This is a genomic window from Escherichia sp. MOD1-EC5495 (assembly GCF_002965965.1).
In the GTDB taxonomy this organism is placed as follows: Bacteria; Pseudomonadota; Gammaproteobacteria; order Enterobacterales; family Enterobacteriaceae; genus Escherichia; species Escherichia ruysiae.
Genome location: NZ_PTRI01000022.1, coordinates 1 through 86,283, shown reverse-complemented (window position 1 = coordinate 86,283; position 86,283 = coordinate 1). Strand labels below are relative to the sequence as shown.

General features: G+C 52.0%; 80 protein-coding genes, 6 tRNA genes, 1 rRNA gene and 1 pseudogene. 63 read left to right on the top strand and 25 right to left on the bottom strand.

Annotated elements, in window-relative coordinates; genetic code table 11:
• The 3 genes from rrf to BEG40_RS17480 form a co-directional block, all read left to right on the top strand.
• A 5S ribosomal RNA gene (gene rrf, locus BEG40_RS17490) occupies positions 1-106 on the top strand; the annotation flags it as partial.
• A 54-nt stretch (positions 107-160) separates the two neighbouring features.
• Positions 161-237 (top strand) — tRNA-Asp (locus BEG40_RS17485).
• Between the two features lie 8 nt (positions 238-245).
• A tRNA-Trp gene (locus BEG40_RS17480) sits at positions 246-321 on the top strand.
• A 95-nt stretch (positions 322-416) separates the two neighbouring features.
• On the opposite strand, the gene hdfR is transcribed toward BEG40_RS17480, so the two are convergent.
• Entirely contained in the window at positions 417-1,256 is an 840-nt protein-coding gene (hdfR, locus tag BEG40_RS17475; protein WP_000379262.1) for an HTH-type transcriptional regulator HdfR, read from the bottom strand.
• Between the two features lie 118 nt (positions 1,257-1,374).
• Here hdfR and maoP point away from each other — a divergent pair, with 118 nt between their 5' ends.
• Positions 1,375-1,713 (top strand): macrodomain Ori organization protein MaoP, encoded by a 339-nt coding sequence (gene maoP / locus BEG40_RS17470; protein ID WP_000841001.1) that lies wholly within the window; start codon positions 1,375-1,377, stop codon positions 1,711-1,713.
• A gap of 24 nt (positions 1,714-1,737) precedes the next feature.
• On the opposite strand, the gene BEG40_RS17465 is transcribed toward maoP, so the two are convergent.
• A complete protein-coding gene (locus BEG40_RS17465) occupies positions 1,738-3,258 on the bottom strand; it encodes a YifB family Mg chelatase-like AAA ATPase (protein WP_105285836.1) in 1,521 nt (506 codons plus the stop codon).
• Positions 3,259-3,608: 350 nt separating this feature from the next.
• Here BEG40_RS17465 and ilvL point away from each other — a divergent pair, with 350 nt between their 5' ends.
• The 7 genes from ilvL (at position 3,609) to ilvA (ending at position 10,164) form a co-directional block, all read left to right on the top strand.
• The gene (gene ilvL / locus BEG40_RS17460) at positions 3,609-3,707 is read left to right on the top strand and encodes an ilv operon leader peptide (RefSeq protein WP_001311244.1); all 99 of its coding nucleotides are present in this window, start codon (positions 3,609-3,611) and stop codon (positions 3,705-3,707) included.
• Between the two features lie 86 nt (positions 3,708-3,793).
• Entirely contained in the window at positions 3,794-3,844 is a 51-nt protein-coding gene (ilvX, locus tag BEG40_RS17455) for a peptide IlvX (protein WP_001387183.1), read from the top strand.
• Positions 3,845-3,846: 2 nt separating this feature from the next.
• On the top strand, positions 3,847-5,493 hold the full coding sequence (gene ilvG / locus BEG40_RS17450; protein WP_105285835.1) for an acetolactate synthase 2 catalytic subunit: 1,647 nt from the start codon (positions 3,847-3,849) through the stop codon (positions 5,491-5,493).
• The gene (ilvM, locus tag BEG40_RS17445; RefSeq protein WP_000983255.1) at positions 5,490-5,753 is read left to right on the top strand and encodes an acetolactate synthase 2 small subunit; all 264 of its coding nucleotides are present in this window, start codon (positions 5,490-5,492) and stop codon (positions 5,751-5,753) included. Before ilvG ends, ilvM begins: the two co-directional genes overlap by 4 nt.
• A gap of 19 nt (positions 5,754-5,772) precedes the next feature.
• Positions 5,773-6,702 (top strand): branched-chain-amino-acid transaminase, encoded by a 930-nt coding sequence (ilvE, locus tag BEG40_RS17440; protein WP_000208524.1) that lies wholly within the window; start codon positions 5,773-5,775, stop codon positions 6,700-6,702.
• Positions 6,703-6,766: 64 nt separating this feature from the next.
• Positions 6,767-8,617, top strand: coding sequence for a dihydroxy-acid dehydratase (ilvD, locus tag BEG40_RS17435; RefSeq protein ID WP_001127416.1), 1,851 nt, complete (start codon positions 6,767-6,769; stop codon positions 8,615-8,617).
• Between the two features lie 2 nt (positions 8,618-8,619).
• Positions 8,620-10,164 carry a threonine ammonia-lyase, biosynthetic gene (gene ilvA / locus BEG40_RS17430; protein ID WP_105285834.1) on the top strand — a complete coding sequence of 515 codons (1,545 nt, stop codon included), beginning with the start codon at positions 8,620-8,622 and terminating at the stop codon, positions 10,162-10,164.
• On the opposite strand, the gene ilvY is transcribed toward ilvA, so the two are convergent.
• Entirely contained in the window at positions 10,161-11,051 is an 891-nt protein-coding gene (ilvY, locus tag BEG40_RS17425; RefSeq protein WP_016158849.1) for an HTH-type transcriptional activator IlvY, read from the bottom strand. The genes ilvA and ilvY overlap by 4 nt on opposite strands.
• A 151-nt stretch (positions 11,052-11,202) precedes the next feature.
• Between ilvY and ilvC the strand changes: the two genes are divergently transcribed.
• Positions 11,203-12,678 carry a ketol-acid reductoisomerase gene (ilvC, locus tag BEG40_RS17420; protein WP_000024944.1) on the top strand — a complete coding sequence of 492 codons (1,476 nt, stop codon included), beginning with the start codon at positions 11,203-11,205 and terminating at the stop codon, positions 12,676-12,678.
• A gap of 74 nt (positions 12,679-12,752) precedes the next feature.
• Here the strand turns inward: ilvC and ppiC are convergent, their stop codons facing one another.
• A complete protein-coding gene (ppiC, locus tag BEG40_RS17415; RefSeq protein ID WP_001140258.1) occupies positions 12,753-13,034 on the bottom strand; it encodes a peptidylprolyl isomerase PpiC in 282 nt (93 codons plus the stop codon).
• 156 nt (positions 13,035-13,190) lie between these two features.
• Positions 13,191-13,640, bottom strand: a complete 450-nt coding sequence (locus tag BEG40_RS17410; RefSeq protein ID WP_000996704.1) for a type II toxin-antitoxin system PemK/MazF family toxin — start codon at positions 13,638-13,640, stop codon at positions 13,191-13,193.
• Positions 13,641-13,855: 215 nt separating this feature from the next.
• On the opposite strand from BEG40_RS17410, the gene rep reads away from it, so the two are divergent.
• The gene (rep, locus tag BEG40_RS17405; protein ID WP_001238878.1) at positions 13,856-15,877 is read left to right on the top strand and encodes a DNA helicase Rep; all 2,022 of its coding nucleotides are present in this window, start codon (positions 13,856-13,858) and stop codon (positions 15,875-15,877) included.
• Between the two features lie 104 nt (positions 15,878-15,981).
• On the opposite strand, the gene gppA is transcribed toward rep, so the two are convergent.
• A complete protein-coding gene (gene gppA, locus BEG40_RS17400) occupies positions 15,982-17,466 on the bottom strand; it encodes a guanosine-5'-triphosphate,3'-diphosphate diphosphatase (RefSeq protein ID WP_000535974.1) in 1,485 nt (494 codons plus the stop codon).
• 135 nt (positions 17,467-17,601) lie between these two features.
• On the bottom strand, positions 17,602-18,867 hold the full coding sequence (rhlB, locus tag BEG40_RS17390; protein WP_000047511.1) for an ATP-dependent RNA helicase RhlB: 1,266 nt from the start codon (positions 18,865-18,867) through the stop codon (positions 17,602-17,604).
• Between the two features lie 130 nt (positions 18,868-18,997).
• Between rhlB and trxA the strand changes: the two genes are divergently transcribed.
• The 19 genes from trxA (at position 18,998) to BEG40_RS17295 (ending at position 35,518) form a co-directional block, all read left to right on the top strand.
• Entirely contained in the window at positions 18,998-19,327 is a 330-nt protein-coding gene (gene trxA, locus BEG40_RS17385; RefSeq protein WP_001280776.1) for a thioredoxin TrxA, read from the top strand.
• A gap of 139 nt (positions 19,328-19,466) precedes the next feature.
• On the top strand, positions 19,467-19,568 hold the full coding sequence (rhoL, locus tag BEG40_RS17380) for a rho operon leader peptide RhoL (RefSeq protein ID WP_010345119.1): 102 nt from the start codon (positions 19,467-19,469) through the stop codon (positions 19,566-19,568).
• Between the two features lie 84 nt (positions 19,569-19,652).
• Positions 19,653-20,912 (top strand): transcription termination factor Rho, encoded by a 1,260-nt coding sequence (rho, locus tag BEG40_RS17375; protein WP_001054527.1) that lies wholly within the window; start codon positions 19,653-19,655, stop codon positions 20,910-20,912.
• 239 nt (positions 20,913-21,151) lie between these two features.
• Positions 21,152-22,255 carry a UDP-N-acetylglucosamine--undecaprenyl-phosphate N-acetylglucosaminephosphotransferase gene (gene wecA, locus BEG40_RS17370; protein WP_001050953.1) on the top strand — a complete coding sequence of 368 codons (1,104 nt, stop codon included), beginning with the start codon at positions 21,152-21,154 and terminating at the stop codon, positions 22,253-22,255.
• Positions 22,256-22,266: 11 nt separating this feature from the next.
• Positions 22,267-23,313, top strand: a complete 1,047-nt coding sequence (gene wzzE, locus BEG40_RS17365; RefSeq protein ID WP_000193459.1) for an ECA polysaccharide chain length modulation protein — start codon at positions 22,267-22,269, stop codon at positions 23,311-23,313.
• A gap of 55 nt (positions 23,314-23,368) precedes the next feature.
• Complete coding sequence (wecB, locus tag BEG40_RS17360; protein ID WP_010349832.1) at positions 23,369-24,499, top strand: non-hydrolyzing UDP-N-acetylglucosamine 2-epimerase; 1,131 nt, start codon at positions 23,369-23,371, stop codon at positions 24,497-24,499.
• Complete coding sequence (wecC, locus tag BEG40_RS17355; RefSeq protein ID WP_105285833.1) at positions 24,496-25,758, top strand: UDP-N-acetyl-D-mannosamine dehydrogenase; 1,263 nt, start codon at positions 24,496-24,498, stop codon at positions 25,756-25,758. Before wecB ends, wecC begins: the two co-directional genes overlap by 4 nt.
• 34 nt (positions 25,759-25,792) lie before the next feature.
• A complete protein-coding gene (gene rffC, locus BEG40_RS17350) occupies positions 25,793-26,467 on the top strand; it encodes a dTDP-4-amino-4,6-dideoxy-D-galactose acyltransferase (protein ID WP_105285832.1) in 675 nt (224 codons plus the stop codon).
• A gap of 4 nt (positions 26,468-26,471) precedes the next feature.
• A complete protein-coding gene (gene rffA / locus BEG40_RS17345) occupies positions 26,472-27,602 on the top strand; it encodes a dTDP-4-amino-4,6-dideoxygalactose transaminase (RefSeq protein ID WP_000612064.1) in 1,131 nt (376 codons plus the stop codon).
• Between the two features lies 1 nt (position 27,603).
• Positions 27,604-28,854 carry a lipid III flippase WzxE gene (gene wzxE, locus BEG40_RS17340; RefSeq protein ID WP_039020281.1) on the top strand — a complete coding sequence of 417 codons (1,251 nt, stop codon included), beginning with the start codon at positions 27,604-27,606 and terminating at the stop codon, positions 28,852-28,854.
• The gene (rffT, locus tag BEG40_RS17335) at positions 28,851-29,930 is read left to right on the top strand and encodes a TDP-N-acetylfucosamine:lipid II N-acetylfucosaminyltransferase (protein WP_105285831.1); all 1,080 of its coding nucleotides are present in this window, start codon (positions 28,851-28,853) and stop codon (positions 29,928-29,930) included. Before wzxE ends, rffT begins: the two co-directional genes overlap by 4 nt.
• Positions 29,927-31,279: an ECA oligosaccharide polymerase gene (gene wzyE / locus BEG40_RS17330; protein ID WP_105285830.1), complete on the top strand. Its 1,353-nt coding sequence runs from the start codon at positions 29,927-29,929 to the stop codon at positions 31,277-31,279. The genes rffT and wzyE overlap by 4 nt, the downstream gene beginning before the upstream one ends.
• A gap of 2 nt (positions 31,280-31,281) precedes the next feature.
• On the top strand, positions 31,282-32,022 hold the full coding sequence (gene wecG, locus BEG40_RS17325) for a lipopolysaccharide N-acetylmannosaminouronosyltransferase (RefSeq protein ID WP_105285829.1): 741 nt from the start codon (positions 31,282-31,284) through the stop codon (positions 32,020-32,022).
• Positions 32,023-32,211: 189 nt separating this feature from the next.
• Positions 32,212-33,597: a bifunctional threonine/serine APC transporter ThrP gene (gene thrP / locus BEG40_RS17320; protein WP_000774732.1), complete on the top strand. Its 1,386-nt coding sequence runs from the start codon at positions 32,212-32,214 to the stop codon at positions 33,595-33,597.
• A 102-nt stretch (positions 33,598-33,699) separates the two neighbouring features.
• Positions 33,700-33,776: transfer RNA gene (locus BEG40_RS17315), tRNA-Arg, on the top strand.
• A 58-nt stretch (positions 33,777-33,834) separates the two neighbouring features.
• Positions 33,835-33,910 (top strand) — tRNA-His (locus tag BEG40_RS17310).
• Between the two features lie 20 nt (positions 33,911-33,930).
• Positions 33,931-34,017: transfer RNA gene (locus tag BEG40_RS17305), tRNA-Leu, on the top strand.
• Positions 34,018-34,059: 42 nt separating this feature from the next.
• Positions 34,060-34,136: transfer RNA gene (locus tag BEG40_RS17300), tRNA-Pro, on the top strand.
• Positions 34,137-34,282: 146 nt separating this feature from the next.
• Positions 34,283-35,518 carry an anaerobic sulfatase maturase gene (locus BEG40_RS17295; protein WP_105285828.1) on the top strand — a complete coding sequence of 412 codons (1,236 nt, stop codon included), beginning with the start codon at positions 34,283-34,285 and terminating at the stop codon, positions 35,516-35,518.
• Positions 35,519-35,645: 127 nt separating this feature from the next.
• Here the strand turns inward: BEG40_RS17295 and aslA are convergent, their stop codons facing one another.
• The 5 genes from aslA to hemC all read right to left on the bottom strand — a co-directional run bounded on the left by aslA (position 35,646) and on the right by hemC (position 42,056).
• The gene (aslA, locus tag BEG40_RS17290; RefSeq protein ID WP_105285827.1) at positions 35,646-37,301 is read right to left on the bottom strand and encodes an arylsulfatase AslA; all 1,656 of its coding nucleotides are present in this window, start codon (positions 37,299-37,301) and stop codon (positions 35,646-35,648) included.
• Between the two features lie 680 nt (positions 37,302-37,981).
• A complete protein-coding gene (gene hemY / locus BEG40_RS17285) occupies positions 37,982-39,178 on the bottom strand; it encodes a protoheme IX biogenesis protein HemY (protein WP_105285826.1) in 1,197 nt (398 codons plus the stop codon).
• A 2-nt stretch (positions 39,179-39,180) separates the two neighbouring features.
• Positions 39,181-40,356, bottom strand: coding sequence for a uroporphyrinogen-III C-methyltransferase (gene hemX / locus BEG40_RS17280; protein ID WP_000139134.1), 1,176 nt, complete (start codon positions 40,354-40,356; stop codon positions 39,181-39,183).
• Positions 40,357-40,377: 21 nt separating this feature from the next.
• Positions 40,378-41,118: a uroporphyrinogen-III synthase gene (gene hemD, locus BEG40_RS17275; protein ID WP_105285825.1), complete on the bottom strand. Its 741-nt coding sequence runs from the start codon at positions 41,116-41,118 to the stop codon at positions 40,378-40,380.
• Positions 41,115-42,056 carry a hydroxymethylbilane synthase gene (gene hemC, locus BEG40_RS17270; RefSeq protein ID WP_105285824.1) on the bottom strand — a complete coding sequence of 314 codons (942 nt, stop codon included), beginning with the start codon at positions 42,054-42,056 and terminating at the stop codon, positions 41,115-41,117. The genes hemD and hemC overlap by 4 nt, the downstream gene beginning before the upstream one ends.
• Positions 42,057-42,441: 385 nt before the next feature.
• Between hemC and cyaA the strand changes: the two genes are divergently transcribed.
• Positions 42,442-44,988, top strand: a complete 2,547-nt coding sequence (gene cyaA / locus BEG40_RS17260; protein ID WP_000281706.1) for a class I adenylate cyclase — start codon at positions 42,442-42,444, stop codon at positions 44,986-44,988.
• A gap of 39 nt (positions 44,989-45,027) precedes the next feature.
• On the opposite strand, the gene cyaY is transcribed toward cyaA, so the two are convergent.
• Positions 45,028-45,348 (bottom strand): iron donor protein CyaY, encoded by a 321-nt coding sequence (gene cyaY, locus BEG40_RS17255; protein ID WP_000999935.1) that lies wholly within the window; start codon positions 45,346-45,348, stop codon positions 45,028-45,030.
• Positions 45,349-45,395: 47 nt separating this feature from the next.
• Positions 45,396-45,571, bottom strand: a pseudogene (locus tag BEG40_RS21935) (DKNYY family protein); the annotation flags it as partial.
• Positions 45,572-45,768: 197 nt separating this feature from the next.
• On the opposite strand from BEG40_RS21935, the gene lptM reads away from it, so the two are divergent.
• The 6 genes from lptM (at position 45,769) to uvrD (ending at position 51,392) form a co-directional block, all read left to right on the top strand.
• Entirely contained in the window at positions 45,769-45,972 is a 204-nt protein-coding gene (gene lptM / locus BEG40_RS17250) for an LPS translocon maturation chaperone LptM (protein ID WP_000799886.1), read from the top strand.
• Between the two features lie 36 nt (positions 45,973-46,008).
• Positions 46,009-46,833 (top strand): diaminopimelate epimerase, encoded by an 825-nt coding sequence (dapF, locus tag BEG40_RS17245; protein WP_001160645.1) that lies wholly within the window; start codon positions 46,009-46,011, stop codon positions 46,831-46,833.
• Complete coding sequence (locus BEG40_RS17240) at positions 46,830-47,537, top strand: DUF484 domain-containing protein (RefSeq protein ID WP_021549970.1); 708 nt, start codon at positions 46,830-46,832, stop codon at positions 47,535-47,537. The genes dapF and BEG40_RS17240 overlap by 4 nt, the downstream gene beginning before the upstream one ends.
• The gene (gene xerC / locus BEG40_RS17235; protein WP_105285823.1) at positions 47,534-48,430 is read left to right on the top strand and encodes a tyrosine recombinase XerC; all 897 of its coding nucleotides are present in this window, start codon (positions 47,534-47,536) and stop codon (positions 48,428-48,430) included. The genes BEG40_RS17240 and xerC overlap by 4 nt, the downstream gene beginning before the upstream one ends.
• On the top strand, positions 48,430-49,146 hold the full coding sequence (yigB, locus tag BEG40_RS17230; RefSeq protein ID WP_105285822.1) for a 5-amino-6-(5-phospho-D-ribitylamino)uracil phosphatase YigB: 717 nt from the start codon (positions 48,430-48,432) through the stop codon (positions 49,144-49,146). Before xerC ends, yigB begins: the two co-directional genes overlap by 1 nt.
• Positions 49,147-49,229: 83 nt before the next feature.
• Entirely contained in the window at positions 49,230-51,392 is a 2,163-nt protein-coding gene (uvrD, locus tag BEG40_RS17225) for a DNA helicase II (RefSeq protein WP_000383446.1), read from the top strand.
• 135 nt (positions 51,393-51,527) lie between these two features.
• Here uvrD and BEG40_RS17220 read toward each other — a convergent pair whose 3' ends face one another.
• The gene (locus tag BEG40_RS17220) at positions 51,528-52,292 is read right to left on the bottom strand and encodes a phosphodiester glycosidase family protein (RefSeq protein ID WP_021549971.1); all 765 of its coding nucleotides are present in this window, start codon (positions 52,290-52,292) and stop codon (positions 51,528-51,530) included.
• A 161-nt stretch (positions 52,293-52,453) separates the two neighbouring features.
• Here BEG40_RS17220 and ysgD point away from each other — a divergent pair, with 161 nt between their 5' ends.
• Both ysgD and corA read left to right on the top strand, forming a co-directional pair.
• Entirely contained in the window at positions 52,454-52,510 is a 57-nt protein-coding gene (gene ysgD, locus BEG40_RS22165; protein WP_212723238.1) for a YsgD/CorL family protein, read from the top strand.
• Positions 52,511-52,661: 151 nt separating this feature from the next.
• Positions 52,662-53,612: a magnesium/cobalt transporter CorA gene (gene corA / locus BEG40_RS17215; protein ID WP_000947145.1), complete on the top strand. Its 951-nt coding sequence runs from the start codon at positions 52,662-52,664 to the stop codon at positions 53,610-53,612.
• Between the two features lie 42 nt (positions 53,613-53,654).
• Here the strand turns inward: corA and BEG40_RS17210 are convergent, their stop codons facing one another.
• The 4 genes from BEG40_RS17210 to yigI all read right to left on the bottom strand — a co-directional run bounded on the left by BEG40_RS17210 (position 53,655) and on the right by yigI (position 56,080).
• Complete coding sequence (locus BEG40_RS17210) at positions 53,655-54,035, bottom strand: DUF2628 domain-containing protein (protein ID WP_105285821.1); 381 nt, start codon at positions 54,033-54,035, stop codon at positions 53,655-53,657.
• Positions 54,036-54,051: 16 nt separating this feature from the next.
• Entirely contained in the window at positions 54,052-54,429 is a 378-nt protein-coding gene (locus tag BEG40_RS17205) for a hypothetical protein (RefSeq protein WP_032159886.1), read from the bottom strand.
• Positions 54,430-54,523: 94 nt separating this feature from the next.
• Positions 54,524-55,414 (bottom strand): EamA family transporter RarD, encoded by an 891-nt coding sequence (gene rarD, locus BEG40_RS17200; RefSeq protein WP_000379997.1) that lies wholly within the window; start codon positions 55,412-55,414, stop codon positions 54,524-54,526.
• Between the two features lie 198 nt (positions 55,415-55,612).
• Entirely contained in the window at positions 55,613-56,080 is a 468-nt protein-coding gene (gene yigI, locus BEG40_RS17195; RefSeq protein ID WP_105285820.1) for an acyl-CoA thioesterase YigI, read from the bottom strand.
• A gap of 165 nt (positions 56,081-56,245) precedes the next feature.
• Between yigI and pldA the strand changes: the two genes are divergently transcribed.
• From pldA to rhtC, 3 genes are all read left to right on the top strand, one after another.
• Positions 56,246-57,115, top strand: coding sequence for a phospholipase A (pldA, locus tag BEG40_RS17190; protein ID WP_001259596.1), 870 nt, complete (start codon positions 56,246-56,248; stop codon positions 57,113-57,115).
• Between the two features lie 131 nt (positions 57,116-57,246).
• A complete protein-coding gene (recQ, locus tag BEG40_RS17185; protein WP_024192193.1) occupies positions 57,247-59,076 on the top strand; it encodes an ATP-dependent DNA helicase RecQ in 1,830 nt (609 codons plus the stop codon).
• A gap of 63 nt (positions 59,077-59,139) precedes the next feature.
• Complete coding sequence (gene rhtC / locus BEG40_RS17180) at positions 59,140-59,760, top strand: threonine export protein RhtC (protein ID WP_000928829.1); 621 nt, start codon at positions 59,140-59,142, stop codon at positions 59,758-59,760.
• A 61-nt stretch (positions 59,761-59,821) separates the two neighbouring features.
• Here rhtC and rhtB read toward each other — a convergent pair whose 3' ends face one another.
• A complete protein-coding gene (gene rhtB, locus BEG40_RS17175; RefSeq protein ID WP_000142513.1) occupies positions 59,822-60,442 on the bottom strand; it encodes a homoserine/homoserine lactone efflux protein in 621 nt (206 codons plus the stop codon).
• A 110-nt stretch (positions 60,443-60,552) separates the two neighbouring features.
• Between rhtB and pldB the strand changes: the two genes are divergently transcribed.
• From pldB to bioP, 3 genes are all read left to right on the top strand, one after another.
• On the top strand, positions 60,553-61,575 hold the full coding sequence (pldB, locus tag BEG40_RS17170) for a lysophospholipase L2 (protein WP_105285819.1): 1,023 nt from the start codon (positions 60,553-60,555) through the stop codon (positions 61,573-61,575).
• Between the two features lie 7 nt (positions 61,576-61,582).
• The gene (gene yigL, locus BEG40_RS17165; protein WP_105285818.1) at positions 61,583-62,383 is read left to right on the top strand and encodes a sugar/pyridoxal phosphate phosphatase YigL; all 801 of its coding nucleotides are present in this window, start codon (positions 61,583-61,585) and stop codon (positions 62,381-62,383) included.
• A 75-nt stretch (positions 62,384-62,458) separates the two neighbouring features.
• Positions 62,459-63,358: a biotin transporter gene (bioP, locus tag BEG40_RS17160; protein ID WP_105285817.1), complete on the top strand. Its 900-nt coding sequence runs from the start codon at positions 62,459-62,461 to the stop codon at positions 63,356-63,358.
• Here bioP and metR read toward each other — a convergent pair.
• Positions 63,246-64,199, bottom strand: a complete 954-nt coding sequence (metR, locus tag BEG40_RS17155) for an HTH-type transcriptional regulator MetR (RefSeq protein ID WP_016158868.1) — start codon at positions 64,197-64,199, stop codon at positions 63,246-63,248. The two genes, bioP and metR, sit on opposite strands and share 113 nt — an antisense overlap.
• A gap of 117 nt (positions 64,200-64,316) precedes the next feature.
• Between metR and metE the strand changes: the two genes are divergently transcribed.
• Positions 64,317-66,578, top strand: coding sequence for a 5-methyltetrahydropteroyltriglutamate--homocysteine S-methyltransferase (gene metE, locus BEG40_RS17150; RefSeq protein ID WP_105285816.1), 2,262 nt, complete (start codon positions 64,317-64,319; stop codon positions 66,576-66,578).
• 38 nt (positions 66,579-66,616) lie between these two features.
• On the opposite strand, the gene BEG40_RS17145 is transcribed toward metE, so the two are convergent.
• Positions 66,617-67,432, bottom strand: a complete 816-nt coding sequence (locus tag BEG40_RS17145) for a dienelactone hydrolase family protein (protein ID WP_105285815.1) — start codon at positions 67,430-67,432, stop codon at positions 66,617-66,619.
• A 261-nt stretch (positions 67,433-67,693) separates the two neighbouring features.
• On the opposite strand from BEG40_RS17145, the gene udp reads away from it, so the two are divergent.
• The 9 genes from udp to tatD all read left to right on the top strand — a co-directional run bounded on the left by udp (position 67,694) and on the right by tatD (position 75,596).
• Positions 67,694-68,455 (top strand): uridine phosphorylase, encoded by a 762-nt coding sequence (gene udp / locus BEG40_RS17140; RefSeq protein ID WP_000045177.1) that lies wholly within the window; start codon positions 67,694-67,696, stop codon positions 68,453-68,455.
• 140 nt (positions 68,456-68,595) lie between these two features.
• Complete coding sequence (rmuC, locus tag BEG40_RS17135; RefSeq protein ID WP_105285814.1) at positions 68,596-70,023, top strand: DNA recombination protein RmuC; 1,428 nt, start codon at positions 68,596-68,598, stop codon at positions 70,021-70,023.
• A gap of 94 nt (positions 70,024-70,117) precedes the next feature.
• Positions 70,118-70,873 (top strand): bifunctional demethylmenaquinone methyltransferase/2-methoxy-6-polyprenyl-1,4-benzoquinol methylase UbiE, encoded by a 756-nt coding sequence (gene ubiE / locus BEG40_RS17130; protein ID WP_000227958.1) that lies wholly within the window; start codon positions 70,118-70,120, stop codon positions 70,871-70,873.
• A gap of 13 nt (positions 70,874-70,886) precedes the next feature.
• On the top strand, positions 70,887-71,492 hold the full coding sequence (gene ubiJ, locus BEG40_RS17125) for a ubiquinone biosynthesis protein UbiJ (RefSeq protein WP_001116107.1): 606 nt from the start codon (positions 70,887-70,889) through the stop codon (positions 71,490-71,492).
• Positions 71,492-73,132, top strand: coding sequence for a ubiquinone biosynthesis regulatory protein kinase UbiB (ubiB, locus tag BEG40_RS17120; protein ID WP_105285813.1), 1,641 nt, complete (start codon positions 71,492-71,494; stop codon positions 73,130-73,132). Before ubiJ ends, ubiB begins: the two co-directional genes overlap by 1 nt.
• 78 nt (positions 73,133-73,210) lie before the next feature.
• Positions 73,211-73,480, top strand: coding sequence for a Sec-independent protein translocase subunit TatA (gene tatA / locus BEG40_RS17115; protein ID WP_001295260.1), 270 nt, complete (start codon positions 73,211-73,213; stop codon positions 73,478-73,480).
• A 3-nt stretch (positions 73,481-73,483) separates the two neighbouring features.
• Positions 73,484-73,999, top strand: coding sequence for a Sec-independent protein translocase protein TatB (gene tatB, locus BEG40_RS17110; protein WP_000459596.1), 516 nt, complete (start codon positions 73,484-73,486; stop codon positions 73,997-73,999).
• Between the two features lie 2 nt (positions 74,000-74,001).
• Complete coding sequence (tatC, locus tag BEG40_RS17105) at positions 74,002-74,772, top strand: Sec-independent protein translocase subunit TatC (RefSeq protein WP_000109945.1); 771 nt, start codon at positions 74,002-74,004, stop codon at positions 74,770-74,772.
• A 41-nt stretch (positions 74,773-74,813) separates the two neighbouring features.
• Entirely contained in the window at positions 74,814-75,596 is a 783-nt protein-coding gene (gene tatD / locus BEG40_RS17100) for a 3'-5' ssDNA/RNA exonuclease TatD (protein ID WP_016158871.1), read from the top strand.
• Here tatD and rfaH read toward each other — a convergent pair.
• A complete protein-coding gene (gene rfaH, locus BEG40_RS17095; RefSeq protein ID WP_001192392.1) occupies positions 75,593-76,081 on the bottom strand; it encodes a transcription/translation regulatory transformer protein RfaH in 489 nt (162 codons plus the stop codon). The two genes, tatD and rfaH, sit on opposite strands and share 4 nt — an antisense overlap.
• A 166-nt stretch (positions 76,082-76,247) precedes the next feature.
• Here rfaH and ubiD point away from each other — a divergent pair, with 166 nt between their 5' ends.
• Together ubiD and fre are read left to right on the top strand one after the other, a co-directional pair.
• Positions 76,248-77,741 carry a 4-hydroxy-3-polyprenylbenzoate decarboxylase gene (ubiD, locus tag BEG40_RS17090; RefSeq protein ID WP_105285812.1) on the top strand — a complete coding sequence of 498 codons (1,494 nt, stop codon included), beginning with the start codon at positions 76,248-76,250 and terminating at the stop codon, positions 77,739-77,741.
• Positions 77,742-77,786: 45 nt separating this feature from the next.
• Positions 77,787-78,488 carry an NAD(P)H-flavin reductase gene (fre, locus tag BEG40_RS17085; RefSeq protein ID WP_010352530.1) on the top strand — a complete coding sequence of 234 codons (702 nt, stop codon included), beginning with the start codon at positions 77,787-77,789 and terminating at the stop codon, positions 78,486-78,488.
• Between the two features lie 184 nt (positions 78,489-78,672).
• Here the strand turns inward: fre and fadA are convergent, their stop codons facing one another.
• Together fadA and fadB are read right to left on the bottom strand one after the other, a co-directional pair.
• Entirely contained in the window at positions 78,673-79,836 is a 1,164-nt protein-coding gene (gene fadA, locus BEG40_RS17080; protein WP_105285811.1) for an acetyl-CoA C-acyltransferase FadA, read from the bottom strand.
• A 9-nt stretch (positions 79,837-79,845) separates the two neighbouring features.
• On the bottom strand, positions 79,846-82,035 hold the full coding sequence (gene fadB / locus BEG40_RS17075; protein ID WP_105285810.1) for a fatty acid oxidation complex subunit alpha FadB: 2,190 nt from the start codon (positions 82,033-82,035) through the stop codon (positions 79,846-79,848).
• 189 nt (positions 82,036-82,224) lie between these two features.
• On the opposite strand from fadB, the gene pepQ reads away from it, so the two are divergent.
• Genes pepQ through hemG form a run of 4 tightly spaced genes read left to right on the top strand, consistent with a single transcriptional unit; the run spans position 82,225 to position 86,217 of the window.
• Positions 82,225-83,556, top strand: coding sequence for a Xaa-Pro dipeptidase (gene pepQ, locus BEG40_RS17070; protein WP_105285809.1), 1,332 nt, complete (start codon positions 82,225-82,227; stop codon positions 83,554-83,556).
• Positions 83,556-84,170, top strand: coding sequence for an IMPACT family protein (locus BEG40_RS17065; protein WP_001353706.1), 615 nt, complete (start codon positions 83,556-83,558; stop codon positions 84,168-84,170). Before pepQ ends, BEG40_RS17065 begins: the two co-directional genes overlap by 1 nt.
• Positions 84,171-84,208: 38 nt before the next feature.
• Positions 84,209-85,660, top strand: coding sequence for a Trk system potassium transporter TrkH (gene trkH, locus BEG40_RS17060; protein WP_000545681.1), 1,452 nt, complete (start codon positions 84,209-84,211; stop codon positions 85,658-85,660).
• Positions 85,661-85,671: 11 nt separating this feature from the next.
• Positions 85,672-86,217 carry a menaquinone-dependent protoporphyrinogen IX dehydrogenase gene (gene hemG, locus BEG40_RS17055; protein WP_000853955.1) on the top strand — a complete coding sequence of 182 codons (546 nt, stop codon included), beginning with the start codon at positions 85,672-85,674 and terminating at the stop codon, positions 86,215-86,217.
• The last annotated feature ends 66 nt before the right edge of the window (positions 86,218-86,283 follow it).

The following is an 86,283-nucleotide window of genomic DNA, read 5'->3' as shown; positions in this document are numbered from 1 at the left end:
GTAGCGCGGTGGTCCCACCTGACCCCATGCCGAACTCAGAAGTGAAACGCCGTAGCGCCGATGGTAGTGTGGGGTCTCCCCATGCGAGAGTAGGGAACTGCCAGGCATCAAATTAAGCAGTAAGCCGGTCATAAAACCGGTGGTTGTAAAAGAATTCGGTGGAGCGGTAGTTCAGTCGGTTAGAATACCTGCCTGTCACGCAGGGGGTCGCGGGTTCGAGTCCCGTCCGTTCCGCCACCCTAATTAGGGGCGTAGTTCAATTGGTAGAGCACCGGTCTCCAAAACCGGGTGTTGGGAGTTCGAGTCTCTCCGCCCCTGCCAGAAATCATCCTTAGCGAAAGCTAAGGATTTTTTTTGTCTGAAATAACCCTCTCCGAAGTAAATCCTTCCATCGGCATCCTTGCCGGCTATTTTGATTAATACACATCATCCAGTACGTTAATTTTCAATAGATCGCGAATCAACGCATTTTTATCGCTATTTTGCAGCCATATGGCATAGAGCGGTCGTGAAAGAGTTGTGCTGTCGACAACGGTATGCAGTCCGCCTTTCTTACGTGCCCAACTCACCGGTAGCCATGTGCAACCATTAAGCATCGCAATCTGTTGCTGTGCCAGTTCAGCAGAACTGGTTGTTAGCATTGGAACTTCATCAGCACCGATCAAACCAGCCTCATGTTGTTGAAAATCCGGCCCCCATTCCAGACGGAGATAGTTAAGCTCACCTTTTAGCTTAGAAGGGGCACTGGTATAGAGTGCTAAAGTAAAATGCCCCAGTAACTGACTACTAAATTCATCCATTTTGGGTGCTTCAGTAGTAATAAGAAGATCAAGCTGGCGTTCATGCAACTGTTTTACCAGAGACTGCCGTTGGGCAATTCGCGCTTCGAACTGTAAGCCTGTATGGGCATCCTGATTTTGATACAAGCGTCCCAGCCACTGATTAAGCATACATTCCCACAACGAGGCGCTGGCACCGATAGAAAACTCATTATGTCGTGAGGTATGCGCTACCTCCTTACGAGCGGTCTGCCAGGTGCTCATGAGTGTTTCTGCATAAGGCAAAAGCTTTTCACCGGCTGCGGTTAAACGGATATTGTTTCTGTGACGGGTGAAAAGATTCACACCCAGCTGATTTTCTAGTTGTCTGATCCGAAAGCTCACTGCTGACTGGGTCAGATAGAGCGATTCAGCCGCTCGGCCAAAGTGACGCGTTCGGCTAACTTCCAGGAAAGTTTTTAACAATTCCGTATCCACAGTGCTCTCCGCAAAATTATTTGTCGTTATGATTTAAATGTTTTGTTTTACACTCTGTCAAGCGTAACTAATACTCCGCGCCATAACTAGCTCGGTCAAAGAATTAGGAGCGTGCAGGATGGCGGAAAGCTTTACGACGACTAATCGATATTTCGACAATAAACATTATCCACGTGGATTCTCTCGTCATGGTGATTTCACCATCAAAGAGGCACAACTGCTTGAACGTCATGGTTATGCCTTCAATGAGCTGGATCTCGGCAAACGCGAGCCGGTTACCGAGGAAGAGAAACTCTTCGTAGCAGTATGCCGTGGCGAACGTGAGCCAGTGACAGAAGCAGAACGCGTGTGGTCCAAGTATATGACGCGTATCAAGCGTCCAAAACGTTTTCACACTCTTTCCGGCGGTAAACCGCAGGTCGAAGGTGCTGAAGACTACACCGATTCCGACGATTAATAAAAAGGGCGAAATGCCCTTTTTTTACGTCAGCAGCTTTTGCAAATGGATGAGCAAACGGTCGATAGCCCGATAACTTACAGCCTCTTGTAAATGCTGACGTGTGATGGTGTCAGACTGATCAATATCAGCTATGGTTCTTGATACTTTCAGTAATCGCTGCCAGGCACGAATCGATAACCCCAGATGGATTAGCGTTTCTTCCAGCCACTGTGCGTCCTCGCTCTCAAGCTTGCAAAATTGTCGTATTTCCGGACTATCCAGCCAGGCATTCAGTTTATTCTGCCGCTTAAATTGGCGCTCTCTGGCGGCCATTACGCGTTGTTTAACAGTGGCGCTGCTTTCCCCCTGAATGACCGCTTTGCTCAAAATACCGGGTGGCGGTAGCGGGATCTCCAGTGAGAGGTCAAAGCGGTCAAGAAAGGGACCGGAGAGTCGGTTGAGATAACGCAGCGTTTGTTCCGGCGTGCAGCGGTTATGGTTCCCTTGATAATGTCCTGTTGGGCTGGGATTCATCGCCGCAACAAGCTGGAAACGGGCTGGATAGGTTATTTTTGCTCGTGTGCGTGAAAGATGGATTTGCCCTGACTCTATGGGTTCCCGCAAGGCATCCAGTGTACGCCGTTCAAATTCAGGTAGTTCATCAAGAAAAAGTACGCCGTTATGCGCCAGCGAAATTTCACCAGGCCCGGGAATTGCACCACCGCCCACCATCGCAGTTAACGACGCACTGTGGTGCGGTGAACGGAACGGGCGCTGCCGCCATTGTTTTTGCACTGATTCGGCATTTACCAGACTTAATATTGCGGCACTCTCCAGTGCCTCTTCATTGCTTAAATCTGGCAACAGGCCATTAATACGGCTGGCGAGCATCGTTTTGCCTGTTCCCGGTGGCCCAATCAATAAAAGGTTATGTCCGCCAGCAGCAGTAATTTCCAGTCCTCGCTTTCCTTGTTCCTGACCGACAACATCACTGAGATCATGTTGTAGCACCCGGGATACTGCATCAGTTGGTTTCGGGCGTTCGAGAGTGTGCTTACCTTCCAGAAATGCACAGACAGCCTGCAGATGATCGGCTATCAGACACCCTTCACCGTTAATTAACCCCACTTCAGCTTCGTTGTCTTTCGCGACGATAATCTTTCTGCCTGACTTAATGGCTTCAGTTGCGCTGGATATTGCGCCTGGAACACCACGCAGAGCGCCCGTAAGTGCCAGTTCTCCGACTAATTCATATTCATCCAACTGATTCGCTGTAAGCTGTTCAGAGGCCGCCAGCAATGCAATGGCGATAGGTAAATCATATCGCCCTCCTTCTTTCGGTAGATCGGCAGGAGCAAGGTTAATGGTGATTTTTTTCGCCGGATATTCATATCCGCTATTGATAATGGCGCTGCGCACGCGATCGCGGGCTTCTTTTACCGTTGTTTCTGGTAAGCCCACCATTGTTAAGCCTGGTAGACCTTTACTGATATGTACCTCAACAGTGATTGGGGGAGCGTTTACTCCCAGGGCGGCACGAGTATGAACAATTGACAGTGACATAAGTCCTCCTTAAGCCACCATTATGAACATAAGAGATCCCTGCTGTAGTCTGCGAAATTGTGTTATTTAGCGGCTGATTCCCGTTTATTTATGCAAAGTAATTTGAGTTGTATTAGTGATGGAATCACTCTCGCAAAAATAAAAAGCACAAAAAATAGTCACTCAAAGAGCGCGAGAATTATACGGAAATTGAATTTTTTTCACTCACAAATTTTCATATAAAAAACAATGGTTTTTATAGAAATTATTATGAGAGTCATAAGAATCGGATAAAAAATATCTTGTGCTATTCGCAAAATCTATGGTAACTCTTTAGGCATTCCTTCGAACAAGATGCAAGAAAAGACAAAATGACAGCCCTTCTACGAGTGATTAGCCTGGTCGTGATTAGCGTGGTGGTGATTATTATCCCACCGTGCGGGGCTGCACTTGGACGAGGAAAGGCTTAGAGATCAAGCCTTAACGAACTAAGACCCCCGCACCGAAAGGTCCGGGGGTTTTTTTTGACCTTAAAAACATAATCGAGAAGCAGACAATGAATAACAGCACAAAATTCTGTTTCTCAAGATTCAGGACGGGGAACTAACTATGAATGGCGCACAGTGGGTGGTACATGCTTTGCGGGCACAGGGTGTGAACACCGTTTTCGGTTATCCGGGTGGCGCAATTATGCCTGTTTACGATGCATTGTATGACGGTGGCGTGGAACACTTGCTGTGCCGGCATGAACAGGGCGCGGTAATGGCGGCTATCGGTTATGCCCGTGCTACCGGCAGAACTGGTGTGTGCATCGCCACATCTGGCCCTGGCGCAACCAACCTGATCACTGGTCTGGCAGATGCGCTGTTAGATTCCATCCCTGTCGTTGCCATCACCGGTCAGGTGTCCGCACCGTTCATCGGCACCGACGCATTTCAGGAAGTGGATGTCCTGGGATTGTCGTTAGCCTGTACCAAACACAGCTTCCTGGTACAGTCGCTGGAAGAGTTGCCGCGCATCATGGCCGAAGCGTTTGATGTCGCCAGCTCAGGTCGTCCCGGTCCGGTTCTGGTCGATATCCCTAAAGATATCCAGTTAGCCAGCGGTGATCTGGAACCCTGGTTCACCACCGTTGAAAACGAAGTGACTTTCCCACATGCCGAAGTCGAGCAAGCGCGCCAGATGCTGGCAAAAGCGCAAAACCCGATGCTGTATGTTGGCGGCGGCGTGGGTATGGCGCAGGCGGTTCCTGCTCTGCATGAATTTCTCGCTGCCACAAAAATGCCTGCCACCTGCACGCTGAAAGGGCTGGGCGCAGTCGATGCGGATTATCCGTACTATCTGGGGATGCTGGGGATGCACGGCACCAAAGCGGCGAACTTCGCGGTGCAGGAATGTGACCTGCTGATCGCCGTGGGGGCACGTTTTGATGACCGGGTTACCGGCAAACTTAACACGTTCGCGCCACACGCCAGCGTGATCCATATGGATATCGACCCGGCAGAAATGAACAAGCTGCGTCAGGCGCATGTGGCATTACAAGGCGATTTAAACACACTGTTGCCTGCGTTACAGCAATCGTTAAATATCGATGAATGGCAGCAATACTGCGCACAAATGCGTAGTGAACATGCCTGGCGTTACGATCATCCTGGAGATGCTATCTACGCGCCGTTGTTGTTAAAACAACTGTCGGATCGTAAACCTGCGGATTGCGTCGTGACCACTGATGTGGGGCAGCATCAGATGTGGGCTGCGCAGCACATCGCCCACACTCGCCCGGAAAATTTCATCACTTCAAGCGGTTTAGGCACTATGGGCTTCGGTTTACCGGCGGCGGTTGGCGCACAAGTTGCGCGACCGAACGATACCGTCGTCTGTATCTCCGGTGACGGCTCTTTCATGATGAATGTGCAAGAGCTGGGCACCGTAAAACGCAAGCAGTTACCGTTGAAAATCGTCTTACTCGATAACCAACGGTTAGGGATGGTTCGACAATGGCAGCAACTGTTTTTCCAGGAACGATACAGCGAAACCACCCTTACCGATAACCCCGATTTCCTCATGTTAGCCAGCGCCTTCGGCATCCCTGGCCAACACATCACCCGTAAAGACCAGGTTGAAGCGGCACTCGACATCATGCTGAACAGTGATGGGCCATACCTGCTTCATGTCTCAATCGACGAACTTGAGAACGTCTGGCCGCTGGTGCCGCCCGGCGCCAGTAATTCAGAAATGTTGGAGAAATTATCATGATGCAACATCAGGTCAATGTATCGGCTCGCTTCAATCCGGAAACCTTAGAACGTGTTTTACGCGTGGTGCGTCATCGTGGTTTCCACGTTTGCTCAATGAATATGGCTGCCGCCAGCGATGCACAAAATATAAATATTGAATTGACCGTTGCCAGCCCGCGTTCGGTCGACTTACTGTTTAGTCAGTTAAATAAACTGGTAGACGTCGCACACGTTGCTATCTGCCAGAGCACAACCACATCACAACAAATCCGCGCCTGAGCGCAAAAGGAATATAAAAATGACCACGAAGAAAGCTGATTACATTTGGTTCAATGGGGAGATGGTTCGCTGGGAAGATGCGAAGGTGCATGTGATGTCGCACGCGCTGCACTATGGCACCTCGGTTTTTGAAGGCATCCGTTGCTACGATTCGCATAAGGGACCAGTTGTATTCCGTCATCGTGAGCATATGCAACGTCTGCATGACTCCGCCAAAATTTACCGCTTCCCGGTTTCGCAGAGCATTGATGAGCTGATGGAAGCTTGCCGCGAAGTGATTCGTAAAAACAATCTCACCAGCGCCTATATCCGTCCGCTGATCTTCGTAGGTGATGTTGGCATGGGCGTTAACCCACCAGCGGGATACACCACCGACGTAATTATTGCCGCTTTCCCGTGGGGAGCCTATCTGGGCGCGGAAGCCCTGGAGCAGGGGATCGACGCGATGGTTTCTTCCTGGAACCGCGCGGCACCAAACACCATTCCAACCGCTGCGAAAGCGGGGGGTAACTACCTCTCTTCCCTGCTGGTTGGCAGCGAAGCGCGCCGCCACGGTTATCAGGAAGGTATCGCGCTGGATGTGAATGGTTACATCTCTGAAGGTGCAGGCGAAAACCTGTTTGAAGTGAAAGACGGCGTGCTGTTCACCCCACCGTTCACCTCTTCCGCGCTTCCGGGTATTACCCGTGACGCCATCATCAAACTGGCGAAAGAGCTGGGAATTGAAGTGCGTGAGCAGGTGCTGTCGCGTGAATCACTGTATCTGGCGGATGAAGTGTTTATGTCCGGTACGGCGGCTGAAATCACGCCAGTGCGCAGCGTCGACGGTATTCAGGTGGGTGAAGGCCGTTGTGGTCCGGTCACCAAACGCATCCAGCAAGCCTTCTTCGGCCTCTTCACCGGCGAAACCGAAGATAAATGGGGCTGGTTGGATCAGGTTAATCAATAAATACAAAAAATGGGACGGCACGCACCGTCCCATTTACGAGACAGACACTGGGAGTAAATAAAGTATGCCTAAGTACCGTTCCGCCACCACCACTCATGGTCGTAATATGGCGGGTGCTCGTGCGCTGTGGCGCGCCACCGGAATGACCGACGCCGATTTCGGCAAGCCTATTATCGCTGTTGTGAACTCGTTCACTCAATTTGTACCGGGTCACGTCCATCTGCGCGATCTCGGTAAACTGGTCGCCGAACAAATTGAAGCGGCTGGCGGCGTTGCCAAAGAGTTCAACACCATTGCGGTGGATGATGGGATCGCCATGGGCCACGGGGGGATGCTTTATTCACTGCCATCTCGCGAACTGATCGCTGATTCCGTTGAGTATATGGTCAACGCTCACTGCGCCGATGCGATGGTTTGCATCTCTAACTGCGACAAAATCACCCCAGGGATGCTGATGGCCTCTCTGCGCCTGAATATTCCGGTGATCTTTGTTTCCGGCGGCCCGATGGAGGCCGGGAAAACCAAACTGTCCGATCAGTTAATCAAGCTTGATCTGGTTGATGCGATGATCCAGGGGGCAGATCCGAAAGTTTCTGACTCCCAGAGCGATCAGGTTGAACGTTCGGCCTGTCCAACCTGTGGTTCCTGCTCCGGGATGTTCACTGCTAACTCGATGAACTGCCTGACCGAAGCTCTGGGTCTGTCGCAGCCAGGCAACGGCTCGCTACTGGCAACTCACGCGGACCGTAAGCAGCTGTTCCTTAATGCCGGTAAACGCATTGTTGAATTAACCAAACGTTACTACGAGCAAAACGACGAAAGCGCACTGCCGCGTAATATCGCCAGTAAAGCGGCGTTTGAAAACGCCATGACGCTGGATATCGCGATGGGCGGCTCTACCAACACGGTTCTTCACCTGCTGGCGGCGGCACAAGAAGCGGAAATCGACTTCACCATGAGTGATATCGACAAACTTTCGCGTAAAGTCCCGCAGTTGTGCAAAGTTGCGCCGAGCACCCCAAAATACCATATGGAAGATGTTCACCGTGCTGGTGGAGTGATCGGTATTCTCGGCGAACTGGATCGCGCAGGGTTACTGAACCGTGATGTGAAAAACGTGCTCGGCCTGACCTTGTCGCAAACGCTGGAACAATACGATGTCATGCTGACTCAAGATGATGCGGTGAAAAATATGTTCCGCGCTGGCCCGGCGGGAATCCGCACTACACAGGCATTCTCGCAGGATTGCCGTTGGGATTCTCTCGATGACGATCGCGCTAACGGCTGCATCCGCTCGCTGGAGCACGCCTACAGCAAAGACGGCGGCCTGGCGGTGCTTTACGGCAACTTCGCGGAAAACGGCTGCATCGTTAAAACGGCGGGCGTCGATGACAGTATTCTCAAATTCACCGGTCCGGCGAAAGTGTACGAAAGCCAGGACGATGCGGTAGAAGCGATTCTTGGCGGTAAAGTTGTCGCTGGCGATGTGGTTGTTATTCGCTACGAAGGCCCGAAAGGCGGCCCTGGGATGCAGGAAATGCTCTACCCAACCAGCTTCCTGAAATCGATGGGTCTTGGCAAAGCCTGTGCACTGATCACCGACGGTCGTTTCTCCGGCGGTACGTCTGGCCTTTCCATCGGTCACGTATCACCGGAAGCGGCAAGCGGCGGTAGCATTGGCCTGATTGAAGATGGTGATCTGATCGCCATCGACATTCCGAACCGTGGCATTCAGTTGCAGGTAAGCGATGCCGAACTGGCGGCGCGTCGTGAAGCGCAGGAAGCCCGTGGCGACAAAGCCTGGACGCCGAAAAACCGTGAACGTCAGGTCTCCTTTGCTTTGCGCGCTTACGCCAGCCTGGCGACCAGCGCCGACAAAGGTGCGGTGCGCGATAAATCGAAACTGGGGGGTTAATAATGGCTGACTCGCAACCCCTGTCCGGTGCCCCTGAAGGTGCCGAATATTTAAGAGCGGTGCTACGTGCGCCGGTCTATGAAGCGGCACAGGTCACGCCGCTACAGAAAATGGAAAAACTGTCGTCGCGTCTTGATAACGTGATACTGGTGAAGCGCGAAGACCGCCAGCCAGTGCACAGCTTCAAGCTGCGCGGCGCATACGCCATGATGGCAGGTCTGACGGAAGAACAGAAAGCGCACGGTGTGATCACCGCCTCGGCGGGTAACCATGCGCAAGGTGTCGCGTTTTCCTCCGCTCGGTTAGGTGTGAAGGCGCTGATCGTCATGCCAACTGCTACCGCCGACATCAAAGTCGACGCGGTGCGCGGCTTCGGCGGTGAGGTGCTGCTTCACGGCGCGAACTTTGACGAAGCAAAAGCGAAAGCGATTGAATTGTCTCAGCAGCAGGGCTTCACCTGGGTGCCGCCGTTCGATCATCCGATGGTGATCGCCGGGCAGGGCACACTGGCGCTGGAACTGCTCCAGCAGGACGCTCATCTCGACCGCGTATTTGTGCCGGTTGGTGGCGGTGGCCTGGCGGCAGGCGTAGCGGTACTGATCAAACAACTGATGCCGCAAATCAAAGTTATCGCCGTAGAAGCAGAAGATTCCGCCTGTCTGAAAGCGGCGCTGGATGCCGGTCATCCCGTAGATCTGCCGCGCGTGGGGCTGTTTGCTGAAGGTGTTGCGGTAAAACGCATCGGCGATGAGACTTTCCGCCTGTGTCGGGAGTATCTCGACGACATCATCACTGTCGATAGCGATGCCATCTGCGCAGCGATGAAAGATCTGTTCGAAGATGTGCGCGCAGTGGCGGAACCCTCTGGCGCACTGGCTCTGGCGGGAATGAAAAAATATATCGCCCAGCACAACATTCGTGGTGAACGACTGGCGCATATTCTTTCTGGTGCCAACGTGAACTTCCACGGTTTGCGCTACGTCTCGGAACGTTGCGAACTGGGCGAACAGCGTGAAGCGTTGCTGGCAGTAACCATCCCAGAAGAAAAGGGTAGCTTCCTGAAGTTCTGCCAGTTGCTTGGCGGGCGTTCGGTCACCGAGTTCAACTACCGTTTTGCTGATGCGAAAAACGCCTGCATTTTTGTCGGCGTGCGCTTAAGTCGCGGCCTCGAAGAGCGCAAAGAAATTTTGCAGATGCTTAACGACGGCGGCTACAGCGTGGTTGATCTCTCCGACGACGAAATGGCGAAGCTGCATGTGCGTTATATGGTCGGCGGGCGTCCATCGCATCCGTTGCAGGAACGCCTGTACAGCTTCGAATTTCCGGAATCACCGGGTGCGCTGCTGCGCTTCCTCAACACGCTGGGTACGCACTGGAACATCTCGCTGTTCCACTATCGCAACCACGGTACTGACTACGGGCGCGTACTGGCGGCGTTCGAGCTTGGCGACCATGAACCGGATTTCGAAACCCGGCTGAATGAGCTGGGCTACGATTGCCACGACGAAACTAATAACCCGGCGTTCAGGTTCTTTTTGGCGGGTTAATGGTTCGGCAAAATCTTCCAGAACGCTTCAATCAGCGGCTCATGTAGCCGCTTTTTCTGCGCACAAACGCCCAGCTCAAACGGCGTTTTCTCATCACTGCGATCAAGAATCATCACGCGGTTACGTACTGGTTCAGGGCTATTATCCAGCACCACTTCTGGCAGCAGCGCCACACCACAGCCAAGCGCCACCATTGATACCATCGCTTCATGCCCACCAACCGTGGCGTAAATCACCGGGTTACTGATTTTGTTACGTCGAAACCACAACTCAATGCGGCGGCGTACCGGCCCTTGATCGGCCATGATAAACGGCACCGTTGACCAGTCGGGCTTTTCGACTGATACCTGATTACGCACCGGGCAGGGCAGCGCAGGCGCGATCAGCACCACCGCCAGATTCTCCAGCATCGAAAATGCCACCGCACCTGGCAGAGTCTCTGGCTTACCGGCTATCGCCAGATCCGCTTCTCCGGTAACCACTTTTTCCATTGCATCCGCCGCATCACCGGTAGTGAGTTTAATCTCCACCGATGGGTGTTCCGCGCGGAAGCGATCAAGAATCGGTGGAAGATGACTGTAAGCGGCGGTCACCGAGCAGAAGATATGTAATTCTCCAGAGAGCGACGGCCCTTGCTGGTCGATGGTGTGGCGCAATTGCTGATACTGCAACAGAGTTTGCTGGGCGAAAACGCGCAGCTCTTCGCCCGCTTCCGTCAGCGTTACCGTGCGGTTATCGCGTACAAAAAGCGGTTGGCCGATATCTTCTTCCAGCCGCTGAATCTGTCGTGAGAGCGTGGATGGGCTAACGTGCATCGCCCGTGCGCTACGGCCAAAATGGCGGCTTTCCGCCAGATGCAAAAACATTTTCAGGTCGCGTAAATCCACAGGCTTAACCCTTGGTTATGACGTTGCAGAAATTGCAATGTGACGTTGTGAATATATCAATTTCCGCAATAAATTTCCTGTTGTAATGTGGTGACATTCTCGCTCAACAGCGAACCGAACAATAAGAAGCACAACATCACGAGGAATCACCATGGCTAACTACTTCAATACACTGAATCTGCGCCAGCAGCTGGCACAGTTGGGTAAATGTCGCTTTATGGGGCGCGACGAATTCGCTGACGGCGCGAGCTACCTTCAGGGTAAAAAAGTGGTCATCGTCGGTTGTGGCGCGCAGGGTCTCAACCAGGGTCTGAACATGCGTGATTCTGGTCTGGATATCTCCTATGCCCTGCGAAAAGAAGCGATTGCCGAAAAGCGTGCGTCCTGGCGTAAAGCGACCGAAAACGGTTTTAAAGTAGGCACTTATGAAGAGCTGATCCCGCAGGCGGATCTTGTCGTTAACCTGACGCCAGACAAACAGCACTCCGACGTAGTGCGTTCTGTTCAGCCGCTGATGAAAGATGGCGCGGCGCTGGGTTACTCTCACGGTTTCAATATCGTAGAAGTGGGCGAGCAGATCCGTAAAGACATCACCGTAGTGATGGTTGCGCCGAAATGTCCTGGCACCGAAGTGCGTGAAGAGTACAAACGTGGATTCGGCGTACCGACGCTGATCGCCGTTCACCCGGAAAACGATCCGAAAGGTGAAGGCATGGCGATTGCTAAAGCCTGGGCGGCAGCAACCGGCGGTCATCGTGCCGGCGTTCTGGAATCCTCTTTCGTTGCGGAAGTTAAATCAGACCTGATGGGTGAACAAACTATCCTGTGCGGTATGTTGCAGGCTGGTTCTCTGCTGTGCTTCGACAAGCTGGTAGAAGAAGGCACTGATCCGGCATATGCAGAAAAACTGATTCAGTTCGGTTGGGAAACCATCACCGAAGCCCTGAAACAGGGCGGCATCACCCTGATGATGGACAGGCTCTCTAACCCGGCGAAACTGCGTGCTTATGCGCTGTCAGAACAACTGAAAGAGATCATGGCGCCGCTGTTCCAGAAACATATGGACGACATCATCTCCGGCGAATTCTCCTCCGGCATGATGGCAGACTGGGCCAATGACGATAAGAAACTGCTGACCTGGCGTGAAGAGACCGGCAAAACCGCGTTCGAAACCGCACCGCAGTATGAAGGTAAAATCGGCGAGCAGGAGTACTTCGATAAAGGCGTGCTGATGATCGCGATGGTGAAAGCTGGCGTTGAGCTGGCATTCGAAACCATGGTTGATTCCGGCATCATCGAAGAGTCGGCTTACTATGAATCACTGCACGAGCTGCCGTTGATTGCCAACACCATCGCCCGTAAGCGACTGTACGAAATGAACGTGGTTATCTCTGATACCGCAGAATATGGTAACTATCTGTTCTCTTACGCTTGTGTACCGCTGCTGAAACCGTTTATGGCAGAGCTGCAGCCTGGCGATCTGGGTAAAGCTATTCCGGAAGGGGCGGTAGATAACGCGCAACTGCGTGATGTAAATGATGCGATTCGCAGCCATGCGATTGAGCAGGTTGGTAAGAAACTGCGCGGTTATATGACGGATATGAAACGTATTGCTGTTGCGGGTTAAGTGTGCGCTGATGCCCTCTCCCTGTGGGAGAGGGAGAAAACACTCAAGGCCTTCTCCCGGAGAAGGCCTTGCTGTTAGTTACGGTACAGCACCTTAATAATGTGATACCCGAACTGGGTATGCAGCGGGCCAGTCGGCTCCAGCACCGGACAAGAGAAAACCACTTTATCGAACGCCGGAACCATCTGACCCTGGCGGAATTCACCTAAATCACCACCGCGTTTGCCTGACGGGCAAATGGAGTGTTTCTTCGCCAGCTTGCCGAAATCGGCGCCGTTCTTGATCTGCTCCAGAAGTTCCAGAGCCAGTTTCTCTTCTTTTACAAGGATATGCAGTGCTGCTGCTGTTTTTGCCATGATCGTGCCTTGAATTAAAAAGTGTCAGTCAGGGAGAGGGGCTGGTACATATATGGCAAAAGCCCGGAAAATCCGGGCTTCGCAGGTCCCTCAAGGGGAGTAAACTTAGGGCCTCTATGGGCTACAGAGTCATTATCGAGGATGGTGATTTTATTGTCAATTTATGAGCGATATGGCATTGATTGACTTAATGACCGCCCTCTGTATGTCTGCAACCAATTCATGCGGCAAACATTGATTAAGATACCCTCTATAAGTCCTTGCTCTGTTTAATCGATTTCGACTGACTTGTTGTACCAGGTCGGCTTTGGCCCAACGTATCTGCTGATCAAAGAATTGCAGGTCATTGATAACATTACTGGCTATTTCAACATGCATTCCACGATTTAACTTGTCATGGTCGCGAGTGGTTGATAATGGAACGACGATACATGCATTGCCATTAATTTTTCCATTGAGCACGACAACCAGCCTATTTTTTATCATCTCAGGTGGAATGCGGCCATCGTAATACGCCGTACTGATCTGTCCATTCTGGCTAACAGGATAGTTACCAAAGTTGCATTCCAGTATTTCACCAACCTTAGGGCTGAAATTAATCGCCACGAGTAAACCTCTCCTTAGTAAACTCTGAAAAATAATAACACAACGTTACGACCCGATATTTTCTAAGTCTAATGGATTCACGATGAATTCCGGTTTCGGTCTTTCCTCTCTGATTTAAACATCAGTCGTTATCCGGTTAGCGGTTTACACTCGGTCACATTCAAATGCGATTCTGCTACAATCCTCCCCCCGTTCGAAGATTGAGCAATACTCCTATGCGTCTAAACCCCGGCCAACAACAAGCTGTCGAATTCGTTACCGGCCCCTGCCTGGTGCTGGCGGGCGCGGGTTCCGGCAAGACTCGTGTTATCACTAATAAAATCGCCCATCTGATCCGTGGCTGCGGTTATCAGGCGCGACATATCGCGGCGGTGACCTTTACCAATAAGGCGGCGCGCGAGATGAAAGAGCGTGTCGGGCAGACGCTGGGGCGCAAAGAGGCGCGTGGGCTGATGATCTCCACTTTCCACACGCTGGGGCTGGATATCATCAAACGCGAGTATGCGGCGTTGGGGATGAAAGCAAACTTTTCGCTGTTTGACGATACCGATCAGCTGGCTTTGCTCAAAGAGCTGACCGAAGGACTGATTGAAGATGACAAAGTTCTGCTGCAACAGCTGATCTCAACCATCTCTAACTGGAAGAACGATCTCAAAACTCCTGCGCAGGCGGCGGCAGAGGCAAAAGGCGAGCGGGATCGCATTTTTGCCCATTGTTATGGGCTGTATGATGCGCACCTGAAAGCGTGCAATGTTCTCGACTTCGACGATCTGATTTTATTGCCGACGTTGCTGCTGCAACGCAATGAGGAAGTACGCGAACGCTGGCAAAACAAGATTCGCTACCTGCTGGTGGATGAGTATCAGGACACCAACACCAGCCAGTATGAACTGGTGAAACTGCTGGTGGGTAGCCGTGCACGCTTTACTGTGGTGGGTGACGATGACCAGTCGATCTACTCCTGGCGCGGTGCCCGTCCGCAAAACCTGGTGCTATTGAGCCAGGATTTCCCAACGTTGAAGGTGATTAAGCTTGAGCAGAATTACCGCTCTTCCGGGCGTATTTTGAAAGCGGCCAACATTCTCATCGCCAATAACCCGCACGTATTTGAAAAGCGTCTGTTCTCCGAACTTGGCTACGGCGCGGAACTAAAAGTTTTAAGCGCGAATAACGAAGAACATGAAGCCGAGCGCGTTACCGGCGAGCTGATTGCGCATCACTTCGTCAACAAAACACAGTACAAAGATTACGCCATTCTCTATCGCGGCAACCATCAGTCGCGGGTGTTTGAAAAATTCCTGATGCAAAACCGCATCCCGTACAAAATATCCGGCGGTACTTCATTCTTCTCCCGCCCTGAAATCAAGGATTTGCTGGCTTATCTGCGTGTACTGACTAATCCGGACGATGATAGTGCGTTCCTGCGTATCGTTAACACGCCGAAGCGAGAGATTGGCCCGGCGACGCTGAAAAAGCTGGGCGAGTGGGCTATGACGCGTAATAAAAGTATGTTTACCGCCAGCTTTGATATGGGGTTGAGTCAGACACTGAGTGGACGTGGTTATGAAGCGTTGACCCGATTTACTCACTGGCTGGCGGAAATCCAGCGACTGGCGGAGCGGGAGCCTATCGCCGCAGTGCGCGATCTGATCCACGGGATGGATTATGAATCCTGGTTATACGAAACGTCACCCAGCCCGAAAGCCGCCGAAATGCGCATGAAGAACGTTAACCAGTTATTTAGCTGGATGACGGAGATGCTGGAAGGTAGCGAACTGGATGAGCCGATGACGCTCACCCAGGTGGTGACGCGCTTTACTCTGCGCGACATGATGGAGCGTGGCGAGAGTGACGAAGAGCTTGATCAGGTGCAACTGATGACTCTGCACGCGTCGAAAGGGCTGGAGTTTCCCTATGTTTACATGGTCGGTATGGAAGAGGGATTTTTGCCGCACCAAAGCAGCATCGACGAGGATAATATCGATGAAGAGCGGCGGCTGGCCTATGTCGGCATCACCCGCGCTCAGAAAGAGTTGACCTTTACGCTGTGTAAAGAGCGTCGTCAGTACGGTGAACTGGTACGTCCGGAACCGAGCCGCTTTCTGCTGGAATTACCGCAGGATGATCTGATTTGGGAACAAGAGCGCAAAGTGGTAAGCGCCGAAGAACGGATGCAGAAAGGGCAAAGCCATCTGGCGAATCTGAAAGCGATGATGGCAGCAAAACGAGGCAAATAGCCATTCGTCTTGCCTGGGGCTGGTTGGATTAGATGATCACGGCACCGGAAAGCGGAATTATTGCCGGATAAGATGCGTCAGCATCGCATCCGGCACATTACACGTTAAAGCACTTCCAGCGGCCAGTGGACATAGCTCTGCCACTCAGTTTCCTGATCGATAATTTCTTTACCCAGCGGGTGCTGAGCCAGCCAACCTTGCGGCAGCGTCAGGGTCAACTGTTCATGGTTGGCTTGTAATGTAATCTCCGGCACTAAATCATCACGGCGACGGCTGGCAAAAATGATTGCCAGGCGCAGTAAACGGCAGAGTTGTTCCGCAACGCGCGGCGGTACGGCATTTTGTTGATGCAACGATGAGAGATCGACAGGATTCGTCTGGTTGAGCAATAGCGTCGCCAGCAGCTTTTTCTGCGCAGGCGTAAAACCGGGAAGATCCAGATTACGCACCAGATAAGCGGCATGTTGCGGCGCTTGTTTGAAATCAACGCTCAGGCCAATTTCATGAAGTTGACAGGCGCTGATTAGCAAATCGCGGCTAATCGCTTCAAGATGCCACTCTTTTTCTACCTGATCAAACAAGTTAGCGGCAACGTTGACCACGCGCTGCGCCTGATCAATATCAATCATAAAGCGGCGCTGAATATTACGCAGTGTACGACTGCGAATATCCTGCTCAACCGCCAGATGCAACATGCCGTAGACCAGGCCTTCACGTAGAGCACCGCCAGCCAGCGTCATACACTGAATATTCAGCTCGGTAAAAATAGCTATCAGGATCGCCAGACCACTCGGGAATACTAATGCGCGCTCCAGCGTTAACCCTTCAATCTCCAGCTCCTCCAGCCGACCGCAATGAATAGCGCGCTGTTTCAGTTGCTGCAACTTCGCAAGGGTAATGCGCTCATCCATTCCCTGCGCCATCATGATTTCCTGTAATGCTTGCACGGTGCCGGAAGCGCCAACGCACACTTTCCAGCCGTGATACCGCAATTCATCGGCAACCGGACGTAACACTTCGCGTGCCGCTTTTTCTGCAGCATCAAAATTTTCCTGCCCCAGATTACGATCGGCAAAATAGCGTTCCAGCCAGGTGACGCAGCCCATCGACAGGCTGAACAACGAGGTGGTTTGTGCACCCGTGCCGGTTACCAGTTCAGTGCTGGCGCCGCCAATATCCACGACTAGGCGCTGATCGGCTCCGCCGGTGGTGTGAGCAACACCCTGATAAATCAGGCGAGCTTCTTCTTCACCGCTGATCACCTGTACCGGACAACCGAGGATTTCCTGCGCTTTAGCAATAAAATCACCGGCATTGACGGCAAGTCGTAACGTCGCCGTAGCGACAACGCGAATTTGCGATGGTGGGATATCTTGCAGACGTTCAGCAAACAGGCGCAAACATTGCCAGCCGCGCTCCATTGCTTCATTAGACAGGGCATTTTCGCTGTTCAGGCCAGCAGCCAGACGCACTTTACGTTTAATTCGCGTCAGCGTCTGGATGCTTCCAGCCACCTCGCGCACTACCAGCATATGGAAACTATTTGAACCGAGATCAATAGCTGCATATAGCGACGAGGTGGAACCCATACTCTTCATCCTTCAATCTGTCTCTGCGTTGGCTGCATTCTTTCACCCAAATCACTTACTACAGTAAGCGCATCGGGATTCATTCTCTTGCCATCTTGATACAGTTTGAATGATTTTGAGTATGACATTATTTATTTAACCTGAACGACGACGATTACGTGGAGCGCCAGTACGACGCGGACCATTGCCTGTGCGCGGGCGCGTGAGGCGCAGCGGTTTTGGCAGATCGGTCATCAATGCGTCTGGATTGTATTTGCTTACCGGAATTGAGTGACCAATATAGGTCTCAATAGCAGGCAAATTCAATGCATACTCTTCACACGCCAGGCTGATAGAGTGACCGCTTGCGCCTGCGCGGCCAGTACGACCGATACGGTGAACGTAATCTTCACAGTCATCGGGCAAATCGTAGTTAAAGACGTGCGTCACTGCCGGAATATGCAGACCACGAGCAGCAACGTCGGTAGCAACCAGAATATCCAGATCGCCACGGGTAAATTCATCAAGAATACGCAGGCGTTTTTTTTGCGCCACATCGCCCGTCAACAGACCGACACGATGGCCATCTGCCGCCAGGTGACCCCAGATATCTTCACAACGGTGTTTGGTGTTGGCGAAAATAATCGCTCTGTCTGGCCACTCTTCTTCGATCAGCGTTTGCAACAAACGCATCTTTTCTTCGTTAGAAGGGTAGAAAAGCTCTTCTTTAATACGGTGGCCCGTTTTCTGTTCCGGTTCCACTTCGATATATTCGGCGTTATTCATCTGCTCGAACGCCAGTTCACGTACACGGTACGAAAGCGTGGCGGAGAACAGCATGTTGAGGCGCTGGTTCGCTGGCGGCATACGGCGGAACAGCCAGCGGATATCTTTAATAAAGCCCAGATCATACATACGATCGGCTTCATCCAGAACCACCACTTGAATGGCACCAAGGTTAATGTGGTTCTGCTTGGCGTAGTCAATTAAACGACCTGTGGTGCCAATCAGGATGTCAACGCCGCTTTCCAGCACTTTCAGCTGTTTGTCGTAGCCATCGCCACCGTAAGCCAGCCCCAGTTTCAGTCCGGTAGCTTGTGCCAGTGGCTCCGCGTCGGCGTGGATCTGCACGGCAAGTTCACGCGTCGGTGCCATAATTAAGGCACGCGGTTGATTCACCTTGCGATCGGCAATTGCGGGATGAGAGAGAAGGTAATGAAACGAAGACGTAAGAAACGCCATCGTTTTCCCGGTACCAGTTTGCGCCTGCCCGGCTACGTCACGACCTTCCAGCGTTAGCGGAAGAGCCAGTGCCTGAATGGGCGTACAGTTATGAAACCCTTTTTTTTCAAGGGCTTCTACAACTTTCGGATGCAGGGCGAAGTCGGAAAACTTCTGTTCTGTTAAATGTGTTTTGCTCATAGTGTGATAGAATATCAGCTTACTATTGCTTTACGAAAGCGTATCCGGTGAAATAAAGTCAACCTTTAGTTGGTTAATGTTACACCAACAACGAAACCAACACGCCAGGCTTATTCCTGTGGAGTTATATATGAGCGATAAAATTATTCACCTGACTGACGACAGTTTTGACACGGATGTACTCAAAGCGGACGGGGCAATCCTCGTCGATTTCTGGGCAGAGTGGTGCGGTCCGTGCAAAATGATCGCCCCGATTCTGGATGAAATCGCTGACGAATATCAGGGCAAACTGACCGTTGCAAAACTGAACATCGATCAAAACCCTGGCACTGCGCCGAAATATGGCATCCGTGGTATCCCGACTCTGCTGCTGTTCAAGAATGGCGAAGTGGCGGCAACGAAAGTCGGTGCGCTGTCTAAAGGTCAGTTGAAAGAGTTCCTCGACGCCAATCTGGCATAAGGGAACGTCATGTTCGGGTGCCCTGTCGCTAAAAACTGGACGCCCGGCGTGAGCCATGCTAACTTAATGTTGACTTCGTATTAAACTTACCTTATTAAGTTTGAATCTTGTAATATCCAACGCTTCCCGTTTTTATCTAATGCGAAGTGAACAGATTTCTGGTTTGTCACTCAATCCGTCTTGTCGTTTCAGTTCTGCGTACTTTCCTGTGACCAGACAGCGAAAAGACATGAGTCGATGACCGTAAACAGGCATGGATGATCCTGCCATACCATTCACAACATTAAGTTCGAGATTTACCCCAAGTTTAAGAACTCACACCACTATGAATCTTACCGAATTAAAGAATACGCCGGTTTCTGAGCTGATCACTCTCGGCGAAAATATGGGGCTGGAAAATCTGGCTCGTATGCGTAAGCAGGACATTATTTTTGCCATCCTGAAGCAGCACGCAAAGAGTGGCGAAGATATCTTTGGTGATGGCGTACTGGAGATATTGCAGGATGGATTTGGTTTCCTCCGTTCCGCAGACAGCTCCTACCTCGCCGGTCCTGATGACATCTACGTTTCTCCCAGCCAAATCCGCCGTTTCAACCTCCGCACTGGTGATACCATCTCTGGTAAGATTCGCCCGCCGAAAGAAGGTGAACGCTATTTTGCGCTGCTGAAAGTTAATGAAGTTAACTTCGATAAACCTGAAAACGCCCGCAATAAAATCCTCTTTGAGAACTTGACCCCGCTGCACGCAAACTCTCGTCTGCGTATGGAACGTGGTAACGGTTCTACTGAAGATTTGACCGCTCGCGTGCTGGATCTGGCTTCGCCAATCGGTCGTGGTCAGCGTGGTCTGATTGTGGCACCGCCGAAAGCCGGTAAAACCATGCTGCTGCAGAACATTGCTCAGAGCATTGCTTACAACCACCCGGATTGTGTGCTGATGGTTCTGCTGATCGACGAACGTCCGGAAGAAGTAACCGAGATGCAGCGTCTGGTTAAAGGGGAAGTTGTCGCTTCTACCTTTGACGAACCGGCATCTCGTCACGTTCAGGTTGCGGAAATGGTGATCGAGAAGGCGAAACGTCTGGTTGAGCACAAGAAAGACGTTATCATTCTGCTTGACTCTATTACTCGTCTGGCGCGTGCTTACAACACCGTCGTTCCTGCTTCCGGTAAAGTGTTGACCGGTGGTGTGGACGCTAACGCACTGCATCGTCCGAAACGCTTCTTCGGTGCGGCGCGTAACGTGGAAGAGGGCGGCAGCCTGACCATCATCGCCACGGCGCTCATCGATACGGGTTCCAAAATGGACGAAGTTATCTACGAAGAGTTTAAAGGCACCGGTAACATGGAGCTGCACCTCTCTCGTAAGATCGCTGAAAAACGCGTCTTCCCGGCTATCGACTACAACCGTTCTGGTACGCGTAAAGAAGAACTGCTCACCACTCAGGAAGAGCTGCAGAAAATGTGGATCCTGCGCAAAATCATTCACCCAATGGGCGAAATCGACGCAATGGAATTCCTCATTAACAAGCTCGCGATGACCAAGACGAATGACGATTTCTTTGAGATGATGAAACGCTCATAAATTTGTCTTATGCTAAAAACGCCACGTGTTTACGTGGCGTTTTGCTTTTATATCTGTAATCTTAGCAGCATGCCTGTGATGGTGGGAAAATTCCTGGTTTTTGCGGGTGTTTTATACGATTTTCGTCGCGAGTGGTTGGTTTTTACACAAGTCTGATTGGTTCAGAAAGTAGTTTCCCTTCTGAATAAAGGTCTTCGTGGGTATACTTCTGCTAATAATTTTCTCTGAGAGCATGCATTGTGAATTTACTGACAGTGAGTACTGATCTCATCAGTATTTTTTTATTCACGACACTGTTTCTGTTTTTTGCCCGCAAGGTAGCAAAAAAAGTCGGTTTAGTGGATAAACCTAACTTCCGCAAACGTCACCAGGGATTGATACCGCTCGTTGGGGGTATTTCAGTTTATGCAGGGATTTGCTTTACGTTCGGAATTGTCGATTATTACATTCCGCATGCATCTCTCTACCTGGCTTGCGCTGGCGTCCTGGTGTTCATTGGCGCGCTGGATGACCGTTTTGATATCAGCGTAAAAATCCGAGCCACCATACAGGCCGCTGTTGGCATCATTATGATGGTGTTCGGCAAACTTTATCTCAGTAGCCTTGGCTATATTTTTGGCGACTGGGAGATGGTACTCGGACCGTTTGGGTATTTCCTGACGTTGTTTGCAGTCTGGGCGGCAATTAATGCTTTCAATATGGTTGATGGCATTGACGGTTTGCTGGGCGGCTTATCCTGCGTCTCATTTGCGGCAATTGGCATGATTTTGTGGTTCGACGGGCAAACCAGCCTCGCTATCTGGTGCTTTGCGATGATCGCCGCCATCCTGCCTTACATCATGCTCAACCTCGGTATTCTGGGACGTCGCTATAAAGTCTTTATGGGCGATGCGGGCAGTACACTGATTGGTTTTACCGTAATCTGGATCCTGCTGGAAACCACCCAGGGCAAAACGCATCCGATTAGCCCGGTGACTGCATTATGGATAATCGCCATTCCGCTAATGGATATGGTGGCAATTATGTATCGTCGCCTGCGTAAAGGCATGAGTCCGTTCTCTCCTGACCGCCAGCACATTCATCATTTAATCATGCGCGCCGGCTTTACTTCTCGTCAGGCATTTGTGCTGATTACCCTTGCTGCTGCACTGCTTGCCTCCATTGGCGTGCTGGCAGAATATTCTCATTTTGTCCCTGAATGGGTCATGCTGGTGCTCTTTTTGCTAGCATTCTTCCTCTATGGCTATTGCATTAAGCGCGCCTGGAAGGTTGCTCGCTTTATTAAGCGTGTGAAACGCCGACTGCGCAGAAACCGTGGTGGCAGCCCCAACTTAACCAAATAAACGAGGATGTAATGACGCAACCAATGCCTGGGAAACCAGCCGAAGACGCTGAAAATGAACTGGATATTCGTGGGTTGTTTCGTACCTTGTGGGCTGGGAAGCTGTGGATTATTGGCATGGGGCTGGCGTTTGCGTTAATTGCGCTGGCATATACATTTTTCGCCCGCCAGGAGTGGAGCGCGACGGCGATTACCGATCGTCCAACGGTGAATATGCTGGGGGGATACTACTCACAGCAGCAGTTTTTGCGTAACCTGGACGTCCGTTCGAACATGGCTCCAGCCGACCAACCATCGGTCATGGACGAAGCCTATAAAGAATTTGTTATGCAGCTGGCGTCGTGGGACACCCGTCGCGATTTCTGGCTGCAGACGGATTATTACAAACAGCGGATGGTCGGTAACAGTAAAGCTGATGCGGCTCTGCTGGATGAAATGATCAACAACATCCAGTTTATTCCCGGTGATTTCACCCGCGCGATCAATGATAACGTTAAATTGATTGCCGAAACTGCCCCTGATGCCAATAATCTGCTGCGTCAATATGTCGCATTCGCCAGTCAGCGCGCTGCCAGCCATCTGAATGATGAGCTGAAAGGCGCATGGGCAGCACGCACTATCCAAATGAAAGCCCAGGTGAAGCGTCAGGAAGAAGTGGCGAAAGCGATCTACGACCGCCGGGTAAACAGCATTGAGCAGGCGCTCAAAATCGCCGAGCAACATAATATTTCTCGTAGTGCGACAGATGTCCCTGCGGATGAATTGCCTGATTCAGAAATGTTTTTGCTGGGTCGCCCTATGCTGCAGGCGCGATTAGAAAACTTACAGGCTGTCGGTCCGGCCTTTGATCTCGACTATGATCAGAATCGGGCCATGTTAAACACCCTTAATGTAGGTCCAACCCTGGATCCGCGTTTTCAGACCTATCGCTATTTGCGTACGCCGGAAGAACCGGTAAAACGCGATAGCCCACGTCGTGCCTTCCTGATGATTATGTGGGGCATTGTCGGGGGGCTGATCGGGGCTGGTGTCGCATTAACCCGCCGTTGCTCGAAATAGCAACACAGCTGCGGTGAGCGCAAAGGCGCTCGCCGCTTATTCAAAGAGAATCGATGTGAAAGTACTGACTGTATTTGGTACGCGCCCGGAAGCCATCAAGATGGCGCCGCTGGTGCATGCGTTGGCAAAAGATCCTTTTTTTGAGGCTAAAGTTTGCGTCACTGCGCAGCATCGGGAGATGCTCGATCAGGTGCTGAAACTCTTTTCCATTGTACCTGACTACGATCTCAACATAATGCAGCCAGGGCAGGGCCTGACAGAGATAACCTGTCGAATTCTTGAAGGATTAAAACCTATTCTTGCCGAGTTCAAACCAGACGTGGTGCTGGTACACGGCGATACCACCACGACGCTGGCCACCAGTCTGGCGGCGTTTTATCAGCGTATTCCTGTTGGTCACGTAGAGGCCGGACTGCGTACGGGCGATCTCTATTCACCCTGGCCGGAAGAGGCTAACCGCACGCTGACCGGTCATCTGGCGATGTACCATTTCTCCCCGACTGAAACCTCGCGGCAAAACCTGCTGCGTGAAAATGTCGCTGATAGCCGAATCTTTATCACCGGCAATACCGTTATCGACGCCTTGCTGTGGGTGCGCGACCAGGTGATGAGCAGCGATACGCTGCGTTCTGAACTGGCGGAAAATTACCCGTTTATCGACCCCAATAAGAAGATGATTCTGGTGACCGGTCACAGACGTGAGAGCTTCGGTCGTGGTTTTGAAGAAATTTGCCACGCACTGGCAGAAATCGCCACCACTCATCAGGACATCCAGATTGTCTATCCGGTACATCTCAACCCGAACGTCAGAGAACCGGTAAACCGCATTCTGGGGCATGTGAAAAATGTCATTCTGATCGATCCCCAGGAGTATTTACCGTTTGTCTGGCTGATGAACCACGCCTGGTTGATTTTGACTGACTCTGGCGGTATTCAGGAAGAAGCGCCTTCACTGGGTAAACCGGTGCTGGTGATGCGCGATACCACTGAACGTCCGGAAGCGGTGACTGCGGGTACGGTGCGTCTGGTCGGCACGGATAAGCAACGAATTGTCGAGGAAGTGACGCGTCTTTTAAAAGACGAAAATGAATATCAAACTATGAGCCGCGCCCATAACCCGTATGGTGATGGTCAGGCATGCTCTCGCATTTTGGAAGCGTTAAAAAATAATCGGATATCACTATGAGTTTTGCGACCATTTCTGTCATTGGACTGGGTTACATTGGGCTGCCAACGGCGGCAGCGTTTGCCTCCCGGCAAAAACAGGTGATTGGTGTCGATATCAACCAACAAGCGGTTGATACCATCAATCGTGGCGAAATCCATATCGTCGAGCCTGATTTGGCGAGTGTGGTAAAAACTGCCGTAGAAGGTGGTTTTTTACGAGCGAGCACGACGCCGGTTGAGGCGGATGCCTGGCTGATTGCTGTACCTACGCCGTTTAAAGGCGATCATGAACCGGATATGACTTACGTCGAATCGGCTGCCCGCTCCATTGCGCCAGTACTGAAAAAAGGCGCGCTGGTGATCCTTGAGTCCACCTCGCCGGTGGGCTCAACTGAGAAGATGGCAGAATGGTTAGCAGAGATGCGTCCAGATCTGACTTTCCCGCAGCAAGTGGGCGAGCAGGCGGACGTCAACATTGCTTACTGCCCGGAACGCGTGTTGCCGGGGCAGGTGATGGTCGAGTTGATTAAAAATGACCGTGTGATTGGCGGTATGACACCGGTTTGTTCTGCGCGCGCCAGCGAATTGTACAAAATTTTCCTCGAAGGTGAGTGTGTCGTCACGAACTCGCGGACGGCGGAAATGTGTAAGTTGACTGAAAACAGCTTCCGCGATGTGAATATTGCTTTTGCTAACGAACTATCGCTGATTTGTGCCGATCAGGGGATTAACGTCTGGGAACTGGTTCGCCTGGCGAATCGCCATCCACGAGTCAATATTCTTCAGCCTGGGCCTGGCGTGGGCGGTCACTGTATCGCTGTTGATCCGTGGTTTATCGTGGCGCAGAACCCGCAGCAGGCGCGGCTTATCCGTACCGCGCGCGAAGTGAACGACAACAAACCTTTCTGGGTTATCGATCAGGTCAAAGCGGTGGTTGCCGACTGCCTGTCCGCTACGGATAAACGCGCCAGCGAGCTGAAAATTGCCTGCTTTGGTCTGGCGTTTAAACCGAATATTGATGATCTACGCGAAAGTCCGGCAATGGAAATCGCTGAGCTGATCGCTCAATGGCACAGTGGTGAAACGCTGGTTGTTGAACCGAATATTCACCAGTTGCCGAAAAAACTGACCGGGCTTTGCACTCTGGCGCAGCTTGACGACGCACTTGCAACGGCAGATGTGCTGGTGATGCTGGTCGATCACAGTCAGTTCAAAGCCATCAGCGGCGAACATGTTAAACAGCAGTATGTCGTGGATACCAAAGGGGTCTGGCGCTGATTACAGTGAATGACTGTTTTGAGGGAGTCACACAATGCCCATTCGCGCCAGAATTGAACCACTAACCTGGGAAAACACCTTCTTTGGTGTCAACAGCGCCATTGTGCGCATTAGTCCTGACGCGCCACTCCTGACGTCAGACGCCTTAGCGCCGTGGTCACGGGTGCAGGCCAAAATTGCCGCATCAAATACCGATGAGCTGGACGCCTTGCAACAACAGGGATTCTCACTGGTTGAGGGGGAAGTTGATTTGGTACTGCCCGTGAACAACGCAAGTGATAGCGACGCAGAAGTGGCACAAGAGACAGATATTCCAGTGCTACGCCAGTTAGCCAGTGAGGCATTTGCGCAAAGCCGTTTTCGTGCGCCGTGGTATGCGCCTGACGCCAGTGGCCGCTTTTATGCACAGTGGATTGAAAACGCCGTACGCGGCACTTTTGATCATCAATGCCTGATTTTACGCTCAGCGTCTGGTGATATTTGTGGCTATGTTTCTCTACGAGAATTGAATGCCACTGACGCGCGCATTGGCTTGCTGGCAGGCCGTGGCTCCGGTGCACAGCTGATGCAAGCGGCACTAAACTGGGCGTATGCTCGCGGTAAAAAAACATTGCGGGTGGCGACCCAGATGGGCAACACCGCCGCGCTTAAACGATACATACAAAGTGGTGCGAATGTAGAAAGCACCGCGTACTGGTTATACAGGTGATCACATGATTCCATTTAACGCACCGCCGGTGGTAGGAACCGAACTCGACTATATGCAGTCGGCAATGGGTAGCGGCAAACTGTGCGGCGATGGCGGTTTTACCCGTCGCTGCCAGCAGTGGCTGGAGCAACGTTTTGGTAGTGCCAAAGTGCTGCTGACGCCGTCCTGCACCGCTTCGCTGGAGATGGCGGCGTTGCTGCTCGATATCCAGCCGGGCGATGAAGTGATCATGCCGAGCTACACCTTTGTCTCCACCGCCAACGCCTTCGTGCTGCGTGGAGCAAAAATCGTCTTTGTGGATGTCCGCCCGGACACCATGAACATCGACGAAACGCTTATTGAATCGGCGATCACCGACAAAACGCGCGTTATCGTGCCGGTACATTACGCGGGCGTGGCCTGTGAAATGGACACCATTATGGCGCTGGCGAAAAAGCATAACCTGTTTGTGGTGGAAGATGCCGCGCAGGGCGTGATGTCCACTTACAAAGGGCGTGCGCTGGGAACCATTGGTCATATTGGCTGCTTTAGCTTCCATGAAACCAAAAACTACACGGCGGGCGGTGAAGGTGGTGCGACGCTGATTAACGATAAAGCGTTGATTGAACGTGCCGAGATCATCCGTGAAAAAGGCACTAACCGCAGCCAGTTCTTCCGTGGTCAGGTCGATAAATATACCTGGCGTGATATTGGTTCCAGCTATCTGATGTCCGATCTGCAAGCTGCGTACCTGTGGGCGCAACTGGAAGCCGCCGAACGTATCAACCAGCAACGTCTGGCGTTGTGGCAAAACTACTACGATGCGTTAGCACCTCTGGCGAAAGCCGGGCGTATCGAATTGCCGTCGATTCCAGATGGCTGCGTGCAGAACGCGCATATGTTCTACATTAAGCTGCGGGATAATGATGACCGGAGCGCATTGATTAACTTCCTGAAAGAAGCGGAGATTATGGCGGTGTTCCATTATATTCCGCTACACGCAAGCCCTGCGGGTGAACGCTTTGGTGAGTTCCACGGCGAAGATCGCTACACCACCAAAGAGAGCGAGCGCCTGCTGCGCCTTCCTCTGTTCTACAATTTGTCGCCCGTCAATCAACGCACGGTAATTGCGACCTTGTTGAACTACTTCTCCTGATATGTCGCTGGCAAAAGCGTCCTTATGGACGGCGGCCAGTACGCTGGTCAAGATTGGCGCCGGATTACTGGTCGGTAAGTTGCTGGCGGTATCATTTGGTCCGGCTGGGCTGGGACTGGCGGCAAATTTCCGCCAGTTGATTACCGTGCTCGGCGTGCTTGCTGGGGCGGGCATCTTTAATGGCGTAACCAAATACGTTGCCCAGTACCATGATAATCCGCAGCAGTTGCGCCGAGTGGTCGGTACTTCATCAGCGATGGTGCTAGGCTTCTCTACGCTGATGGCGCTGGTTTTTGTGCTGGCAGCTGCGCCAATCAGCCAGGGATTGTTTGGTAATACCGACTATCAAGGGCTGGTGCGTTTAGTGGCGTTGGTGCAAATGGGGATCGCCTGGGGCAACCTGTTACTGGCGTTGATGAAAGGCTTTCGCGATGCCGCAGGTAATGCGTTATCGCTGATTGTCGGCAGCTTGATTGGCGTTATCGCCTATTACGTCAGTTACCGTTTGGGCGGTTATGAAGGCGCGTTGCTGGGTCTGGCGTTGATTCCTGCGCTGGTGGTGATTCCTGCCGTCATCATGTTAATTAAGCGTGGTGCAATCCCGTTAAGCTATCTGAAACCCAGCTGGGATAATGGTCTGGCTGGGCAGTTGAGTAAGTTCACGCTCATGGCGCTGATTACGTCGGTGACCTTGCCCGTTGCTTACATCATGATGCGTAAACTGCTGGCGGCGCAATACAGCTGGGATGAAGTGGGGATCTGGCAAGGGGTGAGCAGTATTTCCGATGCCTACCTGCAATTTATTACGGCATCGTTCAGCGTATATTTGCTGCCCACGTTGTCGCGGCTAACGGAAAAGCGCGATATTACCCGGGAAGTGGTGAAGTCGCTGAAATTCGTCTTACCGGCAGTGGCGGCGGCGAGTTTTACCGTCTGGCTGCTGCGTGATTTTGCTATCTGGCTGTTGTTGTCGAATAAATTTACCGCCATGCGCGATCTCTTTGCCTGGCAGTTGGTAGGCGATGTATTGAAAGTGGGCGCTTATGTCTTTGGTTATCTGGTGATCGCCAAAGCATCGCTGCGGTTTTATATTCTGGCGGAAGTCAGCCAGTTCACTTTGTTGATGGTATTTGCCCACTGGTTGATCCCCGCGCATGGTGCTCTGGGCGCGGCGCAGGCTTATATGGCAACTTATATCGTCTATTTCTCTCTTTGTTGTGGCGTGTTTTTACTCTGGCGTAGGCGGGCATGACTGTACTGATTCACGTACTGGGATCGGATATCCCTCACCATAACCAAACCGTTCTACGGTTTTTCAACGACGCGCTGGCCGCGACGAGCGAGCACGCGCGCGAGTTTATGGTTGCTGGCAAGGACGACGGCTTAAGTGACAGCTGTCCGGCGCTTTCTGTGCAATTTTACCCTGGTAAAAAATCCCTGGCAGAAGCGGTCATCGCAAAGGCGAAAGCTAACCGCCAGCAGCGATTTTTCTTCCACGGTCAGTTCAACACCGCGCTATGGCTGGCGTTGCTGAGTGGTGGTATCAAACCCAGCCAGTTTTACTGGCATATCTGGGGTGCAGATCTCTATGAGGTTTCCAGCGGGCTGAAATTCAAACTTTTCTATCCTGTCCGCCGACTGGCACAAAAGCGAGTTGGCTGCGTATTTGCCACTCGCGGTGATTTGAGCTTTTTTGCTAAAACGCATCCTAAGGTGCGGGGCGAACTGATTTACTTCCCAACCCGAATGGATCCTTCTCTCAATACGATGGCGAACGATCGGCAACGTGAAGGGAAAATGACCATTCTGGTGGGGAACTCCGGCGATCGTAGCAATGAACACATCGCCGCCTTAAATGCTGTTCATCAGCAGTTTGGCGATACGGTAAAAGTGGTGGTGCCGATGGGATATCCGCCCAATAACGATTCGTATATTAACGAAGTTCGTCAGGCAGGACTGAAACTGTTCAGCGAAGAAAATCTGCAAGTTCTGAGCGAAAAACTGGATTTTGACGCCTATCTGGCGCTACTTCGTCAGTGCGATCTCGGCTACTTTATTTTTGCCCGCCAGCAGGGCATTGGTACTCTGTGTTTGCTGATTCAGGCAGGCATTCCCTGCGTACTTAACCGGGAAAATCCGTTCTGGCAGGATATGACAGAGCAACATTTACCGGTGCTGTTTACTACCGACGATCTCAACGAGGATATTGTGCGTGAAGCGCAGCGCCAGCTTGCGTCGGTGGACAAAAACAACATTGCCTTCTTTAGCCCGAACTATCTGCAAGGCTGGCAGCGGGCGCTGGCTATTGCCAGCGGGGAGGACGCATGAGCCTGTTGCAATTTAGCGGCCTGTTTGTTGTCTGGCTGCTTTGCTCACTGTTTATTGCTACGCTGACCTGGTTTGAGTTTCGCCGCGTGCGCTTTAACTTCAATGTCTTCTTTTCATTGCTGTTTTTGCTCACCTTTTTCTTTGGCTTTCCGCTGACCAGCGTGCTGGTATTTCGCTTTAATGTCGGCGTTGCGCCGCCAGAAATTCTCCTTCAGGCGCTGCTTTCTGCTGCTTGCTTCTACGCGGTTTACTACGTTACCTACAAAACCCGCCTACGCAAACGCGTTGCTGATGTAGCGCGCCGCCCGCTGTTTACCATGAACCGCGTGGAGACCAATCTTACGTGGGTGATTCTGATGGGCATCGCGCTGGTGAGCGTCGGCATCTTCTTCATGCACAACGGTTTTTTGCTGTTCCGGCTTAACTCCTACAGCCAGATCTTCTCCAGTGAAGTCTCCGGCGTGGCGCTAAAACGCTTCTTTTACTTTTTCATCCCGGCGATGCTGGTGGTCTACTTTCTGCGCCAGGACAGCAAAGCGTGGCTGTTTTTCCTCGTCAGCACGGTCGCATTTGGCTTGCTGACTTATATGATCGTCGGCGGTACTCGCGCCAATATCATCATCGCATTCGCTATCTTCCTGTTTATTGGCATTATTCGCGGCTGGATTTCGTTGTGGATGCTGGCGGCGGCAGGCGTGCTGGGGATTGTTGGCATGTTCTGGCTGGCGCTAAAACGCTATGGAATGAACGTTAGCGGCGATGAGGCGTTCTACACGTTTCTCTATCTCACCCGCGACACCTTCTCGCCGTGGGAGAATCTGGCGTTGCTGTTGCAGAACTACGACAACATCGACTTCCAGGGGCTGGCACCGATTGTCCGCGATTTCTATGTCTTTATTCCTTCCTGGTTGTGGCCGGGACGCCCGAGTATGGTGCTGAATTCTGCCAACTATTTCACCTGGGAAGTGCTGAACAATCACTCCGGCCTGGCAATCTCGCCTACGCTTATTGGTTCACTGGTTGTTATGGGCGGCGCGCTGTTTATTCCTCTGGGGGCGATTGTAGTTGGACTGATCATTAAATGGTTCGACTGGCTGTATGAGCTGGGCAACCGCGAAACCAATCGTTATAAGGCCGCGATATTGCACAGTTTCTGCTTCGGGGCGATCTTTAATATGATTGTACTGGCGCGCGAAGGGCTGGATTCGTTTGTCTCACGCGTGGTCTTTTTTATCGTGGTCTTCGGCGCATGTCTGATGATCGCAAAACTGTTGTACTGGCTTTTTGAAAGCGCCGGACTCATTCATAAACGCACAAAATCATCGCTCCGGGCGCGGGTTGAAGGATAACAATGAATAACAACACCACGGCACCGACCTATACGCTACGTGGCTTACCGTTGATCGGTTGGCGTGATATGCAGCACGCCCTCGATTATCTGTTCGCTGACGGGCAGCTTAAGCAGGGAACGCTGGTTGCCATTAATGCCGAAAAAATGCTGACCATTGAAGATAACGCCGAGGTCAGGGAGTTAATTAACGCTGCCGAATTTAAATATGCCGATGGTATTAGCGTTGTGCGTTCGGTACGGAAAAAGTACCCACAGGCACAGATTTCCCGCGTTGCCGGAGCCGATCTCTGGGAAGAGCTGATGGCGCGCGCAGGAAAAGAAGGGACGCCAGTATTTCTTGTTGGCGGTAAACCTGAAGTGCTGGCGCAAACTGAAGCTAAACTGCGCAACCAGTGGAATGTGAATATCGTTGGTAGTCAGGATGGTTATTTTAAACCCGAGCAGCGTCAGGCGCTGTTTGAACGCATTCATGCCAGTGGAGCGCAAATCGTCACCGTTGCGATGGGATCTCCCAAGCAGGAGATCTTCATGCGTGACTGCCGTCTGGTGCATCCAGATGCGCTGTATATGGGCGTTGGCGGGACTTACGATGTCTTTGCTGGTCATGTGAAACGCGCACCGAAAATCTGGCAAAAACTGGGGCTGGAGTGGCTCTATCGCCTGCTTTCGCAGCCAAGCCGCATTAAACGCCAGCTCCGTTTACTGCGCTATTTACGCTGGCACTACACCGGTAACCTCTAATTTTCCTTTCTGTAAAGCGACGGAGTGGTCACTCCGTCGCCTGCCTGCTGTTTTATTACACAAAACATTCAAATTTTTAATGCTTCATTTGCCATTTCTTCTAAATTACGAAAACATTCGCAACACTCGATGTACCCATAACGATAACCGGTAACACCGGAAAAACATGCAAACACAACACGAGGATTTATGGCAGATAACAAACCAGAGCTACAGCGTGGGCTGGAAGCTCGACATATCGAACTCATCGCCCTGGGGGGCACCATCGGCGTTGGCTTGTTTATGGGGGCTGCCAGTACCCTGAAATGGGCTGGGCCATCCGTATTGCTGGCCTATATCATCGCCGGGCTGTTCGTCTTTTTTATCATGCGTTCAATGGGCGAAATGTTGTTCCTCGAACCGGTTACCGGTTCGTTCGCCGTTTACGCGCATCGTTATATGAGCCCGTTCTTTGGCTATCTTACCGCCTGGTCTTACTGGTTTATGTGGATGGCGGTGGGGATTTCAGAAATTACCGCCATCGGCGTCTACGTCCAGTTCTGGTTCCCGGAGATGGCGCAGTGGATACCCGCATTGATCGCGGTGGCGCTGGTGGCGTTGGCGAATCTGGCGGCGGTGCGGTTGTACGGCGAAATCGAGTTCTGGTTCGCGATGATCAAAGTCACCACAATTATTGTGATGATCGTCATTGGCCTGGGCGTGATTTTCTTTGGCTTTGGTAATGGCGGGCAGTCGATTGGGTTTAGCAATCTCACAGAGCATGGCGGTTTCTTTGCGGGTGGCTGGAAAGGGTTCCTGACCGCGCTGTGTATCGTGGTGGCGTCCTACCAGGGCGTGGAGCTGATTGGTATCACTGCCGGTGAAGCGAAGAATCCGCAGGTGACGCTGCGCAGCGCGGTAGGCAAAGTACTGTGGCGGATCCTGATTTTCTACGTAGGCGCGATTTTCGTTATCGTCACCATCTTCCCGTGGAATGAAATTGGCAGCAACGGCAGCCCGTTCGTACTGACTTTCGCCAAAATCGGTATTACCGCAGCGGCGGGCATTATCAACTTTGTGGTGCTGACGGCGGCGCTCTCTGGCTGTAACAGCGGCATGTACAGTTGCGGACGTATGCTTTACGCGCTGGCGAAAAACCGTCAGTTACCGGCGGCGATGGCGAAAGTTTCTCGTCACGGCGTACCGGTTGCGGGTGTGGCGGTATCAATAGCCATTCTGTTGATTGGTTCATGCCTGAACTACATCATCCCCAATCCACAGCGTGTGTTTGTTTACGTCTACAGCGCCAGCGTTCTTCCGGGGATGGTGCCGTGGTTTGTGATCCTGATTAGTCAGCTGCGTTTTCGTCGTGCGCACAAAGCGGCGATTGCCAGCCATCCGTTCCGCTCCATTCTCTTCCCGTGGGCCAATTACGTAACAATGGCATTCCTGATTTGCGTTTTGATCGGCATGTACTTTAATGAAGATACCCGTATGTCGCTGTTTGTCGGCATCATCTTCATGCTGGCGGTGACGGCGATTTATAAAGTTTTTGGCCTTAATCGCCACGGTAAAGTGCATAAACTGGAGGAATAAGCAGCAAAATGCACAAACCGTAACCAAACGCGCATTTTATTTAAAAAGGGACTAGACAGAGGGGTGGGAAGTCCGTATTATCCACCCCCGCAACGGCGCTAAGCGCCCGTAGCTCAGCTGGATAGAGCGCTGCCCTCCGGAGGCAGAGGTCTCAGGTTCGAATCCTGTCGGGCGCGCCATTTAGTCCCGGCGCTTGAGCTGCGGTGGTAGTAATACCGCGTAACAAGATTTGTAGTGGTGGCTATAGCTCAGTTGGTAGAGCCCTGGATTGTGATTCCAGTTGTCGTGGGTTCGAATCCCATTAGCCACCCCATTATTAGAAGTTGTGACAATGCGAAGGTGGCGGAATTGGTAGACGCGCTAGCTTCAGGTGTTAGTGTCCTTACGGACGTGGGGGTTCAAGTCCCCCCCCTCGCACCACGACTTTAAAGAATTGAACTAAAAATTCAAAAAGCAGTATTTCGGCGAGTAGCGCAGCTTGGTAGCGCAACTGGTTTGGGACCAGTGGGTCGGAGGTTCGAATCCTCTCTCGCCGACCAATTTTGAACCCCGCTTCGGCGGGGTTTTTTGTTTTCTGTGCATTTCGTCACTCACCCTTCGCAATAAACGCCCGTAATAACTCATTGCCCCACGGTATGATTTCGCCCCTAACGTATTGAAGGATGACTTCAGGCAAGGAGCGACCATGCTGCAACAGGTTCCAACGCGTGCTTTTCATGTGATGGCAAAACCGAGCGGTTCAGATTGTAATCTGAACTGTGACTACTGTTTTTATCTCGAAAAACAATCCCTTTACCGCGAACAACCTGTCACGCATATGGACGATGACACGCTTGAAGCGTATGTCCGTCACTATATCGCTGCCAGCGAACCCCAAAACGAAGTGGCTTTTACCTGGCAGGGCGGCGAACCAACGTTACTCGGGCTGGAGTTTTACCGCCGTGCAGTGGCGCTACAGGCGAAATATGGTGCTGGCAGGAAGGTAAGTAACAGCTTCCAGACTAACGGCGTGCTGCTCGATGATGAATGGTGTGCATTTCTGGCAGAAAATCATTTCCTGGTCGGTTTATCGCTGGATGGTCCGGCTGAGATCCATAATCAATATCGCGTGACCAAAGGCGGCAGACCAACGCATAAGCTGGTGATGCGCGCACTTAAATTACTGCAAAAATATCACGTTGATTATAACGTTCTGGCGTGCGTCAACCGTACCAGCGCGCAGCAACCGTTACAGGTTTATGATTTTTTACGTGATGTGGGCGTGGAGTTCATCCAGTTTATTCCGGTAGTGGAACGTCTGGCTGATGAAACAGCTGCCCGCGATGGACTGAAATTACATGCGCCTGGCGATATTCAGGGTGAGTTGACGGAATGGTCGGTGCGCCCCGATGAGTTCGGTGAATTTCTGGTGGCGATATTCGACTACTGGATCAAACGTGATGTCGGCAAGATTTTCGTAATGAATATCGAATGGGCGTTTGCCAATTTTGTCGGTGCGCCGGGTGCGGTTTGCCATCATCAGCCAACCTGTGGGCGCTCGGTGATTGTTGAGCACAACGGCGACGTTTACGCCTGCGATCACTATGTTTATCCGCAATATCGACTGGGGAATATGCTTCAGCAGACAGTTGCAGAAATGATCGATTCCCCGCAACAGCAGGCGTTTGGTGAAGATAAATTTAAGCAGTTGCCGGCGCAGTGTCGAAGTTGCAACGTGTTAAAAGCGTGCTGGGGAGGTTGCCCGAAACACCGCTTTATGCTCGATACCAGCGGCAAACCGGGGCTGAATTATTTATGTGCCGGGTATCAGCGTTATTTCCGCCATCTACCGCCATATCTTAAAGCAATGGCTGATTTGCTGGCGCACGGCCGCCCGGCCAGCGACATTATGCAGGCACATTTGATGGTGGTGAGTAAGTAAAAAGCGGCCATTTGGAGGCCGCTGCGATTGCTTGCCGGTGCCTACATGATCGTGCAAATTCAATAAATTGCAGCGTTCTGTAGGCTGGATAAGATGCTTCAGCATCGCATCCGGCAAAGGTAGCGGCTTAGTCAGATTTAATCTGCGCGCGTGGCGGATATTTTTTCAGGATCTCCATATACGCATGCATTTCGGTCTGTAGCGGTACTCCCATCGGAATATGCCGCACGCCGATGGAGTCGCTTTCCTGCGGATCGGTATAGAGATTAAATACCGCAGAGCCCGCCGTTTGCATTACTGTACCGGTGAATCCTCCCTGATATCCGCTCTGGGTATAGGCATATGGCTGCTGAATAAGAACATGATATTTGAACTCATCCATACGCACGGCAGCGAGTTGACCATTCAGGAAATAGTGCTCGGCTTTACGATTGGACTGACCGTTTGTTCCGAGGAAGAAAGAAGTCTGATCCACGCCATCGATAAAGGTGGTTTTCGGCACTAAATTTGCCACTTTCGCCCCAGGATGACCCGCCAGATCCAGCGCGGTTGGGAAAATATCCGCCAGATCGACAATACCGTCAGATTTACGCGGCTGGATCATGCCTTTCCAGTACACGAAAGTCGGTACGCGGACGCCGCCTTCCCAGGTCGAACCTTTAGAGCCACGGAACGGTGTGCGACCGTGTGGTGGCACTTCGGCTTCCGGGCCATTATCGGAGGTAAAGATAATCAGCGTGTTATCGAGCTGACCGTTTTTCTCCAGTGCTTTATACAGGTTGGCGAACACATCGTTCATCTCAACCATACAGTCGCCGTAAGAGGTGCGCGCCGGAGAACTTCCCGCATATTTTGCGTTCGGGTAGTTATCAAAGTGACAGCCGCGAGTGCCGTAATAGAGGAAAAAAGGTTTGTCGCTTTTTGCCATTTTATCGAGGAAATTAACGCCATATTTCATCCAGCGTTGATCCAGATCTTCCATATATTTCGGCGTAATGTCGGCAATGGCTTTTTGCTCACCGCCGCGCACGGCATGAACGTCATCTTTGCTGAACGGTAATTGTTTGATGTATTCAGAACGATCCGGGCTCAGGGCGACTTCCGGATTTACGTGAACATCGCGCCATTCGGTATACATATCGGACACTGAGTTGAAGCCACGGAAATCATCAAAGCCAACGTTTTGCGGCTGCGACTCTTTGTTTTCCCCCATGTGCCATTTCCCGATGGCTTGAGTGACATAGCCTTGATCATGCAGCAGTTGCGGGAGTGTCGTTAACCCTTGCAAACCGCCAGGTTGTCCGTACATCGGCGGCATCAAAATGCCGTGGTGGATGGAATACTGTCCAGTGAGAATCGTTGCGCGGGTTGGTGAAGAACTGGGTTGTGAATAAGCAGACGTTAAAATCAGCCCCTGGCTGGCAACGGCGTCAATGTCTGGCGTTGGGTTACCCACCGCCACGCCGCCGCCGTTAAAGCCAACGTCCATCCAGCCCACATCGTCCAGCAAGAAAACAACCACGTTCGGTTTCTTACCGGTTTTTTTCTCAAGTTCTGCCAGTTTCTGCTGGGTTTCTTTATCCTGCGCCGGGTGCTGCATTACCGGCATCATATTATCGGCAATTTGGGTTGCCGGTTTAACCAGATATTGATTTGGGTGATCGTATCCGGCAAAGCCTTTACGTGCGGTGGCAGTTGACGGGGTATCTGCTGCACTGGCCATAAGGGGAATAGCAGTGGCAACAGCAATAACAAGGAGTTTGGGTGAAAAAGAAATTTCCATGCGAAATGCTCCGGTTTCCTGTCATCAAAACGACGACGTAATTAAGCATTGATAATTGAGATCCCTCTCCCTGATAAAATAATTATATAAATAATTTATGGAAATATATTATTTATATACCGTGGAAATAAATATGAATATCAGGAGAGCATTTTCAATCCTACCTCCAGCGTGGCGGATATGTAAGGCTGGTTTATTATATAATATTGATTATTGATGCTGTTTTGATTTTGAATTCAATTAATATTTATATTGCCTATTTAACGACTTTAATTATTCATGAAGTATATGGGCAAAGGCTGCCAGATTTGAGCTAACATTCACCAATGTAATTATTGCAAGTGAATGAAAACAGGGTGCAGAATTATCTCATAACAAGTATTAAAGGATGTTATTTCCTTGTCCTGTATGGCATAATGATTGAGTAGATGCTCATTCCATTTCTTATGTTCGCCTTAGTGCCTCATAAACTCCGGAATGACGCAGAGCCGTTTACGGTGCTTATCGTCCACTGACAGATGTCGCTTTTGCCTCATCAGACACCATGGACACAACGTTGAGTGAAGCACCCACTTGTTGTCATACAGACCTGTTTTAACGCCTGCTCCGTAATAAGAGCAGGCGTTTTTTTATCCCTTCAGGAAAGGCCCGGAGGCTCTGTGCCTCCCGGTGAGAAAGGATTACTGCGGCGGGTTATTCTGTAACGTTAGCATTAAACCGTCGCGGCGCATCGCTGCGGCTTCTTCCGGTTTGTGGAGTCTGTCCAGCACGTCGGCAAGCCATGCATAATCATAAGCGTCCGGGCGTTGTTTCAGCGCCGCGCGGAAGGCGAGGGATGCTTCCTGCCATTCGCCATGCTTCATCAGCGACTGACCCAATGTGCTCCATAACAGCGGACGGTCGCCCACGTTTTTGATCTGTTGGCGCAGCACTTTTTCCAGTTGTTCTGGATTATTGGTTTTCAGGCGTGGGATCGGCAGCAGCAAACGATCGTCATACTGGTGTTTCAGGCCGTCGATGATAATTTGCTGGGCGGTGTCATGGTCATCACATTCAATAAGGTGTTCCGCCATTGCCACCTGCAACGCCACCTGATGACGCGTTTTCCGGCTTTGATTTTTCCACCAGTTACGCAAGCCTTCACTACCGTCATCAGCCCGCGCCTGATCCATCAGGCCAATCCATGCCTGTTGTTCCAGTGCTGCGCGGTGTTCTTCATCGCTAACGTGGGCTTTCGCCATTGATGGGATGATGTCCAGTAGCGAACTCCATGCGCCCGTGCGGATATAAGCCTGTTCAGCCAGACGTAATACTTCTGGATGGCGTGGCGTTACTTCCAACAACTTATCCACGCCGTGGCGTGCCGCATGGTTTTCATTACGCGCCAGTTGCAGGCGAACGCGGGCGATTTCTACCGGAATAGTATCATTGCCCGCCAGTTCTGCCGCGCGTTCCAGATGCTGATTGGCGCGCGATTCATCACCACGCTGTTGCGCGGCTTCGGCAGCCAGCAAATAGTTCACTACGGGTTGCTCAGCATGATCGGCATTTTTCGCCATCAGCTTTTCGACTTGCTGATAATCGCCTTCCGCCAGTTTCAGCAGCGCCTGCTCGGTCTGTTTACGCGCGCGGCGACGCTTACGGCCGACAAACCAACCGCGAGTGTGTGCGCCTGTGCGGAAAATCCGTCGCAGTAACCATTCGATAGCAAACAGCACCACCATCGCCAGAATCAAAATGATTGCCAGTCCCGTGACGCTGGTTTCGATATTGTAGTTATCCGTTTGGATCAGCACGTAACCCTGGTGTCCGGCAATCATTGGGCCGACGACGATGCCTGCAATCAGCAACACAAAGAGCAATAACACTTTTATCATGGTTATTCTCCTTGCGGCGCGGCTGCCGGTGTATCAGCTTGCGGTGCAGGTGCAGCCTCCGCTACTGGTGTTACTGGTTGCGCCAGCAGATTGCGCACGCGAGTCTGCATCAGTTTTTCCAGCATTGCCTGGCTTTGCAGGGTTTCCGGGAGATCCATCGAGATATTTTGCTGACTTAACTGATCCACCTCGTCGAGGAACGCTTTGGTGGTGGCATCGTCAGTATCGTAGTAAGCACGTACCCAGGTGGAGACGTTCTCCAGCGCCTGGCGGTAAGTCTCTTGCTGATGACGTGGCACAGCTTGTGCAGCGACCAGCAGGCGAGAGCGAATATTTTCGCGCAGATAGATATCCTGATTCGGTGCTAACAGCGGTACGGCGGTGTCATCACGACGGCGAATCGTAATGAAGTTGTCCATAAAGTTCTGCCAGCTTTTTTGCAGGTTGATGCGCCATTCGCTGATGGAGCTGGAAAGCTCTTCACCATCGGAATCCATCGGCGAACCGTCACTGTCATTATCGGCCAGACGCAGGTTATCAACCTGATTAGAAAGTTGATTCAGCTTGAGGATGATGCCGTCATAATCTACCTGCGAGACCGCAGAAAGGCTGGCGATATCATCGGTAATTGCCCGGCGAACGGTAATCAGACTCGGGTCATTCATATCCGCCAGGCTGGCGTCTGCGCTTTTCAGCAATGCCGCAGCGGTAGTGACGTCCTGATCGCTCCACAGCTTACGTCCGGCGAGCTTCACCAGGAAATCAGCCTGCGCCAGCAGCCAGGTTTTGGCGTCACTACCTGAAATAGTGGCGACCTTTTGTTGAACTTCATCCAGCTTTTTGGCCAGCGTTTCTTGCTGACGATTTGCCTGCTCTAACTGCGTAGCCTGTTGTTTTATGATGCTTTCCAGCTCGGCTTTTTGGCTCTCCTGAGCTTTTTGCAGAGCCGCGAGTTGGTTAGCCAGAACATCGCTGGTGGCCGTCTGACTGACGGCCTGTTGTTTACCCCAGCCATACAAACCGACACCTGCAGCCAGAGCAATAGCGATAGCCACCGCACTTAAAATTAGAGCAGTACTGTTATTACTCTTTTTTTCTACTGTGACAGATTGTGGCGTGGTGTCCACGACCTCCCTGGTCTCTTCAACCACGGCGGAGGTTTTTTCTTGTTCCGTCATTATGGCTTCCTGTTATGAGAGTTATTGTAATGCCCGTAAAAGCGCATCGTTGTCTGCGTTATCGGCGACCTTAATATCTTGCCAGCCCAGTTCCCGGGCGAGTTTCGCCAGACGCTCGCTGACGACCAGTAGTCGACAGCGTAGTAACCAGTGCTCACGATACCATCGTGGAATCAGCGACCAGAGCTGTTGCAGCATTTCACCGCTGGTAACAACGATCGTTGTCACTTCGCGAGACTGCCAGCGCATCGCTTCTTCTGCACCATCGTAATGAATGGCGCATCGTTGATAACATTCGCAAAAAATGACTTCAGCACCGCGTGCCGTCAGGGTATCCCCGATCAGCTCACGACCGCCGTTGCCACGTAAAATTAGCGCACGTTTGCCTGCAATATTTTGTAATTCAGGTAATTGTAGCAAGACTTCGCTGATTTCCCGATCCTGCGGATAACGAACTTCGTGTCCGCTCACGGTATGCAGCGCCAGTGCGGTAGTGCGACCAATGGCGAAATAATCGGGTAGGGCGGGCCACTTGAGACCTTGCTGATGCAGCTGTGACTGTGCAAAAGCAACGGCATGTTGCGAAAGGGCAAATACCAGATCGCCTTCGCTCAGTGCCGCCAACTGGTCGGCAAGTTGTGGCAGTTGCCGACCCGGAGAAAACTCAATCAGCGGAAAATGCCAGGCCACCTGTCCCAGTGCGCGCAGACGGCTCACTAACTCTTCTCCTGCGGGAGATGGGCGGGTGACCAGGATACTCATGCTGGCGCATCTCCGCTGTAGACTTCGGCGAGGATCTCGCGCGCGCCGTTATTCAGCAGCTCTTCCGCCAGCGAAATGCCCATTTGCTCGGCATCCTGCGGCGAACCACGGCGCTCACCGCGAATAATCTGCGAACCGTCCGGTGCGCCAACCAGTGCACGCAGCCAGATTTCGCCATTGATAAGTTCGGCATAGCTACCAATCGGCACCTGACAACCGCCTTCGAGGCGGGTATTCATGGCGCGTTCGGCGGTGACGCGTAGCGCAGTTTCGTGGTGATTCAGCGCGGCGAGTACCTCGCGGGTGCGCGAATCATTAAGGCGGCATTCAATGCCTACTGCACCTTGTCCTACTGCCGGAAGAGAAATTTCAGGCGGCAGCGCAGCACGAATGCGAGACTCCAGTCCTAAACGTTTTAAGCCAGCTACGGCAAGAATAATGGCATCGTATTCGCCATTATCCAGTTTACTCAGACGAGTACCGACATTGCCGCGCAGAGAACGAATAATGAGATCCGGACGGCGTTCAGCCAGTTGGCACTGGCGGCGTAAGCTGGAAGTTCCGACGATGCTGCCTGCGGGTAACGCATCCAGACTGTCATAGTTATTGGAAACAAAGGCATCGCGAGGATCTTCGCGCTCGCAAATGGTGACTAGCCCCAGACCTTGCGGAAATTCAACCGGCACATCTTTCATTGAATGCACGGCGATATCGGCACGGTTTTCCAGGAGCGCGACCTCCAGCTCTTTCACAAATAAGCCTTTTCCGCCAACCTTCGCCAGCGGCGTATCAAGAATCACATCGCCGCGCGTTACCATCGGCACCAGTTCAACCACCAGCCCTGGATGGCTCGCCAGCAATTTGTCTTTGACATAATGTGCCTGCCAGAGTGCAAGTGGGCTTTGGCGTGTGGCAATTCTTAAAACATTGTCTAACATGCTTGTTACCGTCATTATCATCCATGGTCCATCCTAACATCCTTGCCGGAGCGATGTCAGTGTTGTGGTGAAACGTCGATGCCTGTGCAAAACGTAAAATGTAGCCAGGCGCTGGTTCCTGACAGGCGCTTCAAGCCGTCGTAATAAGGAATTTACAGAGAATAAACGGTGCTACACTTGTATGTAGCGCATCTTTCTTTACGGTCAACCGGCAAGGTGTTAAATTGATCACGTTTTAGACCATTTTTTCGTCGTGAAACTAAAAAAACCAGGCGCGGAAAGTGGTACGGTTACCTTTGACATACGAAATATCCCGAATGCCGCGTGTTTCCGTTGATGTTGGCGGAATCACAGATATGACGGGTAGCAAATCAGGCGATACGTCTTGTACCTCTATATTGAGACTCTGAAACAGAGACTGGATGCCATAAATCAATTGCGCGTGGATCGCGCGCTTGCTGCTATGGGGCCTGCATTCCAACAGGTCTACAGTCTGCTGCCGACATTGTTGCACTATCACCATCCGCTAATGCCGGGTTACCTTGATGGTAATGTTCCCAGAGGCATTTGCCTTTACACGCCTGATGAAACCCAACGCCACTACCTGAACGAACTGGAACTGTATCGTGGAATGTCAGTACAGGATCCGCCAAAAGGCGAGCTTCCGATTACTGGCGTATACACCATGGGCAGCACCTCGTCTATAGGGCAAAGCTGTTCCTCCGACCTGGATATCTGGGTCTGCCATCAATCCTGGCTCGATAGCGAAGAGCGCCAGTTACTACAACGTAAATGCAGCCTGTTGGAAAGTTGGGCCGCCTCGCTGGGCGTGGAAGTCAGCTTCTTCCTGATTGATGAAAACCGTTTCCGCCATAATGAAAGTGGTAGTCTGGGGGGCGAAGATTGTGGCTCTACCCAGCATATACTGCTGCTTGACGAATTTTATCGTACCGCTGTGCGTCTCGCCGGTAAGCGTATTCTGTGGAATATGGTGCCGTGCGACGAAGAAGAGCATTACGATGACTACGTAATGACGCTCTACGCGCAGGGCGTGCTCACGCCTAATGAATGGCTGGATCTCGGTGGCTTAAGCTCGCTTTCCGCTGAAGAGTACTTTGGCGCCAGCCTTTGGCAACTCTACAAAAGCATCGATTCTCCGTACAAAGCGGTGCTGAAAACACTGCTGCTGGAAGCTTATTCCTGGGAATATCCAGACCCACGCCTGCTGGCGAAAGATATCAAACAGCGTTTGCACGATGGCGAGATAGTGTCATTTGGTCTCGATCCTTACTGCATGATGCTGGAGCGCGTTACTGAATATCTGACGGCAATTGAAGATTTCACCCGTCTGGATTTAGTGCGTCGCTGCTTCTATTTAAAAGTGTGCGAAAAACTCAGTCGCGAACGCGCTTGTGTAGGCTGGCGTCGTGAAGTATTAAGCCAACTGGTAAAAGAGTGGGGATGGGACGAAGCCCGTCTGGCGATGCTTGATAATCGCGCCAACTGGAAGATTGATCAGGTGCGTGAAGCGCACAACGAGTTGCTTGATGCGATGATGCAGAGCTACCGTAATCTGATCCGCTTTGCCCGTCGCAATAACCTTAGCGTTTCCGCCAGCCCGCAGGATATCGGCGTGCTGACGCGTAAACTGTACGCTGCGTTTGAAGCATTACCGGGGAAAGTGACGCTGGTAAACCCGCAGATTTCACCGGATCTTTCCGAGCCAAACCTGACCTTTATTTATGTGCCGCCGGGTCGTGCCAACCGTTCAGGTTGGTATCTGTATAACCGTGCGCCGACAATCGAGTCGATCATCAGTCATCAGCCGCTGGAATATAACCGCTATCTGAATAAGCTGGTGGCTTGGGCGTGGTTTAATGGCTTGCTGACATCACGGACGCATCTGTTTATTAAAGGCAACGGCATTGTCGATCTGCCTAAGTTGCAGGAGATGGTGGCTGATGTGTCGCACCATTTCCCGTTGCGTTTACCTGCGCCGACGCCGAAGGCGCTCTACAGCCCCTGTGAGATCCGCCATCTGGCGATTATCGTCAACCTGGAATATGACCCGACGACAGCGTTTCGTAACCAGGTAGTACATTTCGATTTCCGTAAGCTGGATGTCTTCAGCTTTGGCGAAGAGCAAAAATGCCTGGTGGGTAGTGTTGACCTGTTGTATCGCAATTCATGGAACGAAGTGCGCACGCTACATTTCAACGGCGAGCAGTCGATGATTGAAGCCCTGAAAACCATCCTTGGCAAAATGCATCAGGACGCCGCGCCGCCGGATAGCGTAGAAGTCTTCTGTTATAGCCAGCATCTGCGCGGATTAATCCGTACCCGTGTACAGCAACTGGTTTCTGAGTGTATCGAACTGCGTCTTTCCAGCACTCGCCAGGAAACCGGGCGCTTCAAGGCGCTGCGTGTTTCTGGTCAAACCTGGGGCTTGTTCTTCGAACGCCTGAATGTGTCTGTGCAGAAACTGGAAAATGCTATCGAGTTTTATGGCGCTATTTCGCATAACAAACTGCATGGTTTGTCAGTGCAGGTTGAGACCAATCACGTCAAATTACCGGCAGTAGTGGATGGCTTTGCCAGCGAAGGGATCATCCAGTTCTTCTTCGAAGAAACGCACGATGAGAACGGTTTTAATATCTATATTCTCGATGAAAGCAATCGAGTTGAGGTGTATCACCACTGCGAAGGTAGCAAAGAGGAGCTGGTGCGTGACGTCAGCCGCTTCTACTCGTCATCGCACGACCGTTTCACTTACGGCTCCAGTTTCATCAACTTCAACCTGCCGCAGTTCTATCAGATTGTGAAGGTCGATGGTCGCGAACAGGTCATTCCGTTCCGTACCAAATCTATCGGCAACATGCCGCCAGCCAATCAGGACAACGATACGCCGCTGTTACAGCAGTATTTTTCGTGATGAGTATGCCGGAAAGCGAGGCTTATCCGGCATGAAACCTTAACGGAAGCTCACCCTCTCTCCCGCCTGCTGCGTCGCCGCCTGTTCCAGCAAATCCCAGAAGGTTTCGCCACTGCGATCGCAAATCCATTCGTCGCCTTTCAGATCAAAGTGGTAGCCGCCCTGTTTGGTTGCCAACCACACCTGGTGCAGTGGTTCCTGGCGGTTGATAATGATTTTGCTGCCGTTTTCAAAGGTAATGGTCAGTACGCCGCCGTTGATTTCGCAGTCGATATCGCTGTCGCCATCCCAGTCGTCCAGGTGTTCTTCAATGGTTAGCCACAGTTGGTCAGCCAGGCGATGAAATTCACTGTCGTTCATTGTTGTATCCTGTTTTTACGTGATGGCGGCAGTATAGCGGCCTGGCGTCAGGGCATCAAAGTTTGCCCGTCTGCTGCTGCGTTCCGGCATGATTCCTCCGTCATCGGAATAATAATGTCTCTGTTTTGAATTTCACGCACATCTTCCTCTCTGACGTGTGTTTTCGCCAGGCAGGGGGAGGGCGTAACCCTTACCTTGTATCGGTCCAGGTATAAACATTGCGATAGTGCATAAAGCCATCCTGGCGCGAGGTGCCGATCACGAAACTACCAGCAAAACATAAATCCTCTCTTGTAAGCGTTATACTCGCAGCAATTCCTCACTTTTCAGACTTCATAAAGAGTCGCTAAACGCTTGCTTTTACGTCTTCTCCTGCGATGATAGAAAGCAGAAAGCGATGAACTTTACAGGCAATCCATAATGAAAAACGTGTTTAAAGCACTCACTGTATTACTTACTCTTTTCAGCCTGACGGGCTGCGGTCTGAAAGGTCCGCTCTATTTCCCGCCCGCAGATAAAAACGCGCCACCGCCGACCAAACCGGTAGATACGCAAACACAATCCACGTTGCCGGATAAAAACGACCGCGCCACTGGCGATGGCCCATCTCAGGTGAATTACTAAAAGTCAGTTTCTGTACCCGCGTGAATGGAGTAGATAATGCAGTTCTCGAAAATGCATGGCCTTGGCAACGATTTTATGGTCGTCGACGCGGTAACGCAGAATGTCTTTTTTTCACCGGATCTGATTCGTCGCCTGGCGGATCGGCACCTGGGTGTGGGTTTTGACCAGCTACTGGTGGTTGAGCCGCCGTACGATCCAGAACTGGATTTCCACTATCGCATTTTCAATGCTGACGGGAGTGAAGTGGCGCAGTGCGGCAACGGCGCACGCTGCTTTGCCCGCTTTGTACGCCTGAAAGGGCTGACAAATAAGCGCGATATTCGCGTCAGTACTGCCAATGGTCGGATGGTACTGACCGTCACCGATGACGATCTGGTTCGGGTAAATATGGGCGAACCAAATTTCGAACCTTCCGCCGTGCCGTTTCGCGCCAACAAAGCGGAAAAGACCTATATCATGCGCGCCGCCGAGCAGACAATCTTATGCGGCGTGGTGTCGATGGGAAATCCGCACTGCGTGATTCAGGTCGATGATGTCGATACTGCGGCGGTAGAAACACTGGGGCCAGTTCTGGAAAGCCACGAACGTTTCCCGGAGCGCGCCAACATCGGTTTCATGCAAGTGGTTAAGCGCGAGCATATTCGTTTACGCGTTTATGAGCGTGGGGCAGGTGAAACCCAGGCCTGCGGCAGCGGCGCGTGTGCGGCGGTAGCGGTAGGGATTCAGCAAGGTTTGCTGGCCGAAGAAGTTCGTGTGGAACTCCCTGGCGGTCGCCTTGATATTGCCTGGAAAGGTCCGGGTCATCCGTTATATATGACGGGTCCGGCAGTACATGTTTACGACGGATTTATTCATCTATGAAGCAACCAGGGGAAGAACTACAGGAAACACTCACGGAGCTTGATGACCGGGCGGTTGTCGATTACCTGATTAAAAATCCTGAGTTTTTTATCCGCAATGCGCACGCAGTAGAGGCAATTCGAGTGCCGCATCCGGTACGTGGCACCGTTTCGCTCGTCGAATGGCATATGGCTCGCGCGCGTAACCATATTCATGTTCTGGAAGAGAACATGGCGCTGTTGATGGAACAGGCTATCGCCAACGAAGGCCTGTTTTATCGCTTACTCTATTTGCAGCGCACTCTTACTGCCGCCAGCAGTCTCGACGACATGCTAATGCGCTTTCACCGCTGGGCACGCGATCTTGGTCTGGCGGGTGCGAGTCTACGCCTGTTCCCGGATCGTTGGCGTTTAGGCGCGCCGTCGAACCATACCCATCTGGCATTAAGCCGTCAGGCTTTCGAACCTCTGCGTATTCAGCGTCTGGGGCAGGAACCGCATTATCTGGGGCCGCTTAACGGGCCTGAATTGCTGGTGGTGCTGCCGGAAGCGAAAGCGGTGGGATCGGTGGCGATGTCGATGCTGGGAAGTGATGCTGATCTTGGTGTGGTGCTGTTCACCAGCCGTGATGCCAGTCACTATCAACAAGGGCAGGGAACGCAGTTACTCCATGAAATTGCGCTGATGATGCCGGAGCTTCTGGAGCGTTGGATTGAACGCGTATGACCGATTTACATACCGATGTGGAACGCTACCTACGTTATTTGAGCGTGGAGCGTCAGCTTAGCCCGATTACCCTGGTTAACTACCAGCGGCAGCTTGAGGCGATCATCAATTTTGCCAGCGAAAACGGCCTGCAAAGCTGGCAACAATGTGATGTGACGATGGTGCGTAATTTTGCTGTACGCAGTCGCCGTAAAGGGCTGGGAGCGGCAAGCCTCGCGTTACGGCTTTCTGCGCTACGTAGCTTTTTTGACTGGCTGGTCAGTCAGAACAAACTCAAAGCCAACCCGGCGAAAGGTGTTTCGGCACCGAAAGCGCCGCGTCATCTGCCGAAAAATATCGACGTCGATGATATGAATCGGCTGCTGGATATCGATATCAACGATCCCCTCGCTGTACGCGATCGGGCAATGCTGGAAGTGATGTACGGCGCGGGGCTGCGTCTTTCCGAACTGGTGGGGCTGGATATCAAACACCTCGACCTGGAGTCCGGCGAAGTGTGGGTGATAGGAAAAGGTAGCAAAGAGCGCCGCCTGCCGATTGGTCGTAACGCCGTGGCGTGGATTGAGCACTGGCTTGATTTACGCGACCTGTTTGGCAGTGAAGACGACGCACTTTTCCTGTCGAAACTGGGCAAACGCATCTCTGCGCGTAACGTACAAAAACGCTTTGCCGAATGGGGCATCAAACAGGGGCTGAATAATCACGTTCACCCGCATAAATTACGTCACTCGTTCGCTACGCATATGCTGGAGTCGAGCGGCGATCTTCGTGGTGTGCAGGAGCTGCTGGGTCATGCCAACCTCTCCACCACGCAAATCTATACTCATCTTGATTTTCAACACCTTGCCTCGGTGTACGATGCGGCGCATCCACGCGCCAAACGGGGGAAATAATGCGTTTTTACCGGCCTTTGGGGCGCATCTCGGCGCTCACCTTTGACCTGGATGATACCCTTTACGACAACCGTCCGGTGATTTTGCGCACCGAGCGGGAGGCGCTGACTTTTGTGCAAAATTATCATCCGGCGCTGCGCAGCTTCCAGAATGAAGATCTGCAACGCCTGCGCCAGGCGGTACGGGAAGCGGAACCCGAGATTTATCACGACGTGACGCGCTGGCGTTTTCGTTCGATTGAACAAGCGATGCTCGACGCCGGGCTGAGTGCCGAAGAAGCCAGTGCAGGCGCACATGCTGCGATGATCAACTTTGCCAAATGGCGCAGTCGGATCGATGTTCCGCAGCAAACGCACGACACCTTAAAACAGCTGGCGAAGAAATGGCCGCTGGTGGCGATCACCAACGGTAACGCACAGCCGGAACTGTTTGGTTTGGGCGACTACTTTGAGTTTGTGCTGCGCGCTGGCCCACACGGACGCTCGAAGCCGTTCAGCGATATGTACTTTCTGGCGGCAGAAAAACTCAATGTGCCGATCGGCGAGATCTTACATGTAGGTGACGATATTACCACCGACGTGGGTGGGGCGATCCGCAGCGGAATGCAGGCCTGTTGGATCAGACCGGAAAATGGCGATCTGATGCAAACCTGGGACAGCCGTTTACTGCCGCATCTGGAAATTTCCCGGTTGGCATCTCTGACCTCGCTGATATAATCAGCAAATCTGTATATATACCCAGCTTTTTGGCGGAGGGCGTTGCGCTTCTCCGCCCAACCTATTTTTACGCGGCGGTGCCAATGGACGTTTCTTACCTGCTCGAAAGCCTTAATGACAAACAGCGCGAAGCGGTGGCCGCGCCACGCAGCAATCTTCTGGTGCTGGCGGGCGCGGGCAGTGGTAAGACGCGTGTACTGGTGCATCGTATCGCCTGGCTGATGAGCGTGGAAAACTGCTCACCGTATTCGATTATGGCGGTGACGTTTACCAACAAAGCGGCGGCGGAGATGCGCCATCGTATCGGGCAACTGATGGGCACCAGTCAGGGCGGCATGTGGGTCGGCACCTTCCACGGGCTGGCGCACCGCCTGCTGCGTGCGCACCATATGGACGCCAACCTGCCGCAGGATTTCCAGATCCTCGATAGCGAAGACCAACTGCGCCTGCTTAAACGTCTGATCAAGGCGATGAATCTCGACGAGAAGCAGTGGCCGCCACGTCAGGCAATGTGGTACATCAACAGCCAGAAAGATGAAGGACTGCGTCCGCATCATATTCAAAGCTACGGTAATCCGGTGGAGCAAACCTGGCAGAAGGTGTATCAGGCGTATCAGGAAGCGTGTGATCGCGCGGGTCTGGTGGACTTCGCGGAACTGCTGCTACGTGCACATGAGCTGTGGCTTAACAAACCACATATCCTTCAGCACTATCGCGAACGTTTCACCAACATTCTGGTGGACGAATTCCAGGATACCAACAACATTCAGTATGCGTGGATCCGCCTGCTGGCGGGCGATACCGGAAAAGTAATGATTGTTGGTGATGACGACCAGTCAATCTATGGCTGGCGCGGGGCGCAGGTCGAGAATATTCAGCGTTTCCTCAATGATTTCCCCGGTGCCGAAACTATTCGTCTGGAGCAAAACTACCGCTCTACCAGTAACATTCTTAGCGCCGCCAACGCCCTGATTGAAAACAACAACGGGCGTCTGGGTAAAAAACTGTGGACTGATGGCGCGGACGGTGAGCCGATTTCCCTCTATTGCGCCTTTAACGAACTCGACGAAGCGCGTTTTGTGGTTAACCGCATCAAAACCTGGCAGGACAACGGCGGGGCGCTTGCCGAGTGCGCCATTCTCTACCGCAGCAACGCCCAGTCGCGTGTACTGGAAGAGGCCTTATTACAGGCGAGTATGCCGTACCGTATTTACGGCGGGATGCGCTTCTTCGAACGCCAGGAAATCAAAGATGCGCTCTCGTATCTGCGCCTGATTGCCAACCGCAACGATGACGCGGCCTTTGAGCGTGTGGTGAATACGCCAACGAGGGGTATTGGTGACCGGACGCTGGACGTCGTGCGTCAGACATCGCGCGATCGCCAGTTAACTCTCTGGCAGGCGTGTCGTGAACTGTTGCAGGAAAAGGCTCTGGCCGGTCGTGCTGCCAGCGCCTTGCAGCGGTTTATGGAACTGATCGACGCCTTAGCGCAAGAAACTGCCGATATGCCGCTGCATGTACAGACTGACCGGGTAATTAAAGACTCCGGCCTGCGCACCATGTACGAGCAGGAGAAAGGCGAAAAAGGCCAGACGCGTATCGAAAACTTAGAGGAACTGGTGACGGCAACGCGCCAGTTCAGCTACAACGAAGAAGACGAAGATTTAATGCCGCTACAGGCGTTCCTCTCTCACGCGGCGCTCGAAGCAGGTGAAGGGCAGGCGGATACCTGGCAGGATGCGGTACAGCTGATGACGCTGCACTCGGCGAAAGGTCTGGAGTTTCCGCAGGTGTTTATTGTCGGTATGGAAGAGGGCATGTTCCCAAGTCAGATGTCGCTGGATGAAGGCGGGCGTCTGGAAGAAGAACGCCGTCTGGCCTACGTTGGTGTAACCCGCGCGATGCAGAAACTGACGCTGACTTACGCGGAAACCCGCCGCCTGTACGGCAAAGAAGTTTACCATCGCCCATCGCGCTTTATCGGTGAGCTGCCGGAAGAGTGTGTGGAAGAGGTACGCTTGCGCGCTACGGTAAGCCGTCCGGTCAGCCATCAGCGTATGGGTACGCCGATGGTCGAGAACGACAGCGGCTACAAACTCGGCCAGCGCGTGCGCCACGCTAAGTTTGGTGAAGGCACTATCGTCAATATGGAAGGCAGCGGCGAACATAGCCGTTTGCAGGTGGCGTTCCAGGGCCAGGGAATCAAATGGCTGGTGGCGGCTTACGCCCGGCTGGAGACGGTGTAACGTTGCCGGATGCGGTGCTGTGCACCTTATCCGGCCTACAAAATCATGCAGATTCAATAAATTGCGGCCGGATAAGGCGTTTACGCCGCATCCGGCATCAGCACCATATTCAGTATCTGACACAAAACTATCATTCTAACTTTTCCGCTCGACGGAAATCATGGTAACAAAAGGATAGCGTTGCCACGGGAGTGCTCCGCCTTTCATATACATATGTGAAATCGTGCCATCAAGATAAAGCAGCTGCTCTACGTCCAGTTTCGCTTTGGCATAGCAGGCAAAATCATAAAAATTTGTCGCCTGCTGGCTCAACAAAAACACGGCGTTCCCTTGTTTATTAATCCCTACACCGTTACGAATTTTACGCGAGGCAACATTCGGGTGAATGCGTGGATTAATTACGCCGTTTTCTAACAACATTGGCCCTGACTGCACTGCGAACTGAATCTCTTTACTGGCTTTAAATGCCTGCAGCGGAACGATAGCGGCTTTATCTCCCGCGACATAAAAAACGCCGCCAGGACGGATAAAGAAGTTCCCTTCCCCTGAGGCGAGATTTAGCGCCACCTTCTGCTGACCGTTTTCGATGTACAAACCGAGCGGCGCATAGCTTTCATCATAGATGCCGCCGTTCATCACCATCTGAATTTGCCCCTGGCTATTAATATCCGCCAGCAGCGCATGTAACGTTCCCCACGCTTCGCCATTGGCTTTTTGCCAGTACATTTTCACCCGCTCTGTCTGAGGGTTAACGGTATACGCCTGTACTGTCAGCGACGGATCTGAGAGCGCGCAGTCATCAGCAGCAACAGCAAACAAGGGGAGTAAGACGAGGGCGAGAAAAATCCGTTTGAGATTCAAGGTGATCATTCCTTTACCAATGAGTAGCCGATGCGCCATTATAGGTCCTGGATGTGTGATTTTTTTATCCTGTTAACGACCTTGACGAGTACCAAAAAGCGCGAAGTTCAACTATTGTTCTGTGGTGTTCCGTTGCGTGTTGACGGCAAAATTTTGCTGGCGTAACATGCGCGCACGATCACTCTAAGAGGACATTCGCCTTGGACACACCCAGTAGATACTGGCTCATTATCCTGTCATCCAGGATCAACTCCTAAGGCTATCCCCTTTTGCTGATAGCCTTAGCGGTTGTCAGCGACCTCAATTTTTCCCGTCGCGCTGAGTCAGGCTGTTTAATGGTCTGAAACCCAATTTGTTTCTGTGTGCCCACCGAACTGTCCGATATTTTAAGCATTGGGAGTCCCGGTCATGCTGAGCGCATTTCAACTGGAAAATAACCGACTGACCCGGCTGGAAGTCGAAGAGTCACAACCCCTTGTAGATGCAGTATGGATTGATCTTGTCGAACCGGATGACGACGAGCGACTGCGCGTACAATCTGAACTTGGCCAGAGCCTGGCAACCCGCCCGGAACTGGAAGACATCGAAGCATCGGCGCGTTTCTTTGAAGACGATGATGGCCTGCATATTCACTCCTTCTTCTTCTTTGAAGATGCGGAAGATCACGCCGGTAACTCCACTGTGGCATTTACCATCCGTGATGGTCGCCTGTTTACTCTGCGTGAGCGCGAGCTGCCTGCATTCCGTCTGTATCGTATGCGCGCCCGTAGTCAGTCAATGGTTGACGGTAACGCCTACGAGCTGCTGCTGGATCTGTTCGAAACCAAAATCGAACAGCTGGCGGATGAAATTGAAAACATCTACAGCGATCTGGAGCAGTTGAGCCGGGTAATTATGGAGGGGCATCAGGGCGATGAGTACGACGAGGCGCTCTCCACACTGGCGGAACTGGAAGATATCGGCTGGAAAGTTCGTCTGTGTCTGATGGATACCCAGCGCGCGCTCAACTTCCTGGTACGCAAGGCGCGTTTACCTGGCGGGCAACTGGAGCAGGCGCGTGAAATCCTGCGAGATATCGAATCCCTGCTGCCGCATAACGAATCCCTGTTCCAGAAGGTAAACTTCCTGATGCAGGCGGCGATGGGCTTTATCAACATCGAGCAGAACCGCATCATCAAAATCTTCTCGGTGGTATCCGTGGTGTTCCTGCCGCCAACACTGGTCGCTTCCAGCTACGGGATGAACTTTGAGTTTATGCCAGAACTGAAGTGGAGTTTCGGCTACCCAGGCGCGATTATCTTTATGATTCTCGCGGGTCTGGCACCGTATCTGTACTTTAAGCGGAAGAACTGGTTGTAAAAAACGAGAGCGGTGGCTTAGCCTGGCTAAGCCACCTGTTATTTAGAGGCTCCAGGTATCAATACCCTTTACTTCTTTTTCATAGAACCATTTATTTGTGCTAACAGCAACATAGCCTGCTACAGCGAATCCCAGTACATTAACGCCAATTAATGCACCAATCAATAGTGAGAGAATGCCAAGTAATAGAACTATAATTGCTTTTTTCCATAATCCCAGGAAAAATAAATATATCCAGGAGAAGAAAAAAGCAATGAAATTCATTTGAATAGTTAATCGTTGCCTTATTTTTAATGCTTTAAATGTTGTTTTATATTCTGGTGTTGCCCCCCAGAATCCAGGAAAACCATATTGGTCATAAAAATTAAATCGGTATTTCCATTTTTCACTTAATGAACCATCGTTCATATATCCCTTACTCATAAATACTCCGTAACTATTATTTTGATGAATCAGTAGGTGCAAGTATTAGCATACTGAAAGTGGTAAAATAGCAAATTAAGAAAATCATTGAACCATTGCCTGAACAATCAAAATGTTCGGCAATCATGGTGATGATAGAGATGGTATAGACAGCTAATGTGCAAAAAATATACGTTTTTATATACGTGAAACCACTATCACGGAGTCGTTGGCAATTCATATTGATGACGAGATAATGGAGAAGAATGGTAGATATTATAACAAAAAATCCTGATCCGGCCTCGCCAGAAAAAGCAATAAGTAAGACACAAACTAAATTTGTTAAAATAAATGAAAACAAATAACGGCGTCTGGAAATCTTGCCTTTAGATGTTGGCATAAATATACGTAACATTGATTTTACATCCCTGTGTGATTCTCCTGCCAGCATGGCAATATGCCCACTCTCATGCAAGAGCAGGCACATTTTTTCAGAATATATTTATTTTTTATTTGGACGTTCTACGCTGCGTATAAATCGCATCCATCACAAAAATTGCCAGCGCCACCCAAATAAAGGCGAAAGTCACCATCTTATCGGCACCCGGTGTTTCACCATAAAACGTCACGGCCAGCAGGAACATCAGCGTCGGGCCAATGTACTGGAAAAAGCCTAACGTTGAGAGACGCAGGCGCGTGGCGGCGGCGGTAAAACACAACAGCGGTACAGTGGTGACAACACCAGCGGCGATCAGCAGTAAATTCAGCGACATTGGGTTTTTCCCCATATGGCTGGTAGAACTATCAGCAATAGCAAACAGGTAAATCGCCGCCACGGGTAGCAGCCACATGGTTTCGATTAACATGCCTGTTTGAGCTTCAACCGCAATCTTCTTGCGTACCAGGCCGTAGAAGGCAAAACTAAATGCCAGTCCCAGTGCGATGATTGGCAGCGAACCAAAGGTCCAGAGCTGGACCAGCACACCACAAATCGCCAGAATCACTGCCAGCCATTGCATCCGGCGGAATCGCTCGCCGAGGAAAATCATCCCCAGTAATATATTCACCAGTGGATTAATAAAGTATCCAAGACTGGCCTCCAGCATATGGTGATTGTTCACTGCCCAGATAAACAGTAACCAGTTGCCACCAATTAGCACAGCAGAGACTGCCAGCATAAATATTTTCTTCGGCGTCTGAATCAGGGTTTTTAAATAGGACCACTGGCGGCTGATGCTCATCAACACCACCATAAAGAAAAACGACCAGATTACACGATGCGTCAGGATCTCATCAGCAGGTACGTAATAAATCAGTTTGAAGTACGCAGGTGCAATACCCCAAATAAAATAAGCGGCAAGAGCGAGTAATACGCCCTGCCGCGTTTGTTTTGTATCCATTGGAAAACTCATTTTTTGTTGTTAATTACAGTTTACCTGCTCAGATGGCTGACAAAGTGCGCTTTGTTCATGCCTTACCCAACCTACAAAAGAATGCAAATTCAATACATTGCATTTCTCTGGTAGGCCTAATAAGCGTAGCGCATCAGGCAATTTGCGTTTGTCATCAGTTTCAGCAGTTTACCTGCTTTTAGATTTTCAACCTACCATATAGGTGGCGGTAGCACTGGCAATATAAAGCTGTTCTTCATTGTGCAGTTCGACACGGGCGACGGCGACTTTATTACCCGCACGTAACAGGCTACTGGTGGCTGTAAAACGCTCACTCCTGCCTGGACGCAGATAATCGACGCGAAGATCAATGGTGCCCATCCGCGATAGTCGCTGGCGTAGTTCATCTTCATTAATGGTTTCGTGACGCGTTAAAGTGCTGCCTACACATACCAGACCAGCGGCGACATCCAGCGCCGACGCAATCACCCCGCCGTGCAAAATACTTTGCGCCCAGTTACCGACCATCATTGGCTGATTATTAAAGGCCAGCTGCGCAAATTCTTTTTCGTAACGCTCCAGTTCCATCCCCAATGCCCGGTTAAACGGCATGTGATAGACAAACATTTCACCCACTAATTTCAGGGCTTGTTCAGCGGTCAGTACAGCAGACATATCATCCTTACACTTCGTTGGTTAACGAAATGTTGATTTTATGCTTCTTTGTTGTTGGTTTCTACTTTAGGAAGGGATAACTAACGGCAATTGAGTTAAGTATGTAAAATAGCCCGCAGAAAAAATATTCATCTAATCAATAATTCGTTACGGAGAACACGATCGATGCGGACTCTACTGGGCTGCTTGTTGCCAGTGTGTATGCTGCCGATAGTGGCAAATGCACAAGAAGCAACGGTGAAAGATGTGCATGATGCGCCTGCAGTACGTGGCAGCATCATCGCCAATATGTTGCAGGAACATGATAATCCTTTCACCCTTTATCCTTATGACACCAACTACATCATCTATACCCAGACCAGCGATCTGAATAAAGAAGCGATTGCGAGTTACGATTGGGCAGAAAACGCGCGTAAGGATGAAGTGAAGTTCCAGTTAAGTCTGGCGTTTCCGCTTTGGCGTGGGATTTTGGGGGCAAACTCTGTTCTGGGTGCATCTTACACCCAAAAATCCTGGTGGCAGCTTTCTAATAGCGAAGAATCATCGCCGTTTCGTGAAACTAACTATGAACCGCAACTGTTCCTCGGTTTTGCTACCGATTACCGCTTTGCTGGCTGGACACTGCGCGATGTGGAGCTGGGGTACAATCATGACTCTAACGGGCGTTCCGACCCGACGTCCCGTAGCTGGAACCGTATCTACACCCGCCTGATGGCAGAAAACGGCAACTGGCTGGTGGAAGTCAAACCGTGGTATGTGGTGGGTAATACTGACGATAACCCGGATATCACCAAATATATGGGTTACTACCAGCTTAAAATCGGCTATCACCTCGGTGATGCGGTGTTGAGTGCGAAAGGACAGTACAACTGGAATACCGGTTACGGTGGTGCGGAGTTAGGCTTAAGTTACCCGATCACCAAACATGTGCGTCTTTATACTCAGGTTTACAGCGGTTACGGCGAATCGCTCATCGACTATAACTTTAACCAGACCCGCGTCGGTGTGGGGGTTATGCTAAACGACCTGTTCTAATGCGAGTTGATTGAAAGGCAAACCTGGAATCCAGCATCCAGGATTATCCTGCCAGAGACTAAAAGCATTGCAGTTTCTCGCGCAGACGCTGAAAATAGCGCCTGTTTTTATTTCAGGCAATCGGGGTGAATGTGGCGCAGGCGGAAGTGTTGAATCTGGAGTCCGGAGCTAAACAGGTTTTACAAGAAACCTTTGGCTACCAACAGTTTCGCCCCGGCCAGGAAGAAATTATCGACACCGTACTTTCCGGTCGCGATTGCCTCGTCGTCATGCCAACTGGCGGCGGGAAATCCCTGTGCTATCAAATCCCTGCGTTGTTATTGAACGGTCTTACTGTCGTTGTTTCACCACTGATTTCCTTGATGAAAGACCAGGTGGATCAACTGCAAGCCAACGGTGTAGCGGCGGCGTGCCTTAACTCGACGCAAAACCGAGAGCAGCAGCTTGAAGTGATGACAGGCTGCCGCACCGGGCAAATTCGCCTGCTGTATATCGCGCCGGAACGCCTGATGCTGGATAACTTCCTTGAACACCTGGCGCACTGGAATCCTGTCTTATTAGCCGTTGATGAAGCGCATTGTATTTCCCAATGGGGTCACGATTTCCGCCCGGAATATGCTGCGCTCGGTCAGTTACGCCAGCGTTTCCCGACGCTGCCGTTTATGGCGCTAACCGCTACAGCCGATGACACCACCCGCCAGGATATCGTGCGCCTGCTGGGGCTTAACGATCCGCTGATTCAAATCAGTAGTTTTGACCGCCCGAATATTCGCTATATGTTGATGGAGAAGTTCAAACCGCTCGATCAACTGATGCGTTACGTGCAGGAACAACGCGGTAAGTCGGGGATTATTTACTGTAATAGTCGTGCGAAGGTAGAAGATACCGCTGCGCGCCTGCAAAGCAAGGGTATTAGCGCAGCAGCGTATCACGCAGGGCTGGAAAACGATGTCCGCGCCGACGTGCAGGAAAAATTTCAGCGCGATGACCTGCAAATTGTGGTGGCGACCGTGGCGTTCGGTATGGGCATCAACAAACCTAACGTCCGCTTCGTGGTGCATTTTGATATTCCGCGCAATATTGAATCCTACTATCAGGAAACAGGTCGCGCCGGGCGTGATGGCCTACCTGCGGAAGCAATGCTGTTTTACGATCCGGCAGATATGGCGTGGTTGCGCCGCTGTCTGGAAGAGAAGCCGCAGGGGCAGCTACAGGATATCGAGCGCCATAAACTCAATGCGATGGGGGCGTTTGCCGAAGCGCAAACTTGTCGTCGTCTGGTGCTGCTCAACTATTTTGGCGAAGGGCGTCAGGAACCGTGTGGGAACTGCGATATCTGCCTTGATCCGCCGAAACAATACGATGGTTCAAACGATGCGCAGATTGCGCTTTCTACCATTGGTCGTGTGAATCAGCGGTTTGGTATGGGCTATGTGGTGGAAGTGATCCGTGGTGCTAATAATCAGCGTATCCGCGACTATGGTCATGACAAACTGAAAGTCTACGGCATGGGGCGTGATAAAAGTCATGAACACTGGGTGAGCGTGATCCGCCAACTGATTCACCTCGGTCTGGTGACGCAAAATATCGCCCAGCATTCTGCGCTACAACTGACAGAGGCCGCGCGTCCGGTGCTGCGTGGCGAATCCTTTTTGCAACTCGCGGTGCCGCGTATTGTCGCGCTCAAACCGAAAGCGATGCAGAAATCGTTTGGCGGCAATTACGATCGTAAACTGTTCGCCAAATTACGCAAACTGCGTAAATCTATTGCCGATGAAAGCAATGTCCCGCCGTATGTGGTGTTTAACGACGCTACCTTGATTGAGATGGCTGAACAGATGCCGATCACCGCCAGCGAAATGTTGAGTGTAAACGGTGTCGGGATGCGCAAGCTGGAACGCTTTGGTAAACCGTTTATGACGCTGATTCGCGCTCATGTCGACGGCGACGACGAAGAGTAGTCAGCGGCACAAAAAAGTGCCAGGATGAACATTCCGTAAACGTTTTCCCCGCGAGTCAAATGTATGTTGATGTTATTTCTCACCGTTGCCATGGTGCATATTGTGGCGCTTATGAGCCCCGGTCCCGATTTCTTTTTTGTTTCTCAAACTGCCGTTAGCCGTTCGCGTAAAGAAGCGATGATGGGCGTGCTGGGCATAACCTGCGGCGTCATGGTCTGGGCAGGGATCGCGCTGCTTGGCCTGCATTTGATTATCGAAAAAATGGCCTGGCTGCATACGCTCATTATGGTTGGTGGTGGCCTGTATCTCTGCTGGATGGGTTACCAGATGCTGCGCGGTGCGCTGAAAAAAGAGGCTGTTTCTGCGCCTGCGCCACAAGTCGAGCTGGCGAAAAGCGGGCGCAGTTTCCTGAAAGGCTTGCTGACCAATCTCGCCAATCCGAAAGCGATTATCTACTTTGGTTCGGTGTTCTCACTGTTTGTCGGCGATAACGTCGGCACCACCGAACGCTGGGGCATTTTCGCGCTGATTATTGTCGAAACGCTGGCGTGGTTTACCGTTGTTGCCAGCCTGTTTGCGCTACCGCAAATGCGCCGGGGTTATCAACGTCTGGCGAAGTGGATCGACGGTTTTGCCGGGGCGTTATTTGCCGGATTTGGCATTCATTTGATTATTTCGCGTTGATACCAGACGCGTCATCAGAGAAAGTCGGATAAGGCGTTTACGCCGCATCCGACATTATTTTTCACGCATGTCTTGCCGATGCCAACAGCGCCCCCACCAGCATAAACAACGAGCCGAAAATCTTATTCAGCGCCTTCATCTGCTTCGGCCCTTTAATCCAGAGTGCGATCCGTTGGGCGAGGGTGGCGTAACCGATCATCACAATAATATCGACCACAATAGTGGTGACGCCGAGCACGATATACTGCATCAGTTGCGGTTGCTGCGGCATGATAAATTGCGGAAATAGCGCCGCCAGAAACACAATACTTTTGGGATTAGTAAGGTTCACAAACACTGACCGCTGGAACAGGTGGCGGCGCGATTGGGTAGGAGCCAGCGATTTAAGATCAATTGCACCAGCGGCGCGCCACTGCTGGATTCCCAGCCAAATCAGGTAAGCCGCGCCTGCCCACTTCAACACTTCAAAAGCAATAACCGAGCGGGAAAATAGCGTTCCCAAACCCACGCCAACCAGCACAATATGAATCGCCAGTCCGGTCTGAAGCCCTGCAATAGACGCTACCGCGCCGCGATAACCGTGGTTGAGCGAAGTGGTCATGGTGTTGATTGCGCCAGAGCCTGGCGAGAGGCTTAAAATGATCGATGTTAGTAAGTAGGCGAACCACCATTCAAAGGTCATGGGAATCTCCCGGATAGTCTATTTTTGTGCCACAATACGCTACTGTCGCAGCGTTGTGTCAGGCACGCTTAAAAAAACGATTTTACGTGGTTTAAGAGGCAGATTACCCGATGTTTCAGCAGCAAAAAGACTGGGAAACAAGAGAAAAAGCGTTTGCTGCTTTTACGATGGGGCCACTGACCGACTTCTGGCGTCAGCGGGACGAAGCAGAGTTTATCGGCGTGGATGACATTCCGGTGCGTTTTGTCCGCTTTCGCGCTCCGCAACATGATCGGGTAGTCGTCATTTGTCCGGGGCGTATTGAGAGCTATGTAAAGTATGCGGAGCTGGCCTACGACCTGTTCCATCTGGGGTTTGATGTGTTAATCATCGACCATCGCGGTCAGGGGCGTTCCGGTCGACTGTTAGTCGATCCGCATCTCGGGCATGTTAATCGCTTTAATGATTATGTTGATGATCTGGCGGCGTTCTGGCAACAAGAGGTCCAGCCAGGTCCGTGGCGTAAACGCTATATACTGGCGCACTCGATGGGCGGTGCAATCTCCACGCTGTTTCTGCAACGTCACCCCGGCGTATGCGATGCCATTGCGCTAACTGCGCCAATGTTTGGGATTGTGATTCGTATGCCATCATTTATGGCGCGGCAGATCCTTAACTGGGCAGAAGCGCACCCACGTTTTCGTGATGGCTATGCGATTGGCACCGGGCGCTGGCGCGCGCTGCCGTTTACCATCAATGTTCTGACCCACAGCAGACAGCGATATCGACGTAATTTGCGTTTCTATGCTGATGACCCAACGATTCGCGTCGGTGGGCCGACCTACCATTGGGTACGCGAAAGTATTCTGGCTGGCGAACAGGTGTTAGCCGGTGCGGGTGATGACGCCACGCCAACGCTTCTCTTGCAGGCTGAAGAGGAACGCGTGGTAGATAACTGTATGCACGACCGTTTTTGTGAACTCCGCGCCGCAGCGGGCCATCCTGTAGAAGGGGGGCGGCCGCTGGTAATTAAAGGTGCGTACCATGAGATCCTTTTTGAAAAGGACGCAATGCGCTCAGTCGCGCTCCACGCCATCGTTGAATTTTTCAACCGGCATAACTCACCCAGCGGAAATCGCGCTATAGAGGTTTAAATTTCTTATGTATCAGGTTGTTGCGTCTGATTTAGATGGTACGTTACTTTCTCCCGACCATACATTATCCCCTTACGCCAAAGAAACCCTGAAACTGCTCACCGCGCGTGGCATCAACTTTGTGTTTGCGACGGGTCGCCACCACGTCGACGTGGGGCAAATTCGCGATAATCTGGAGATTAAGTCTTACATGATTACCTCCAATGGCGCGCGCGTGCACGATCTGGATGGTAATCTGATTTTCGCGCATAACCTGGATCATGACATTGCCAGCGACCTGTTTGGTGTAGTCAACGACAACCCGGACATCATTACTAACGTTTATCGCGACGACGAATGGTTTATGAATCGCCACCGTCCGGAAGAGATGCGCTTTTTTAAAGAAGCGGTGTTCAAATATGCGCTGTATGAGCCAGGATTACTGGAGCCGGAAGGCGTCAGCAAAGTGTTCTTCACCTGCGATTCCCATGAAAAATTGTTACCGCTGGAGCAAGCTATCAACGCTCGCTGGGGCGATCGCGTCAACGTCAGTTTCTCTACCTTAACTTGTCTTGAAGTGATGGCGGGTGGCGTTTCGAAAGGCCATGCGCTGGAAGCGGTAGCGAAGAAGCTGGGCTACAGCCTGCAAGATTGCATTGCCTTTGGCGATGGAATGAACGACGCCGAAATGCTGTCGATGGCGGGGAAAGGCTGCATTATGGGCAGCGCGCACCAGCGCCTGAAAGATCTGCATCCTGAGCTGGAAGTGATTGGTACTAACGCCGACGACGCGGTGCCGCATTATCTGCGTAAGCTCTATTTATCGTAATCGTTCTTTATTTGGTCAGTTGTCAACCTGATACTTCGCTACAATGGATACTCGTTAATCAAAGAGTTTTCCATTGTGGCGCTACTTATCATCACCACTATTCTGTGGGCCTTCTCCTTTAGCTTTTATGGCGAGTACCTTGCGGGGCACGTCGACAGCTATTTTTCGGTGCTGGTACGCGTTGGGCTGGCGGCGCTCGTTTTCCTGCCGTTCCTGCGTACCCGTGGCAATAGCCTGAAAACCATTGGCCTGTATATGCTGGTGGGCGCGATGCAGCTTGGCATTATGTATATGCTGAGTTTCCGTGCCTATCTCTACCTGACAGTCTCTGAACTGCTGTTATTTACCGTCCTGACGCCGCTCTACATCACGCTGATTTATGACATTATGAGTAAGCGCCGTCTGCGCTGGGGATATGCTTTTAGCGCGTTACTCGCGGTGATTGGTGCCGGGATTATTCGCTATGATCAGGTCACCGACCATTTCTGGACTGGCCTGCTGCTAGTGCAACTCTCCAATATCACTTTTGCCATCGGCATGGTGGGTTACAAACGCCTGATGGAAACTCGCCCGATGCCGCAGCATAACGCCTTTGCGTGGTTCTATCTTGGCGCGTTCCTGGTGGCGGCGATTGCATGGTTCTTGCTGGGCAATACGCAGAAAATGCCGCAAACCACGCTGCAATGGGGCATTCTGGTGTTTCTTGGCGTGGTGGCTTCCGGGATTGGTTATTTTATGTGGAACTACGGCGCGACTCAGGTGGACGCCGGAACGCTGGGCATTATGAACAATATGCACGTTCCGGCAGGATTACTGGTTAACCTGGCTATCTGGCACCAACAGCCGCACTGGCCAACATTTATTACAGGCGCGCTGGTGATCCTGTCCTCACTGTGGGTGCATCGGAAGTGGGTCGCTCCGCGCTCTTTACAAACGGCAGATGATCGCAGGCGTGATTGCGCGCCGAGCGAATAAACGCTTCTGTCACTGGCTGACGCTGCTCGCCGTCGCGCACGGCGGCGTACAGTCGGCTCCATAATCCCTCGCCCAGGGTTTTGGTCACAACCAGACCCTGGCGCTCAAAACTCTCCACGACCCAATGTGGTAGAGCGGCAATACCCATCCGCGCGGCAACCATCTGAATCAACAATAAAGTGTTATCGACGCTTTTCAGCGACGGGCTAACGCCTGCGGGCTGCAGAAAATGCCGCCAGACGTCCAGTCGGCTACGCTGTACCGGATAAATCAGCAGCGTTTCGCTGGCGAGATCTTCCGGCGTGATTCGTGTTTTCGCGGCCAGTGGATGGTCAGGTGCTAACACCAGGCGTACTTCATAATCGAACATCGGCGAATAATGCAGGCCACTGCGCGGCAGAATATCGGAGGTCATCACCAGATCCAGCTCGCCCTGCTGCAACGCGGGCTGCGGGTCAAACGTCACGCCCGATTTAAAATCCATCTCTACCTGCGGCCAGTTCTTATGGAAATTTTCTAACGCGGGCGTCAGCCACTGAATACAGCTATGGCACTCAATGGCAATGCGCAGGCGCGTCTGCTGCGGTTCATTGCAGGCTTGCAGTGCCTGGCTGATTTGCGGCAGCACCTGGTTTGCCAGTTGCAACAGGATTTCTCCCTGCGGCGTAAAACGTAGCGGCTGGCTTTTACGCACAAATAGCCGGAAGCCAAGGCGTTGTTCCAGATCGCTAAACTGGTGAGACAGGGCGGATTGCGTTTGATGCAACGTCGCCGCAGCGGCTGCGAGCGAGCCGCAATTCCGCAACGCTTGTAGCGTTTTCAGGTGTTTTACTTCGATCATGAAAGTCCTTCACTTCGGCATGAATAATTTGCGCTTGAGGAATATACAGTAACCGCCAATTATGGATGTGTAAACATCTGGACGGCTAAATACTAAAAATTCCATAAGGGGCATATAATGACAATTCTTAATCACACCCTCGGTTTCCCTCGCGTTGGCCTGCGTCGCGAGCTGAAAAAAGCGCAAGAAAGTTATTGGGCGGGGAACTCCACGCGTGAAGAACTGCTGACAGTAGGGCGTGAACTGCGTGCTCGTCACTGGGATCAACAAAAGCAAGCGGGCATCGACCTGCTGCCGGTGGGCGATTTTGCCTGGTACGATCATGTTCTGACCACCAGTCTGCTGCTGGGTAACGTTCCGGCGCGTCATCAGAACAAAGACGGTTCGGTAGATATCGACACCCTGTTCCGTATTGGTCGTGGACGTGCGCCGACTGGCGAACCTGCGGCGGCAGCGGAAATGACCAAATGGTTTAATACCAACTATCACTACATGGTGCCGGAATTCGTTAAAGGCCAACAGTTCAAACTGACCTGGACGCAGCTGCTGGAGGAAGTGGACGAGGCGCTGGCGCTGGGTCACAAGGTGAAACCTGTGCTTCTGGGGCCGGTTACCTATCTGTGGCTGGGTAAGGTGAAAGGTGAACAGTTTGACCGCCTGAGCCTGCTGAACGACATTCTGCCGGTTTATCAGCGGGTTCTGGCAGAACTGGCAAAACGCGGTATTGAGTGGGTACAGATTGACGAACCGGCGCTGGTGCTGGAACTACCGCAGGCGTGGTTGGACGCATACAAACCCGCTTACGATGCTCTACAGGGGCAGGTGAAACTGCTGCTGACTACCTATTTTGAAGGCGTAACGCCAAATCTCGACACGATTACGGCGCTGCCTGTTCAGGGTCTGCATGTCGACTTCGTGCATGGTAAAGATGACGTAGCAGAACTGCACAAGTGTCTGCCTTCTGACTGGCTGCTGTCTGCGGGTCTTATCAATGGTCGTAACGTCTGGCGCGCCGATCTCACCGAGAAATATGCGCAAATTAAGGACATTGTCGGCAAACGTGATTTGTGGGTGGCATCTTCCTGCTCACTGCTGCATAGCCCCATCGACCTGAGCGTGGAAACGCGTCTTGATGCAGAAGTGAAAAGCTGGTTTGCCTTCGCCCTACAAAAATGCCATGAACTGGCACTGCTGCGCGATGCGCTGAACAGTGGTGACACGGCAGCTCTGGCAGAGTGGAGCGCCCCAATTCAGGCGCGTCGTCACTCAACCCGCGTACATAATCCGGCGGTAGAAAAGCGTCTGGCAGCGATCACCGCCCAGGACAGCCAGCGTGAGAATGTCTATGAAGTGCGTGCCGAAGCTCAGCGTGCGCGTTTTAAACTGCCAGCGTGGCCGACCACCACGATTGGTTCTTTCCCGCAAACCACGGAAATTCGTACCCTGCGTCTGGATTTCAAAAAGGGTAATCTCGACGCCAACAACTACCGCACGGGCATTGCGGAACATATCAAGCAGGCCATTGTTGAGCAGGAACGTTTGGGACTGGATGTGCTGGTACATGGCGAGGCTGAGCGTAACGACATGGTGGAATACTTTGGCGAGCACCTCGACGGTTTTGTCTTTACGCAAAACGGTTGGGTACAGAGCTACGGTTCCCGCTGCGTGAAGCCGCCGATTGTTATTGGTGACGTTAGCCGCCCGGCACCTATTACCGTTGAGTGGGCATCGTTCGCACAATCGCTGACCGACAAACCGGTGAAAGGGATGCTGACTGGCCCGGTAACCATTCTCTGCTGGTCGTTCCCGCGCGAAGATGTCAGCCGTGAAACCATCGCCAAACAAATTGCGCTGGCGCTGCGTGATGAAGTGGCCGATCTGGAAGCCGCTGGAATTGGCATCATCCAGATTGATGAACCGGCGCTGCGCGAAGGTTTACCGCTGCGTCGTAGCGACTGGGATGCATATCTCCAGTGGGGCGTAGAGGCCTTCCGTATCAACGCCGCCGTGGCGAAAGATGACACACAAATCCACACTCACATGTGTTATTGCGAGTTCAACGACATCATGGATTCGATTGCGGCACTGGATGCAGACGTCATCACCATCGAAACCTCGCGTTCCGACATGGAGTTGCTGGAGTCGTTTGAAGAGTTTGATTATCCGAATGAAATCGGTCCAGGCGTCTATGACATTCACTCGCCAAACGTACCGAGCGTAGAATGGATTGAAGCCTTGCTGAAGAAAGCGGAAAAACGCATTCCGGCAGAGCGCCTGTGGGTTAACCCGGACTGTGGCCTGAAAACGCGCGGCTGGCCAGAAACCCGCGCGGCACTGGCGAACATGGTGCAGGCGGCGCAGAATTTGCGTCGGGGGTAAACATAAACCGGGTGGCAATGCCACCCGGTCTTTTCTCATTACAGCGACTTCTTCCCACCATACTGCTTAAACCACTCCAGCATACGCTGCCAGCCATCTTTTGCAGATGCGGCATGATAGCTCGGGCGATAATCGGCGTTAAACGCATGACCGGCGTCCGGGTACACGATAATCTCTGCTTTCGCATTAGCAGCCCGCAGCGCCTGGCGCATGGTTTCAACGCTCTCCTGCGGAATGCTGTTATCCTGACCACCATATAAGCCGAGAACCGGCGCGTTGAGATCGGTTGCGATATCAACAGGTTGTTTCGGTGAGTTCAGCGACTTATCGCCTGTCAGCTTGCCGTACCACGCCACCGCCGCTTTCAATTGCGGGTTATGCGCGGCATATAGCCAGGTGATACGCCCGCCCCAGCAAAATCCGGTAATCATTAAGCGATGGACGTCGCCGCCGTTGCGGGACGCCCAACTGGCAACATGATCGAGATCGGCCAGCACCTGTGAGTCAGGCACTTTTGCTACCAGACCGCTGAGCAACGTGGGAATATCGGCGAAATCATTAGGATCGCCTTCGCGGAAGTAGAGTTCTGGTGCGATAGCCAGATACCCCTCCAGCGCCAGACGGCGACAAATGTCACGGATATGTTCATGCACGCCAAAAATTTCCTGCACTACAATGACCACTGGTAGTGGGCCATCGCTCTGCTTTGGACGGGCATGATAAGCAGGCATGTTATCCCCTTGTGAAGGGATAGAGGTGAACCCTGCCACAATCGCATCGTCCGGGGTCTGAACGATGGTTGAGGCGAGGGGGGATGCAGCAGGTGCAAATCCAGAGTGTTGTGTTGTTGTCATGGTATTCTCCGTACCCTTATAAAAATTTTGCGCAATGTTAACTATAGTCAGCGTGCAACAATTCACATTGCCTCAAATGGCTCATCTTTTAAGCAGCCTTACTGACTTAAGAGTAAATTATGTGATTTAGGTCACTTTTGATGAGTAAGTGTATGCAACACATTTGCATCATAGTGATGATTATCACGAAAAAATCTTAATCCCTTCGGTAAAGTACCTTTTTGCTTCTTCTGACTAAACCGATTCACAGAGGAGTTGTATATGTCCAAGTCTGATGTTTTTCATCTCGGCCTCACTAAAAACGATTTACAAGGGGCTACGCTTGCCATCGTCCCTGGCGACCCGGATCGTGTGGAAAAGATCGCCGCGCTGATGGATAAGCCGGTTAAGCTGGCATCTCACCGCGAATTCACCACCTGGCGTGCAGAGCTGGATGGTAAACCTGTTATTGTCTGCTCTACCGGTATCGGCGGTCCGTCTACTTCTATTGCCGTTGAAGAACTGGCACAGCTGGGCATTCGCACCTTCCTGCGTATCGGTACAACTGGCGCTATTCAGCCGCATATTAATGTTGGCGATGTACTGGTTACCACGGCGTCTGTTCGTCTGGATGGCGCGAGCCTGCACTTCGCACCGCTGGAGTTCCCGGCTGTCGCTGATTTCGAATGTACGACTGCGCTGGTTGAAGCAGCGAAGTCTATTGGCGCGACGACTCACGTTGGCGTGACTGCTTCTTCTGATACCTTCTACCCAGGTCAGGAACGTTACGATACTTACTCTGGTCGCGTAGTCCGTCACTTTAAAGGTTCTATGGAAGAGTGGCAGGCGATGGGCGTGATGAACTATGAAATGGAATCTGCGACTCTGCTGACCATGTGTGCAAGTCAGGGCCTGCGTGCTGGTATGGTGGCGGGCGTTATCGTTAACCGCACTCAGCAAGAGATCCCGAATGCTGAGACGATGAAACAAACCGAAAGCCATGCGGTGAAAATCGTGGTGGAAGCGGCGCGTCGTCTGTTGTAATTCTCTTCTCCTGTCTGAAGGCCGACGCGTTCGGCCTTTTGTATTTTTGCGTAGCGCCTCGCAGGAAATGCCTTTCCAACTGGACGTTTGTACAGCACAATTCTATTTTGTGCGGGTAAGTTGTTGCGTCAGGAGGCTTTGTGGATTTCTCAATCATTGTTTATGCCATTATTGCGCTGGTCAGTGTGGCCATCGGCTGGCTGTTTGCCAGTTATCAACATGCGCAGCAAAAAGCCGAGCAATTAGCTGAACGTGAAGAGATGGTCGCGGAGTTAAGCGCGGCAAAACAACAAATTACCCAAAGTGAACACTGGCGCACAGAGTGTGAATTACTCAATAACGAAGTGCGTAGCCTGCAAAGTATTAACACCTCGCTGGAGGCTGATCTGCGTGAAGTGACCACGCGGATGGAGGCCGCACAGCAACACGCTGACGATAAAATTCGCCAGATGATTAACAGCGAGCAGCGTTTGAGCGAGCAGTTTGAAAACCTCGCCAACCGTATTTTCGAGCACAGCAATCGCCGCGTTGATGAGCAAAACCGTCAGAGCCTGAACAGCCTGTTGTCGCCGCTGCGTGAACAACTGGACGGTTTTCGCCGTCAGGTTCAGGACAGCTTCGGTAAAGAAGCACAAGAACGCCATACCCTGACCCACGAAATTCGCAATCTCCAGCAGCTCAACGCGCAAATGGCCCAGGAGGCAATCAACCTGACGCGTGCGCTGAAAGGCGACAATAAAACCCAGGGCAACTGGGGCGAAGTGGTATTAACGCGAGTACTGGAGGCATCTGGCTTGCGTGAAGGGTATGAATACGAAACCCAGGTGAGTATCGAAAATGACGCCCGCTCGCGGATGCAGCCGGATGTCATCGTGCGGCTACCGCAGGGGAAAGACGTGGTGATCGACGCCAAAATGACGCTGGTCGCTTATGAACGCTACTTCAACGCGGAAGACGACTACACCCGCGAAAGTGCATTGCAGGAACATATCGCGTCGGTGCGTAACCATATCCGCTTGCTGGGGCGTAAAGATTATCAACAGCTACCAGGGCTAAGAACGCTGGATTACGTGCTGATGTTTATCCCCGTTGAGCCTGCGTTTTTACTGGCGCTTGACCGCCAGCCGGAGCTGATAACCGAAGCGTTGAAAAACAATATCATGCTGGTTAGCCCGACCACGCTGCTGGTGGCGTTGCGTACTATCGCTAATCTCTGGCGTTATGAGCATCAAAGTCGCAACGCCCAGCAAATCGCCGATCGCGCCAGCAAGCTGTACGACAAGATGCGTTTGTTTGTCGATGATATGTCTGCGATAGGTCAAAGTCTGGACAAAGCGCAGGATAACTATCGTCAGGCAATGAAAAAACTCTCTTCAGGTCGCGGAAATGTGCTGGCGCAGGCAGAAGCGTTTCGCGGTTTAGGGGTAGAAATTAAACGCGAGATTAATCCGGATTTGGCTGAACAGGCGGTGAGTCAGGATGAAGAGTATCGACTGCGGTCGGTTCCGGGGCAGCCGAATGATGAAGCTTATCAACGCGATGATGAATATAATCAGCAGTCGCGCTAGCCCATTGGGGGTAGTTACGCCGGGTAGAAATCTAGGGCATCGACGCCCAATCTGTTACACTTCTGGAACAATTTTTTGATGAGCAGGCATTGAGATGGTGGATAAGTCACAAGAAACGACGCACTTTGGTTTTCAGACCGTCGCGAAAGAGCAAAAAGCGGATATGGTCGCCCACGTTTTCCATTCCGTGGCATCGAAATACGATGTTATGAATGATTTGATGTCATTTGGTATTCATCGTTTGTGGAAGCGTTTCACGATCGATTGCAGCGGCGTACGCCGTGGGCAGACTGTACTGGATCTGGCTGGCGGCACCGGCGATCTGACAGCGAAATTCTCTCGCCTGGTCGGTGAAACGGGTAAGGTGGTCCTCGCCGATATCAATGAATCCATGCTCAAAATGGGGCGCGAGAAACTGCGTAATATCGGTGTGATTGGCAACGTTGAGTATGTTCAGGCGAACGCCGAGGCGCTGCCGTTCCCGGATAACACCTTTGATTGCATCACCATTTCGTTTGGTCTGCGTAACGTCACCGACAAAGATAAAGCACTACGTTCAATGTATCGCGTGCTGAAACCCGGCGGCCGCCTGCTGGTGCTTGAGTTCTCGAAACCGATTATCGAGCCGTTAAGCAAAGCTTATGACGCTTACTCCTTCCATGTTCTGCCGCGTATTGGCTCGCTGGTCGCGAATGACGCCGACAGCTACCGTTATCTGGCTGAATCCATCCGTATGCATCCCGATCAGGATACTCTGAAAGCCATGATGCAGGATGCCGGATTCGAAAGTGTCGACTATTACAACCTGACGGCTGGCGTTGTGGCGCTGCATCGTGGTTATAAGTTCTGACAGGAGTACGACTATGCCTTTTAAACCTTTAGTGACGGCAGGAATCGAAAGTCTGCTCAACACCTTCCTGTATCGCTCACCCGCGCTGAAAACCGCCCGCTCGCGTCTGCTGGGTAAAGTATTGCGCGTGGAGGTAAAAGGCTTTTCGACATCGTTGATTCTGGTGTTCAGCGAACGTCAGGTCGATGTACTGGGAGAATGGGCAGGCGATGCTGACTGCACTGTTATCGCTTATGCCAGCGTGTTGCCGAAACTTCGCGATCGCCAGCAGCTTGCTGCACTGATTCGTAGCGGTGAGCTGGAAGTGCAGGGCGATATTCAGGTGGTGCAAAACTTTGTTGCGCTGGCAGATCTGGCGGAGTTCGACCCAGCGGAACTGCTGGCACCTTATACGGGTGATATCGCCGCCGAAGGCATTAGCAAAGCCCTGCGTGGTGGCGCGAAGTTCCTGCATCACGGTATTCAACGCCAGCAACGCTACGTGGCGGAAGCCATTACTGAAGAGTGGCGTATGGCACCTGGTCCGCTTGAAGTGGCCTGGTTTGCGGAAGAGACATCCGCCGTTGAGCGAGCCGTCGATGCGCTAACCAAACGGCTGGAAAAACTGGAGGCAGTTTAATGACGCCAGGTGAAGTACGGCGCCTGTATTTCATCATTCGCACTTTTTTAAGTTACGGACTTGATGAACTGATCCCTAAAATGCGTATCACTTTGCCGTTGCGGTTATGGCGATACTCATTATTCTGGATGCCGAATCGGCATAAAGACAAACCATTAGGTGAACGACTGCGACTGGCGCTGCAAGAACTGGGTCCGGTATGGATCAAGTTTGGACAGATGCTATCGACCCGCCGTGACCTTTTTCCGCCGCATATTGCTGACCAACTGGCGCTCTTGCAGGATAAAGTCGCGCCTTTTGACGGCGAACTGGCGAAAGCACAAATTGAAGCGGCGATGGGCGGTCTGCCGGTGGAAGTGTGGTTTGATGATTTTGACATTAAGCCGCTGGCATCGGCTTCCGTAGCACAGGTACATACTGCTCGGTTGAAATCGAATGGCAAAGAGGTGGTGATTAAAGTCATTCGCCCGGATATTTTGCCAGTCATAAAAGCGGATCTGAAACTCATCTATCGTCTGGCTCGTTGGGTGCCGCGTTTACTACCGGATGGTCGCCGTCTGCGTCCAACCGAAGTGGTGCGCGAGTACGAAAAGACGTTGCTTGATGAACTGAATTTGCTGCGGGAATCTGCCAACGCCATTCAGCTTCGGCGTAATTTCGAAAATAGCCCGATGCTCTACATCCCGGAAGTTTACCCTGACTATTGCAGTGAAGGGATGATGGTGATGGAGCGTATCTATGGCATTCCAGTTTCGGATGTCGCGACGCTGGAGAAAAACGGCACCAACATGAAATTGTTGGCGGAACGCGGTGTGCAGGTGTTCTTCACTCAGGTCTTTCGCGACAGCTTTTTCCATGCCGATATGCACCCTGGCAACATCTTCGTAAGCTTCGAACACCCGGAAAATCCGAAGTATATTGGTATTGATTGCGGGATTGTCGGCTCGTTAAACAAAGAAGATAAACGCTATCTGGCGGAAAACTTTATCGCCTTCTTTAACCGTGACTATCGCAAAGTAGCGGAACTGCACGTTGATTCTGGCTGGGTGCCGCCAGATACCAACGTTGAAGAGTTCGAATTTGCCATTCGTACTGTCTGTGAACCTATTTTTGAGAAACCGCTGGCAGAAATTTCATTTGGACATGTGCTGTTAAATCTGTTTAATACGGCGCGTCGTTTCAATATGGAAGTACAGCCGCAACTGGTGTTACTCCAGAAAACCTTGCTCTACATCGAAGGGGTAGGACGCCAGCTTTATCCGCAGCTCGATTTATGGAAAACGGCGAAGCCTTTTCTCGAGTCATGGATTAAAGATCAGGTTGGTATTCCTGCGCTGGTGAGAGCATTTAAAGAAAAAGCGCCGTTCTGGGTCGAAAAAATGCCAGAACTGCCTGAACTGGTTTACGACAGTTTGCGCCAGGGCAAGTATTTACAGCACAGTGTTGATAAGATTGCCCGCGAGCTTCAGGCAAATCATGTACGTCAGGGACAATCGCGTTATTTTCTTGGAATTGGCGCGACGTTAGTATTAAGCGGCACATTCTTGTTGGTCAGCCGACCGGAATGGGGGCTGATGCCCGGCTGGTTAATGGCAGGTGGTCTGATCGCCTGGTTTGTCGGTTGGCGCAAAACACGCTGATTTTTTCATCGCTCAAGGCGGGCCGTGTAACGTATAATGCGGCCTTGTTTAATCATCATCTACCACAGAGGAACATGTATGGGTGGTATCAGTATTTGGCAGTTATTGATTATTGCCGTCATCGTTGTACTGCTTTTTGGCACCAAAAAGCTCGGCTCCATCGGTTCCGATCTTGGTGCATCAATTAAAGGTTTTAAAAAAGCAATGAGCGATGATGAACCAAAGCAGGATAAAACCAGTCAGGATGCTGATTTTACTGCAAAAACTATCGCCGATAAGCAGGCGGATACGAATCAGGAACAGGCTAAAACAGAAGACGCGAAGCGCCACGATAAAGAGCAGGTGTAATCCGTGTTTGATATCGGTTTTAGCGAACTGCTATTGGTATTCATCATCGGCCTCGTCGTTCTGGGGCCGCAACGACTGCCTGTGGCGGTAAAAACGGTAGCGGGCTGGATTCGCGCGTTGCGTTCACTGGCGACAACGGTGCAGAACGAACTGACCCAGGAGTTAAAACTCCAGGAGTTTCAGGACAGCCTGAAAAAGGTTGAAAAGGCAAGCCTGACCAACCTGACGCCTGAACTGAAAGCGTCAATGGATGAACTACGCCAGGCTGCAGAATCGATGAAGCGTTCCTATGTTGCAAACGATCCTGAAAAGGCGAGTGATGAAGCGCACACCATCCATAATCCGGTGGTAAAAGATAATGAAGCTGCGCATGAGGGAGTAACCCCTGCCGCTGCACAAACGCAGGCCAGTTCGCCGGAACAGAAGCCAGAAACCACGCCAGAGCCGGTGGTAAAACCTGTTGCGGACGCTGAACCGAAAACCGCTGCACCTTCCCCTTCGTCGAGTGATAAACCGTAAACATGTCTGTAGAAGATACTCAACCGCTTATCACGCATCTGATTGAGCTGCGTAAGCGTCTGCTGAACTGCATTATCGCGGTGATCGTGATATTTCTGTGCCTGGTCTATTTCGCCAATGATATCTATCACCTGGTGTCCGCGCCGTTGATCAAGCAATTGCCGCAAGGTTCAACGATGATCGCCACCGATGTGGCCTCGCCGTTTTTTACGCCGATCAAGCTGACCTTTATGGTGTCGCTGATTCTGTCAGCGCCGGTGATTCTCTATCAGGTGTGGGCGTTTATCGCCCCGGCGTTGTATAAGCACGAACGTCGCCTGGTGGTGCCTCTGCTGGTTTCCAGCTCTTTGCTGTTTTATATCGGCATGGCGTTCGCCTACTTCGTGGTCTTTCCACTGGCATTTGGCTTCCTCGCCAATACCGCGCCGGAAGGGGTACAGGTGTCCACCGATATCGCCAGCTACTTAAGCTTCGTTATGGCGTTGTTTATGGCGTTTGGTGTTTCGTTTGAAGTGCCGGTTGCCATTGTGCTGCTGTGCTGGATGGGGATTACCTCGCCAGAAGACTTACGCAAAAAGCGCCCGTATGTGCTGGTTGGTGCATTCGTCGTTGGGATGCTGCTGACGCCGCCGGATGTCTTCTCGCAAACGCTGCTGGCGATCCCGATGTACTGCCTGTTTGAAATCGGTGTCTTCTTCTCCCGCTTTTACGTTGGTAAAGGCCGAAACCGGGAAGAAGAAAACGACGCTGAAAGCGAAAAAACTGAAGAATAAATTCAACCGCCCGTCAGGGCGGTTGTCATATGGAGTGCAGGATGTTTGATATCGGCGTTAATTTGACCAGTTCACAATTTGCGAAAGACCGTGGTGATGTTGTAGAGCGCGCTTTTGACGCGGGAGTTGATGGGCTACTCATCACCGGCACTAACCTGCGTGAAAGCCAGCAGGCGCAAAAACTGGCGCGTCAGTATCCGCACTGTTGGTCAACGGCGGGCGTGCATCCTCATGACAGCAGCCAGTGGCAAGCCGCGACCGAAGAAGCAATTATTGAACTGGCCGCGCTGCCAGAAGTAGTGGCGATTGGTGAGTGTGGTCTCGACTTTAACCGCAACTTTTCTACGCCGGAAGAGCAGGAACGCGCTTTTGTTGCCCAGCTACGTATTGCCGCAGAATTAAACATGCCGGTATTTATGCACTGTCGCGATGCCCATGAGCGGTTTATGACATTGCTGGAGCCGTGGCTGAATAAACTGCCTGGTGCGGTTCTTCATTGCTTTACTGGCACACGCGAAGAGATGCAGGCGTGCGTGGCGCGTGGGATTTATATCGGCATTACTGGTTGGGTTTGCGATGAACGACGCGGGATGGAATTGCGTGATCTGTTGCCATTTATTCCGGCGGAGAAATTGCTGATCGAAACCGATGCGCCGTATTTACTCCCGCGCGATCTCACGCCAAAGCCATCATCCCGGCGTAACGAGCCTGCTTATCTGCCTCATATTGTGCAACGTATTGCGCACTGGCGAGGGGAGGATGCTGCGTGGCTGGCGGCCACCACAGATGCCAATGTCAAAACGCTGTTTGGGATTGCGTTCTAGAGTTTGCGGAACTCAGTGTTCTTCACGCTGTGCTTAATTTCTTTATTGATAAGATTAAGCAATAGCATGGAGCGTGCCTCGCCGTCGGGTTCGGTGAAAATGGCCTGAAAACCTTCGAATGCGCCTTCGGTAATAATCACCTTATCACCTGGATATGGCGTTGCCGGATCGACAATGTCTTCCGGTTTATACACCGACAGCTGATGAATCACAGCCGATGGGACTATCGCTGGCGATGCACCAAAGCGCACGAAGTGGCTGACACCACGTGTGGCGTTGATGGTAGTGGTATGAATCACTTCTGGATCAAATTCCACAAACAGGTAGTTGGGGAACAACGGCTCACTGACTGCGGTACGTTTGCCACGCACGATTTTTTCCAGGGTGATCATCGGTGCCAGGCAATTAACGGCCTGTCTTTCGAGGTGTTCCTGGGCACGTTGAAGTTGCCCGCGCTTGCAGTACAGTAAATACCAGGATTGCATAATGACTCTTATCCGTTTAATCGGGGCGCAAGAATAGCAAAAGCGATGCGTTAAGTTAATTATATTCCCCGGTTTGCGTTATAGCGCCTGAGTTCACGCTAATTTAACAAATTTACAGCATCGCGAAGATGAACGCCGTATAATGGGCGCAGATTAAGAGGCTACAATGGACGCCATGAAATATAACGATTTACGCGACTTCCTGACTCTGCTTGAACAGCAGGGTGAGCTAAAACGTATCATGCTCCCGGTGGATCCGCATCTGGAAATCACTGAAATTGCTGACCGCACATTGCGTGCCGGTGGGCCTGCGCTGTTGTTCGAAAACCCTAAAGGGTACTCGATGCCGGTGCTGTGCAACCTGTTCGGTACGCCGAAGCGCGTGGCGATGGGCATGGGGCAGGAAGATGTTTCGGCGCTACGTGAAGTCGGTAAATTATTAGCGTTTCTGAAAGAGCCGGAGCCGCCAAAAGGTTTCCGCGACCTGTTTGATAAGCTGCCGCAGTTTAAGCAGGTGTTGAACATGCCAACGAAACGGTTACGTGGTGCGCCTTGTCAGCAAAAAATCGTCTCCGGCGAGGATGTCGATCTTAACCGCATTCCCATTATGACCTGCTGGCCGGAAGATGCCGCTCCGCTGATTACCTGGGGGTTGACCGTAACGCGTGGCCCGCACAAAGAGCGGCAGAATCTGGGCATTTATCGCCAGCAGTTGATTGGTAAAAACAAGCTGATTATGCGCTGGTTGTCGCATCGCGGCGGCGCGCTGGATTTCCAGGAGTGGTGTGCGGTGCATCCGGGCGAACGTTTCCCGGTTTCTGTGGCGCTGGGTGCTGATCCCGCCACAATTCTCGGTGCAGTCACGCCCGTTCCAGATACGCTTTCAGAGTATGCATTTGCCGGATTACTACGCGGCACCAAAACCGAAGTGGTGAAGTGTATCTCCAATGACCTTGAAGTGCCCGCCAGTGCGGAAATTGTGCTGGAAGGGTATATCGAACAAGGCGAAACGGCGCCAGAAGGGCCGTATGGCGACCACACCGGTTACTATAATGAAGTCGATAGTTTCCCGGTATTTACCGTGACGCATATTACTCAGCGTGAAGATGCGATTTACCACTCCACCTATACTGGTCGTCCGCCGGATGAACCTGCGGTACTGGGTGTGGCGTTGAACGAAGTGTTCGTGCCGATTCTACAAAAACAATTCCCGGAAATTGTCGATTTTTACCTGCCGCCGGAAGGCTGTTCCTATCGTCTGGCGGTTGTGACGATCAAAAAGCAATACGCCGGGCACGCGAAGCGCGTCATGATGGGCGTCTGGTCGTTCTTACGCCAGTTTATGTACACCAAATTTGTGATCGTTTGCGATGATGATGTCAACGCACGCGACTGGAATGATGTGATTTGGGCGATTACTACCCGTATGGACCCGGCGCGGGATACCGTTCTGGTAGAAAATACACCCATTGATTACCTGGATTTTGCCTCGCCTGTTTCCGGGCTGGGTTCAAAAATGGGGCTGGATGCCACGAATAAATGGCCGGGGGAAACCCAGCGCGAGTGGGGGCGTCCTATCAAAAAAGATCCGGACGTTGTCGCGCGTATTGACGCAATCTGGGATGAACTGGCTATTTTTAACAACGGTAAAAGCGCCTGAGGCGCGTTTGTATTGCCCTATTTATCGATCCGACAGAGAAAGCGCATGACAACCTTAAGCTGTAAAGTGACCTCGGTAGAAGCTATCACGGATACCGTATATCGTGTCCGAATCGTGCCAGACGCGGCCTTTTCTTTTCGTGCTGGTCAGTATTTGATGGTAGTGATGGACGAGCGCGATAAACGCCCGTTCTCAATGGCCTCGACGCCGAATGAACAAGGTTTCATTGAGCTGCATATTGGCGCTTCTGAAATCAACCTTTACGCGAAAGCAGTCATGGATCGCATCCTCAAAGATCATCAAATTGTGGTCGATATTCCGCACGGTGATGCGTGGCTGCGCGATGATGAAGAGCGTCCGATGATTCTGATTGCGGGCGGCACCGGGTTCTCTTATGCCCGTTCGATTTTGCTGACGGCGCTGGCGCGTAATCCCAATCGTGATATCACCATTTACTGGGGCGGGCGTGAAGAGCAGCACCTTTATGATCTTTCCGAACTTGAGGCGCTTTCGCTTAAGCATCCTGGTCTGCAAGTGGTGCCGGTGGTTGAACAACCGGAAGCGGGCTGGCGTGGGCGTACTGGCACGGTTTTAACGGCGGTGTTGCAGGATCACGGTACGCTGGCAGAGCATGATATCTACATTGCCGGACGTTTTGAGATGGCGAAAATCGCTCGTGACCTGTTTTGCAGTGAGCGTAATGCGCGGGAAGACCGCCTGTTTGGCGATGCGTTTGCGTTTATCTAAGCCATAAAAAAACCCGCCCCTGACAGGCGGGAAGAACGGCAACTAAACTGTTAATCAGTGGCATTTACATCGACGCTGCATCCGGCAAACAATGCCCGATGCGACGCTGTTGCGTCTTATCGTGCCTACAAATAGTTCTGAACCGTAGGCCGGATAAGGCGTTTACGCCGCATCCGGCAAGTGGTTAAACCCGCTCAAACACCGTCGCAATGCCCTGACCCAGGCCGATACACATCGTCGCCAGACCAAACTGGACGTCTTTGCGTTCCATCAGATTCAGCAGCGTGGTGCTGATACGCGCACCGGAACAACCCAGCGGATGACCCAGCGCGATCGCGCCACCATTGAGGTTGATCTTCTCGTCAATTTGCTCCATTAACCCGAGATCTTTAATGCACGGCAGGATCTGCGCGGCAAAGGCTTCATTCATTTCAAACACGCCGATATCACTGGCAGAAAGCCCCGCTTTTTTCAACGCCAGCTTAGAGGCCGGAACCGGGCCGTAACCCATAATCGATGGGTCACAACCAACGACCGCCATCGAACGCACACGGGCGCGCGGCTTAAGGCCTAATTCACGGGCGCGGCTTTCACTCATTACCAGCATGGCAGCTGCGCCATCGGAGAGAGCAGAAGACGTACCCGCCGTCACCGTACCGCTGACCGGATCGAACGCCGGACGTAGCGTGGCGAGGGCTTCTACGGTAGTTTCCGGTCGAATCACTTCGTCATAATTAAACTGCTTCAGGACGCCGTCGGCATCGTGACCACCGGTCGGGATGATTTCATTTTTAAATGCGCCCGACTGTGTGGCGGCCCAGGCGCGAGCGTGTGATCGCGCGGCAAAGGCATCCTGCATTTCACGGCTGATACCGTGCATACGCGCCAGCATTTCTGCCGTTAAGCCCATCATGCCCGCCGCTTTGGCGACATTACGGCTAAGACCGGGGTGAAAATCGACGCCGTGGCTCATCGGCACATGGCCCATATGCTCCACGCCGCCGACCAGACATGCCTGCGCATCGCCGGTCATGATCATCCGTGCTGCGTCATGCAATGCCTGCATGGATGAACCACACAAGCGATTGACGGTCACCGCAGGGACAGAGTGCGGCACTTCTGCCAGCAGCGCAGCGTTACGGGCGATGTTAAAACCCTGCTCCAGCGTCTGCTGCACACACCCCCAGTAAATATCGTCGAGAGTAGCCGCTTCCAGCGCCGGATTACGCGCCAGCAGGCTACGCATTAAATGAGCGGAGAGATCTTCCGCACGCACGTTACGAAAAGCACCGCCCTTCGAACGGCCCATCGGGGTGCGAATTGCATCGACAATGACAACCTGTTCCATTGTGACTCCTTAAGCCGTTTTCAGGTCGCCAACCGGACGGGCTGGCTCAACCGGGGGATAGTACGGTTCGTTATGACGCGCTTTATTACGCAGACCTTCCGGCACTTCATACAGCGGGCCGAGGTGCTGATACTGCTGTGCCATATCGAGATATTTCGCGCTGCCGAGGGTGTCCAGCCAGCGGAACGCGCCGCCGTGGAACGGAGGGAAGCCCAGGCCGTAGACCAGCGCCATGTCCGCTTCTGCCGGAGTGGCGATAATGCCCTCTTCCAGACAGCGGACTACTTCGTTGACCATCGGGATCATCATGCGGGCGATAATCTCTTCCTCGCTGAAATCGCGCTTCGGCTGGCTGACTTCTGCCAGCAGGCCGTCAACGGCGGCGTCTTCTTCTTTCTTCGGCTTGCCTTTGCTGTCTTCTTTATAACGCCAGAAACCGAGGCCGTTCTTCTGACCAAAGCGGTTGGCATCAAACAGCGCGTCGATGGCGTCGCGATAATCTTTCTGCATCCGCTGCGGGAAGCCTGCTGCCATCACGGCCTGAGCATGGTGCGCGGTATCAATCCCCACGACATCCAGCAGATATGCCGGACCCATCGGCCAGCCAAACTGTTTTTCCATCACTTTGTCGATCTTGCGGAAGTCCGCGCCGTCGCGAAGCAACTGGCTGAATCCAGCGAAGTAGGGGAACAGTACGCGGTTAACGAAGAAGCCGGGGCAGTCGTTCACCACAATCGGCGTCTTGCCCATCTTGCTTGCCCAGGCGACGACTTTCGCGATGGTTTCGTCGGAGCTTTTCTCGCCGCGAATAATTTCCACCAACGGCATCCGGTGCACCGGGTTAAAGAAGTGCATACCGCAGAAGTTTTCCGGGCGTTCCAGCGCGTTGGCTAGTTCGCTGATAGGAATGGTTGAAGTATTAGAAGCCAGCACGGTATCCGGGCGAACTTTCTTCTCGGTTTCTGCCAGCACCGCTTTTTTCACTTTCGGGTTTTCAACAACCGCTTCTACCACAACATCCACGCGGTCAAACCCGGCGTAGTCGAGCGTTGGGTGGATCGTGGAGATCACGCCAGCCAGTTTCAGACCATCGATCTTGCCGCGCTCAAGCTGCTTGTTCAGCAGTTTCGCGGCTTCGGTCATGCCGAGGGTTAACGACTTGTCGTTGATATCTTTCATGATCACCGGCACGCCTTTCCACGCGGACTGGTAAGCGATTCCGCCCCCCATAATGCCTGCGCCCAGCACAGCGGCCTGTTTCGGGGTTTCAACGTCTTTGGTGAGTTTCTTCGCTTTGCCTTTTACATATTGATCGTTAAGGAAAATGCCGACCAGTGCGCGAGCTTCGTTGGTATGCGCCAGCGGGACAAAACTTTTGTTTTCCAGGTTTAAGGCTTCTTCACGGCCAAAACGGGCAGCCGCTTCAATAGTTTTTACTGCGGTGATGGGGGCCGGATAATGTTTCCCCGCCGTTTGCGCGACCATCCCTTTAGCGATGGTGAAGCTCATGGTGGCTTCAATCTTGCTCAGTTTTAGCGGTTCCAGCTTCGGCTGACGTTTCGCTTTCCAGTCGAGGTCGCCGTTAATGGCCTGGCGTAAAATCGCCATCGCACCATCAACCAGTTTTTCTGCTTTGACTACGCCATCCACCAGACCGATTTTCAGCGCCTGGTCCGCGCCGATATCTTTACCGGCGGCAATGATTTCCAGCGCACTGTCAGCGCCCAGCATACGTGGCATACGTACAGAACCGCCAAAGCCCGGCATGATGCCCAGTTTTGTTTCCGGCAGACCGATGCGCAGATCCGGCGTCGCCAGACGATAATCGGTCGCCAGCACGCATTCGCAGCCACCACCCAGCGCGTAGCCGTTGACGGCGGCAATGGTCGGCACCGGCAGATCTTCCAGGCGATTAAACACGCTATTGGCAAAATGCAGCCACTGGCTTAACTGTTCTTCGGGAACGAGGAACAGGGACAAAAATTCGGTGATATCAGCACCGACGATAAAGGCTGCTTTGTTCGAACGCAACAGCAGCCCTTTTAAATCTGATTGCTGTTCCAGCACGCCGATGGCCTCGCCGAGGCTAGCGACGGTCGAAGTGTCGAGTTTATTAACTGAACCTGGGGCATCAAATACCAGTTCGGCAATGCCATCTTCCAGCCAGTCAAGGTACAGGGTGTCGCCTTTGTAAAGCATGTCAGTCTCCTGAATCCGCAAGGTGATCTGGTCGTACCAGATGAAATTGAGTGTGTATTTTGTGTTAAAAATATGCAAACAAAAGATTAAAGAAATGCCGATTCGATCACGCTCGGCAGAAATCACGCTCTGTATGAACGATGTGCTAAGATGCGGAGACTTAAGGTCAAAAAAACAGAAGGGTAAAAAATGGAATCACTGGCCTCGCTCTATAAAAATCATATAGCTACCTTACAGGAACGGACTCGCGATGCACTGGCGCGCTTCAAGCTGGATGCATTACTTATTCACTCCGGCGAGCTGTTCAATGTTTTTCTCGACGATCATCCTTATCCGTTTAAAGTGAACCCACAATTTAAAGCGTGGGTGCCGGTAACTCAGGTGCCAAACTGCTGGCTGCTGGTGGATGGCGTGAACAAGCCGAAACTGTGGTTTTATCTGCCGGTTGATTACTGGCACAACGTCGAACCTTTGCCGACCTCTTTCTGGACTGAGGATGTGGAAGTGATCGCGCTGCCGAAAGCCGATGGCATTGGTAGCCTGCTGCCCGCTGCGCGCGGCAATATTGGCTATATTGGCCCAGTGCCGGAACGTGCGCTGCAACTGGGCATTGAGGCCAGTAATATCAACCCGAAAGGGGTGATCGACTACCTGCATTACTACCGCTCCTTCAAAACCGAGTACGAACTGGCCTGTATGCGTGAAGCGCAGAAAATGGCAGTCAACGGTCATCGCGCGGCAGAAGAAGCCTTCCGTTCAGGTATGAGCGAGTTCGATATCAACATTGCCTATCTGAGCGCGACCGGTCATCGTGATACCGACGTGCCTTACAGCAACATTGTGGCGCTTAACGAACATGCTGCGGTGCTGCATTACACCAAACTGGATCATCAGGCGCCGGAAGAGATGCGCAGCTTCCTGCTGGATGCCGGGGCAGAATATAACGGCTATGCGGCTGACCTGACCCGTACCTGGTCGGCAAAAAGCGACAACGACTACGCACAGCTGGTGAAAGACGTAAATGATGAACAACTGGCGCTGATCGCCACCATGAAAGCAGGCGTCAGCTATGTGGATTACCACATCCAGTTCCATCAGCGCATCGCCAAACTGCTGCGTAAACATCAAATCATCACCGATATGAGTGAAGAAGCGATGGTCGAAAACGATCTCACCGGACCGTTTATGCCGCACGGTATTGGCCATCCGCTTGGTCTGCAGGTGCATGATGTAGCCGGTTTTATGCAGGATGATAGCGGTACGCACCTCGCGGCACCGGCAAAATATCCGTACCTGCGCTGCACCCGTATTCTCCAGCCAGGCATGGTGTTAACCATCGAACCGGGTATCTACTTCATCGAATCGCTGCTGGCGCCGTGGCGTGAAGGTCAGTTCAGTAAACACTTCAACTGGCAGAAAATTGAAGCACTGAAACCGTTCGGCGGCATTCGTATCGAAGACAACGTGGTGATCCACGAAAACAACGTGGAAAACATGACCCGGGATCTGAAACTGGCGTGATGGAAAGCTGGTTAATTCCTGCGGCACCGGTCACGGTCGTTGAAGAGATCAAAAAGAGCCGCTTCATTACGCTGTTGGCGCATACCGATGGCGTCGAGGCGGCGAAAGCGTTTGTTGAATCGGTGCGGGCAGAGCACCCAGATGCCCGCCACCATTGCGTGGCGTGGGTAGCTGGCGCACCGGATGATTCTCAACAACTGGGTTTCTCTGATGACGGGGAACCTGCGGGAACGGCAGGTAAACCGATGCTCGCCCAACTAATGGGCAGCGGCGTTGGGGAAATTACCGCCGTGGTGGTGCGCTACTACGGCGGCATCTTGCTGGGCACCGGTGGGTTAGTGAAAGCGTATGGTGGCGGCGTGAATCAGGCGCTGCGCCAGCTAACGACCCAACGCAAGACGCCATTAACCGAATATACTTTGCAATGTGAATATAGTCAGTTAACCGGCATTGAAGCGTTGCTGGGGCAGTGTGGCGGCAAAATTATCAACAGTGATTATCAGGCATTCGTTCTGCTGCGGGTGGCGCTTCCGGCGGCGAAAGTGGCTGAATTTTCCGCAAAGCTGGCGGATTTTAGCCGTGGTTCATTGCAATTGTTAGCGATTGAAGAATAATCCCCACTTCGTTTTGCAGAACTAAGGAAGCGGCAGAGATGCATTTTCGCGCCATTACCCGAATCGTTGGACTACTGGTCATCTTATTTTCAGGGACGATGATTATCCCTGGGCTGGTAGCACTCATCTACCGGGATGGGGCAGGCCGCGCTTTTACCCAGACCTTTTTTGTCGCCCTCGCCATTGGCTCTATGCTGTGGTGGCCGAACCGTAAAGAGAAGGGCGAACTGAAATCCCGTGAAGGGTTTCTGATTGTGGTGCTGTTCTGGACGGTGCTGGGTAGCGTCGGTGCGCTCCCTTTTATCTTCTCGGAAAGCCCGAACCTCACGATTACCGATGCGTTTTTTGAATCTTTCTCCGGCCTGACCACCACCGGAGCCACTACGCTGGTGGGGCTGGATTCGCTCCCTCATGCGATTCTTTTTTATCGCCAGATGCTGCAATGGTTTGGCGGGATGGGGATCATCGTGTTGGCAGTCGCGATACTACCTATCCTCGGCGTGGGTGGGATGCAGCTCTATCGCGCAGAAATGCCCGGCCCGCTGAAAGATAACAAAATGCGCCCGCGTATTGCGGAAACGGCGAAAACCTTGTGGCTGATTTATGTCTTGCTGACCGTCGCCTGTGCGCTGGCGCTGTGGTTTGCCGGAATGAATGCTTTTGATGCCATCGGTCATAGCTTCGCGACAATCGCCATTGGCGGCTTCTCAACCCATGATGCCAGCGTTGGCTATTTCGATAGCCCGACAATTAACACTATCATTGCTATCTTCCTGCTGATCTCCGGCTGTAACTATGGCCTGCACTTCTCGCTGCTAAGTGGTCGTAGTCTGAAGGTTTACTGGCGCGATCCGGAATTTCGCATGTTTATCGGCGTACAGTTTACGCTGGTGGTTATTTGTACACTCGTACTGTGGTTTCATAATGTCTACAGTTCGGCGCTGATGACGATTAACCAGGCGTTTTTCCAGGTGGTGTCGATGGCGACAACCGCTGGGTTTACGACTGACAGCATTGCCCGCTGGCCGCTCTTTTTGCCGGTACTGCTGTTATGTTCAGCTTTTATCGGCGGTTGCGCCGGGTCAACGGGCGGTGGCCTGAAAGTGATCCGCATCTTGCTGTTGTTCAAACAGGGGAACCGTGAGCTGAAACGACTGGTGCATCCGAACGCCGTCTACAGCATTAAGTTGGGGAACCGTGCACTGCCGGAACGTATCCTCGAGGCTGTATGGGGATTTTTCTCGGCCTATGCGTTGGTATTTATTGTCAGTATGTTGGCGATTATCGCCACTGGCGTGGATGACTTTTCTGCCTTTGCTTCGGTTGTGGCGACATTGAATAACCTAGGGCCGGGGCTTGGCGTGGTTGCTGATAACTTTACCAGCATGAACCCGGTGGCTAAATGGATCCTGATTGCCAATATGTTGTTTGGTCGTCTCGAGGTGTTTACATTGCTGGTGCTCTTTACCCCGACTTTCTGGCGTGAATGATGGAGTAATACGTGAAAACATTAATTCTTTTCTCAACAAGGGACGGACAAACGCGCGAGATTGCCTCCTACCTGGCTTCGGAATTGAAAGAACTGGGGATACAGGCGGATGTCGCTAATGTGCACCGCATTGAAGAGCCACAGTGGGAAAACTACGATCGCGTGGTCATTGGCGCGTCTATTCGCTACGGTCACTACCATTCTGCGTTCCAGGAATTTGTCAAAAAACATGCGACGCAGCTGAACTCAATGCCGAGCGCCTTTTACTCCGTAAACCTGGTGGCGCGTAAACCGGAGAAGCGTACTGTGCAGACTAATAGCTACGCGCGGAAGTTTCTGATGAACTCACAATGGCGTCCCGATCGCTGTGCAGTCATTGCCGGGGCGCTGCGTTATCCCCGCTATCGTTGGTACGACCGCTTTATGATCAAGCTCATCATGAAGATGTCAGGCGGTGAAACGGATACGCGCAAAGAAGTTGTCTATACCGATTGGGAGCAAGTGGCGAATTTCGCCCGGGAAATTGCCCATTTAACCGACAAACCGACGCTGAAATAAGCATAAAGAATAAAAAACGCGCATTTGGAAAATTATTTTAAATTTCCTCTTGTCAGCTCAGAATAA

Coding starts and splice junctions, on each gene's coding strand:
- maoP (WP_000841001.1), top strand. CDS start 1,375: ATGGCGGAAAGCTTTACGACGACTAATCGATATTTCGACAATAAACAT.
- BEG40_RS17465 (WP_105285836.1), bottom strand. CDS start 3,258: ATGTCACTGTCAATTGTTCATACTCGTGCCGCCCTGGGAGTAAACGCT.
- ilvL (WP_001311244.1), top strand. CDS start 3,609: ATGACAGCCCTTCTACGAGTGATTAGCCTGGTCGTGATTAGCGTGGTG.
- ilvG (WP_105285835.1), top strand. CDS start 3,847: ATGAATGGCGCACAGTGGGTGGTACATGCTTTGCGGGCACAGGGTGTG.
- ilvM (WP_000983255.1), top strand. CDS start 5,490: ATGATGCAACATCAGGTCAATGTATCGGCTCGCTTCAATCCGGAAACC.
- ilvE (WP_000208524.1), top strand. CDS start 5,773: ATGACCACGAAGAAAGCTGATTACATTTGGTTCAATGGGGAGATGGTT.
- ilvD (WP_001127416.1), top strand. CDS start 6,767: ATGCCTAAGTACCGTTCCGCCACCACCACTCATGGTCGTAATATGGCG.
- ilvA (WP_105285834.1), top strand. CDS start 8,620: ATGGCTGACTCGCAACCCCTGTCCGGTGCCCCTGAAGGTGCCGAATAT.
- ilvC (WP_000024944.1), top strand. CDS start 11,203: ATGGCTAACTACTTCAATACACTGAATCTGCGCCAGCAGCTGGCACAG.
- ppiC (WP_001140258.1), bottom strand. CDS start 13,034: ATGGCAAAAACAGCAGCAGCACTGCATATCCTTGTAAAAGAAGAGAAA.
- rep (WP_001238878.1), top strand. CDS start 13,856: ATGCGTCTAAACCCCGGCCAACAACAAGCTGTCGAATTCGTTACCGGC.
- gppA (WP_000535974.1), bottom strand. CDS start 17,466: ATGGGTTCCACCTCGTCGCTATATGCAGCTATTGATCTCGGTTCAAAT.
- rhlB (WP_000047511.1), bottom strand. CDS start 18,867: ATGAGCAAAACACATTTAACAGAACAGAAGTTTTCCGACTTCGCCCTG.
- trxA (WP_001280776.1), top strand. CDS start 18,998: ATGAGCGATAAAATTATTCACCTGACTGACGACAGTTTTGACACGGAT.
- rhoL (WP_010345119.1), top strand. CDS start 19,467: ATGCGAAGTGAACAGATTTCTGGTTTGTCACTCAATCCGTCTTGTCGT.
- rho (WP_001054527.1), top strand. CDS start 19,653: ATGAATCTTACCGAATTAAAGAATACGCCGGTTTCTGAGCTGATCACT.
- wzzE (WP_000193459.1), top strand. CDS start 22,267: ATGACGCAACCAATGCCTGGGAAACCAGCCGAAGACGCTGAAAATGAA.
- wecC (WP_105285833.1), top strand. CDS start 24,496: ATGAGTTTTGCGACCATTTCTGTCATTGGACTGGGTTACATTGGGCTG.
- rffC (WP_105285832.1), top strand. CDS start 25,793: ATGCCCATTCGCGCCAGAATTGAACCACTAACCTGGGAAAACACCTTC.
- rffA (WP_000612064.1), top strand. CDS start 26,472: ATGATTCCATTTAACGCACCGCCGGTGGTAGGAACCGAACTCGACTAT.
- wzxE (WP_039020281.1), top strand. CDS start 27,604: ATGTCGCTGGCAAAAGCGTCCTTATGGACGGCGGCCAGTACGCTGGTC.
- rffT (WP_105285831.1), top strand. CDS start 28,851: ATGACTGTACTGATTCACGTACTGGGATCGGATATCCCTCACCATAAC.
- wzyE (WP_105285830.1), top strand. CDS start 29,927: ATGAGCCTGTTGCAATTTAGCGGCCTGTTTGTTGTCTGGCTGCTTTGC.
- wecG (WP_105285829.1), top strand. CDS start 31,282: ATGAATAACAACACCACGGCACCGACCTATACGCTACGTGGCTTACCG.
- thrP (WP_000774732.1), top strand. CDS start 32,212: ATGGCAGATAACAAACCAGAGCTACAGCGTGGGCTGGAAGCTCGACAT.
- BEG40_RS17295 (WP_105285828.1), top strand. CDS start 34,283: ATGCTGCAACAGGTTCCAACGCGTGCTTTTCATGTGATGGCAAAACCG.
- aslA (WP_105285827.1), bottom strand. CDS start 37,301: ATGGAAATTTCTTTTTCACCCAAACTCCTTGTTATTGCTGTTGCCACT.
- hemY (WP_105285826.1), bottom strand. CDS start 39,178: ATGATAAAAGTGTTATTGCTCTTTGTGTTGCTGATTGCAGGCATCGTC.
- hemX (WP_000139134.1), bottom strand. CDS start 40,356: ATGACGGAACAAGAAAAAACCTCCGCCGTGGTTGAAGAGACCAGGGAG.
- hemD (WP_105285825.1), bottom strand. CDS start 41,118: ATGAGTATCCTGGTCACCCGCCCATCTCCCGCAGGAGAAGAGTTAGTG.
- hemC (WP_105285824.1), bottom strand. CDS start 42,056: ATGTTAGACAATGTTTTAAGAATTGCCACACGCCAAAGCCCACTTGCA.
- cyaY (WP_000999935.1), bottom strand. CDS start 45,348: ATGAACGACAGTGAATTTCATCGCCTGGCTGACCAACTGTGGCTAACC.
- lptM (WP_000799886.1), top strand. CDS start 45,769: ATGAAAAACGTGTTTAAAGCACTCACTGTATTACTTACTCTTTTCAGC.
- dapF (WP_001160645.1), top strand. CDS start 46,009: ATGCAGTTCTCGAAAATGCATGGCCTTGGCAACGATTTTATGGTCGTC.
- BEG40_RS17240 (WP_021549970.1), top strand. CDS start 46,830: ATGAAGCAACCAGGGGAAGAACTACAGGAAACACTCACGGAGCTTGAT.
- xerC (WP_105285823.1), top strand. CDS start 47,534: ATGACCGATTTACATACCGATGTGGAACGCTACCTACGTTATTTGAGC.
- yigB (WP_105285822.1), top strand. CDS start 48,430: ATGCGTTTTTACCGGCCTTTGGGGCGCATCTCGGCGCTCACCTTTGAC.
- uvrD (WP_000383446.1), top strand. CDS start 49,230: ATGGACGTTTCTTACCTGCTCGAAAGCCTTAATGACAAACAGCGCGAA.
- BEG40_RS17220 (WP_021549971.1), bottom strand. CDS start 52,292: ATGGCGCATCGGCTACTCATTGGTAAAGGAATGATCACCTTGAATCTC.
- corA (WP_000947145.1), top strand. CDS start 52,662: ATGCTGAGCGCATTTCAACTGGAAAATAACCGACTGACCCGGCTGGAA.
- BEG40_RS17210 (WP_105285821.1), bottom strand. CDS start 54,035: ATGAGTAAGGGATATATGAACGATGGTTCATTAAGTGAAAAATGGAAA.
- BEG40_RS17205 (WP_032159886.1), bottom strand. CDS start 54,429: ATGTTACGTATATTTATGCCAACATCTAAAGGCAAGATTTCCAGACGC.
- rarD (WP_000379997.1), bottom strand. CDS start 55,414: ATGGATACAAAACAAACGCGGCAGGGCGTATTACTCGCTCTTGCCGCT.
- yigI (WP_105285820.1), bottom strand. CDS start 56,080: ATGTCTGCTGTACTGACCGCTGAACAAGCCCTGAAATTAGTGGGTGAA.
- pldA (WP_001259596.1), top strand. CDS start 56,246: ATGCGGACTCTACTGGGCTGCTTGTTGCCAGTGTGTATGCTGCCGATA.
- rhtC (WP_000928829.1), top strand. CDS start 59,140: ATGTTGATGTTATTTCTCACCGTTGCCATGGTGCATATTGTGGCGCTT.
- rhtB (WP_000142513.1), bottom strand. CDS start 60,442: ATGACCTTTGAATGGTGGTTCGCCTACTTACTAACATCGATCATTTTA.
- pldB (WP_105285819.1), top strand. CDS start 60,553: ATGTTTCAGCAGCAAAAAGACTGGGAAACAAGAGAAAAAGCGTTTGCT.
- yigL (WP_105285818.1), top strand. CDS start 61,583: ATGTATCAGGTTGTTGCGTCTGATTTAGATGGTACGTTACTTTCTCCC.
- metR (WP_016158868.1), bottom strand. CDS start 64,199: ATGATCGAAGTAAAACACCTGAAAACGCTACAAGCGTTGCGGAATTGC.
- metE (WP_105285816.1), top strand. CDS start 64,317: ATGACAATTCTTAATCACACCCTCGGTTTCCCTCGCGTTGGCCTGCGT.
- BEG40_RS17145 (WP_105285815.1), bottom strand. CDS start 67,432: ATGACAACAACACAACACTCTGGATTTGCACCTGCTGCATCCCCCCTC.
- udp (WP_000045177.1), top strand. CDS start 67,694: ATGTCCAAGTCTGATGTTTTTCATCTCGGCCTCACTAAAAACGATTTA.
- ubiE (WP_000227958.1), top strand. CDS start 70,118: ATGGTGGATAAGTCACAAGAAACGACGCACTTTGGTTTTCAGACCGTC.
- ubiJ (WP_001116107.1), top strand. CDS start 70,887: ATGCCTTTTAAACCTTTAGTGACGGCAGGAATCGAAAGTCTGCTCAAC.
- ubiB (WP_105285813.1), top strand. CDS start 71,492: ATGACGCCAGGTGAAGTACGGCGCCTGTATTTCATCATTCGCACTTTT.
- tatA (WP_001295260.1), top strand. CDS start 73,211: ATGGGTGGTATCAGTATTTGGCAGTTATTGATTATTGCCGTCATCGTT.
- tatC (WP_000109945.1), top strand. CDS start 74,002: ATGTCTGTAGAAGATACTCAACCGCTTATCACGCATCTGATTGAGCTG.
- tatD (WP_016158871.1), top strand. CDS start 74,814: ATGTTTGATATCGGCGTTAATTTGACCAGTTCACAATTTGCGAAAGAC.
- rfaH (WP_001192392.1), bottom strand. CDS start 76,081: ATGCAATCCTGGTATTTACTGTACTGCAAGCGCGGGCAACTTCAACGT.
- ubiD (WP_105285812.1), top strand. CDS start 76,248: ATGGACGCCATGAAATATAACGATTTACGCGACTTCCTGACTCTGCTT.
- fre (WP_010352530.1), top strand. CDS start 77,787: ATGACAACCTTAAGCTGTAAAGTGACCTCGGTAGAAGCTATCACGGAT.
- fadA (WP_105285811.1), bottom strand. CDS start 79,836: ATGGAACAGGTTGTCATTGTCGATGCAATTCGCACCCCGATGGGCCGT.
- fadB (WP_105285810.1), bottom strand. CDS start 82,035: ATGCTTTACAAAGGCGACACCCTGTACCTTGACTGGCTGGAAGATGGC.
- pepQ (WP_105285809.1), top strand. CDS start 82,225: ATGGAATCACTGGCCTCGCTCTATAAAAATCATATAGCTACCTTACAG.
- BEG40_RS17065 (WP_001353706.1), top strand. CDS start 83,556: ATGGAAAGCTGGTTAATTCCTGCGGCACCGGTCACGGTCGTTGAAGAG.
- trkH (WP_000545681.1), top strand. CDS start 84,209: ATGCATTTTCGCGCCATTACCCGAATCGTTGGACTACTGGTCATCTTA.